The 115,343-nt window shown below is 35.1% G+C and carries 85 protein-coding genes, 3 tRNA genes, 3 rRNA genes, 1 other RNA gene and 5 pseudogenes (2 of these 97 running past the window's edge); 64 read left to right on the top strand and 33 right to left on the bottom strand.

Annotated features, from left to right (window positions below):
- A pseudogene (locus A6B44_RS07135) lies at positions 1–653 on the bottom strand (IS256 family transposase, variant Zn-binding type); its annotated part reaches 253 nt to the left of the window's first position; the annotation flags it as partial.
- Between the two features lie 82 nt (positions 654–735).
- On the opposite strand from A6B44_RS07135, the pseudogene A6B44_RS10885 reads away from it, so the two are divergent.
- The 5 genes and pseudogenes from A6B44_RS10885 to deoD all read left to right on the top strand — a co-directional run.
- Positions 736–1,232, top strand: a pseudogene (locus A6B44_RS10885) (hypothetical protein); the annotation flags it as partial.
- Between the two features lie 450 nt (positions 1,233–1,682).
- Complete coding sequence (locus tag A6B44_RS07125; protein ID WP_090923351.1) at positions 1,683–4,103, top strand: class I adenylate cyclase; 2,421 nt, start codon at positions 1,683–1,685, stop codon at positions 4,101–4,103.
- Between the two features lie 161 nt (positions 4,104–4,264).
- Positions 4,265–5,530 (top strand): NupC/NupG family nucleoside CNT transporter, encoded by a 1,266-nt coding sequence (locus A6B44_RS07120; protein WP_090923346.1) that lies wholly within the window; start codon positions 4,265–4,267, stop codon positions 5,528–5,530.
- A gap of 99 nt (positions 5,531–5,629) precedes the next feature.
- Positions 5,630–6,403: a deoxyribose-phosphate aldolase gene (gene deoC, locus A6B44_RS07115; RefSeq protein WP_090923345.1), complete on the top strand. Its 774-nt coding sequence runs from the start codon at positions 5,630–5,632 to the stop codon at positions 6,401–6,403.
- A 78-nt stretch (positions 6,404–6,481) separates the two neighbouring features.
- Positions 6,482–7,195, top strand: coding sequence for a purine-nucleoside phosphorylase (gene deoD / locus A6B44_RS07110; protein ID WP_090923344.1), 714 nt, complete (start codon positions 6,482–6,484; stop codon positions 7,193–7,195).
- A 103-nt stretch (positions 7,196–7,298) separates the two neighbouring features.
- On the opposite strand, the gene plsB is transcribed toward deoD, so the two are convergent.
- Positions 7,299–9,710, bottom strand: a complete 2,412-nt coding sequence (plsB, locus tag A6B44_RS07105) for a glycerol-3-phosphate 1-O-acyltransferase PlsB (RefSeq protein ID WP_090923343.1) — start codon at positions 9,708–9,710, stop codon at positions 7,299–7,301.
- A gap of 151 nt (positions 9,711–9,861) precedes the next feature.
- On the opposite strand from plsB, the gene lexA reads away from it, so the two are divergent.
- The gene (lexA, locus tag A6B44_RS07100) at positions 9,862–10,494 is read left to right on the top strand and encodes a transcriptional repressor LexA (protein WP_090923342.1); all 633 of its coding nucleotides are present in this window, start codon (positions 9,862–9,864) and stop codon (positions 10,492–10,494) included.
- Positions 10,495–10,540: 46 nt separating this feature from the next.
- On the opposite strand, the gene A6B44_RS07095 is transcribed toward lexA, so the two are convergent.
- Entirely contained in the window at positions 10,541–10,801 is a 261-nt protein-coding gene (locus A6B44_RS07095) for a GrxA family glutaredoxin (protein WP_090923341.1), read from the bottom strand.
- 282 nt (positions 10,802–11,083) lie between these two features.
- Between A6B44_RS07095 and thrS the strand changes: the two genes are divergently transcribed.
- Both thrS and A6B44_RS07085 read left to right on the top strand, forming a co-directional pair.
- Positions 11,084–13,015: a threonine--tRNA ligase gene (gene thrS / locus A6B44_RS07090; protein ID WP_090923340.1), complete on the top strand. Its 1,932-nt coding sequence runs from the start codon at positions 11,084–11,086 to the stop codon at positions 13,013–13,015.
- A 168-nt stretch (positions 13,016–13,183) separates the two neighbouring features.
- Positions 13,184–14,089 (top strand): annotated as a pseudogene (locus A6B44_RS07085) (IS256 family transposase, variant Zn-binding type); the annotation flags it as partial.
- A 103-nt stretch (positions 14,090–14,192) separates the two neighbouring features.
- On the opposite strand, the gene glyA reads toward A6B44_RS07085, so the two are convergent.
- From glyA to folE, 5 genes are all read right to left on the bottom strand, one after another.
- Positions 14,193–15,455 (bottom strand): serine hydroxymethyltransferase, encoded by a 1,263-nt coding sequence (gene glyA, locus A6B44_RS07080; protein ID WP_090923411.1) that lies wholly within the window; start codon positions 15,453–15,455, stop codon positions 14,193–14,195.
- 146 nt (positions 15,456–15,601) lie between these two features.
- Complete coding sequence (gene fabB / locus A6B44_RS07075; protein ID WP_090923412.1) at positions 15,602–16,819, bottom strand: beta-ketoacyl-ACP synthase I; 1,218 nt, start codon at positions 16,817–16,819, stop codon at positions 15,602–15,604.
- A 271-nt stretch (positions 16,820–17,090) separates the two neighbouring features.
- Positions 17,091–17,166: transfer RNA gene (locus tag A6B44_RS07070), tRNA-Asn, on the bottom strand.
- Between the two features lie 59 nt (positions 17,167–17,225).
- On the bottom strand, positions 17,226–19,007 hold the full coding sequence (locus A6B44_RS07065) for a cation:proton antiporter (RefSeq protein WP_090923413.1): 1,782 nt from the start codon (positions 19,005–19,007) through the stop codon (positions 17,226–17,228).
- Between the two features lie 46 nt (positions 19,008–19,053).
- Positions 19,054–19,710 (bottom strand): GTP cyclohydrolase I FolE, encoded by a 657-nt coding sequence (gene folE, locus A6B44_RS07060; RefSeq protein ID WP_090923420.1) that lies wholly within the window; start codon positions 19,708–19,710, stop codon positions 19,054–19,056.
- A gap of 140 nt (positions 19,711–19,850) precedes the next feature.
- Here folE and A6B44_RS07055 point away from each other — a divergent pair, with 140 nt between their 5' ends.
- Positions 19,851–20,555, top strand: coding sequence for a 3-deoxy-D-manno-octulosonic acid kinase (locus tag A6B44_RS07055; protein ID WP_090923422.1), 705 nt, complete (start codon positions 19,851–19,853; stop codon positions 20,553–20,555).
- A gap of 17 nt (positions 20,556–20,572) precedes the next feature.
- Here the strand turns inward: A6B44_RS07055 and folK are convergent, their stop codons facing one another.
- From folK to dksA, 3 genes are all read right to left on the bottom strand, one after another.
- Positions 20,573–21,055, bottom strand: coding sequence for a 2-amino-4-hydroxy-6-hydroxymethyldihydropteridine diphosphokinase (gene folK / locus A6B44_RS07050; protein ID WP_090923433.1), 483 nt, complete (start codon positions 21,053–21,055; stop codon positions 20,573–20,575).
- Positions 21,052–22,563: a polynucleotide adenylyltransferase PcnB gene (gene pcnB, locus A6B44_RS07045; protein ID WP_176673530.1), complete on the bottom strand. Its 1,512-nt coding sequence runs from the start codon at positions 22,561–22,563 to the stop codon at positions 21,052–21,054. The genes folK and pcnB overlap by 4 nt, the downstream gene beginning before the upstream one ends.
- Before the next feature lie 74 nt (positions 22,564–22,637).
- Entirely contained in the window at positions 22,638–23,087 is a 450-nt protein-coding gene (gene dksA / locus A6B44_RS07040) for an RNA polymerase-binding protein DksA (RefSeq protein ID WP_090923435.1), read from the bottom strand.
- Between the two features lie 212 nt (positions 23,088–23,299).
- Between dksA and A6B44_RS07035 the strand changes: the two genes are divergently transcribed.
- The 9 genes from A6B44_RS07035 (at position 23,300) to A6B44_RS06995 (ending at position 32,727) form a co-directional block, all read left to right on the top strand.
- Positions 23,300–25,252: an LTA synthase family protein gene (locus A6B44_RS07035; RefSeq protein WP_090923436.1), complete on the top strand. Its 1,953-nt coding sequence runs from the start codon at positions 23,300–23,302 to the stop codon at positions 25,250–25,252.
- Positions 25,253–25,594: 342 nt separating this feature from the next.
- Positions 25,595–27,137, top strand: a 16S ribosomal RNA gene (locus A6B44_RS07030).
- 70 nt (positions 27,138–27,207) lie between these two features.
- Positions 27,208–27,284: transfer RNA gene (locus tag A6B44_RS07025), tRNA-Ile, on the top strand.
- Between the two features lie 37 nt (positions 27,285–27,321).
- Positions 27,322–27,397 (top strand) — tRNA-Ala (locus A6B44_RS07020).
- 307 nt (positions 27,398–27,704) lie between these two features.
- Positions 27,705–30,715: ribosomal RNA gene (locus A6B44_RS07015) — 23S ribosomal RNA — on the top strand.
- Between the two features lie 111 nt (positions 30,716–30,826).
- Positions 30,827–30,942: ribosomal RNA gene (rrf, locus tag A6B44_RS07010) — 5S ribosomal RNA — on the top strand.
- The 16S, 23S and 5S rRNA genes sit together here with 2 tRNA genes alongside, the layout of an rRNA operon.
- Before the next feature lie 271 nt (positions 30,943–31,213).
- The gene (locus tag A6B44_RS07005) at positions 31,214–31,516 is read left to right on the top strand and encodes a peptidase associated/transthyretin-like domain-containing protein (protein ID WP_090922783.1); all 303 of its coding nucleotides are present in this window, start codon (positions 31,214–31,216) and stop codon (positions 31,514–31,516) included.
- 558 nt (positions 31,517–32,074) lie between these two features.
- Complete coding sequence (locus A6B44_RS07000) at positions 32,075–32,410, top strand: hypothetical protein (RefSeq protein ID WP_090922787.1); 336 nt, start codon at positions 32,075–32,077, stop codon at positions 32,408–32,410.
- Complete coding sequence (locus A6B44_RS06995) at positions 32,407–32,727, top strand: hypothetical protein (RefSeq protein ID WP_090922790.1); 321 nt, start codon at positions 32,407–32,409, stop codon at positions 32,725–32,727. The genes A6B44_RS07000 and A6B44_RS06995 overlap by 4 nt, the downstream gene beginning before the upstream one ends.
- Before the next feature lie 268 nt (positions 32,728–32,995).
- Here A6B44_RS06995 and A6B44_RS06990 read toward each other — a convergent pair whose 3' ends face one another.
- Both A6B44_RS06990 and A6B44_RS10980 read right to left on the bottom strand, forming a co-directional pair.
- On the bottom strand, positions 32,996–33,202 hold the full coding sequence (locus tag A6B44_RS06990; RefSeq protein WP_090922792.1) for a hypothetical protein: 207 nt from the start codon (positions 33,200–33,202) through the stop codon (positions 32,996–32,998).
- 84 nt (positions 33,203–33,286) lie between these two features.
- A complete protein-coding gene (locus A6B44_RS10980; RefSeq protein ID WP_143054834.1) occupies positions 33,287–33,418 on the bottom strand; it encodes a YvbH-like oligomerization domain-containing protein in 132 nt (43 codons plus the stop codon).
- A 123-nt stretch (positions 33,419–33,541) separates the two neighbouring features.
- On the opposite strand from A6B44_RS10980, the gene pdxH reads away from it, so the two are divergent.
- Complete coding sequence (pdxH, locus tag A6B44_RS06980) at positions 33,542–34,180, top strand: pyridoxamine 5'-phosphate oxidase (protein ID WP_090922794.1); 639 nt, start codon at positions 33,542–33,544, stop codon at positions 34,178–34,180.
- Positions 34,181–34,267: 87 nt separating this feature from the next.
- Here the strand turns inward: pdxH and clpB are convergent, their stop codons facing one another.
- Positions 34,268–36,841, bottom strand: a complete 2,574-nt coding sequence (gene clpB, locus A6B44_RS06975; protein ID WP_090922796.1) for an ATP-dependent chaperone ClpB — start codon at positions 36,839–36,841, stop codon at positions 34,268–34,270.
- Between the two features lie 323 nt (positions 36,842–37,164).
- On the opposite strand from clpB, the gene A6B44_RS06970 reads away from it, so the two are divergent.
- Positions 37,165–37,833, top strand: coding sequence for a YiaD family glycine zipper/OmpA-like lipoprotein (locus A6B44_RS06970; RefSeq protein WP_090922798.1), 669 nt, complete (start codon positions 37,165–37,167; stop codon positions 37,831–37,833).
- 109 nt (positions 37,834–37,942) lie between these two features.
- Here A6B44_RS06970 and thrB read toward each other — a convergent pair whose 3' ends face one another.
- The 3 genes from thrB to A6B44_RS06955 form a co-directional block, all read right to left on the bottom strand.
- The gene (thrB, locus tag A6B44_RS06965) at positions 37,943–38,890 is read right to left on the bottom strand and encodes a homoserine kinase (protein WP_090922800.1); all 948 of its coding nucleotides are present in this window, start codon (positions 38,888–38,890) and stop codon (positions 37,943–37,945) included.
- A 1-nt stretch (position 38,891) separates the two neighbouring features.
- Positions 38,892–41,348, bottom strand: coding sequence for a bifunctional aspartate kinase/homoserine dehydrogenase I (gene thrA, locus A6B44_RS06960; RefSeq protein WP_090922802.1), 2,457 nt, complete (start codon positions 41,346–41,348; stop codon positions 38,892–38,894).
- Between the two features lie 239 nt (positions 41,349–41,587).
- Positions 41,588–43,051: a TrkH family potassium uptake protein gene (locus A6B44_RS06955; protein WP_176673491.1), complete on the bottom strand. Its 1,464-nt coding sequence runs from the start codon at positions 43,049–43,051 to the stop codon at positions 41,588–41,590.
- A gap of 528 nt (positions 43,052–43,579) precedes the next feature.
- On the opposite strand from A6B44_RS06955, the gene proQ reads away from it, so the two are divergent.
- The 5 genes from proQ (at position 43,580) to A6B44_RS06930 (ending at position 51,084) form a co-directional block, all read left to right on the top strand.
- Positions 43,580–44,242, top strand: coding sequence for an RNA chaperone ProQ (proQ, locus tag A6B44_RS06950; RefSeq protein ID WP_090922804.1), 663 nt, complete (start codon positions 43,580–43,582; stop codon positions 44,240–44,242).
- Between the two features lie 8 nt (positions 44,243–44,250).
- Complete coding sequence (gene prc / locus A6B44_RS06945; RefSeq protein ID WP_090922806.1) at positions 44,251–46,260, top strand: carboxy terminal-processing peptidase; 2,010 nt, start codon at positions 44,251–44,253, stop codon at positions 46,258–46,260.
- Between the two features lie 87 nt (positions 46,261–46,347).
- Positions 46,348–49,674 carry a mechanosensitive channel MscK gene (mscK, locus tag A6B44_RS06940; RefSeq protein ID WP_090922808.1) on the top strand — a complete coding sequence of 1,109 codons (3,327 nt, stop codon included), beginning with the start codon at positions 46,348–46,350 and terminating at the stop codon, positions 49,672–49,674.
- Entirely contained in the window at positions 49,667–50,341 is a 675-nt protein-coding gene (locus A6B44_RS06935) for a M15 family metallopeptidase (RefSeq protein ID WP_090922810.1), read from the top strand. The genes mscK and A6B44_RS06935 overlap by 8 nt, the downstream gene beginning before the upstream one ends.
- The gene (locus A6B44_RS06930) at positions 50,338–51,084 is read left to right on the top strand and encodes a class I SAM-dependent methyltransferase (RefSeq protein WP_090922812.1); all 747 of its coding nucleotides are present in this window, start codon (positions 50,338–50,340) and stop codon (positions 51,082–51,084) included. The genes A6B44_RS06935 and A6B44_RS06930 overlap by 4 nt, the downstream gene beginning before the upstream one ends.
- Here A6B44_RS06930 and A6B44_RS06925 read toward each other — a convergent pair.
- The gene (locus tag A6B44_RS06925) at positions 51,078–51,467 is read right to left on the bottom strand and encodes a SufE family protein (protein ID WP_090922814.1); all 390 of its coding nucleotides are present in this window, start codon (positions 51,465–51,467) and stop codon (positions 51,078–51,080) included. The genes A6B44_RS06930 and A6B44_RS06925 overlap by 7 nt on opposite strands.
- A 66-nt stretch (positions 51,468–51,533) precedes the next feature.
- A complete protein-coding gene (gene trhP, locus A6B44_RS06920) occupies positions 51,534–52,922 on the bottom strand; it encodes a prephenate-dependent tRNA uridine(34) hydroxylase TrhP (protein ID WP_090922816.1) in 1,389 nt (462 codons plus the stop codon).
- 165 nt (positions 52,923–53,087) lie between these two features.
- Between trhP and proB the strand changes: the two genes are divergently transcribed.
- Positions 53,088–54,227: a glutamate 5-kinase gene (gene proB / locus A6B44_RS06915; RefSeq protein WP_246253101.1), complete on the top strand. Its 1,140-nt coding sequence runs from the start codon at positions 53,088–53,090 to the stop codon at positions 54,225–54,227.
- Positions 54,228–54,257: 30 nt separating this feature from the next.
- Complete coding sequence (gene proA / locus A6B44_RS06910; RefSeq protein ID WP_090922843.1) at positions 54,258–55,514, top strand: glutamate-5-semialdehyde dehydrogenase; 1,257 nt, start codon at positions 54,258–54,260, stop codon at positions 55,512–55,514.
- 18 nt (positions 55,515–55,532) lie between these two features.
- Here proA and mnmC read toward each other — a convergent pair whose 3' ends face one another.
- Complete coding sequence (gene mnmC, locus A6B44_RS06905; RefSeq protein WP_090922818.1) at positions 55,533–57,533, bottom strand: bifunctional tRNA (5-methylaminomethyl-2-thiouridine)(34)-methyltransferase MnmC2/FAD-dependent 5-carboxymethylaminomethyl-2-thiouridine(34) oxidoreductase MnmC1; 2,001 nt, start codon at positions 57,531–57,533, stop codon at positions 55,533–55,535.
- Between the two features lie 54 nt (positions 57,534–57,587).
- A complete protein-coding gene (locus tag A6B44_RS06900; RefSeq protein WP_218061364.1) occupies positions 57,588–57,926 on the bottom strand; it encodes a rhodanese-like domain-containing protein in 339 nt (112 codons plus the stop codon).
- 319 nt (positions 57,927–58,245) lie between these two features.
- On the opposite strand from A6B44_RS06900, the gene purR reads away from it, so the two are divergent.
- From purR to rluB, 9 genes are all read left to right on the top strand, one after another.
- On the top strand, positions 58,246–59,259 hold the full coding sequence (gene purR, locus A6B44_RS06895) for an HTH-type transcriptional repressor PurR (protein WP_090922821.1): 1,014 nt from the start codon (positions 58,246–58,248) through the stop codon (positions 59,257–59,259).
- A gap of 12 nt (positions 59,260–59,271) precedes the next feature.
- The gene (locus A6B44_RS06890) at positions 59,272–59,913 is read left to right on the top strand and encodes a DedA family protein (protein WP_090922824.1); all 642 of its coding nucleotides are present in this window, start codon (positions 59,272–59,274) and stop codon (positions 59,911–59,913) included.
- Positions 59,914–60,375: a ribonuclease HI gene (gene rnhA, locus A6B44_RS06885; protein WP_090922826.1), complete on the top strand. Its 462-nt coding sequence runs from the start codon at positions 59,914–59,916 to the stop codon at positions 60,373–60,375.
- Between the two features lie 122 nt (positions 60,376–60,497).
- Positions 60,498–60,992 carry a CvpA family protein gene (locus A6B44_RS06880; protein ID WP_090922828.1) on the top strand — a complete coding sequence of 165 codons (495 nt, stop codon included), beginning with the start codon at positions 60,498–60,500 and terminating at the stop codon, positions 60,990–60,992.
- A 6-nt stretch (positions 60,993–60,998) separates the two neighbouring features.
- Positions 60,999–61,604, top strand: coding sequence for a UbiX family flavin prenyltransferase (locus tag A6B44_RS06875; RefSeq protein ID WP_090922830.1), 606 nt, complete (start codon positions 60,999–61,001; stop codon positions 61,602–61,604).
- Positions 61,605–61,694: 90 nt separating this feature from the next.
- Positions 61,695–63,896 (top strand): GTP diphosphokinase, encoded by a 2,202-nt coding sequence (gene relA, locus A6B44_RS06870; RefSeq protein WP_090922832.1) that lies wholly within the window; start codon positions 61,695–61,697, stop codon positions 63,894–63,896.
- Positions 63,897–63,900: 4 nt separating this feature from the next.
- Positions 63,901–64,731, top strand: coding sequence for an RNase RNM (rnm, locus tag A6B44_RS06865; RefSeq protein ID WP_090922834.1), 831 nt, complete (start codon positions 63,901–63,903; stop codon positions 64,729–64,731).
- 150 nt (positions 64,732–64,881) lie between these two features.
- Entirely contained in the window at positions 64,882–65,502 is a 621-nt protein-coding gene (locus A6B44_RS06860) for an L-threonylcarbamoyladenylate synthase (protein WP_090922836.1), read from the top strand.
- A gap of 49 nt (positions 65,503–65,551) precedes the next feature.
- On the top strand, positions 65,552–66,511 hold the full coding sequence (gene rluB / locus A6B44_RS06855; protein WP_090922837.1) for a 23S rRNA pseudouridine(2605) synthase RluB: 960 nt from the start codon (positions 65,552–65,554) through the stop codon (positions 66,509–66,511).
- A gap of 103 nt (positions 66,512–66,614) precedes the next feature.
- Here the strand turns inward: rluB and A6B44_RS06850 are convergent, their stop codons facing one another.
- Together A6B44_RS06850 and A6B44_RS06845 are read right to left on the bottom strand one after the other, a co-directional pair.
- Positions 66,615–67,115, bottom strand: coding sequence for a single-stranded DNA-binding protein (locus A6B44_RS06850; protein WP_090922838.1), 501 nt, complete (start codon positions 67,113–67,115; stop codon positions 66,615–66,617).
- A gap of 189 nt (positions 67,116–67,304) precedes the next feature.
- Entirely contained in the window at positions 67,305–69,146 is a 1,842-nt protein-coding gene (locus tag A6B44_RS06845) for a tetratricopeptide repeat protein (RefSeq protein WP_090922839.1), read from the bottom strand.
- Between the two features lie 254 nt (positions 69,147–69,400).
- Between A6B44_RS06845 and uvrA the strand changes: the two genes are divergently transcribed.
- Positions 69,401–72,229: an excinuclease ABC subunit UvrA gene (gene uvrA, locus A6B44_RS06840; protein WP_090922840.1), complete on the top strand. Its 2,829-nt coding sequence runs from the start codon at positions 69,401–69,403 to the stop codon at positions 72,227–72,229.
- Positions 72,230–72,593: 364 nt separating this feature from the next.
- On the opposite strand, the gene A6B44_RS06835 is transcribed toward uvrA, so the two are convergent.
- The gene (locus A6B44_RS06835; protein ID WP_176673490.1) at positions 72,594–73,577 is read right to left on the bottom strand and encodes an IS110 family RNA-guided transposase; all 984 of its coding nucleotides are present in this window, start codon (positions 73,575–73,577) and stop codon (positions 72,594–72,596) included.
- A gap of 377 nt (positions 73,578–73,954) precedes the next feature.
- Entirely contained in the window at positions 73,955–75,001 is a 1,047-nt protein-coding gene (locus tag A6B44_RS06830) for a branched-chain amino acid aminotransferase (protein ID WP_256211157.1), read from the bottom strand.
- Between the two features lie 353 nt (positions 75,002–75,354).
- Between A6B44_RS06830 and A6B44_RS06825 the strand changes: the two genes are divergently transcribed.
- From A6B44_RS06825 to A6B44_RS06775, 11 genes and pseudogenes are all read left to right on the top strand, one after another.
- A complete protein-coding gene (locus tag A6B44_RS06825) occupies positions 75,355–76,248 on the top strand; it encodes a transcriptional regulator GcvA (RefSeq protein ID WP_090923252.1) in 894 nt (297 codons plus the stop codon).
- Between the two features lie 46 nt (positions 76,249–76,294).
- An RNA gene (gene rnpB / locus A6B44_RS06820) (RNase P RNA component class A) lies at positions 76,295–76,683 on the top strand.
- Positions 76,684–76,916: 233 nt separating this feature from the next.
- Complete coding sequence (gene rplY / locus A6B44_RS06815) at positions 76,917–77,204, top strand: 50S ribosomal protein L25 (RefSeq protein ID WP_090923253.1); 288 nt, start codon at positions 76,917–76,919, stop codon at positions 77,202–77,204.
- A gap of 192 nt (positions 77,205–77,396) precedes the next feature.
- The gene (gene polA / locus A6B44_RS06810; RefSeq protein WP_090923254.1) at positions 77,397–80,192 is read left to right on the top strand and encodes a DNA polymerase I; all 2,796 of its coding nucleotides are present in this window, start codon (positions 77,397–77,399) and stop codon (positions 80,190–80,192) included.
- A gap of 42 nt (positions 80,193–80,234) precedes the next feature.
- Complete coding sequence (locus A6B44_RS06805) at positions 80,235–82,274, top strand: HsdM family class I SAM-dependent methyltransferase (RefSeq protein ID WP_090923255.1); 2,040 nt, start codon at positions 80,235–80,237, stop codon at positions 82,272–82,274.
- Positions 82,275–82,291: 17 nt separating this feature from the next.
- Positions 82,292–83,419, top strand: coding sequence for a restriction endonuclease subunit S (locus tag A6B44_RS06800; RefSeq protein ID WP_090923256.1), 1,128 nt, complete (start codon positions 82,292–82,294; stop codon positions 83,417–83,419).
- A 97-nt stretch (positions 83,420–83,516) separates the two neighbouring features.
- Positions 83,517–83,920: pseudogene (locus tag A6B44_RS06795) on the top strand (pyrimidine dimer DNA glycosylase/endonuclease V).
- Positions 83,921–84,093: 173 nt separating this feature from the next.
- Positions 84,094–85,719 (top strand): phospho-sugar mutase, encoded by a 1,626-nt coding sequence (locus tag A6B44_RS06790; protein ID WP_090923265.1) that lies wholly within the window; start codon positions 84,094–84,096, stop codon positions 85,717–85,719.
- 165 nt (positions 85,720–85,884) lie between these two features.
- Entirely contained in the window at positions 85,885–86,703 is an 819-nt protein-coding gene (gene proC, locus A6B44_RS06785; protein ID WP_090923268.1) for a pyrroline-5-carboxylate reductase, read from the top strand.
- A complete protein-coding gene (locus tag A6B44_RS06780; RefSeq protein ID WP_090923266.1) occupies positions 86,700–87,839 on the top strand; it encodes a 3-phenylpropionate MFS transporter in 1,140 nt (379 codons plus the stop codon). The genes proC and A6B44_RS06780 overlap by 4 nt, the downstream gene beginning before the upstream one ends.
- Positions 87,840–87,867: 28 nt before the next feature.
- The gene (locus A6B44_RS06775; RefSeq protein WP_246253100.1) at positions 87,868–88,458 is read left to right on the top strand and encodes a 5-formyltetrahydrofolate cyclo-ligase; all 591 of its coding nucleotides are present in this window, start codon (positions 87,868–87,870) and stop codon (positions 88,456–88,458) included.
- A 59-nt stretch (positions 88,459–88,517) separates the two neighbouring features.
- Here the strand turns inward: A6B44_RS06775 and A6B44_RS06770 are convergent.
- The 3 genes and pseudogenes from A6B44_RS06770 to ycaO all read right to left on the bottom strand — a co-directional run.
- Positions 88,518–89,423: pseudogene (locus A6B44_RS06770) on the bottom strand (IS256 family transposase, variant Zn-binding type); the annotation flags it as partial.
- Between the two features lie 231 nt (positions 89,424–89,654).
- Positions 89,655–92,468 carry a tetratricopeptide repeat protein gene (locus A6B44_RS06765; protein WP_090919157.1) on the bottom strand — a complete coding sequence of 938 codons (2,814 nt, stop codon included), beginning with the start codon at positions 92,466–92,468 and terminating at the stop codon, positions 89,655–89,657.
- 213 nt (positions 92,469–92,681) lie between these two features.
- On the bottom strand, positions 92,682–94,445 hold the full coding sequence (gene ycaO / locus A6B44_RS06760; protein WP_090919160.1) for a 30S ribosomal protein S12 methylthiotransferase accessory factor YcaO: 1,764 nt from the start codon (positions 94,443–94,445) through the stop codon (positions 92,682–92,684).
- 172 nt (positions 94,446–94,617) lie between these two features.
- On the opposite strand from ycaO, the gene rng reads away from it, so the two are divergent.
- The 6 genes from rng (at position 94,618) to nagZ (ending at position 101,964) form a co-directional block, all read left to right on the top strand.
- A complete protein-coding gene (rng, locus tag A6B44_RS06755; RefSeq protein WP_090919163.1) occupies positions 94,618–96,093 on the top strand; it encodes a ribonuclease G in 1,476 nt (491 codons plus the stop codon).
- Between the two features lie 130 nt (positions 96,094–96,223).
- Positions 96,224–98,155: an ABC transporter ATP-binding protein gene (locus A6B44_RS06750; RefSeq protein ID WP_090919166.1), complete on the top strand. Its 1,932-nt coding sequence runs from the start codon at positions 96,224–96,226 to the stop codon at positions 98,153–98,155.
- Between the two features lie 16 nt (positions 98,156–98,171).
- Positions 98,172–99,353: a hypothetical protein gene (locus A6B44_RS06745; RefSeq protein ID WP_090919169.1), complete on the top strand. Its 1,182-nt coding sequence runs from the start codon at positions 98,172–98,174 to the stop codon at positions 99,351–99,353.
- Positions 99,346–100,113, top strand: a complete 768-nt coding sequence (gene tcdA, locus A6B44_RS06740; RefSeq protein ID WP_090919172.1) for a tRNA cyclic N6-threonylcarbamoyladenosine(37) synthase TcdA — start codon at positions 99,346–99,348, stop codon at positions 100,111–100,113. Before A6B44_RS06745 ends, tcdA begins: the two co-directional genes overlap by 8 nt.
- 60 nt (positions 100,114–100,173) lie before the next feature.
- Positions 100,174–100,818, top strand: a complete 645-nt coding sequence (adk, locus tag A6B44_RS06735) for an adenylate kinase (RefSeq protein WP_090919175.1) — start codon at positions 100,174–100,176, stop codon at positions 100,816–100,818.
- Between the two features lie 123 nt (positions 100,819–100,941).
- Positions 100,942–101,964 carry a beta-N-acetylhexosaminidase gene (nagZ, locus tag A6B44_RS06730; RefSeq protein ID WP_090919179.1) on the top strand — a complete coding sequence of 341 codons (1,023 nt, stop codon included), beginning with the start codon at positions 100,942–100,944 and terminating at the stop codon, positions 101,962–101,964.
- A gap of 51 nt (positions 101,965–102,015) precedes the next feature.
- Here nagZ and A6B44_RS06725 read toward each other — a convergent pair whose 3' ends face one another.
- Both A6B44_RS06725 and A6B44_RS06720 read right to left on the bottom strand, forming a co-directional pair.
- Positions 102,016–103,398: a Na+/H+ antiporter family protein gene (locus A6B44_RS06725; protein ID WP_090919182.1), complete on the bottom strand. Its 1,383-nt coding sequence runs from the start codon at positions 103,396–103,398 to the stop codon at positions 102,016–102,018.
- A gap of 123 nt (positions 103,399–103,521) precedes the next feature.
- Positions 103,522–103,908, bottom strand: coding sequence for a hypothetical protein (locus tag A6B44_RS06720; protein ID WP_090919186.1), 387 nt, complete (start codon positions 103,906–103,908; stop codon positions 103,522–103,524).
- A 184-nt stretch (positions 103,909–104,092) separates the two neighbouring features.
- On the opposite strand from A6B44_RS06720, the gene A6B44_RS06715 reads away from it, so the two are divergent.
- A complete protein-coding gene (locus tag A6B44_RS06715; protein WP_090919189.1) occupies positions 104,093–105,385 on the top strand; it encodes an AmpG family muropeptide MFS transporter in 1,293 nt (430 codons plus the stop codon).
- 92 nt (positions 105,386–105,477) lie between these two features.
- Here A6B44_RS06715 and dusA read toward each other — a convergent pair whose 3' ends face one another.
- From dusA to nfuA, 3 genes are all read right to left on the bottom strand, one after another.
- Positions 105,478–106,446 (bottom strand): tRNA dihydrouridine(20/20a) synthase DusA, encoded by a 969-nt coding sequence (gene dusA / locus A6B44_RS06710; RefSeq protein WP_090919192.1) that lies wholly within the window; start codon positions 106,444–106,446, stop codon positions 105,478–105,480.
- A gap of 84 nt (positions 106,447–106,530) precedes the next feature.
- A complete protein-coding gene (locus A6B44_RS06705; RefSeq protein ID WP_176673489.1) occupies positions 106,531–106,974 on the bottom strand; it encodes a GNAT family N-acetyltransferase in 444 nt (147 codons plus the stop codon).
- Positions 106,975–107,103: 129 nt separating this feature from the next.
- Positions 107,104–107,685: a Fe-S biogenesis protein NfuA gene (gene nfuA, locus A6B44_RS06700; protein ID WP_090919199.1), complete on the bottom strand. Its 582-nt coding sequence runs from the start codon at positions 107,683–107,685 to the stop codon at positions 107,104–107,106.
- Positions 107,686–108,050: 365 nt separating this feature from the next.
- Here nfuA and A6B44_RS06695 point away from each other — a divergent pair, with 365 nt between their 5' ends.
- From A6B44_RS06695 to mnmA, 9 genes are all read left to right on the top strand, one after another.
- The gene (locus A6B44_RS06695; protein WP_090919204.1) at positions 108,051–109,391 is read left to right on the top strand and encodes a Na(+)-translocating NADH-quinone reductase subunit A; all 1,341 of its coding nucleotides are present in this window, start codon (positions 108,051–108,053) and stop codon (positions 109,389–109,391) included.
- A 1-nt stretch (position 109,392) separates the two neighbouring features.
- Entirely contained in the window at positions 109,393–110,625 is a 1,233-nt protein-coding gene (locus A6B44_RS06690; RefSeq protein WP_090919208.1) for an NADH:ubiquinone reductase (Na(+)-transporting) subunit B, read from the top strand.
- A complete protein-coding gene (locus tag A6B44_RS06685; protein ID WP_090919212.1) occupies positions 110,618–111,391 on the top strand; it encodes a Na(+)-translocating NADH-quinone reductase subunit C in 774 nt (257 codons plus the stop codon). Before A6B44_RS06690 ends, A6B44_RS06685 begins: the two co-directional genes overlap by 8 nt.
- Entirely contained in the window at positions 111,391–112,017 is a 627-nt protein-coding gene (locus A6B44_RS06680; RefSeq protein WP_090919215.1) for an NADH:ubiquinone reductase (Na(+)-transporting) subunit D, read from the top strand. Before A6B44_RS06685 ends, A6B44_RS06680 begins: the two co-directional genes overlap by 1 nt.
- A 2-nt stretch (positions 112,018–112,019) precedes the next feature.
- Entirely contained in the window at positions 112,020–112,616 is a 597-nt protein-coding gene (nqrE, locus tag A6B44_RS06675; RefSeq protein ID WP_090919218.1) for an NADH:ubiquinone reductase (Na(+)-transporting) subunit E, read from the top strand.
- Positions 112,617–112,628: 12 nt separating this feature from the next.
- A complete protein-coding gene (gene nqrF, locus A6B44_RS06670; RefSeq protein WP_090919221.1) occupies positions 112,629–113,855 on the top strand; it encodes an NADH:ubiquinone reductase (Na(+)-transporting) subunit F in 1,227 nt (408 codons plus the stop codon).
- A gap of 163 nt (positions 113,856–114,018) precedes the next feature.
- Positions 114,019–115,059: an FAD:protein FMN transferase gene (locus A6B44_RS06665; RefSeq protein ID WP_090919224.1), complete on the top strand. Its 1,041-nt coding sequence runs from the start codon at positions 114,019–114,021 to the stop codon at positions 115,057–115,059.
- 20 nt (positions 115,060–115,079) lie between these two features.
- Positions 115,080–115,325, top strand: coding sequence for a (Na+)-NQR maturation NqrM (nqrM, locus tag A6B44_RS06660; protein WP_090919227.1), 246 nt, complete (start codon positions 115,080–115,082; stop codon positions 115,323–115,325).
- Between the two features lie 5 nt (positions 115,326–115,330).
- Positions 115,331–115,343: the start of a tRNA 2-thiouridine(34) synthase MnmA gene (gene mnmA / locus A6B44_RS06655; protein WP_090919230.1), read on the top strand. It continues 1,139 nt past the right edge of the window; the window shows 13 of its 1,152 coding nt (coding positions 1–13); its start codon is at positions 115,331–115,333; its stop codon lies off the right edge, out of view.

Genomic DNA, 115,343 nt, shown 5'->3' with positions numbered 1-115,343 from the left:
GAGCGTTCATTTAAATATTCTTTATGTTTTAAATACCAATAATGTAAATTAATATAGAACTCGTTTTTAGAGCTATTTTTTAATGTTTTAACTAATATTTTTAGCTCTTTTCCCGCTTCAGATTTAGGGTTCCTTGTTAATTTCCTTATTACATTTGCTATTTGATGAAATTGGCAAAGTTGTGCAGGCGTATTTAAAAAATCTCTTAATAATCCTCGTCTTCCATCACAAGTAATAGATTGAATAATATAGCCTTTTTCTCTTAATTTATTCATTGCTAATAGATAATAAAGATTTTTTTCTGTTGTCACAATTTGATGATAAATTACCTTCTTTGATAAAGTGTCCATAAAAACGAGAACACCAAAATTTCGACCAAAGAAAGTGGTATCCATCATTAAGTTCAATTTATTATTTTGTGGGATATTTAATGGCGTTTTAGGGGCTTTTAAAACATATCTTTGAATAGTTCTAACAGAGCAATTATATTTAATTGCTAGTTGCTTATAGGTTTGTTTACCTTCTGTGTAATCTAGCCAAATTTGGCTTGAATTTAAGGATTTTTTGAAGGTAAAAGTTTTATTACAAATAGAGCATTTATAACGTTGAACATTATTTTGGGTACCATATTTGTGAATATTCGTTTTATGACAAAAAGGACAAGTTTTTTATTCATTTTCAAAAAAGTGGGCTAAAGCACAGTAATATAAAGCTTTAACCCATTTTTTACCAACTATTTTGTCTACTATGCCAAAAATTCTTAAACCACAGGCTCGTGTTATCTATAACGACTTTGATAACTACACAGAAGCATTGCAATATATAGATGATATTAATGTTTTAAGAGAGTTATTACTCAAGCAGTTAATAGATATTGAAAAAGGCAGCAAAATACCGAAATCATTAAAGCCTAAAATTATTAAAAACCCAAGTTTAAAGATAAAGAAAAGGTATTACTAATACTTGATCCACCGTACTTATGCACCAATCAAAAATCATATAAGCAAGCGACTTACTTTGATTTAATTGATTTTCTAAGGCTAATCAATTTGACGAAGCCACCCTATATATTCTTCAGCTCGACTAAATCAGAGTTTATTAGATTTATTGATTATATTCAGGAAGCAAAAATAGACAACTGGGAAAGTTTTGAAAACTGTGAACGTATTACAGTAAAGTCTTATGTTAGTCATAATAATAGGTATGAGGATAATTTGGTTTATAAGTTTTAAATATAGATAAAGCGAGAAATGTAATACTATTTCTATATGTGAAATAAAATAAAAATAGAATTATCTCGCTCTTTTATCGAATTTTATCTCGCTGGGGTTTAACTTCAACAGCCCTACTGTTATTTATAATAGTAGGGCTTTTTTATAATACAAGTATAAGAGAACGCTCACCAAACTAATTCAGTGCCCAAACACCCAACACTTCGACAGGCTCAGTAAGTGATGTTTGATTTGTTTTGTAGATAAAAGAAAACATAGCGGGTAGATTGTGATAAAAATTTGCAAATTTTTAAGTGAATGTACCCGCTTGATGCTATGACATGGGATCCTTTTTTTATAGTTATTGTTGTAAATCAAGATTCGGCGTAAAAATTAGCAAAATACATTATTCAAAACTTTACTTTTTGTCAAAAAATGATACATTGATCACAGTTTTATTCGGAGTGATTTGTGTCTCAATTAAGTCTATTATCAAAAGAATATCAAAGTGTTTTGCAAATGGAAATTGCAAAACAGCAAGTTGATGCCCTTGATGAATTGAGAATTGAAAGAGCTCTGTCTTCTTATGACATTGATTCTAAACATATTTTTCAACTACTTCCTGTTTTAATTAACTATAATCATCCCTCCTTACCTGGATATGTTCCTGCTGTGTCAAAAGGTATTTGGCATTTCACTCCTACTGCTTATCAAGATCACTATTTACAAGAAAAATTGGGTACTGCTATTGAGTTATTTACAGAAGATGAACCTGATTTTGATGGGATATATGCAATGGGTAGTACGGGTTCCATTTCACAGACTCCATTATCTGATTTGGATATTTGGGTGTGTAGTGAGAAGGAGTTTAGTGTACAGCAGCGGTCATTGATAGAGAGTAAATTTAATTTAATTAAAGAGTGGGCAAATCAGTTTCAGGTTGAAATTCATTTTTATTTGATGAACCCTAATCAGTTTAAAAACCATCTTTATCATAATCAAGTGTCGAAAGAAAATAGCGGATCGGCACAACACTTTTTTTTATTGGATGAATTTTATCGTTCTGCCATTAGATTAGCGGGTAAACGCATTTTGTGGCTTCACTTACTCAAATCACAAGGGCAATCATATCAAGAAGCGATTGATCAAGCTGTTGCTAATGGTCTTGTTCTTAGTGAATGGGTTGATTTTGGTGATTTTTCAGAGCTTTCTATTGATGAGTTTTTTGGTGCTAGTTTGTGGCAGCTTTATAAAAGCATTAATTCTCCCTACAAATCCGCACTAAAAATTTTATTGTTAGAAAGTTATACAAAAACCTATCCAGAAACAAATTTGATCTCTAAGCAATTCAAAAAAATTCTATTAGAAGAAGGGAGAAATGACTACCATTTTGATCCTTACTTAGCAATGCTTGAGCAAGTGACAGACTATTTAATTCAGGAAGAAGAATTTGAGCGCCTTGAAAATATTCGATGCTGTTTTTATATAAAAGTAACTAGTGGTAAACAATACAGAGGTGGGCGATTAAGTAAGTTACAAGATCTTATTTCACAGTGGCAATGGTCACCCGAGCAGCTGAATGTATTAGATAGTCGATCTTTTTGGAAGATAAAGCAAGCGATGGAGCATCAACAAACTTTGGTTGATCTCTTTATTCAAAGCTATTATAACTTGGTTAATTTTGCTAGAAAGTTGAATGTTGAGCCTAGAATTTTATCTCAAGATAGCGATGCACTAATGCGTCAACTTTACTCTACTTTTGAAGTGTTGCCTGATAAAGTTCCTTTGCTCAATAATAAAATTAAATGGAATTTAGAGGAGAAAGAGCTGACTTTTGTTGAATCGAATAGTTCAACTTCTGAAAGAGGGTGGTATTTGTTAAATCACGAACCTAAAATTGTTTATAATTCAAGCAATCGTTATGTTCAATATTTCCCTCATCTGACCCAACTTGTTGCTTGGGCTTATTTTAATGGATTGATTGCGCCTAAAACACGTTTACATATTATGAGTAAAACAGTGAGTTTAGCAAAATTACGCAAATTTATTACTGATTTACGTTTGTATATGCCTATCAAGTCGCCATTACCAAGTAGTGAAGCATGGTATCACCCTAATGAAATACGACATTTAGCTGTTATTGTGAATTTAACGAAAGATTCTACTTATGAGCAAGGTTTAGATATTTCTAAGTTATCATTGACAGATCTTTTTAATTTAAGCAGCTCATCACAACGAATTATTGGAAGTATTGGATTGATTTATCGTAATATGTGGAATGAAATTCGTACTGAGTATTTTGAAGGTGATAATGCGTTATTGGATGCATTAAAGTTGCTTTCAAATAAATTGTACCAAAGTGTTTCTGCTCCACATTCTTTAAATGTTTTTTGCTATTCGCATTACCTTAACTATGAGTTACAGATGTTTATCAGTAATTTAGTGAATCGTTGTATAGTGGTGCAAACAGGCGTGAATTATCAAAAACAATCATCGATTCGCTCAGATATTTCTAATAAAAAATGGCAATTGGTGTTTGAAGATAGTGTGGTGAGTGATGAACCAAAGCTAGGGAACGTGCAACAAGAAAGTAAAATGGCTTATTTAAAAGCAAATCCGTTACCAAAGGAAATTGGTAATTTTGCAGTAGAAGGTTTTACGCAATTTTTCTTTGAGAATCGTGGTGATAAAACATTTAATGTGTATATTTTAGATGAAAAGAATCAATTAGATATTTATTTAAATTGTATTGGTAGTAAAGCACAAAAGGTTCGGCTGATCAATGCAACTTATGCAGAGAAGCAAGCCGAGAAGATAAGTTTTAGCTTTCCTCAGTTTTATCAATTTACCACTAAGGGAGGGGAGCAACATATCGAATTGTTTAAAGTATGATGTTATTTAATTAACATAATTTGCATTAGTGGTGTAAAGTGAGATAAAATGTGAAGTAAGTCTCATATTTTAATATATTTTGAGATTTTTTGAGATTTTTTGTGAAAAAATCTGTACAATTAGCCCACTTTAATTTAATCATTTAACGAGGTTTTATCAATATGAATAGTGTATTAAACAGCTTTTTAGGTATTTTTGTACTTTTAGCTATTGCTTTTGTGTTTTCTAATAATAAAAAGGCAATCAACTATCGTACTGTTTTAGGTGCATTAGCATTACAGATTACTATTGGGGCATTGATTTTATATGTACCACAAGGTCGTGATGCATTAGGTGGGGCGGCTGATGCTGTTTCAAAAGTGATTTCTTATGGAAATGAAGGAATTTCATTCTTATTTGGTGGTTTGGTTTCAGACAAAATGTTTGAAGTATTTGGTGGGGGCGGCTTCGTCTTTGCTTTCCGTGTATTACCAACTATCGTTTTCTTCTCTGCGTTAATTTCAGTACTTTACTACGTGGGTATTATGCAAATGGTTATCCGAGTATTAGGTGGTTTATTACAAAAAGCACTAGGTACTTCGCAAGCAGAATCAATGTCAGCAGCTGCAAATATCTTTGTTGGACAGACAGAAGCCCCATTAGTGGTTAAGCCTTTTGTAAATAAAATGACTGAATCAGAGCTATTTGCTGTAATGAGTGGTGGTACTGCTTCAATTGCAGGTGCTGTAATGGCAGCTTATGCAGGAATGGGTGTTCCATTACCTTACTTAATTGCTGCATCGTTTATGGCGGCACCGGGTGGATTATTATTTGCTAAAATTATTCTTCCACAAACAGAACAATTTAAAGATCAATTAGAAGAAGTTGATTTAGAGAAACCAGCAAACGTATTAGAAGCCGCAGCTTCAGGTGCAAGCACAGGTTTAGGCTTAGCGGCTAACGTAGGTGCAATGTTAATCGCATTTGTGGCGTTAATTGCATTAATTAATGGTGTAATCGGTGGTATTGGTGGCTGGTTTGATCATCCAGAATGGTCATTAAGTCTTATCTTCGGTTTAGTATTTAAACCATTAGCTTGGGTCATTGGTGTACCTTGGAATGAAGCATCAATTGCAGGTGAAATGATTGGGCTTAAATTGGTTGTAAATGAGTTTGTGGGTTACTTAGAGTTCATTAAATATTTAGCGCCAGAATCAGCAGTTCATTTAACAGATAAAACAGTTGCAATTGTTACTTTCGCACTTTGTGGATTTGCAAACTTTAGTTCAATTGCAATCCTAATCGGTGGTATTGGTACAATGGCGCCTAGTCGTCGTAGTGATATTGCTCGTTTAGGTATGAGAGCAGTATTAGCAGGATCACTTTCTAACTTAATGAGTGCAACTATTGCAGGATTATTTATTGGAATTAGTGGAGCACTGGTTTAATTTTTTACATAACATTAAAAACACCACTGGTAACAGTGGTGTTTGTCGTTTTAGAGTTAAGAAAACGATTACTTTATACGTTTTCAAGAAGGAGAAAAAATGAATCAAAAACAAATTGCAGAGCAAGCATTATCATTGATGGATTTAACCACTTTAAATGATAATGATACAGATGCAAAAGTGATTACATTATGTAATCAAGCAAAAACAGATTTTGGTAGCCCTGCTGCCGTTTGTATTTATCCACGTTTTATTCCAGTGGCACATAAAACATTAAAAGCATTAGGCTTAGATGTAAAAGTGGCAACAGTGACTAATTTCCCTCACGGTAATGATGATATTGACATTGCTGTAGCAGAAACTAAAGCTGCGGTTGCTTATGGTGCAGATGAAGTGGATGTGGTATTTCCATATAAAGCATTAATCTCAGGTAATGAACACGTTGGCTTTGAATTAGTCAAACAGTGTAAAGCAGTATGCGAGCAGGCGAATGTTTTATTGAAAGTTATCATTGAAACAGGTGAGTTAAAAACAGAACAGCTTATTCGTAAAGCAAGTGAAATTGCGATTAATGCAGGAGCGGATTTTATTAAAACATCAACAGGTAAAGTTCCTGTGAATGCAACCTTAGAATCTGCTAGAATTATGTTGGAAGTGATTCGTGACTTAAATGTGGCGGATAAAGTTGGTTTCAAAGCAGCAGGTGGTGTGAAAACAACGGCAGAGGCTGAACAGTATTTATCATTAGCGGCAGATATTTTAGGTAAAGATTGGGTAAATTCAACTCACTTCCGTTTTGGTGCATCAAGTTTATTGGCTAATTTATTAGCTACATTAAATGGAACTGAAGAACAATCAGTAACAGGTTATTAATTGCAAAATAATTTTGTAAATTTATAGCAAAATCGTACCGCTTAAAATTTTTATTACAAACTAAATGAGGAAAATAAAATGGCAACTCCACATATTAACGCGCCAGAAGGTGCATTTTCAGATGTAGTATTAATGCCGGGTGATCCACTTCGTGCTAAGTATATTGCAGAAACTTTTTTACAAGATGTAAAAGAAGTAACGAATGTTCGTAATATGCTTGGTTACACAGGGACTTACAAAGGTCGTAAAATCTCTGTTATGGGACACGGAATGGGTATCCCATCTTGTTCAATCTACACAAAAGAATTAATCACAGAATACGGAGTGAAGAAAATCATCCGTGTTGGTTCTTGTGGTGCAGTACGTAAAGATGTGAAATTACGTGATGTGGTTATTGGAATGGGTGCTTGTACAGATTCAAAAGTAAATCGTATGCGTTTTAAAGATCACGATTTTGCAGCGATTGCAGATTTTGATATGACAGCAGCAGCAGTTCAAGCAGCTAAAGCAAAAGGTGTTAACGTTCGTGTTGGTAACCTTTTCTCAGCGGATCTTTTCTACACACCAGATTTTGAAATGTTTGATGTAATGGAAAAATATGGCATTTTAGGTGTTGAAATGGAAGCAGCAGGCATCTATGGTGTAGCAGCAGAATTTGGTGCAAAAGCATTATCGATTTGTACTGTTTCAGACCATATCCGCACGGGCGAGCAAACAACAGCAGAAGAACGTCAATTGACTTTCAATGATATGATTGAAATTGCGTTAGAGTCAGTTTTATTGGACGACTAATAAAATAGAAGCGGTATGATGTGGACAAAAATTTGCAAATTTTTAGTTTTATCATACCGCTTGTTAGTTTCAAATGTTATTTAATATAATAACCGTATTAAAATCAGTGAGTAGTCTCTTCTAATTTTACCATAACACCCTGCACAGAATGTTGCACTTCTATAGAAATAAGTTCTTGTAACAGAGACTGTGTGGCTACTGCTTTTTCTATATTTGGTTTATCTTCATCATCAAAGTAACCTTGAGATTTTAAACTTGATATAAAAGTAGAAAATAGTGCTTTGTCAAAAAATTCTGGTGCGTTGATTCCGTGTAATACAGATAGGCGTTGTGCAATAGATCGACTTTCAGCCTCTAATTCATTACGACTGATATCATTTTGTTTAATCAGTAAGCTTAAGCTTATGTAATAGCGTTGTAATGGTTCTCTAACCCCAGCAGAATAGAGTTGTAATGTTCTTATTTGTTGAGTATTAATTCTGAGCATATCACTTTCATTTTTAATGATGCCCTGACGAGTAAATTCGATGATAATCGCATCAATTTGTGAATGGAGCGTTTGCTCATCAAAACGTACAAAGAGTTCTGCTTTTAAGAACGGATAAATACGATTAATAATTTGTACAACCAAATCTTTTGATACGGCTTCGTGATGCAATACAATACTGGCAATCAGAGAAGGTAATATAAATAAATGTTGAATATTGTTACGGTAGTAAGTCATTAATACCGCAGATTGGCGATCTAAACGGATAATATCTCCAAAGCTGTCGGCTTCTATTAGAATACCTGAACGAGGTAAGGTAATAGCGTGATCTAATAACTGTGACGCAGACTCTTTTGGTACTGTAATATCATTAGCATACGATACATTATGGAGTAATTGTAAGTAACTTTCTACTTGCTCAATAAGCTGTTCTTTTGTTAATGAGCGTTGGCGAGAGTTAAGTAATGCAGTACCAATTAAGTTTTGAGCATTAACTGCTGCTGCATTATTGATTTTAGTCATTACAAGATTTGCGACATCATTGACGGCGTTATTAAACCACTGTGGACGTTCTTCTCCAAATTCTTCTTTCCATTGTGGATAATGATCGTTAAGGTAGTGATTAAGCTGAATCGGTTCTCCAAAATTCACAAATCCTTGTCCTAAATTACGTAATTTTTTGATAACTTTAAAGACGAGTGCGACATTTTCTTTCTCTTTTTTGGCTCCTCGTAATTCTTTAGCATAGGTATCCACTTCGAGTACGTGTTCATAGCCAATATGTACAGGTACAATTGAAATTGGGCGAGTTGCACCTTGTACTGCTCTTAATGTCATTGCCATCATACCTGTTTTTGGCGTGAGTAGTCGTCCTGTTCGAGAACGTCCACCTTCAATAAAGTATTCAACGGAATAGCCTCGATGGAATAGTTCTGCTAAATATTCACGGAAAATGGTTGAATATAGACGATTACCATTAAAGGTACGTCGGATAAAAAAGGCTCCCCAGCTACGGAAAAGAGGACCTGCTGGCCAAAAATTAAGATTGATACCAGAAGCAATGTGTGGCGGCACTAAACCTTCGTGGTATAAAAGATAAGAGAGGAGTAAATAGTCCATATGGCTACGGTGACAAGGAATATACACAATTTCGTGACCATCTAAGGCTAATTTACGTACACGATCTGCATTTTCAACAGTGATACCTTGATAAAGTTTATTCCAGAGCCAACTTAAGAAACGATCTGCGACTCGTAAACTGTTATAGTTTACTTTTGCAGCAATTTCATTCATCATTTTTTCTGCTTCTTTACGTGCTTTTTCAGGTGAGCTTTTCGGTTTTTTAGCTTCTTCTTCAATTGCCGCTAAGATACTTGGTGTTTGCAATAGTTTATTAAACATTGCTTGGCGATTAGGTAACTGTGGCCCTGTTGCGGAATAGCGTTGTTTTGCAAAGTGCATTCTTGCTACACGAGACAGTTTATGTGCAATTTTGGTATCTGAGCCGTGTTCGTCAGTCATATAGCGTAATGATACCGCTTGTGAAAAACGGATAAAGTTATCCCTTCCAAACCATAACATTGCGATAATGCGTTGGAAAAAACTTAAAAAACGTAATTTTGGCGCATTTTCTTTACCAGGCGAACGTCCCCACAATACAGAAACAGGAATAACTTGAACATCAAGCGCTTTATCATCTTTATGTAAATTCAAATATTGATTAAATATTTTTTGAGTTTTTTCTTTGGTTTTTACAAAACAGCAACTGTGATCTAAGTAAACAACACGAGATAGTTTTTGCTCTTTTAATATGTTATATCCCAATGGGTCAGGAAGGTTTAAGCTGAGGCAATGTTTTTGTAAAATTAATAAATCTGTTTGAGAGCTATAAGGCAAAATATAGATAATAGGTTGCTCTAAATTTAAGTTCAATTCTGACACAGGATTTTCGGGAATAGCACGAGGTCTCACTAGTAGAGAAAGAGGGAGTTTTAATACTGTGTGATAAAGAGAGAGTAATTTAGACATTCATTAATCCTTTATAATTACTAATAAGTTAAACGGCGGAAATTTTAACATAAAATTTTTGTTTAATCCGTAATTTCTTAGTTGCAAATTCTCTTGTACTGTATATAATGCCAATATTGTCTGTATATAAAAACAGTAGGGAGAAATCTGTATGCAACGTCAACCCTTAACACAACGTCAGCAAGAAATTTTTGATCTTGTTAAGTCTCATATTGAAGAGACTGGAATGCCACCTACTCGAGTAGAAATTGCTCGTGAAATTGGTTTTAAATCACCCAATGCAGCAGAGGAACACTTAAAAGCATTGGCTCGTAAAGGTTATATTGAAATTTTATCTGGCACTTCACGAGGCATTAAATTGTTAATAGATGAAGAAGAGCAAGAAAGTGAAGAGCAGGGGTTGCCTCTTGTCGGAAAAGTTGCAGCAGGAGAACCAATTTTAGCCATTGAGAATATTGAAAATCATTATCCTGTTAATGGTGAAATGTTTTCCCCTTGTGCGGATTATCTGCTTAAGGTAAGTGGTAACTCAATGGAAAATATTGGCATTTTGGATGGCGATTTGCTTGCCGTGCATAAAACTAACACTGTACGAAATGGTCAGGTTGTGGTCGCTCGAATTGACGATGAAGTCACAGTAAAACGCTTAGAAAAGAAAGGTAATATCCTTTATTTACACCCAGAAAATGACGAACTTGAAGCAATCGTCGTTGATCCTTCAAAACAATATATTGAGATTGAGGGGCTTGCTGTGGGAATAATTCGTAATAATGCGTGGATGTAAATTAAACAAGTGGTATTTAAACTAGTTTAATACCACTTTTTAGTTGTTAACTAATATTAAACTTTGCTTTAGCAAATGCTTGAAATTCAGTGCAACCACCGATATGTTCGTTATCAGCAAATATTTGAGGAACGGTAGCCACTGTTTTACCAACTCGAGGTTCAAGATCCGATTTCGATATGTTTTCAGCAGTCATATTGATAAATTTAAAATCAAAATTATCTAATTGTTTTTTCATCTTCTTAGCGAGTAAAATTGCTCTAAGACAGTAAGGGCAAGTTAGGCGTCCATAAATTTCTACAAACATAATCATTCCTTTAAATAAGTTAAAAAATTCTTGTAAATAATGACATCTAATTTGAGGATTTGCAAATTTGTGGTAAAATCGCACCGCTTATTTGCCTGTTGTAAAGGTGATAATAAGCAAGAATTTGTAGGGCAGAGAGAAATCTGCCTTTTTTATTTGATTAATTATAGTCAAAGAAAAATAACTTCAATACGAGTAAAGCGAGCGAAGTAGTGAATTATTTTTCAAAGACTACAACAAGTTGCCTTTTGTATGGGCGACCACTGTAAAGGAAAAAAAATTATGCCAATTATTACTTTGCCAGATGGCTCAACACGTGAATTTGAACAAGCAGTTTCTGTTTTTGAGGTTGCTCAAAGCATTGGTTCAGGTCTTGCTAAAGCGACTATTGCAGGTCGTGTAGATGGCGTACGTGTTGATGCGTGCGATATGATTGAACAAGACAGTAAATTAGAAATTATTGCTGCAAAAGATGAAGACGGTTTAGAGATTATTCGTCACTCTTGTGCCCACCTGTTAGGCCACGCAATTAAACAACTTTATCCAAATGCAAAAATGGCGATTGGTCCAACGATCGACAACGGTTTTTACTATGATGTTGATTTAGAACACTCTTTAACCACAGAAGATATTGAAAAAATTGAAAAAAGAATGTTAGAGCTTGCTAAAACAAACTACGAAGTCATTAAAAAAGTCGGTAGTTGGCAAGATGCTTATGATGCCTTTGATGCACGTGGCGAGTCTTATAAATTAGAAATTTTAACGGAAAATATTGATAAATGTGATACACCAGCGTTGTATCATCATCAAGAATATATCGATATGTGTCGCGGTCCACACGTACCAAATATGAAATTCTGCCAACATTTTAAATTACAAAAAGTGGCAGGTGCATACTGGCGTGGTAACAGTGATAATAAAATGCTACAACGTATTTACGGCACAGCGTGGGCGGATAAAAAACAATTGTCAGCCTATTTAAAACGCTTAGAAGAAGCAGCAAAACGTGACCACCGTAAAATTGGTAAAGCGTTAGATTTGTACCATATGCAAGAAGAAGCACCGGGTATGGTGTTCTGGCATAACGATGGTTGGACAATTTTCCGTGAGTTGGAAACTTTTGTGCGTACTAAATTAAAAGAATATGATTACCAGGAAGTAAAAGGTCCGTTTATGATGGATCGTGTACTCTGGGAGCGTACAGGTCACTGGCAAAACTACGGTGAGTTAATGTTTACGACTTCATCAGAAAACCGTGAATATTGCGTAAAACCGATGAACTGTCCTGGTCACGTACAAATCTTTAATCAAGGTTTAAAATCGTACCGTGATTTACCATTGCGTATGGCGGAATTTGGTTCTTGTCACCGTAACGAGCCGTCAGGTTCATTACACGGTTTAATGCGTGTGCGTGGCTTTACCCAAGATGATGCACATATTTTCTGTACTGAAGATCAAGTTGAAAGCGAAGTAACCAGCTGTATCAAAATGGTTTACGATATTTATAGTACCTTTGGTTTTAATGAGGTTGAAGTCAAACTTTCAACTCGTCCAGAAAGTCGTATTGGCTCTGATGAAATGTGGGACAGTGCAGAAACAGGCTTAGCAGCTGCATTAAAAACTAACGGTTTAAGTTATGAAATTCAAGAAGGTGAAGGGGCATTCTATGGTCCTAAAATTGAATTTACTTTACACGATTGTTTAGGTCGTGAATGGCAGTGCGGAACCATTCAGTTAGACTTTGCTTTACCTAGTCGTTTAAATGCGTCTTATGTAGCAGAAGATAATGATCGTAAAACACCTGTGATGATCCACCGAGCTATTTTAGGATCACTGGAACGCTTTATCGGTATTATTACCGAAGAATATGCAGGTTTCTTTCCTACGTGGTTAGCACCAACGCAAGCGGTAGTATTAAATATTACTGAGAGCCAAGCTGACTATGTAAATGGTGTTGTGAAAAAATTATCTGACGCAGGTTTACGTGTAAAATCAGATTTACGTAATGAAAAAATTGGGTTCAAAATCCGTGAACATACCTTACGTCGTATACCTTATATGCTAGTTTGTGGCGATAAAGAAATTGCTGAAGGCAAAGTCGCAGTGCGTACTCGTAAAGGTAAAGATTTAGGTTCAATTAGTGTTGATGAATTTGTTCAAATGTTGAAAACACAAGTACGTAATCGAGATCTGAAATTATTTGAAGAAGAGTAATAATATAGCATAATAAAAAGAGGTAGCTTATATTATAGGCTACCTCTTTTTTTATTAATGATTTGTTTAGGCATAGTAGACAAAATAGTTGGTAAAAAATGGGTTAAAGCTTTATATTACTGTGCTTTAGCCCACTTTTTTGAAAATGAATAAAAAACTTGTCCTTTTTGTCATAAAACGAATATTCACAAATATGGTACCCAAAATAATGTTCAACGTTATAAATGCTCTATTTGTAATAAAACTTTTACCTTCAAAAAATCCTTAAATTCAAGCCAAATTTGGCTAGATTACACAGAAGGTAAACAAACCTATAAGCAACTAGCAATTAAATATAATTGCTCTGTTAGAACTATTCAAAGATATGTTTTAAAAGCCCCTAAAACGCCATTAAATATCCCACAAAATAATAAATTGAACTTAATGATGGATACCACTTTCTTTGGTCGAAATTTTGGTGTTCTCGTTTTTATGGACACTTTATCAAAGAAGGTAATTTATCATCAAATTGTGACAACAGAAAAAAATCTTTATTATCTATTAGCAATGAATAAATTAAGAGAAAAAGGCTATATTATTCAATCTATTACTTGTGATGGAAGACGAGGATTATTAAGAGATTTTTTAAATACGCCTGCACAACTTTGCCAATTTCATCAAATAGCAAATGTAATAAGGAAATTAACAAGGAACCCTAAATCTGAAGCGGGAAAAGAGCTAAAAATATTAGTTAAAACATTAAAAAATAGCTCTAAAAACGAGTTCTATATTAATTTACATTATTGGTATTTAAAACATAAAGAATATTTAAATGAACGCTCCGATAAAATAAATGAAAAGGGTAAATATCCTTTTAAACATCGTAATATAAGAAGTGCTTACAGGAGCTTAAAATATAATATGGATTATTTATTTACTTTTGAAAAATATCCTGAATTAAATATAGAAAAAACAACAAATAGGCTTGAAAGTTTATTTGGAGAACTTAAACGAAAACTATCTAATCATAATGGTTTAACCAAATACCATAAGATTATGTTTATAAAAGATTTTCTAAATAAAAGGAGTTGGTAATTATTTATAAAATAATAAAAACCAACTCATTTGTCTACTATGGGCATAGCTCCTCAAAATTACCAACTATTTTGTCTACTATGCCTTTGTTTATTAAAGGTATTTAAGCATAAACAGGTAATTTCTTACAAATAGCTAATACTTTTTGTTTTGTACTCTCAATTACTGCTTGCTCATTTTCTTTACCAACGGCATCTAACACGTCACAAATCCAACCTGTTAACTCAATCACATCTTGTTCTGTAAAACCTCTACGAGTGACTGCTGGGGTACCAATACGAAGACCAGATGTCACAAATGGACTTTGTGGATCGTTTGGAACAGAGTTTTTGTTCACCGTGATATTTGCGGCACCTAACGCTGCATCTGCGGCTTTTCCTGTAATACCTTTTTTGATTAAATTCACTAAGAATAAATGGTTTTCTGTTCCATTAGAAACAATATCATAGCCACGTTGCTGGAAGACCTTAACCATTGCTTTAGCATTTTTTACCACTTCTTTTTGATAGGTTTTAAACGTATCTTCCATTGCTTCTTTAAAACAAACGGCTTTTGCTGCAATCACGTGAATTAATGGACCACCTTGATTAGCAGGGAATACGGCAGAATTTAATTTTTTATGTAACTCTTCATCTTTTAAGCCTGAAAGAATTAAACCACCACGAGGACCTGCTAAGGTTTTGTGCGTAGTTGTGGTGACCACGTGAGCATAAGGAACAGGGTTAGGATAAACACCTGCTGCAATTAATCCTGCAACGTGAGCCATATCGACAAATAAGTAAGCCCCCACTTCATCGGCAATTTCACGCATTTTTGCCCAATCAACAATTTGAGAATAAGCAGAGAAACCTGCTACAATCATTTTTGGTTTACATTCAATAGCTTGACGACGGATATCTTCATAATCCATCACACCATCAGCAGTAATACCATATTGTACAGCATTATAAATTTTACCAGAGAAGCTCACTTTTGCTCCGTGAGTTAAGTGTCCGCCGTGATCAAGGCTCATTCCTAAAATCGTATCACCAGGTTGTAATAATGCCATATAGACAGCAGCATTAGCTTGAGAACCTGAATGAGGTTGAACATTGGCATATTCAGCCTCAAATAATGCTTTGGCTCGATCAATCGCAAGCTGTTCCGCAATATCAGCAAATTCACAACCACCATAATAACGCTTACCCGGATAGCCTTCGGCATATTTATTGGTAAATTGGCAACCTTGTGCTTCCATTACGCATGGGCTGGTATAGTTTTCAGAAGCGATAAGTTCGATGTGTTCTTCTTGACGGCGATTTTCATCTAAAATAGCTTGCCATAAAACAGGATCATAATCCGCAATATTCATATTTCGACTTAACATTTCGTTCTCCTTTATAGATAAGATGGGCAGGATAAATACGGCTATTATTTTACGCCTTTTTAAATTGGATGGGTAGTTTTTTCTCATAACAAAGCGGTATGATCTTGCAAAAAATTTACAACATCATACCGCTATATTGAGGTCAATTAGTCTTTATATTTTTGAAAAACTAAGCACGCATTTGTGCCACCAAAACCAAAACTGTTAGACATTACAGTTGTGAGTTCTTTATCTTGATATTCAGTGACAATATTTGATTCTTTTGCTTTTTCATCTAAAGTTTCAATATTAATACTTGGAGCAATAAATTTATTTTCTAACATTAATAATGAATAGATAGCTTCGTGAGCACCCGCCGCACCTAAAGAGTGACCAGTCATTGATTTAGTGGAAGAAATGGCAGGTTTTTTATCACCAAATACAGTTTGGATTGCTTCTAGCTCTTTGACATCCCCAACTGGCGTTGATGTACCGTGCACATTGATATACTCAACTTCATCTTTCACTGTTGCTAACGCTTGTTTCATACAACGAACGGCCCCTTCACCACTTGGTGCAACCATATCATAGCCATCAGATGTTGCACCATAGCCTACAATTTCAGCATAAATTTTTGCACCACGAGCAAGAGCGTGTTCAAGTTCTTCTACAACAACGACAGCACCACCAGCAGAGATAACGAAACCATCACGGTTTGCATCATAAGCTCGAGATGCTTTTTCTGGGGTATCATTATATTTAGTAGAAACCGCTCCCATTGCATCAAATTCACAAGCTGATTCCCAAGCGAGCTCTTCACCGCCCCCTGCAAACACAATATCTTGTTTGCCTAGTTGAATTAATTCCATTGCGTTACCAATGCAATGTGCAGAGGTTGAACAGGCAGAACTAATACTATAATTGACACCTTTAATTTTAAATGGGGTAGCTAAACAAGCTGAAACACTTGAAGACATTGTTTTGGTGACGGCATAAGGTCCAACTGCTTTAATTCCACGAGGACTTTGAGCAGCATTACACGCCATTAACTGCCAGTGCCCAGACCCGATACCAGAGCCAATAATTAATCCAGTACGTTCGTTTGAAACCTGATCTTCAGTTAAATTTGCATCTTCAATCGCTTCTTTCATTGAAAGATAAGCATAAGCAGCACAATCACCCATAAAGCGAAATACTTTACGATCAATGAGTTCCTTCGGATCTAATTTGATGGTTCCTGCAATCTGACTACGCATTTTCATATCAGCAAATTCAGGTACAAATTCAATACCAGATTTCCCTGTTTTAAGTGAATTTAATACTTCTTCTTTGTTATTTCCAATACTTGAAACAACGCCTAAACCTGTAATAACGACTCTTTTCATTGTTATCCTCTAATGAAAGTTTAATAACTAAAAACGGTTCTAGCTTATACTTGTTGATAGTAATAAGCCATAATATTTTGACTATTTTACACGATTTTTTTCGTGGTCAGAGCAGTTTTTTTATATTTAAATATTTTGGAGCAAATTTTGGGTAAAAAAAACCCTCATAAATGAGGGTAAAAAGTTTCTTTGATCTAATTCTTGGAGGAATGAATCACTGTTTTACAAAAGGAGACAAATAAAACAAGATCAAAGGATAAACTAAAATAACTGGCTCCTCCTGCTGGACTTGAACCAGCGACATATGGATTAACAGTCCACCGTTCTACCGACTGAACTAAGGAGGAATTAACTTTTGTAATATTATATTAACAAATATATCTTGTCAAATAATTAAGTTTATTTGTTAGTATAGATCTAAATTATTAGGTAATACAAGAGATATTAACTTGCAATCGTTAGGTATTTCCTGAGAATTTACGATTATATTTAAAAGTCCATTTTTATCTACGGTATAAAGGGGGATAAAGTTGTTATTATCTACTTTGTAGTTTGTATAATTGTAGCTTTCTGTGAGGTTGGTAACTTTTATTTTTGCATTATTATTTAACATTTTACTCAATTTACCATAGGTCACATCTTCGCCAAATAAACATTTGACTGTAAAGCCATTTTGTTTTTGATGGCGCTCTTTTAAATTGGTTTTATCATTAAATTCTAAGCGGAAAATATTTTGTTCTCCAAACTCGTGGAGGTAATGAGCGGCAGATAAAATATTCATTTCCTGATCGGTACTTACGGTAAACAAATAACCAATACCAATTAAATCTAGGTGACTGTCTGCGTGATTTGATAGGGGACTACCATAGTAGGTTTGAATGCCCATCATTCTTGCTTCGGTTAAATCATTATAATTGGTATGAGTCATAATAACTTTAAAATCTAAGTCTTTCAGGGATTTGGCAATCATTAATGCAACAGGATTAGCCCCTACAATGAGTACACCCGTATCTGCCACTTCTCGTACTTTAAGGAATGTGGCAACAGCTTTTGCTCCAAGTCCTTGAATAAAGACTGTACCAATAATAATGGTAAAGACCAGTGGAACTAATAATTCCACTCCTTGAATATTAAGATCTTGTAATCGTATTGCAAAAAGAGAGGAAATTGCAGCCGCAACAATACCACGAGGTCCCACCCAACTAATCATTAATTTTTCATTTAAGGTAAGCTTTGATCCAATAGAAGATGCCCAAATTGCTAATGGTCTTGCTACGAACATTGCAATTAATAATAGTAGTATTCCAGAAAATCCAACACTAAGCAGAGCATCAAGATCAATTCTTGCAGCTAATACAATAAATAAGACTGAAATTAATAAAACAGTAAGAGACTCTTTAAATTCTAAGATATTATCTTTAGGAAAGTTTTTCCAGTTTGCAAGTGCAACACCAAGAACTGTCACAGTTAAGAGCCCTGATTCGTGAGATAGGGCGTTTGAAATGGAAAAAAGTAATAAAACATAAGCTAACACAAAAACATTGCGTAAATAATCAGGAATTAAATGGTGCTTGATCAATTTGGCTAAACACAAGGCACCGAGCATTCCTAAAATAGTTGCAATAATAACAATTTTTACGAAGATCCAAATTTCATTTGAAGTACCCGCAGAAATAATGTATTCATAAACTAATACTACTGCAATGGCACCAATAGGATCGATCAAAATCCCTTCCCATTTAAGGATATTGGAAATCGTCCTATTAGGGCGAACACTACGAAGTAGAGGAACAATAACTGTCGGCCCTGTGACACAAACTAAAGCGCCAAATAAGAGTGCGATTCGCCAATCCACATCAAATAACCAGTAAGTCGCTAGAGATATTACGGCTGTAGTCACTAGCATTCCAACAGAAACCAATAATTTTACAACTTTACCGTGATGTTGAATTTCTTCAAACTCTAAGGTTAATGCGCCTTCAAATAGAATAATTGCAACACCGAGGGAGATGAAAGGAAATAGCAATTCACCTAACACAGCATCAGGGCTAAAAATATTTAAGACAGGGCCGACTAAAATACCGATTAATAATAGAAATAAAATAGAGGGTTGTTTTAAATACCAAGCCAGCCATTGTGCTCCAATGCCTAATCCGACAACGGCAGATAATGTTAGTGCTAAATCCATAATGGTTACTCCGAAAATTTGTAAATTTTAAACAAGATCGTACCGCTTATTTTTGAATAAGTGTTAGAAATTCAGTGCGAGTATTTCGATCCTGTAAAAAAACACCGCCAAATGCAGAGGTGATTGTTTTGCTATTGGTATCTTTTATTCCTCGACATTTTACGCAAAAATGTGTTGCTTTCACATAAACGGCGACATCATCCGTGTCTAAAATAGTTTGGAAAGCTGTTAATATTTGCTCTGTAAAACGTTCTTGTACTTGAGGTCTTTGTGCAAAAAATTGTACGACTCGATTTATTTTTGATAGTCCAATGATCCAATCTTTAGGGTAGTAAGCGACAGCAACAGTCCCATCTATGGTGACAAAGTGGTGTTCACAGGTACTGGTTAGGGTAATTTCATCGACGAGTACCATTTCACTGACGTTCATTTGATTTTTTATTTTGGTAATTTTAGGGAAAGTGTCATAGTCTAATCCACTAAAAATCTCATCAATATACATTTTTGCGAGACGTTGAGGCGTTTCTTCAAGGCTGTCATCATTTAAATTCATACCTAATAATTCAAGAATGGATCGGAAGTGTTGTTGAATGGCGACTTTACGAGTTTCTTTATCTTGTTGTAATGAAACCATTGGGGTTTCAATCCCCTTTTTTAACAAAGCATTGCGAACGTTATCTGCTTCAAATGATGTTGTATTCATAATTTACCCTTAAAAACTAAGCTGAGGATTCTATCAAATTGCCTTGAAAATTCAATAAAAGTTGTAAAAATAGTGTGAAGTTATTGATCTTTTATGAATCTCTGCCAGAATACCCCTTTATTTTTGTTTTGTGAAAGCCAATGAATTATTACCAGTTTAACCCTAATATTGTTAATGAGAGCCAAGAAAAAGTGATTAAAGAGTTATTAAATACAAGCTCTTTTGATAATCATACACGTTTACTTGGATTTTCAAAAGGAAGGGGAATAACGTGGTTTTTACAAACGGATGATATTATTGGAGTAAATAGTGTGTTACGCCATTATTATCGTGGCGGTTTATTTGGTAAATTGATTAAAGAGAGTTATTTTTTTACTACACTTGAGAAAACTCGAGCAATGCAAGAATTTAATTTGCTACAACAAATGTCTCAGTGGGGATTACCTGTTCCTCGACCAATTGCAGTAAAAATTAATAAGAAGGTTTGTGTTTATTCTGCTGATATTTTGATTGAAAAGATTGAAAATACGCAAGATCTTAGCCAATTTCTACAAAAAAATACGCTATCACCACAGCATTATGTTGAAATAGGGAAACTGATTAAGCAGCTACATCAACATCAAGTACATCATAGTGATTTGAATATCCATAATATTTTATTTGATGAACTCAATAATAAGTTTTGGTTAATTGATTTTGATAAATGCAACATTCAGCAAGGCGAAGCTTGGAAAAGTAGTAACCTTGAAAGATTACTGCGCTCTTTTAATAAAGAAGTTCAACGCTTGAATATTCATTTTGACAGATCTGATTGGGAAATCTTATTGAAAGGTTATGATCTATAAAACTTTTTATAATCGATTTAACTCTTTTTCTCGTTTATTTTAACCATTTTATGATCTTGAAATTTAGTATATAGACTCTCTAATGTTACCTCATTTGGTAAAATTAACTTAGGATCCAACTCATAAAGTGGCACAATCACAAACTCACGATGGTGCATATCATAATGGGGAACGATTAAGCGGTCACTTGTGATCACTTTTTTACCAAAAAGCAAAATATCTAAATCTAAAGTACGTTCTCCCCAGCGGCGTAAACGTACTCGTCCTTGTTGATTTTCTATATTCTGTAAATAATCTAATAACTCAAGTGGCGATAAATCAGTCTCAAAACTTGCAACGGCGTTTATATAATCTGGTTGATCTTGTGGTCCAAGAGGTTGACTTGTGTAGAAAGAACTGATTTTAAAATTTGCAAATTTTTGTAAAGATCGTACCGCTTGTTTAAGTTGAACAAGCGGATTATTCAAATTGGAACCTAATGCAATATATACTTTTGTCATTCATTGACACTCGTTGTTGTTTTTGGTTTACGACGATTTTTATAATAACGCTTACGACGTGGTTTACGTTTTTGAGTGTCACCATTTTGAAAAGATTTAACAGAATTAATTTGCTGAGTGCGTTGGACTTCATTACTTAACTGAAACTCGTGCCACCAAGCACTTAATTCAACTAAATCGCCCCCTTCAATTTCAGCTCGCATAACCAAGAAATCAAAACCGGCTCTAAATTTAATGTGTTCGAGAGTTTGATAAGGACGTCTTCCAACACGTTTTGTCATTCTGAATTGTAATTGCCAAATATCACGAATGACAGCAGTGTGACGGCGATGTAATGCGATTCTATTACAAGTTTCAGCTAAAATCTCATTAGCCGCTAACATCATTGCATCGTGGGTGTTAAGCCCTCCTTCATTTTTCAATTCATCCATTTTTTCTCGCATTGGATACCATAACAGTGCAGCGTATAAAAAGGCAGGATTAATACGTAAATTATCCTGAATACGATTGTCCGTTGAAGTTAATGCTTTGATGATCATTTTCTCAGCATAAGAATCTTCTTGTTCAGTAAAAGAGCAAGCAATGGTAGGGAACAAGATCTCAAATAAATGATATTCACGAAGTAATTGGTATGTTTTTACGCCACTTCCAGATTGTAATAGCTTTAATGATTCATCAAATAAACGTGCTGCAGGAATATTATTGAGTAAATGAGTCAATTGATAAATGGGTAATTCCGTTGATTTTTCTAAAAACATATCCAGCTTTGCCATAAAACGAATGGCTCTGAGCATTCGAACAGGATCTTCTTGATAGCGTGTATTAGGATCGCCAATTAAGCGCAATTTACCTGCTTGAATATCTTTAATCCCTTCAAAAAAATCAAAGATTAAATTATGCTTTACATCAAAATAGAGGGCATTAACACTAAAATCACGGCGCTGAGCATCTTCTTTTAATGAACCGTATACATTATCCCGTAACAACATTCCTTCATTACTGGTTTTTGCAATATTATTATCGACTTCATTTTGATTTGACAGGGTACTCGGGTTAGCTCGAAATGTTGCCACTTCGTATACTTCACGGCCATAGACAATATGGGCTAAGCGAAAACGCCGTCCAATTAAACGACATTGACGACCAAAAATTTTTTTAATTTCTTCTGGTCGAGCGTTTGTTGTAATATCAAAATCTTTAGGTTCTCGATCTAAGAGAATATCACGGAGACACCCTCCTACAATGTAAGCTTCAAAACCATTGCGAGACAGTTTGTTAACGATAGCTATTGCATTGTTAGAAAAGTTTTTTGTTGAAATACCATATTTCTTTGCATTAACAGTAAATTTTTTATGCAAAAGATGTGAGGGAAGCTCACTATTTTGATGTATTGGTTTCTCGAATACATCTTTTCGTTTTTTATTTACTTGAATAGCTGCTTTTTCCTGTTTTTTCGAACCAACAGAACTTGGCTGAATCTTTTCTTTCTTAGAAAGAAAAGATTTAATGTAACTAAAAATAATTCACCTCAATAATCCAAGAAAGAGGGAGTAATTGCTCCCTGAATTATATCAATAATAACTTAACGTCCTATATGTTTTTCACGAATTTCTGCAAGGGTTTTACAATCAATGCATAACTGTGCAGTTGGACGAGCTTCTAAGCGACGTAAACCAATTTCTATACCGCATGCATCACAAAAACCATAATCATCTTCTTTTAATCTTTGCAATGTATTTTCAATTTTCTTTAATAAACGACGTTCACGATCACGATTGCGTAATTCAAGACTAAATTCCTCTTCTTGAGTTGCACGATCAGAAGGATCTGCAAAATGAGTTACATCATCCTGCATTTGTGTTTTTGTTCGTTTAGCTTCATCCATAATTTGAGAATGCCAAGCCGTTAAAATTTTATGAAAATGTGCAATTTGAGCTTCATTCATATATTCTTCATTTTTTTTGAGTTTATATGGTGATACCTCTGCAATAGTTAACAAACTTAGTGAAGATATTGATGACTTTTCTGCCATAATGCCACTCCTTTTTTTAAATTAATTATTTAATAACAATGAGTTGTTAGTTTTTTAGTATTCTCTTTTAAACGTTAGCAAAATAAGAGATATTTTTAAGGTCGCTACAAATAGCAGAAAAATGACAATTTAGCAAATAATTTTTTAATTCTTGACTGAAATAAATTCAAAAATATAATACAAAAAATGATTGTTAACAATAAGAGATTACAATGAAAAAATCAGCCCATTATATTCTATTTCCAGTTTTATTTTTTATCATCATTAATTTGGTCATTCTTTCTGTCAGCCGTGTAGGTTTATCTGTTTGGCAAATAGAGAGAGTGAGTGCAGTCAATGGTTGGTTACCCTTATTATTACAAGGTCTTCGTATTGATATTTCAGCACTCTGTTGGTTATTTGGTATTCCGACTTTATTAAGTGTTTTATTTCTCTCTTCAAACGTTGTTGGACAGGTTTGCAAGATGATATTAAGAGTATGGCTTACTGTTGGTAGTACCTTTATTCTATTTATGGAACTGTCTACTCCTGCTTTTATTGAAACTTATGATATACGTCCTAATCGTTTATTTATAGAATATTTACTTTATCCAAAAGAAGTGTTTACAATGTTGATTAATGGACATCTGGTTGCTGTATTATCAAGTGCCATTATTACAACCTTAGCCGCTATTCTTTATTGGAAATTGTCAGCTAAAGTGGTTAAATCGCTTTATTATCCAAATTGGAAATGGCGTCCAGTTATAGCGTTAATTGTTGCGGTAATTACCTTCGTTGGTGCACGTTCGAGTTTCGCACATCGAGGAATGAATCCCGCAATGGTTGCATTTTCAAGCGATCCGCTAGTTAATTCATTAGTGTTAAATTCAGGTTATTCTGTTTTATTTGCAGTTCAACAATTAAAAGATGAAAATTCATCTTCTGAACAATATGGGAAAATGTCTGCAAAAGAGATGTTTGCTACTATTAAACAGAGTCAGCTACGACCTATTTCAGACTACATTTCAGAAGACATTCCAACACTTTCTTATAATGAAGCAACTTATAAAGGTAAACCTAAAAATATTGTGATTATTTTAGAAGAAAGTTTAGGTGCTCAGTTTATTGGAATATTAGGTGGAAAACCACTTTCACCAGAATTTGATAAGTTAGCTCAAGAAGGTTGGTTGTTTGAAAATATGTATGCCACAGGTACTCGCTCAGTCAGAGGAATTGAGGCGGTGATAGCAGGATTTACCCCAACACCAGCACGTTCAACCGTTAAACTCGCTAAAAGCCAGCGTAATTTTTTTACTATTGCTGAATTACTAAGTAGAAAAGGTTATGAAACGTCTTTTATTTATGGGGGAGAAAAGCATTTTGATAATATGGCAAGTTTCTTTTACGGTAATGGTTTTAAAACAATTATAGATGAAAAAGATTATACTAACCCTGAATTTGTGGGTTCTTGGGGAGTGAGTGATGAAGATCTTTTTAAGAAAGCACATCGTTTATTTAATCAGTGGAATAAAGAGAATAAACCATTTTTTAGCTTAGTTTTTTCATCTAGCAATCACGATCCCTTTGAATTTCCTGATGGAAAAATTGCTTTATATGATGAAGAAAAGCAAACACGTAATAATGCAGCAAAATATGCAGATTATGCGTTGGGACAATTTTTCAAATTAGCAAAGAATTCAACATATTGGGAAGACACGCTCTTTTTAATTATTGCTGATCACGATTCTCGTGTAGCAGGGGCATCGTTAGTGCCTATTCAACATTTTCATATTCCAGCGTTAATTTTAGGTAATGGTGTTGATATTCAAAAAGATAAGCGATTAGTGAGTCAAATTGATATTGCTCCAACCCTATTATCTTTAGCTGGAATTAGTGGTGCTTATCCAATGCTTGGTTATGATTTGACTAAAGATATTGATCCAAATCGTGCATTTATGCAATATAACCAAACACAAGCAATGATGAAAGGTAATGATGTTGTAGTATTAGAACCTAAAACCATGGCGAAAGGTTATACTTACAATCATCAAACTCAACGTTTAGAAGAAAAAGAATTACCTCAAAGTATGAAAAAAGAAGCCCTTGCTTATGCATTAGTGGGAAGCTATTTATATAATCAGCAATTATATAAATTACCTAAAGAGGAAAATTCTAATAAAAATTGATGTTTGTAAGCGGTCACATTTTGCTAAAAATTTACAAAAAGTATTCGAATTGAATTAAAAATGTTCGATTAAAAGAAATTTTAAAAAATTTTGCAAAAAGTACTTGCGTCGTATTTTAAAATCTCTATAATACGCCACACACAACGACGCACTGTTGTGAAACGAAGTTTTAACTGGTGCGTCGTTGTTTTTTGCTCTTTAACAATTTATCAGACAATCTGTGTGGGCACTTGTTGATTGACTTATTTGAAAAAAATATTTGAAATAAAGAAGTCTTAATAAGTGTCACTGAAAATTTATTTAATAAAAATTCTATGTCAGTTTATTGAGCGATTAAACTTTTAATTGAAGAGTTTGATCATGGCTCAGATTGAACGCTGGCGGCAGGCTTAACACATGCAAGTCGAACGGTAACAGGAGAAAAGCTTGCTTTTCTTGCTGACGAGTGGCGGACGGGTGAGTAATGCTTGGGAATCTGCCTTATGGAGGGGGATAACTACGGGAAACTGTAGCTAATACCGCGTAAAATCGAAAGATTAAAGTATGGGATCTTCGGACCATATGCCATAAGATGAGCCCAAGTGAGATTAGGTAGTTGGTGAGGTAAAGGCTCACCAAGCTGACGATCTCTAGCTGGTTTGAGAGGATGACCAGCCACACTGGAACTGAGACACGGTCCAGACTCCTACGGGAGGCAGCAGTGGGGAATATTGCACAATGGGCGCAAGCCTGATGCAGCCATGCCGCGTGAATGAAGAAGGCTTTCGGGTTGTAAAGTTCTTTCAGCGATGAGGAAGGGTATATATCTAATAGGTATGTACATTGACGTTAGTCGCAGAAGAAGCACCGGCTAACTCCGTGCCAGCAGCCGCGGTAATACGGAGGGTGCGAGCGTTAATCGGAATAACTGGGCGTAAAGGGCACGCAGGCGGTTGTCTAAGTCAGATGTGAAAGCCCCGAGCTTAACTTGGGAATTGCATTTGAGACTGGGCGACTAGAGTCCTCTAGGGAGGGGTAGAATTCCACGTGTAGCGGTGAAATGCGTAGAGATGTGGAGGAATACCGAAGGCGAAGGCAGCCCCTTGGAGAGAGACTGACGCTGAGGTGCGAAAGCGTGGGTAGCAAACAGGATTAGATACCCTGGTAGTCCACGCTGTAAACGATGTCAATTTGGGGGTTGGGTCTTGAACCTGGCGCCCGTAGCTAACGCGATAAATTGACCGCCTGGGGAGTACGGCCGCAAGGTTAAAACTCAAATGAATTGACGGGGGCCCGCACAAGCGGTGGAGCATGTGGTTTAATTCGATGCAACGCGAAGAACCTTACCTACTCTTGACATCCATAGAAGAAAGCAGAGATGCTTTTGTGCCTTCGGGAACTATGAGACAGGTGCTGCATGGCTGTCGTCAGCTCGTGTTGTGAAATGTTGGGTTAAGTCCCGCAACGAGCGCAACCCTTATCCTTTGTTGCTAGCAGGTAATGCTGAGAACTCAAAGGAGACTGCCAGTGATAAACTGGAGGAAGGTGGGGACGACGTCAAGTCATCATGGCCCTTACGAGTAGGGCTACACACGTGCTACAATGGCGTATACAGAGGGCTGCGAGCTAGCGATAGTGAGCGAATCTCAGAAAGTACGTCTAAGTCCGGATTGGAGTCTGCAACTCGACTCCATGAAGTCGGAATCGCTAGTAATCGCGAATCAGAATGTCGCGGTGAATACGTTCCCGGGCCTTGTACACACCGCCCGTCACACCATGGGAGTGGGTTGTACCAGAAGTAGATAGCTTAACCTTCGGGAGGGCGTTTACCACGGTATGATTCATGACTGGGGTGAAGTCGTAACAAGGTAACCGTAGGGGAACCTGCGGTTGGATCACCTCCTTACCAGAATAAGCGACAGCGAGTGTTCACACAGATTGTTTGATAGAAGTAATAAGACAAAGAAATCATTTCTGGGTCTGTAGCTCAGGTGGTTAGAGCGCACCCCTGATAAGGGTGAGGTCGGTGGTTCAAGTCCACTCAGACCCACCACTCATTGAGTGTGGTAGGAAATGATAGTAATGTGAATGGGGATATAGCTCAGCTGGGAGAGCGCCTGCCTTGCACGCAGGAGGTCAGCGGTTCGATCCCGCTTATCTCCACCAATTCATCATTGCTAAATCAATTCATGAAGAGAGATATTCGTTTGGGGTATTTTGTTTAGGAGTTAATTTAGCAATGATGAAGCACGTTTAAGTGTTTTGTTATATTTGTTCTTTAAAAAATTGGAAACAAGCTGAAAACTGAAGGCTTTCAAGTTTGGTATTTGGTTTATTGATTTAAGTTGATAAATTAAATATTAAATCTTTATGAAGTCTGAGTAAGAAACGAAAAAAGTATGTTGAAGAAAGGCAACATACGACTTGAGTTGTTTAATTGCAACGTTAAGTGTGAAAGCACTTGAGGTTGTATGGTTAAGTGACTAAGCGTACACGGTGGATGCCTTGGCAATCAGAGGCGAAGAAGGACGTGCTAATCTGCGAAAAGCTTGGGAGAGTTGATAAGAAACGCTATCATCCCAAGATATCCGAATGGGGAAACCCAATAGGTGAAGAACCTATTATCAAATGGTGAATACATAGCCATTTGAAGCGAACCGGGAGAACTGAAACATCTAAGTACCCCGAGGAAAAGAAATCAACCGAGATTCTGTGAGTAGCGGCGAGCGAAAGTGGAAGAGCCAGTTAGTTTTAGCATTTGTATTAAGAGAATGAGTTGGGAAACTCAATCATAGAGGGTGATAATCCCGTATCTGAAAATGCAACTGTGGAACTAAGCTAACGATAAGTAGGGCGGGACACGTGATATCCTGTTTGAAGATGGGGGGACCATCCTCCAAGGCTAAATACTCCTGATTGACCGATAGTGAACGAGTACTGTGAAGGAAAGGTAAAAAGAACCCCTGCGAGGGGAGTGAAATAGAACCTGAAACCGTGTACGTACAAGCAGTAGGAGCCCCATCACTCAAACATATTGAGTGGTGAGGATGATTCAGCACACAAAAGTAGTTAACCACTTATGAATGAAATGAATAAGTGGGTCAACCGCTAAATAAACAGTGTGATTGAGTGATGGGGTGACTGCGTACCTTTTGTATAATGGGTCAGCGACTTATATTTTGTAGCAAGGTTAACCGAATAGGGGAGCCGTAGGGAAACCGAGTCTTAACTGGGCGTTTAGTTGCAAGGTATAGACCCGAAACCCGGTGATCTAGCCATGGGCAGGTTGAAGGTTGGGTAACACTAACTGGAGGACCGAACCGACTAATGTTGAAAAATTAGCGGATGACTTGTGGCTGGGGGTGAAAGGCCAATCAAACCGGGAGATAGCTGGTTCTCCCCGAAATCTATTTAGGTAGAGCCTTGAGCGGACACCTTTGGGGGTAGAGCACTGTTTCGGCTAGGGGGCCATCCCGGCTTACCAACCCGATGCAAACTCCGAATACCAAAGAGTGATACTCAGGAGACACACGGCGGGTGCTAACGTTCGTCGTGAAGAGGGAAACAACCCAGACCGCCAGCTAAGGTCCCAAAGTCTATATTAAGTGGGAAACGAAGTGGGAAGGCTTAGACAGCTAGGATGTTGGCTTAGAAGCAGCCACCATTTAAAGAAAGCGTAATAGCTCACTAGTCGAGTCGGCCTGCGCGGAAGATGTAACGGGGCTCAAATATAGCACCGAAGCTGCGGCATCAGATGTAAATCTGTTGGGTAGGGGAGCGTTCTGTAAGCGGATGAAGGTGAATCGAGAGGTTTGCTGGACGTATCAGAAGTGCGAATGCTGACATAAGTAACGATAAAACGAGTGAAAAACTCGTTCGCCGGAAGATCAAGGTTTCCTGTCCAACGTTAATCGGGGCAGGGTGAGTCGACCCCTAAGGCGAGGCTGAAAAGCGTAGTCGATGGGAAACAGGTTAATATTCCTGTACTTGTAATAACTGCGATGTGGGGACGGAGAAGGTTAGGTTATCAGGGTGTTGGATTACCCTGTTTAAGCCGTTAGGTGGGAATTTTAGGCAAATCCGGAATTCCATTAACACCGAGAAGTGATGACGAGACTCTAAGGAGTTGAAGTAACTGATACCACGCTTCCAGGAAAAGCCACTAAGCATAGGTTATTATAAATCGTACTGTAAACCGACACAGGTGATCAGGTAGAGAATACTCAGGCGCTTGAGAGAACTCGGGTGAAGGAACTAGGCAAAATAGCACCGTAACTTCGGGAGAAGGTGCGCCGGCGTAGATTGTAGTACTTAGCGTACGAAGGTTGAACCGGTCGAAGATACCAGCTGGCTGCAACTGTTTATTAAAAACACAGCACTCTGCAAACACGAAAGTGGACGTATAGGGTGTGATGCCTGCCCGGTGCTGGAAGGTTAATTGATGATGTAATCGAAAGAGAAGCTTCTGATCGAAGCCCCAGTAAACGGCGGCCGTAACTATAACGGTCCTAAGGTAGCGAAATTCCTTGTCGGGTAAGTTCCGACCTGCACGAATGGCATAATGATGGCCAGGCTGTCTCCACCCGAGACTCAGTGAAATTGAAATCGCCGTGAAGATGCGGTGTACCCGCGGCTAGACGGAAAGACCCCGTGAACCTTTACTATAGCTTGACACTGAACCTTGAATTTTAATGTGTAGGATAGGTGGGAGACTTTGAAGTAGCAACGCCAGTTGTTATGGAGTCAACCTTGAAATACCACCCTTTAACGTTTGATGTTCTAACGAAGCACCCGAAACGGGTGTTCGGACAGTGTCTGGTGGGTAGTTTGACTGGGGCGGTCTCCTCCCAAAGAGTAACGGAGGAGTACGAAGGTTTGCTAATCACGGTCGGACATCGTGAGGTTAGTACAATGGTATAAGCAAGCTTGACTGCGAGACGGACATGTCGAGCAGGTACGAAAGTAGGTCATAGTGATCCGGTGGTTCTGAATGGAAGGGCCATCGCTCAACGGATAAAAGGTACTCCGGGGATAACAGGCTGATACCGCCCAAGAGTTCATATCGACGGCGGTGTTTGGCACCTCGATGTCGGCTCATCACATCCTGGGGCTGAAGTAGGTCCCAAGGGTATGGCTGTTCGCCATTTAAAGTGGTACGCGAGCTGGGTTTAGAACGTCGTGAGACAGTTCGGTCCCTATCTGCCGTGGGCGTTGGAGAATTGATTGGAGCTGCTCCTAGTACGAGAGGACCGGAGTGGACACATCACTGGTGTTCCAGTTGTCTCGCCAGAGGCATTGCTGGGTAGCTACATGTGGAATAGATAAGCGCTGAAAGCATCTAAGCACGAAACTAGCCAAGAGATGAGTTCTCCCAACTTTAGAAGTTGTAAGGGTTGTTTGAGACTAAGACGTAGATAGGCAGGGTGTGTAAGCGTTGTGAGACGTTGAGCTAACCTGTACTAATTGCCCGAGAGACTTAACCATACAACGCTCAAGTGTTTTTGGAAAGACGAAGAGATAGAGAAAGTAGAAGTTAGAAGCTTGTTTTTGATTAAAGAATAAAGAAAAGATTAGATATAGATATCGAGAGATTTTCCTGATGGCTATAGTGCAACGGAACCACCTGACTCCATACCGAACTCAGAAGTGAAAAGTTGTAACGCCGATGGTAGTGTAGGGTTTCCCTATGTGAGAGTAGGACACCATCAGGGTTTTATTAAGGAAGAGCCGTAACTAGAGATAGTTACGGTTTTTTTGTGTGTGAAGAAAACTGAAAATAAATAGAGTGGTGCTTTAAATAAGAGTGAAAATTGTGTTTTTTGTGTGAAAAAATCAGTGGAATTATAGTTATAAAATTTACAAATTTAGTACTGTAAACAGTAATAGTGAAAAAATGAATAGAAAAAAATGATTTTGTATTGCCAAATCGTTTTTTTTTTTTGCACAATTTTGTCGATTTTAATTGAGTTGGAGATGTTTTCTATGAAAAAAAGTTTCTTTAAGCTACTATTTTTAGTTAGTGTTTTTTTGCTAAATACCTGTATTCGAGTTGTCTCAGTAACAGAAGGAACTGTACGAGATAAAGATTCTGGTGAACCCATTTCTTCTGCTGTAGTAACTGTTAATAAGAATATGGCTACAACAGATGGCTTTGGACATTATCGTCTTGTTGGATATTTTATGCCTGGTGATACAATGATTATTAATGCTCCTAGTTACAATATTCATACTCTGAGTATAAAAAGTATGCATTCAGTTGTAGATATTGATTTAAAAAGAAAGTAATTATTTGAAGCTTTAAAAGAGTAATAATGATTTCTAGTTATTGTATGTTAGTAGTAAAAAATTTTGATGAATAGTATTTTTGAATTAAAAAATGAAATTAATGTAAAAACATCCAATTTTGTATTGTTAGATGTTATTACAATGGGAATTTATTCCATTTTATATCTGTATAAATATACTTCAGTTATTGAGAGAGTTGTCAAAAAAAATGTATTTCATTCTTTCTTTATTGTGAGTATAGCAATATGTTATGGAGTAGATGTCTTTTGTCAAAACTTAGTTTTAATTGATTTTTGGGGAGAGAATCACTATTCAGATTTATCTATTATTCTTAATTTTTTAATCTTTATTTTAGATAGAGTTTGGGCATTTAAAATAGGTATAGCTTTGAAAAAATATGCTTTAAATAATTATAATCTATGCTTTTCTATGAATAAGTTTTATATCTTTTTATTCTCTAATTACTACATTAATTATTGTATCAATGATTTCTGTAAGAACAATGTCAAAGCATAAATATTATCTATAAACATTTTTTGCTCAAAAGGATAAATAAAAATGAAAAAGGTTTTATTCATTAGTTTTGTTATTTTTATAATTAATTTTTGGAGTAATGCTGTATTAGCTAGAACGCTTTCTAAAGATATTATCGTTATTTATGAGGAAATGAATAGCTGTATGAAAGAACAGAATTTATTTACTTCTTATGATAGGTTTAGGAAGAAATGTGCGGGGTATATTTATCTAACTCATCGCTTTTCTAGTAAAGAGAAGATTATTGAGATTTATGAAAGTATGAATAGTTGTATGAAAGAGTATGATTTATTTACTTTTTATGATGATTTTAGAGAACGATGTGCATCTTATATTATTAGTGAAGAGGAAAGTTGGTGAAGTGTTTACGTGAGGAGTTAAAGACATTTATTAAGTCTATAGGAATATCCCAAAAAGAGGCTGCAGATATTATTAGTGAAGGAAGACCTGAGTTTTATGAGTGTTTTAAAAAGGATTTAAACCGTTGCAATAACGAACAAAAACTTAAAAATTATATAGCAATATTAAAAAGTAGTGAAAAATACAGGACATTAAAAGGCTGTCGAGCAAGATATGAAGGTGATATTGATATATTGGGTAAAGAGCGACAAGCAGAATTACATAAAATAAGTAAAAAAATAAAAGAGGCGCTTATGGCTGAAGATGTAGAAGAATAAAGAGAGATTAATAAGTAAGATGGTTAATCTCTCTTTTTTGTTCAAATTATTTTATGATAATTTATTTTTTGGAGGATTATTCCCTCTTCCACCTCCTGAAGGATTGCCACTTTTACTAGGCCAGTTTGGGTTTCTAGTATTGTTATTTTTTTGCATAAGAGCTCCTTATATTTAAGTTAAAAAATAATTAAAACTACAAAACAGCAGTAATTGTTGTTTTGACCTGAGTTTTTTTATATGAAAACAGTGTTCTGAAAATTTATACATTTTATTCTCCTATAAAAAAATATTTTTGAATATCTCGTTTGAGTTGTTTAACACTATTTCGATCACTTGGTGATGATGGAATAGGGATTTTTTTGCGTCCTTGTGTGATAAAGTGATGTTTTTTACCTTTTTTAATTTGGACATTAGAATATTTAATTAACTTTTTAATTAGTTTAGATATATCTTTTTCATTTGAAACTTTTAGCATATTTTCTCCTTGTGTTTTAGTATCAATATTCTTTTTATATTTTTGCACATAGCAGGGGACGAAAAGGGATAATTAGTTTAAGAATTAAGCAATTAGATATTGGTAATTAGTGGCAGTTGTTTTTTTGAATTGGGAAGTAATGTTTGCTTTCGTACTTAGGTTCCTACCTATACAGTATGAAGCGGTTACATTTAAGCATTTTTTTGCAAATTTTATCTTCTAAAGATGAGTTTATTTCTAACTTGAATCTGTATTATGAATCAGTTATTCTTGGATAATAGTATATAGATTTTTTGAATAAAAAGTCATTTAATGTACACAGCATTGAGGATATTTATAATGGATATTAGTCATTTACGTCACGATTTTGATCACCACTCTCCCATTGATATTAAGCAATTACCAAATAATCCCCATAGTTTATTTGAGGAATGGTTTAATGTTGCGAGAGAATATCAAATTGCGGAGCCTAATGGTTTTGTATTATCAACAACGAATGCAGAGAGACGAATCCGTAGCCGTACGGTGTTATTGAAATATTTTGATGAAACTGGCTATGTGTTTTTTACTAATTATGGAAGTCAAAAAGCAAAGGATATTGCTGAGAATAATCAGGTTTCAGTTTGTTTTCCTTGGTATGCTTTAGAGCGACAAGTTATGATTGAAGGTAGGGCTGAAAAAATTAGTCATATGGAGTCTTTAAAATATTTTTCATCTCGTCCTCGTAATAGTCAAATTGGGGCCTGGGTATCAGAGCAAAGTCAAATTATCTCTTCTCGAGCAGTGTTGATGGATAAAGTTAAGCAACTGACAGAACACTTTTTTGATAAAGATATTCCTCTTCCTGAATTTTGGGGTGGCTATCGTATTATTCCCGAACGTTTTGAATTTTGGCAAGGGCAACCAAGCCGTTTGCATGACCGTATTGAGTATGCCATTAAGGAAGGGGTGTGGCAACGTAGTCGTTTGTCACCATAAAAATAACCTATTTTGAAAGAAAATAGTTATAAAAAACTCGTTAAATTCTGTTAAGAATAATAACGAGTTTTATTTTATGATATTAATTTATGCTTGAGAAAGTATTATTTTTCCTTCAATCACATCAAGTGTAATCAAATTATTAGGTAATAATCGACCACTTAAAATATGTTGAGCTAGAGGGTTTTCAAACTCTTGCTGGATAGCTCTTTTCAACGGTCTTGCTCCAAATAGCGGATCAAAGCCAGCTTTTGCAATATGGGTAAGAGCATTATCGCTCACTTCAATTTGATAGCCACGACTTGCCATTCGGTTAATTAAGCGTTGTAGCTGAATTTTTGCAATTGCTTTGATATTTTCTTGTCCCAATGAATGGAACACCACCGTTTCATCAATTCGGTTGATAAATTCAGGTCTAAAATGTTGCCCTACTACGCTCATTACCATTGTTCGCATATCTTCATAATTACCGTCAGTATTCCCCTGAATGAGGTCTGAGCCTAAATTAGAGGTCATAATTACCACTGTATTACGAAAATCAACGGTGCGACCTTGTCCATCTGTTAAGCGCCCATCATCAAGCACTTGTAATAAAATATTAAACACATCACTATGGGCTTTTTCCACTTCATCAAGCAAAATTACAGAGTAAGGACGACGACGTACCGCCTCCGTTAAATAGCCCCCTTCTTCATAGCCCACATAGCCCGGAGGTGCACCGACCAAACGAGAAACACTGTGTTTTTCCATAAATTCTGACATATCAATGCGAACCATTGCATTTTCATCATCAAATAAGAAATTCGCCAAGGTTTTACAAAGCTCTGTTTTCCCCACCCCTGTTGGTCCTAAAAATAAGAATGAACCAATCGGACGATTTGGATCGGATAATCCTGCTCGGCTACGGCGAATCGCATTTGCGACCGATTCCACCGCCTCATTTTGCCCAATCACACGTTTATGCAATTCCTGTTCCATTTTAAGTAGTTTTTCTTTCTCGCCTTCCATCATTTTCGCCACAGGAATACCCGTTGCACGAGAAAGCACTTCAGCAATTTCTTCTTCAGTGACTTTGGTACGTAATAAATGGTTTTCTGTACCTTGCTCCTCACGTTCTTCCGCTTCTTTGAGCTGTTTTTCTAAGGCTGGAATAACACCATATTGCAACTCTGACATTTTTTCATAGTTACTTTCACGCTTCGCTTGTTCCATCAAAATACGACTATTTTCTAACTCTGATTTTAAGTGCTGAGTACCTAGAAGAGCAGATTTTTCAGCTTTCCACACTTCCTCAAGCTCAGCATATTCACGTTCCTTAGCGGTCATTTCTTGCTCTAATTTTGCTAAACGCTGACGGCTTGCCTCATCGTCTTCTTTTTGTAACGCTTGCTGTTCCAATTTAAGCTGAATGATACGGCGATCCAAACGATCCAACGGTTCTGGTTTAGAATCAATTTCCATTCGCACGCTTGATGCTGCCTCATCAATTAAATCAATCGCTTTATCTGGTAACTGACGATCGGAAACATAACGATGTGACAGGGTTGCTGCCGCCACAATGGCTGGATCGGTAATTTTAACGTGATGGTGAATTTCATAACGTTCTTTTAAACCACGCAAAATCGCAATGGTGTCTTCAACCGTTGGCTCATCAATAAAGACTTTTTGAAAACGACGCTCCAATGCTGCATCTTTTTCAATGTATTGACGATATTCATCTAAGGTTGTCGCACCCAAACAGTGCAATTCACCACGAGCCAACGACGGTTTTAATAAATTCCCTGCGTCCATTGCACCGTCACTTTTACCAGCACCGACCATCGTATGAATTTCATCAATAAATAAAATTACTTGCCCTTCTTCTTTGGCAAGCTCTTTTAACACTGCTTTTAAACGTTCTTCAAATTCGCCACGATATTTCGCTCCTGCAATCAACGCCCCCATATCCAATGAAAGCACACGTTTATTACGTAGTCCTTCGGGAATTTCATTATTCACAATGCGTTGTGCTAAGCCTTCCACAATCGCTGTTTTACCCACACCTGGTTCACCAATTAATACAGGATTATTTTTAGTGCGGCGTTGCAATACTTGAATTGCTCGGCGGATTTCTTCATCTCGCCCAATTACAGGATCAAGTTTACCCTCTTTAGCTCGCTCGGTTAAATCAATGGTATATTTATCTAATGCTTGACGTGTTTCTTCTGCGTTTGGGTTATTCACTTTTTCGCCCCCTCTAATTTGTTGAATGGCATTCTGCACTTTCGCTTTATTTAAGCCTAACTGTTTCAATAACTGTCCCAACTCGCCACGATCTTCTAAGGTTGCCACAACAAATAATTCTGATGAAATATAACTATCGCCCATTTCTGTCGCCAGTTTTTCGCATAAAGTTAATAAACGAATAAATTGCTGGCTTGGTTGGGTATTTGCCCCTTGAACCTGTGGCAATTTGTTAATCAGTGTGTTTAATTGGTTTTGTAATGCCATCACATCAACTTGTAAGCTCGTAAATAACGGAGCAACACTGCCCTCTGATTGTTTTAATAACGTAATAAGTAAATGTGTTGGTTCAATATAATTATGATCTTTTCCTATCGCAAGTGATTGAGCTTCTCCAATCGCCTCTTGGAATTTACTGGTAAATTTTTCAATATTCATTTGTTTTCCCCTCTAAATAGTAAGGATTAAATTCTGAGTTTGAATAAACTTCAAACTATTACAGAACTATAAATGGGGTGTGTTTTGATAAATTTCAAGATGGAAAGAAAAAACTGATAAATAATAAGAAGTTGAAGCGGTAAGATGATTGAAGAAATTTGCAAATAATCAATGATTATGTTTAATTTAGAAAATAAGTTTAAAACTTAAAGTATTTGACGAAACTATAATCTATGTGCTCTAATTAAATACAGTTAATGATGTTATTACATTTGATTAACTATTCTGTTCTGATTAATTTTATTTTTTAATAGGAGAACATAATGAAGATACAAAAAATAACCTCTACTTTAGTTGTTGCAACAATGTTAGCAGGGTGTGCAACGATGACAGATACTCAAAAAGTTGTATTCGGTGCATTAGGTGGTGCTGTTGCAGGCGGTGTTATTGGACATCAAGTTGATCATAAAAATGGGCGCTATGTTGGTGCAGTTTTAGGTGCTTTAGCTGGTGGAGCGATCGCTCACTATATGACACAACAGCAGCAGGATTTAGAAAAAGTACTTGCTTCATCAGGTATTACGGTAACACGTGTTGATAAAGGAACGATTAAACTTAATTTACCAAATGATATTACTTTTGCTGTAGATAAATCAAGATTGAATTCTAATGTATACGGCTCTTTAACTTCTATTGCTAATATTGTGAATAAATACAATAAAACAGCCGTACATATTAATGGATTTACTGATAGTACGGGTAGTGCAAGTTATAATCAAGGCCTCTCAGAAAGACGAGCTAAATCAGTGGCTAATTATCTAGCTTCTCGTGGTGTAGTGGCAGGACGTCTTGTGACCAGAGGCTATGGTGAGAATTACCCTATTGCAAGTAATTCAACGGTACATGGAAAAGCACAAAATCGTCGAGCTGAAATTTATATTCGTGCGATTCAACAAGGTCAAGAGCATATAGCTTACGCACCAATTTATTAGGATTGATACGATAGTCGTCATTGTGAGGAGTATTTTTTCTCCTTACAATGACGAATATTTGCAAATTTTTAGAGTGATCTTGTCGCTATCAGATAAAAAATCGTACAAACTAACCTAACTGCCTCGCTCCTTCACTATCAACCTTACAAATATGTACAAAGCCTGAACTATTTTGAAGATAGTTTTCCTTGAGATAGTTGGATAATTTATTAGCACTTTCAAGATCTGAAGCAATGGCATAGATTGTAGGTCCCGAACCAGAAATTCCCATTGCTAAGGCTCCTAAATCGTTACACCCTTGACGATTTTTAGCAAAATGAGGAAGTAATTTTTCACGGTAGGGTTCAGCAATAACATCTTTCATCATCATTGCAGCAAGTTGTTCTTGCTGTGTATAACAGGCTTGTACAAAATTACCTAAACAACGAGATTGTGTAATAATATCTTGGCGAGAATAGTGTTGTGGTAAAATAGCGCGAGCCTTTGCGGTGGAGACTTTGATTCCAGAATAAGCGAGTACCCAATACCAATTTTCAAAAAATGGGAGAGGTTGGCAAATATTTCCTAATGCTTCAGTCATTAATTGTAAACCACCCAGATAACAAGGTGCAACATTATCGTAATGGATGCTACCTGAAATACGTCCTTCCAACTGTCCCATCATTTCTAATAGTTCCATTTTGTTAAGGGGTTCATTATGAAATTGGTTTAAGGCAACGAGTGCTGCAACAATCGAGCAGGCGCTCGAACCTAAGCCTGAGCCAATTGGCATATTTTTTTCTAAAAGAAGATGTAAGTTTTTGACTTTACCACCTGAGAGTTTTAAGCGTTCACTGAATAAAACGTAAGCTTGGTAAACAATATTTCTTTCTTTTTCTCGAGGCAGTTTATTCGCAAAATGTCCAATAGTTTGAAATTCAAACCTAGTATCACAATCATCGATTTCAACGACATCTCCTAGCAAAGAGCCATCAATTGGAGAGAGTGCAATACCGAGAGAATCAAAGCCTACACTGAGATTAGCACTGGTTGCTGGAGCATAAATTCTGAATCCCATTTTAATTTACTCCACCTCGTAAAGTACGTAAAATATCTGCAAAGATACCTGCCGCAGTTACACTGTTTCCAGCACCATAACCTCTTAATAATAAAGGGATTGGTGAATAATAGCGAGTATAAAATGCAAGGGCGTTTTCACCATTTTTGACTCGGTATAATGGATCTTCATTATCAACGGCTTTAATGGACACTTTACATTTTCCATTATCAATAGATCCAACATAACGTAAAACTTTATTGTTAGCGGTAGCTTGTTGTACTTTTTTTGCAAATTCTGCATCAAGTTGAGGAAGTTGTTCTAAAAATTCGGCAACAGTAGTTCCTTCCGCAAATTCTTTTGGTAGTACTTGTTCTACTTCAATATCATCAAGTTCAAGTGCTAAACCTGTTTCACGAGCTAAAATTAATAATTTACGAGCGACATCTTCACCAGATAAATCATCTCGAGGATCGGGTTCAGTAAAGCCTTTTTGTTTTGCCATTAATGTTGCTTCTGAAAGTGTAAATCCCTCTTCGAGTAAACCAAAAACAAAAGACAGTGAGCCAGATAGAATGCCTTCAAAACGTTCTACTTCATCGCCTGCTGCTAATAAATTTTGAAGATTTTCAATAACAGGTAGCCCTGCTCCTACATTAGTTTCATATAAAAATTTATGATGGCTTTGACGAGCATTTGTACGTAGCTCTTGATAATAAGCATAATCAGTAGTATTTGCTTTTTTATTTGGTGTTACTACGTGGAAGCCCTCTTTTAACGCATAAGCATAAAGGCTTGCTACGGATTGTGCTGTGGTACAATCTACAAAGACAGGATTGACAATATGGTGTAATTTGATGAAAGAGAGTAACAGCTCAAAATCTGATGGTTGTGTTGCATTTGCTAGTTGATCTTGCCAATTTTCTAAATCTAATCCATCTTTATTTAAAATGACTTTATTTGAATTTGCTAAGGCACAAACTCGAATTTCAATATCTTTTGTCATCAAATATTGACGTTGTGTTTTTATTTGTTCGATTAATTGACTTCCAACACCGCCTACGCCAACAAGGAAAATATTGATAACTTTTTTGTTACTAAATAAAATTTGGTGAGTGGCTTTAACTGCTTCGATAGCCTTGTTCATTGGGACGACCGCAGAAATAGAACGTTCCGATGATCCTTGAGCAATGGCTACAATACTGATATTCACTTGAGCCAATGCAGAGAAGAAATTTGCAGCTAAGCCTTTTGCTGCGTGCATTCCATCACCAACAACAGAGACGATAGATAACTCTGTAATGACATCAATAGGATCTAATAATCCTTTTGATAACTCTTGTTGAAACTCATTGTTTAGTGCTGAAAGTGCTTTTTCTGCTGATTTGATTGGCACACAGAAACTAATGCTATATTCTGATGAGGATTGAGTGATCAAAATAATGGATATCCCCTCATTAGACATTGTTGAAAAAACTCTAGCCGCCATTCCAACCATTCCTTGCATTCCTGATCCAGAAACGTTAAACATAGCCACATTATCAAAATTTGTAATACCTTTTACTTTTAAATTATCACTAATAACATTGTTGCTAATTAATGTTCCTTTGCCTTGTGGATTTGCTGTGTTTTTGATTAAGCAAGGAATACCTTGAGAAACTAAAGGGCCAATTGTTCTAGGATGAATGACTTTTGCACCAAAATAAGACAGTTCCATTGCTTCTTGATAACTCATTGACTCTAAACAAATAGCATCAGAAACAAGGCGAGGATCACAAGTGTAGATACCATCAACATCTGTCCAGATTTCACAACAATCAGCGTTTAAGCAAGCAGCTAAGCAAGCGGCTGAATAATCGGAGCCATTACGACCTAATAAAACCAGCTCACCTTTTTCATTTCCAGCAGTAAAACCAGCCATTAAGACAAGGTTTTGTTTTGGAATGGCTTTTGCATTTATTCTCTCCATTGATTCAGCAATATCAACAGAAGATTCTAAATAACTGCCTCGTGCTACTAATTTTTTGACAGGATCAATTTTAGTAACAGTATAATTTTTGGCTTCAAACCAGCCTTGCATCATTGCAATTGAGAGTTTTTCTCCACGACAGTGAATTGTCGCACTTAATTTATCAGTACAGCCTTTTTCTTTAATAATATTTGTGGCAACAACCTTAATTTGCTCTAATTCTTCTTTTACTAAATTTAATAAAGTATCACGAGCAACGTTATTGTTTGCTGTATATAATCCTTCAATAATAGAACAAAAAATAGTGTTTATTTCAGTTAAATGAGAGTCAAACGTCGTATTTTCTGTTGCTTTTTCAAGTATTGCTACTAAGTGGTTGGTTACTTTTGCTGGAGCAGACAATACAGCTGCAGCTTGATCTTCTAAGTGAGTTTTTTCAATAATATTTGCGGCTTGAATGAAACAATCTGAATTAGCTAAAGATGTTCCTCCAAATTTAAGCACTCGCATAGTTTTCTCCTAATAATTTTTATTGTGTTTGCAAAATGAGCTATAAAAAAACCCGCATATTTGCGGGTTATACTATTGTTATATTTTGACCATAACCACCCGCATTATGAAATCATAATGATTGTTGTGGTAATAATGGTGTTAACAAAAAGTTTCATATATAAATTTAGTAAAAAATAAACTTTCATAAGGATGAAACAAAGACATTATTTTGTCAATAGTTTTTATACAAAAATTTATTATGTTTTCCAAAATGCGGGAGTAAAGAGTACTAATAAAGAGAAAAACTCTAAACGACCAGCCACCATTGCAAAAATAAATACATATTTTGCACCATCTGGTGTGTTTGCAAACCCTAAACTCGTCATTCCAATACCTGGACCTGCATTAGTAATTGTTGCCCAAACGCCACCAATTGCATCAAATGCTTCCATTCCACACAGCATAGCAGCAAAAGAGCAGCCAAAAAAGAGCAGAATAAACACAATAAAAAACGCCCAAATACTTTCAATAATTCTAATAGGTAGTGCACTTTTTTCTAATTTTATTGAGTTAACCAAACTTGGATGAACCAATTGTTTTAATTCTCGTTTTACTTGTAACCATAACACGAAAACCCGAATCGCTTTTAAACCACCTGATGTTGAACCCGCACAACCACCGATTGATGCGGCAAAGAGTAATAAGATTCCTAAATAGGAGGGTAATTGGTTAAAATCAAAAATAGTAAATCCTGATGTCATTGACATAGACACTAATTGCAAAGAACCTAACTCAAAAGACTTTAATAGAGAGTATTCAGAAGACGTTAAATATAGCCCAACAGAAAAAAGGGTAATAAATACACATTGAGTGAAAGCAAAAAAACGAAACTCTGGGTCTTGAGTATAGACTTTGAGTACATTGCCTTTTTTCCAATTCATTGTTGCTAAAATATGTAATGAAAAATTACAGCCCGCAATGAGCATAAACACTGTAGCAATAATATGAATTGAGGTGCTTTTAAAGTATCCCATATTCGCATCGTGAGTTGAAAAACCACCGTTAGAAATAGTTGAAAAACTATGCCCAATAGCATCAAATAATGACATCCCCGCTATCCAATAAGAAATAGCGCAGGCGAGTGTGGTTAATGCGTATAAGATCCATAATAATTTTGCAATTTCTGTAATTCTAGGGAGAATTTTTTGATCTTTCAGTGGCCCTGATGATTCTGCTTTGTAGAGTTGTGTACCACCGACACCTAATAAAGGGATAACGGCAACTGCCAATACAATGATCCCCATTCCTCCAACAAATTGTGTAAATTGTCTATGGAATAAGAGGGCTTTGGGCAATTGATCTAACCCTGACATTACCGTTGCCCCTGTTGTGGTTAAAGCAGAAAAGGATTCAAAGAAAGCATCAGCAGCACTCATATTAATGCTTTTTGCCAGTAGTAAGGGTAGGGTTGCGATACCACCTAACACAAACCAGAACGCAACGACAATTAAAAATCCTTCTCGAGAACGTAATTCATCTTTACAGTGTCGACAACTCCACCAAGATAAGAACCCTAAAGTGACACTAATTAAAAAAGATTGAATAAATGTTGTCCCTTCACCATCTCCATAGATTAAAGCAACGATTGCAGGAACAAGCATAGTAAGTGAAAAACACATTACTAGAATGCCAATAATACGAATGATCGAACGTAAATGCACTTAAATCTTTCCTTTACAAAATGACGATTAATGGGAGCATTATAAATTATATAGATTTATTTTCTATAAAATAATGCGCATTGTGGGTGATAGCGGCAGGGCAAAATCATACTTGAATAAAAAATATACTTATTAGTAAAATAACTATTTATTTGAATTTGAAAATAAACTTTATTTATAAAATTTAAGCATAGAAAGACATTAATTAAACAGTTTTTGTTTGGCATTTAATCTTTTAAATAAGATAAATAATGAACATATTGTAAGTTTACAAGTATGATCTTGCCCTGTGATAGCGGTTAGATGTAAAGAAAAATTTGCAAATTTTTCCTTATTATCTGATAAAATGCAATATATGATTTATGGGCTAGTTTTTTATATAAATAACAAATCTTCGTTTATTATGTTTGAAATACCCATAAAAATTATATTTTATATTGAATTTATATGGACGAAAGTGTACAAATAAAATATAGTTACAGGATTTGAATAAATTCATCAATAAACTAAATGGAACAATTAATAATTATGTCTGAACAACAATCTTTACAAGAAAACAGTACTCAAACAGCAAAAACAACTATGACAGTTAAGGAAACCATTGCGTATTTAGCAGAAAAGTTTCCACTTTGTTTTTCTATTGAGGGAGCGATTAAACCACTTAAAATTGGTTTATTTCAAGATCTTGCTCAAGCATTAGAGAATGATGATAAAGTCAGTAAAACAATGCTTCGTCAAGCCATTCGAGGTTATACGATGGGCTGGCGTTATCTTAGTGCTTGTAAAGAAGGTGTGGAGCGTGTTGATTTGAATGGAGAGCCTGCTGGTGTGATTGATGCTTCACAAGCTGAACACGCAGCCCAAACTTTAGCGGAATCAAAAAAAATAGTTTCAGAGCGTCGAGCTCAACAACGTAAAACTGAACGTAAAGAATTTTTTAAGAAAAAAGCACAAGAGCAGAAAAAAGTTGTTAAAAGAAAATCTGTTAATGAGCATAAGAAAAGTGTAAAAACAGAAGAAAATCTTACCGCTATCGCTCACTCAGATATTACTAAGGGATTGGATGTAAAAGTGAAAGTAGGTAATACGGTTCAACAAGCAACGGTTCTAGGCGTTGAGAAGCAAGAAGTGCGTGTGCAACTCAATTCGGGTCTTACGTTAAATGTTGCACTAAATACAATTTTTATCTAAATACTACTATGAAATTAATTAAACTTATCGCCATTACTTTCTTTTATTTTTCATTACTTACAAGTAATTTAAGTATAGCAAGTGTGCCTAAAATTAAAGAAAGTGATATTGTTACTCCATTGCCAAATGAAAATCATATTATATCAACAAAACGAGTGACTGCTCGTTTAGTGAGATCTCATTATCGTAAATTTGAACTTGATAATGATTTTTCGGCGCATATTTTTGATCGTTATATTGATTGGTTAGATGGTAGTCATAAAATTTTTCTTCAATCTGATGTAGATGAGTTGCGTTCAAAATATGCGAAAGTGTTAGATGATGAGTTGTATTTCGGTAAACTTGATGCGGCGTATAAGATTTATGATCTCAGAGCTAAACGTCTTTACCAACGCTATTCTTATTTACTTTCTTTGGTGGATCACGAACCTGATTTGACTGTTGATGATTATATTGAAAAAGATCGAGAGAAAGCTGCGTTTCCAAAAACAACGCAAGAAGCAGAAAAGTTATGGAAACAGCGTTATAAATATGATGTGATTGCTCAATATTTAAAACATAAAACATGGGCTGAGACAAAGAAAAAGCTAACCAAACGTTATAATATTTCTATTCGCCGTTTAACTCAAACCAATGCCGATGATATTTTACAAATGTATCTCAACTCCTTTGCGAGAGAAATAGATCCTCATACAACTTACCTTTCACCTCGTAATGCAAAACGCTTTGAAGAGAGTATGAAACTATCTCTTGAGGGAATTGGTGCAACCTTGACGATGGAAGATGATTTAACCACAATCAAGTCTTTAGTAAAAGGTGCTCCAGCTGCACGCAGTAAGCAAATTCATGTTGATGATAAAATTGTTGGCGTAGGGCAAGCAACAGGTGAGATTGAAGATGTTGTAGGTTGGCGACTTGATGATATTGTGGATAAAATTAAGGGTAAAAAAGGAACTAAAGTTCGCTTAGAGATTGAGCCTGCAAAAGGTGGAAAGAATCATATAGTGACACTTATTCGTGATACCGTACGTTTAGAAGACAGTGCTGCAAAATTAACGATTAGTACTGTTAATGCTAAAAAAGTAGCCGTCATTGAGATTCCTAGTTTTTATCTTGGTTTAACAAAGGATGTGAAAAAACTTTTAAGTGAAATGAAACAACAAAATGTTGATGGATTGATCATTGATTTGCGAGATGATGGTGGTGGTTCATTAAAAGAGGTCATTCATTTAACGGGTTTATTCGTTAAACAGGGTCCTGTTGTACAAGTTAGAGATGCTTTTGATCGTACTAAAATTTATACTAATGCAAATTCGCAGGTGTTGTATGATGGCAAAATTATTGTGATGGTAAACCGTCATAGTGCATCTGCATCAGAAATTTTTGCTGCTGCGATGCAAGATTATAATCGAGCGATTGTTGTAGGGCAAACCACCTTTGGAAAAGGAACTGTGCAACAAGGGCGTTCGTTAAATAGTGCTTTTGATAAAAATAAAGAACCATTAGGTATGTTGCAATATACTATTCAAAAATTTTATCGAATTAATGGTGGCAGTACACAGATAAAAGGGGTAGATCCTGACATTCATTATCCTGAAATTATTAATGCGAAAGAGGTGGGTGAAAGATTTGAAGATAATGCTTTACCGTGGGATAAAATACCTCAAGCTGACTATTCGAGTGTTTCCAATGCTCGTGGTGTTGTCTCTAAGTTAAAAGCCAAACATCTTACTCGTATTGCAAAAAATCCTGAGTTTATTGCATTAGCGAAAGAGATTGAAATTGAGCGTCAAGAAGAGCAGGAAAAATGGCTATCTCTTAATTTGATTAAGCGTCAAACAAAACGTAATGCTGATGATGAGAGACGTTTAAAGAATCTTAATGCTCGTTTTAAACGTGAAGGTAAAAAACCTTTAAAAGATTTAGATGATCTAGCCAAAGACTATGAAGCTCCTGATTTTATTCTTAAAGAAACAGAAAAAATGATGGTAGATTGGATTAAATTAGCCTCAAAATAATATTTATTGAATTAGATAGCGGTCACTTTATATTAAAAATTTACAGTTTTTAATAATTCTTGACCGCTTTTACGAATGGACAACACGATGAAAAAATACTTTTTTACCCTCCTTTTTTTAGGTTTTTTTACCTTTTCAAATAGTTATGCAGTAGCTCTGCCCACACAAGCTGAGTTAAAAACTCAACTTACAAAAGCTAAAAAGAGTAAGTCTGATGATCCGAGTTCAGTTGAGTCGATTAAAAACTTAGAAAAGTCCCTTGAGTTACTCTCTGAAGTGGAACAGCAAACGGATAAAAATCAAAAATTACAACATTTATTAGCAAATATTGATACGAAAATTCAGCAAGGTCAAACAGAGTTAGCCCAGTTACAAAAATCATTGAATAATAAAAAAGCATTTGATGAAAATGCAACTATTGATGAATTACAGTCCCAGTTGGAAGAGAGAGCAGAAACACTTAAAAAATTACAAGAAGAGCTGAATGATGCAAACTCTCATTTAGTCAAACAGAATACACTTTCCGCAAATACGCAAACTATTCTAACTAAAAATAATGAACGAACTAAAGAGCTCAATACTTTGTTGTTAGACAATAGTCTTAGTAGCGTTTTATCTACTCAATATCATATAGAACTTGAGTTACTCAATTTGCAAAATAATTATAATAAAGAGTTACTAAAGAATAATGATCAGATTACCTTGTTCTATCAGACTCAGTATAATTTATTACAATTAAAAGAAAAACAATTACAAAATACAATTACAGAGATTCAAAGCAATATTAATCATAAACGATTACAACAATCTCAGGCGCAGTTTGAACAGGCTCAAGCTAAAAATCAACAGCTTAATTCTGAGCATAACAAAGTCATTCAGGCAGAACTTGATATTAATACTCAACTGAGTAAACAACTTTTGATGCAGACAAAAGAGACCAATACACTTTCGCAGAATGAGTTACGTTTACGTAATATGTTAGATAATTTAACTCAGACACAACGGACACTGAAAGAGCAAATTAGTGCTTTGGAAGGGACATTAGTTTTATCTCGAATTATTCAAAAACAAAAGCAAAAATTACCGATTAATAGTGGAGTAAAAGGGTTATTTGAAAAAATTTCAGATCTGCGAGTCAATATTTTTGATATTACACAAAAGCGGAATGAGCTTTATACTCCTTATCAATATATTGAAGAACTGCAACAGATCAATAAAACGTCATTTACGAGTGATGAAAATCAGCAATTAAATAAAATTTTAGCTGAGCGCCGTAAGGTATTATCTGATATTTTAACGGGACTGAATAATCAGTTAAATTTAGCGATTAATTTAGAATTAACACAAAAGCAAGTATCGGAAATCAGTCAACAAATTGAGAGTGAATTAGCACAGCAAAGCTTCTGGGTGAAAAGTAATTCTCCAATGAGTTTGAAATGGTTAAAATCATTGCCACAATCACTAACATACCAGCTCCAAGAGATTATTAAAAAGTTTAATTTAGCTAACAATGATGAGTATTTAACTTTGTTTATCAGTCTCTTGGCGGGACTTATTTTTGTCGCATTTATTATTCGCCATTTTAAGTTAAGAATCCAACGTCATTTGGAATTAATTAATGGAAAACTAAATTCTTTAAATTCAGACCGTCAATGGTATACCCCAATCGCATTTTTGTATAATGCCATTTTAGTTTTGCCAAAAATAATCGTCTTTTTGGTTATATTTCTACTTATAGGTTACTTTTTCTTTTACTCTCCTGATGAAGTTTGGCTATGGGCGTTTAGAATGGCGGGATACTTATGGCTATTCAGCTTTATTATTTCATTGTTTAAACAACGTGGAATGGCGAGTAAGCACTTTGATATATCAGAAAAAAGCTGTCAAATTTTCAAAAAATTTATTCAAAGAAGTACCATTATTATTGCGATTTTACTGAATATTTCTATTTTTACTAATGTCACAGAAAATGGTATTAGCGATGATGTTATCGGTCAGATAACGAGTATTTTGGCACTGATTTTTTGTATTCTTATTTTGGCGCCTAACTTCAAAAAAGCACTTAATGCTTATAGTCAAGATAATAAACTAGACAGTACGAAAAATGCTCTGTTCACTATTATTCGGTTTTTAATTCAATTAATACCTGTCGGATTAATTATTTTAATTGGGTTGGGTTATTATTTTACCTCCCTTAAATTAATCTCTTTGATTATTGACTCTTATATTATTATCATTTTATGGTTACTGATTCGCTATACCATTTATCGTGCAATTCAGGTCTCTTCACGTCGTTTAGCTTATCATCGTTTACAAGAAAAGCGTCGTAATCAAACAACGGAGCAAACAACCAGTGTGGCTGATGATATTGTGGTGATTTCTCAGCAGAGTGAAAGTATTAAAATAGGAATCCTAAAATCTCAAATTATTCATATTACTAATATCGTATTATGGGTGACCGTTTTTAGTTTACTTTATAATATATGGTCTGAATTTATTGTTTCAGCAAATTATTTACATAATATCTCACTGTGGCAAAGCTCGGTTGTGACAGATGCAGGAACAACAACAGAAACTATAACTTTATTTAACTTATTGATAGCATTGGTTATATTAGTTGTTACCTATATTTTAGTGCGCAATATTCGCAGTATTCTTGAGGTATTTATTTTCTCACGGATTACATTATCACAAGGTACGCCTTATACCATCACCACTTTACTTACTTACATTATTGTAGCGATTGGTTCTGCTTGGGCATTCTCTTCATTAGGAATGTCATGGGTAAAATTACAATGGTTATTTGCGGCACTGTCCGTAGGTTTAGGATTTGGTTTACAAGAGATTTTTGCAAACTTTATTTCAGGTATTATTATTTTATTTGAACGTCCAGTGCGAATTGGTGATGTAATTACTGTTGGTGAGTTTTCAGGTACAGTGTCTCGTATTCGTATTCGAGCCACAACTTTAATGGATTTTGATGGTAAAGAAGTGATTGTACCAAACAAAAACTTTGTAACAGAGCGTTTAACTAACTGGGCGCTATCTAGTACTACCACTCGTATTATTATTAGTGTTGGAGTCGCTTACGGTTCTGATTTAGAGTTGACTAGAAAATTATTACTACAAGCAGCAGAAGAAACGAAAACGGTATTGAAAGATCCTGCTCCTGTTGTGTACTTCCTTACTTTTGGTGCAAGTACACTTGATCATGAATTACGTGTTTATGTGGGAGAGTTAGGAGATAGAAATAGTACTACTGATGCTCTTAATCGTAAAATAGATCAACTTTTTGCAGAAAATGGCATTGAAATTGCATTCAACCAGCTTGATTTATTTATTAAAAATCCACAGCAAAGTACTGTTCAACCAGAAGATCTGGTTAAAGGGATGGTTACAGCACAAAATGGTTAATTTAATTAACTTATTAACAGGGAAAACTCACTGTCATTTGGTTTCCCTGCCTGATTCTCTTTCATCACATCACCTGTTACAAAAGCAGGTGATGACGGCTTATTTGGGTTTACAAAAACACGCTAAAAAAGCGGGTTTTAACTTACAACCAGCAAGTACTTTTCGAGATTTTGAACGCCAAAAGCTGATTTGGAATGCAAAATTTAATGGAACTCGTAAAGTACATAATGATAGTGGTGAAAAACTTGATTTATCTCAGATGAATGAATGGCAAAAATGTCAGGCTATTTTGCGATGGTCTGCTGTAGCAGGGGCAAGCCGTCATCATTGGGGAACAGAGATAGATGTGTTTGATCCTGATTTATTACCACCGAATCAACGACTACAACTTGAACCTTGGGAATATCAAGCGGGTGGATACTTTGCAGAATTTGCAAATTTTTTACAAGATCATACCGCTACATTTGATTTTTATTTACCTTTTTCTCCGTCACAAAAACAAATTGGCGTTGAACCTTGGCATATGAGTTATCGTCCATTAAGTGAACAATATCAACGGCAACTCACCCCTGAAATATTAAAATTAGCGTGGCAAGGTGAAGATATTGCAGGTAAAAATACCTTAATCCAAAATATAGAACTACTCTTTAAAGATTATATTTTATGAGTCATATTCAACTTATTTGTGAAACTGAAGATAAACAACAATTTCAAGATTTTTGCGACAAATGGCAGCTTATTCACGACATTTCGTCAATTTTAGCGTTAGTTAAAACAGACAAACAACTTGAACTACGTAAGCTAGATGAACCTAAATTAGGTGCAGTTAGTGTTGATTTTGTCACAGGAACATTAGCACATCGTCGAAAATTTGGCGGAGGGCGAGGAGAAGCGGTGGCCAAAGCTGTTGGTATTAAGAAAGGCGTTTTACCAACAGTAATAGATGCGACTGCAGGTCTTGGAAGAGATGCTTTTGTGTTAGCTTGCATTGGTTGTCAAGTACGTTTGGTGGAGCGTAATCCAATTGTATCTGCATTGCTTGAAGATGGTTTACAACGAGCTTATTGTGATCCTGAAATTGGCGAATTTATGCAACAAAAAATGCAACTTCTTACTATTCGTTCTATTGCTGAATTAAATCCTGAGACAGATGGAGCAGATGTTGTTTATCTTGATCCAATGTATCCGCATAAACCCAAAAAAGCATTAGTTAAAAAAGAAATGCGTGTTTTCCAACACCTTATAGGAGAAGACTTAGATACAGATTACTTTTTTGAGATAGCAAAAAAACTGGCTAAAAAACGTGTTGTAGTAAAACGACCTGATTATGCTCCTTTTATAGCGGATCAAAAGCCTGATTTTAGCCAAACAACCAAAAATCATCGTTTTGATATTTACTTAACTTATTGAGTCAGGGTGTTTTTTACAATCTGATTAATTTGTTGTAGACCGTTTAAACGAGTGCTAGTTAAATGTTTGGTGATTTTAAGATCATCGAAAAGATGTTGAATATCAAAGTGTAACAATTCATCAGCTGATTTCTCAGACAGCGCAATACTCACAATCATCAATAATCCTTGCATTAAACGAGCATCACTATAGGCTTTTATTTCTCTAGGTTCAATTTGAAAAGCAAACCAGAGACGACTTTCGCAACCGTAAATTTCAGGTATATTTGATCGTTCATCATCACTTAATTGAGGTAGTTTACGGCTAAGTTGAATTAATAAGCGGTATCTTTGTTCCCATATTTTGCAATTTTCAAACTGAGTATAAATTTCTGCTAATGTCATTGAGTATTCCATAAAATCGTTGATATATAATGTAGAGATAAGAAAATACTTATCTCTACAAGATGACTAATTTTTATGTGGGTTTCGAGTGTTATTTGCACCTTCTAAATTACGCATTAACAAAGCATAATTTAATTCAATATCCGCTGGGACATCTAAAAACACAAAATGTCCATCACCTTTTCCTGATTCCACTTCTTCATTTTTACGATTGAGTATGCGTTCAATTTTAAAAACAATATTTCCTTTAGGAGTCATTAATTCAACATTATCACCCACTAAAAATTTGTTTTTAACAGCAACTTCCGCCATTCCTTGATCGTTACGTTTACCAGTAAATTCACCCACAAATTGTTGCTGATCTGAAATGGAGTAACCATAGTCATAATTTTGATATTCATCGTGAGTATGGCGACGTAAAAATCCTTCGGTATAGCCTCGATGTGCTAAGGATTCTAACGTTGTCATTAATGATTCATCAAAAGGTTTTCCTTCTGCTGCATCATCAATTGCCTTGCGATAAACTTGTGCTGTTCTTGCGCAGTAATAGAATGATTTGGTTCGTCCTTCAATTTTTAGGGAATGTACGCCAATTTTAGATAACTGTTCTACGTGTTGAATGGCACGTAAATCTTTGGAATTCATAATGTAAGTACCGTGTTCATCTTCGAATGCACTCATTTGCTCTTCTGGGCGATTAGACTCGGCTAATAAATAGACTTTATCTGTAGGTTTTCCTTCACCTAAAGTAGGAGCAACATTTTTAATTTCAATTTTCTCTGGTTTATTAGAAACAATATTACCTGTATCGTCTTCTTTACCTTCTTCTACAGAATATTCCCAACGGCAGGCGTTAGTGCAAGTTCCTTGATTTGGATCTCGTTTATTGATATAGCCTGAGAGTAAACAACGTCCTGAATATGCCATACACAACGCACCGTGCACAAATATTTCAATTTCCATTTCAGGAACTTCTCTACGGATCTCCGCTATTTCATCAATAGAAAGTTCTCGAGAAAGGATCACACGAGTGAGTCCCATTTGTTTCCAAAACTTAACGGTCGCCCAATTTACTGCATTTGCTTGTACGGAAAGGTGTACATCTATATCAGGAAAGTTCTCACGTACTAGCATAATTAACCCTGGATCGGACATAATCAACGCATCAGGCTTCATATCGACAACTTTTTTCAAATCACGGACAAAGGTTTTTAATTTAGAGTTATGAGGTGCAATATTCACAACCACATAAAACTTTTTGCCTAAAGCGTGTGCTTCATCAATGCCAATTTGTAGATTGGCGTGATTAAAATCATTATTACGTACTCGTAGGCTATAACGAGGTTGTCCTGCATAAACGGCATCTGCTCCATAGGCAAAAGCGTAACGCATATTTTTTAATGAACCAGCTGGTGAAAGTAGCTCTGGTTTATTATTTAACTCTTTTTGTAACATAAGGTAATTCTCTCTGATAACAAGTCAGTACTTCCTCACAAGGGAGGAAGCGTTAAAACGCTACATTTTCCAGTAATTTTTACTTTATCGCAAGGGATTACTGGATTTAAGTGGCAACTTTTAGTATCTTTATCTGATTAATACATTAATATCAAAAGAAATCGAATGAATAACACAACTTTTACCAAAAATATGCCGCTTAAAAAGGATTTACAGAAAACCATTGTCTTGAAGTTTGGAACAAGTGTTTTGACGCAAGGAACTCTCACTTTACATCGTCCACAAATACTGGAAATTGTACGTCAATGTACTGAGTTACAGAAACAAGGTTTTAGAATAGTGATAGTGACTTCGGGAGCGATAGCTGCTGGACGAGATTATTTAAGTAATCCCAAACTTCCACCTACTATTGCATCTAAACAGCTATTGGCGGCAGTCGGGCAAAGTCAGTTAATTCAAACGTGGGAGCAACTCTTTGATATTTATAATATTAAAATTGGACAAGTATTGTTAAGTCGTGCTGATGTAGAGGATCGAGAGCGTTTTTTAAATGCTCGAGATGTTTTAAATGTAATGTTAGATAATCAGATTATCCCTATTATTAATGAAAATGATGCTGTGGCAACGGCAGAAATAAAAGTGGGGGATAATGATAATTTATCTGCACTTACTGCCATTATTGCTCAGGCGGATCAACTCTATTTATTAACGGATCAACAAGGTTTATTTGATAGTGATCCTCGATCTAATCCTAATGCAAAATTACTCTCTGTCGTCAGTGAAATTACTGATGAAATTAAAGGGATCGCAGGGGACAGTGTCTCTGGTTTAGGAACAGGAGGAATGAGTACTAAAATTACGGCAGCGGATATTGCCACTCGTTCAGGTATTGAAACCATTATTGCTTCAGGAAGCCGTAACAATGTGATTTATGATCTGGCTAATGGAATGGATATTGGTACAAAATTTACGGTTGCAACGAATCTACTAGAAAGCCGTAAACAGTGGTTATTTGCAGCACCAACAGTAGGATCTTTATTGATTGATAAAGGGGCGGAAGTTGCACTAAAACAACATAAATCAATGCTTCCAGCAGGTATTGTAGCAGTAGAAGGGCGTTTTTCTCGAGGAGAGGTAATTTTAATTAAAAACAGTGATAATCAAGCTATTGCAAGGGGAATGGTGCGTTATAACAGTGAAGCGTTAGAATTAATTAGAGGAAAGCAATCGCAATATATTGAAACTATTTTAGGTTATCAATATGGCAGTGTTGCCATTCATAGTAATGATATGGTGTTACTATAATAAATAAGCCTTAAAAAGGAAAATAAGATGATGAAACTCAACGAAATGGGTAAAAAAGCGAAACAAGCGGCTTTTATCCTTGCACAATTGTCACAGCAACAAAAAAATAACGCCCTTGAAATTATTGCAAAAAGTTTACAAGATCGTACCGCTTCTATTCTTATTGAAAATGCGAAAGATATTAAAAATGCACAGCAAAACGGGCTGAGTGATGCATTAATTGATCGTTTATTATTAACAGAAGATCGTATTCAAAGTATAGCGAATGATGTTCGTCATATTATTGGATTGGCGGATCCTGTTGGCAAAATTTTGGATGGTGGACGTTTAGATAGTGGTTTAGAGATTAAACGAGTTTGTGTTCCTTTAGGGGTGATTGGCACAATTTATGAGGCTCGTCCTAATGTCACCGTTGATGTGGCAACCCTTTGTTTAAAAACAGGTAATGCGGTTATTTTGCGAGGAGGGAGTGAAACTCAGTATTCCAATAAAATATTGGTAGATGTTATCCAATCAGCCTTGCAGCAAGCAGGATTACCCATAGATGCTGTTCAGGCGATTACTGATACGGATCGTCAATTAGTGATGGATTTGCTAAAACTGGATCAATACGTAGATATGATCATTCCTCGTGGTGGGGCAAGATTACAAGAATTATGTAAACAACATTCTACTATCCCAGTTATTATTGGAGGGATCGGAGTTTGTCATCTTTTTGTAGAAGAAACAGCGGATTTAGAAAAATCCATTCTAGTGATCGTTAATGCTAAAACGCAACGTCCAAGTACGTGTAATACTTTAGAAACTTTGTTAGTACAACGCTCTATTGCAAAACAGTTTTTACCTAAACTAGCGGTATCATTACAACAAAAATTTGCAAAATTTCATTGTGATCCTACCGCTTATCAAATATTAGATAACGCAGGGTTTGATGTGCAACCCGTGACAGAACAAGCACTTCGTCAAGAATGGCTGTCGACTGATTTGAATATTGTTGTAGTTGATAATTTAGACCAAGCAGTGGCTCATATTCGTGAATATGGCAGTCAGCACTCTGATGGTATTTTGACTCAAAATCCACAACTTGCAGAGTTATTTGTTCGTCAAGTAGACTCAGCTGCGGTATATATTAATACCAGCACTCGCTTTACCGATGGTGCTCAGTTTGGACTTGGTGCAGAAGTTGCTGTTAGCACTCAGAAACTCCACGCTCGAGGTCCTATGGGATTAGATGCACTGACCACTTACAAATGGGTGTGTTCGAGTGACTATGTGAGCCGACAATAATCTTAAAAAAGCGGGGTTTTATACTGGCGTGCCTTTTAACTGCTTTCTTAACCATACTCGATTAGGATTTAAGACATGCCATAAATCTTCACTTAATGGGATCGGCTCATTACAAATTTGGCTAGCAAGCAGTTCACCAAGCAGTGGAGCAGTGGTTAAGCCACGTGATCCTAAACCAACAATAGTATAAAGTTGTGGATAAACGATCGCTGTTCCGATCGGTTTTCTACGACGACGAAGGTTGAATAAATTATTATATTGTTCTCGTTGTTTGTCTAAATTACCTACTGATCCCACCATTGGAATACGATCTCTTAATGTCGCTCTCACTCCTATTCTGGCAAGGTTTTGAGAGTGGTCGATCTCTTTATTCCAATCACAAGCGGTGACATTTTTTTGTAATTTTGCAATATTTTGTTGATGTTCTTCCAAACTAAAATGAGTATCCGTATTATCTCGTACGTGGCTTGCTCCAATACAGTGCGTTCCTTGTGCTGAAACAGGGGTTAAATAACCATCGTAACATAAAACGGTTTTTAATTTTTGTAACTCAGGGGTTGTTGGAAATTGACTGACTTGTCCACGCACTGCATAAAGTGGAATACCTTGTGTTTGTTCAAAATCTTTTAATGTGTGTCCGTTAGCTAATACTAAAGTTTGATGAGCAAAGGTTTCACCATTATGTTGCCATTGCCATAGATTATCTTGAAAAACAGGATTGGTGACTTCGTGATTTAGCACGATTTTCAAGCCTTTTTTCTCTAAATAAGCAAAACTGTTTTGTACAAATTGAATCGGGGATAGCCAGCCCGCACGTGGAATAAAGCCCCCGCCTTTTGTTACTGGTAAGCCAATTTTTTCACTTAATTGTTTTGCATTACATAGATGAAAGAGTGAATGATCATAATTAAGATCTGCCAGTTTTTGCAATTTATCCTGATTTTTCTGATTGTAGCCATAAATCGCTACACCACTTAGACTATGTTCAAAATCAATTTGTGGCTCTAACTGTTGAATACGTTGCAACGCATAGTCAAAACTATGCACATAAAAACGAATATTCCGTTCATCGTCATCACTAAGTTGAGGATAAATCGCTCCCTGAAGATTACCCGAAGCATTTTGAGCTAGGGCATTATCTTTACAGTATAATGTGACTTTTTTGCCTTTTTCTAATAAGGATAAACTTAAAAAGAGACTCGCAATTCCCCCACCGACAATCGCAATATCTTCTGTTTTTTCTTGTGGCTGTTGATAATAATAAGGCACTTTAATGGCTAATTTTTCACTTTGTTGTGGTTTTTCACCCCATAACATTTCACGCTTTTTACCAAAACCTTTGCGTTTTTTCACATCAAATCCAACTGCTTGTAACCCTTTACGTACAATACTTGCAGCAGTAAAAGTCGCAAAAGTACCTCCGTTTTTGGTTAAACGAAACATTTGTTGATACAGAGCTTCACACCACATTTGAGGGTTTTTATCAGGAGCAAAACCGTCTAAAAACCATACATCAATTTTTTCATTATATAAATCACCAAGTTGTGGCAGGTTGTCTAAAATATCGCCAAACCAAAGATCAAGATAAACATTGTCAAAGTGATAACGCTGACAACCTGTTTGCCACACATTCCAACAAGCGGTCAGATGTTGTGAAAAATTTGCAAATTGTGGGTAATTGCTATGAACTTGCGTTAATTGTTGCGAAGTTAAAGGATGTTTTTCAAAGGAGATAAAGTATAAACGCTGTAGTTGATGTTGTGGGTTTTGTTGTCTGAATTGCTGAAATCTTTCTGCTACTGCAAAAAAGTTTAATCCTGTTCCAAATCCTGTTTCTGCGATAACAAAAGCTGATTGTGAATGATTTAGCCATTTTTCCCATAGCTTATTACCTTCTTGAAAGACATAAATGCTTTCTGCAAGTCCGTCTTGGGTGGAAAAATAAATATCATCAAATTGTGTTGAAAAAGGTGTGTTATCAGTATTAAATGAAATGGAGGCAAAAGTAAGTTTAGACATTTTTATAAATTTTTATTAGATTAAAAATACGCTAAAAAGGATGTAAGTATAATATTATGGCATTATTTGGCGAAGTTGATCATATCTACCACGATTGCGAGCATTGGTATAGCCCATTTGTACCAATTTTTTTCGAGCGACTTCCGCCCGTCTGCCAGAGTGGCAATACAAATTTATCAGTTGTTTCCGATCTTTAACCACTGTCTGAATTTTTGCTGCGATTTCGTTGTAGGGAATTAACACAGCATTTTTGAGATGTCCGTTGTCCCACTCCTGTTGTGTACGCACATCAATCCACACAGCTTTTTCTTTTGCAACACTAACAGAAGGCAATGTTAGTCCCAAAATAATTAAGGAAAGCACCGCCAAATAAAATGTTTTCATTGTCTTCATTTTTTGTGTTTTTTATTAGTTTGTTGCAAATTCTCTCATATCAGGATCAACAGTTGTTTCTATTTAAGATTTACCACTAATTTTATATTCTAAAAAATATTATATGCAAAAAGTACGATCATACCTAAAGATGCACATACTGTAAGCATTGAATAACCAAAAGTTCCCATAATTAATTCCTCGAAAAAGTAAAATAATAAATGTATTTTAAAACTATTTTTTGAAATTGCAATCAAAGGAATTATTTTATTTAAGAAATTTTTTAAAACTCAGTTATAATAGACATAATTTTAAGTGTTTTATCTAGTAGGAGAAGAGAATGGCGACAATCAAAGATGTAGCTAAATTAGCTGGAGTATCAACTACAACGGTTTCTCACGTTATTAATAACACACGCTTTGTAGCTGAAAAAACGACTAAATTAGTTTGGGATGCCATTTCTGAATTGAATTATTCTCCCAGTGCGGTTGCTCGTAGTCTAAAAGTGAATACGACGAAATCTATCGGAATGATAGTGACAACGAGTGAATCGCCTTTTTTTGCAGAGATTATTTTAGCAATGGAACGTCATTGCTACGAAATGGGTTATTCACTTTTTTTATGTAATACGCAAAATGATCCTGAAAAAATTCAAAACCATTTGGATATGTTGATGACCAAACGTGTTGATGGTATTTTGGTTATGTGTAGTGAATATACTGAAAATTCTCTTGCGTTGTTAAATAAAGCGAATATTCCTATGGTAGTAATGGACTGGGGAGTAAGGGATCATAGTAGTGATCTTATTGCAGACAACAGTTTTTTAGGTGGTTATTTAGCGACTCAGCATTTGATTCAGAATGGGCATAAAAAAATTGCGGTAATAACAGGAAATTTATTTAAAACAGTGTCTAAAAATCGTTTTCAAGGTTTTAATAAGGCAATGGATGAAGCAAATTTATTAATTGAGCCACGATGGATTCAAGAAGGGGATTTTGAACCAGAAGGTGGTTTTGAATGTATGAATAATATTCTTGATTTAGAAGAATTACCAACTGCAGTGTTTTGTTTTAGCGATGTAATGGCATTAGGGGCAATTTCAGCGATTAATCTTAGAGGATTATCTGTTCCGCAGGATATTTCAATTATTGGTTATGATAATATTCACAATTCTCGTTTTTACGCACCTCCTTTAACAACGATGCATCAATCGAAATCACGACTTTCAGATAGGGTATTGGAGTTATTGTTAGAACGAATTTCTTCAAAAGAAACAAGTCACGAGCGACAGATGTTAGAATTTATACCTGAACTGGTAGTTCGTGATTCAGTACAGAATTTAAATAAAAATTAGGTAGGATTTTTAATGGAATTTTTAATTGATTTTTTTAGTGGTTATGGTTATTGGGCGGTATTTTTCGTATTGCTGGCTTGTGGATTTGGTTTACCTATTCCAGAAGATGTCACTTTGGTTTCAGGAGGCGTGATTTCTGGCTTGGGCTACACTAATGTGCATTGGATGTTAGTCGTGAGTATGGTTGGAGTGCTAGTAGGTGATAGCACAATGTACTGGCTAGGGCGTATTTATGGTAAGAAAATCTTACGTTTTCGATTTATTAAGCCATTAATTCGTCGTGGACGTTTGTCTGCGGTGAGGAAAATGTTTGATAAATATGGTAATCGTCTTTTATTTACCGCTCGCTTTTTACCTGGATTACGAGCCGTTGTTTACCTTGTTTCAGGGATCACGAATCGAGTAAATTATCTTCAGTTTGTTTTTGTTGATTTTTGTGCTGCTATTATTTCTGTGCCTATTTGGGTTTATTTAGGGAATTTTGGTGCTTCAAATTTAGATTGGGTTGAGGCTCAAATGCATAAAGGACAGGCGGTTGTTTATGTGATTTTAGTGGCGGTTATTTTATTTGTGGCGTGGAAAATTTATAAGAGACGTAAAAAGAAAAGTGCAAAAATCAAGCATAGCACAGAGAGCTGTGACAAGGTAAAATAAATGAAAAGAGTGGAGATTTTTACTGATGGTTCTTGTTTAGGTAATCCTGGTAGTGGTGGTATAGGTGTTTTGTTACGCTATAATCAACACGAAAAAAAAGTGACTAAAGGTTATTTTCAAACAACCAATAATCGAATGGAATTGCGAGCAGTCATTGAAGCTTTAAGTTTATTAAAAGAACCGTGCCAAGTCATTTTATTTAGTGACAGTCAGTATATGAAAAATGGGATTCAAAAATGGATTTTTAATTGGAAAAAAAATGATTGGAAAACCAGTGCGAAGCAACCAGTTAAGAATAAAGATTTATGGATAGCTTTGGAACAGCAGATAAAATTTCATCAAATTGATTGGCAGTGGGTAAAAGGACATTCGGGTCATCGTGAAAATGAAATTTGTGATGAGCTAGCTAGAGAAGGAGCAAATAATCCAACCTTAGAGGATATTGGATATGTTGCTGGATAACTAAACATAAGCGGTAAGATCTTGTTAAATTTTTGCAAATTCTGATAAACATCGTACCGCTATCAATAATTTAAAATGGATATAGCTTAACATTTTAAATTTTTCAAAGTATGAGGGTAGCTATGATTGATTATATTATTATCGGAATTATTGTTTTTTCGGCACTTGTTAGTTTATGGCGAGGGTTTATAAGAGAAGTAATGTCTCTTGCTGGTTGGGTACTCGCTTTTTTTGTAGCAAGTTATTTTTATCCTTATTTAAGTGTTTATTTGATGCAAGTAGATTCTATTTATCTACAACAATCTGAGTATTTACGTAATGGTATTGCCGCAACAGCCTTACTAATTGGAACATTAATTGTGATGAGTGTGGTTAACGCATTGTTGGGTAAGTTAGTAGAAAAAACAGGCTTAAGTGGTACAGATCGAGTCTTAGGTATTGTTTTTGGCGGATTACGAGGCGTGTTGATTATTGCGGCCTTGCTCTTCTTCTTAGATAGTTTTACTCAAGCGAATCAAACACAATGGTGGAAAGAATCTCAATTGATTCCTCATTTTGGCTTTATTGTAAAATGGTTTTTTGAACAGCTACAAGCTAATTCAAGTTTGTTGAAATAAAATTGAATGAAAAATAGTAAAAACTTAATAACATCTAACCGCTTATCTGAGCGTTTAGTTATTGCTATAACAGGTGCGAGTGGTGCAATTTATGCTATTCGTATGTTAGAAGTATTAAAATCAACAGAAGTTGAAACACATCTTATTATTAGTAATGCAGCAAAGCAGACTATTGCGGCAGAAACCAATTATTCTCTAACAGAAATTAAAGCTTTGGCAGATAAAGTGTATGATATTAGAGATATTGGTGCTGCCATTTCATCAGGTTCATTTCGAACGAGAGGAATGATTATTTTACCTTGTTCGATGAAAACCCTGTCAGGGGTGGCAAATAGCTATACAGATGATTTGATTACTCGTGCTGCTGACGTTATTTTAAAAGAGCGTAAACCGTTAGTACTTTGTGTACGAGAGACGCCATTACACTTAGGGCATTTACGTTTGATGACTCAAGTCACAGAGATGGGTGGGCAAATTGTGCCATTAATGCCAGCATTTTATCATCAGCCTAAAACGGTTGCTGATATTGTTGATCAAGGTGTTAATCGTTTGCTTGATCAATTTGATATTTATCTTGGGGATGAATTATTTACACGTTGGGGAAGTGAGTAATCACATTATATTTGGTAGTAGTATGTTCCTGTAAAATGAAAGTTAAGGAACACTGACTGTTTATTTTGTCATATAGTTTCAGGAGGATTTATGGTTGCGATTCGCCGCTCCCATTTACTTGATTTAAGTAATTTTGAATTAGCCAACTGGGGTGCTTCTTTGCAAATGTCTCCAGTGACTTTTGAAGAAATTCAGATTGCTTGGAATTATTCTCAAGAAAAATTAGATGTGGAACATTATCCATTGATGTGGTTCGGCATTGAAATGGTGGAAATCTTGCATAGCTTGAATATGGATGATGAAAGCCTTGTTGCAGCCTTTTTATTTCCTTTAGTTAAATATCGCATTATTGATTTAATCCAAGTTAAAGATGATTTTAATGATGGTATTACGAACCTTATTCAAGGTGTATTAGAAATGGATAATCTGCGCCAATTAAATGCAGGTAACTCCTCAGATATTCAAATTGATAATATCCGTCGTATGTTATTAGCCATGGTAAAAGACTTTCGATGTATGGTTATTAAACTGGCTGAGCGTATTACTTATTTACGAGATACAGCCCAAACGGAAGAAGACATTGTTTTAGCCGCAAAAGAGTGTTCACAAATTTATGCTCCTCTTGCCAATCGTTTAGGGATTGGACAGTTAAAATGGGAATTAGAGGACTATTGTTTTAGATCATTACATCCTAGCCAATATAAGCAAGTGGCTAAAATGGATCTTAACGAAAGACGTTTAGATCGTGAAAAATATATTGCTGATTTTATTTCAGATCTCCAAAGCCTGTTTGAGGAAGAGCTTGAAAACTTCCAAATTTATGGACGTCCAAAACATATTTACAGTATTTGGAAAAAAATGCAACGTAAGCATCTCTCTTTTGAACAACTTTTTGATGTCAGAGCAGTGCGAATTATTGTTTCTACTTTAGAAGATTGCTATACCGCATTGGGAATTGTACATACCAACTACCAACATTTAGCAGAGCATTTTGATGATTATATTTCAAATCCAAAACCGAATGGCTATCAATCATTACATACTGTTGTATTAGGTGAAGGTGATAAACCAATAGAAGTACAAATTCGAACGCAACAAATGCATGATGATGCAGAGTTAGGCGTTGCCGCTCATTGGAAATATAAAGAAGGTACAGCAGCAGGTAGAGCTGGCTACGAAGATAAAATTGTATGGCTACGTAAACTACTTGATTGGCAGAATGATATTGCAGATTCTAATGATACGATCAGCGAATTGCGTAGTCAGGTATTTGATGACAGAGTCTATGTGTTTACACCTCGTGGTGAGGTTATTGATCTACCTAAAAATGCAACACCGCTTGATTTTGCTTATGCGATACACAGTGAAGTAGGACATCGTTGCATTGGTGCAAAAGTTGCTGGACGCATTGTGCCTTTTACCTACATTCTGAAAATGGGGGATCAGGTTGAAATTATTACACAAAAGACACCAAATCCAAGTCGAGATTGGTTAAATCCAAATTCTGGCTTTATTCATACTGCTCGAGCGAGAGCCAAAATTGTGGCGTTCTTTAAAAAACAGGATCGAGATAAGAATATTCCAATTGGAAAAGATCTGCTAGAAGCGGAAATGGCAAAGTTTAATTTTACTCAAAAACAAATTGAGCAATATGCGTTGCCTCGTTACAACTTAAAACAGATTGAAGATCTCTATGCTGCCATTGGTAGTGGTGATATCCGCCTTACTCAATTAAGCCATTATTTACAAACAAAATTAATTAAGCCAACTGCAGAACAAGAGAATGAGGCAATTCTTAAAAATGTTGCTAATAAAGCGTCCAATATTGCCAAAGCAAAAAGTAGCGATATTATTATTGATGGCGTTGGCAATTTAATGCATACCGTTGCACGCTGTTGTCAACCTATTCCAGGAGATTTGATAGTGGGTTATATTACTCAAGGACGAGGTATTTCTATTCATAAATCAGATTGTGAACAATTGTTTGAATTAAAAAGTGTTAATCCTGAACGTGTTGTTGAGGCGCAATGGGGAACAAATGATGCTCGTGGTTTTGGTTTGACCATTCGAATCCTAGCGAATGATCGTAATGGATTATTACGAGATGTAAGTGGTGTAATGGCGAATGAGAAAGTAAAAGTATTAAGTGTTTCTAGTCGAACAGATGTGAAAACAAATTTAGTAACCATCAACATTGAAATTGAGCTGACTAATGTAGAATTATTGACTAAATTATTAGCCCGACTTAAGCAACTTGATGAAATAATCGAAGCAAAGCGCTTAGCAGGTTAACATAATGGTTTATGATTTACATAGTCACAGCACAGCTTCAGATGGATTATTGACACCAACAGAATTAGTTAACCGAGCAGTTGAAAAAGGTATTGATGTACTTGCTTTAACTGATCACGATACGATCGCAGGATTAGTAGAAGCAAGGCAAGCGACACAAACACTGCCTATTCAGCTTATTTCTGGAGTAGAAATTTCTGTAGTATGGCAAAACAAAAATATTCATTTAAGTGCATTAAACTTTGATGAAAATAATCAAAAATTGGTAAATTTATTACAAAATCAGACCGCTTTAAGAGAGCAACGCGCCATTCAAATTGCAGAAAAGTTAGCAAAAGTGGGGATTCTTAATGCGTATGAAGGTGCGAAAGCATTGGCAGAGGGAGAAATAACACGGGCACATTATGCTCGTTTTTTAGTAGAGATTGAAGCGGTAAAAAGTATGGAAAAAGCCTTTAAAAAATATTTAGGGCAAGGAAAATCCGCTTATGTGAAGCCAATGTGGTGTTCAATGGAAGATGCGATAGATACTGTTCATCAGGCTGGCGGAGTTATAAATATTGCTCACCCACTGCGTTATAAATTAACGGCTCGCTGGATCAAGCGTTTGATCACTGCTTTTAAAGAAGCAGGCGGAGACGGTATTGAAGTGGCAGGTTGTGGACAGTCGAAGGATCAACGTCAACTTTTAGCACGCTGGGCAGAAGAATTTGAACTTTACGCTTCGGTGGGATCTGATTTTCACTTTCCAACTCAATGGCTCGATCTTGGAAAAGATCTTTCACTTCCAACAAATTGTAAGCCAATTTGGGAATTATGGGAACGTGCTTCCTAAAAATAATGAAAACAAATAGTTAAGTATTTTTTACAAGGAAAATATTTATATACTTTTAGTTTTAATCAAACTATTTATATAAACTTTTTCTCAATTGTGGTATAACTTGCCCCTGTTAAATTTTGCAGGCAGAAATAAAGGAAGAAAAGTATGAGTCAGTTTTTTTATATCCATCCAGATAATCCACAACAACGTTTAATTAATCAAGCAGTTGAAATTATTAAGCAAGGTGGGGTTGTGGTATATCCAACAGATTCTGGCTATGCATTAGGTTGTGGAATTGGTGAAAAACGTGCAATTGATAAAATTGTAGAAATTCGCAAGTTACCCCTTAATCATAATTTTACTTTGGTATGTAATGATTTATCAGAGCTGTCAAATTATGCGTTAGTCACCAATGTATCTTATCGTTTAATTAAAAATAATGTACCGAATCCTTACACTTTTATTCTCCCTGCAACAAAAGAAGTTCCTCGCCGTTTATGGACAAAGCGTAAAACTATTGGTATTCGAGTACCAAAAAATAATATTGCGTTAGCATTATTGCAAACCTTAGGTGAGCCAATTTTATCGTGTTCATTAATGTTACCAGATGAAAATGTGACTCAGTCTGATCCTGATGAGATCAGAAATTATTTAGAACGACGTGTTGAATTGATTATTCACGGTGGTTATTTAGGGCAAACGCCAACCACAGTGATCGACTTAACAGAAGACACACCAGTGATTATTCGTGAAGGAACAGGCGATTTAACGCCTTTCTTAGCATAAAATTATTTATAACCGACGCTTGTGAAAGCGACAACAAAAGGAAAGATCGATGAAAGATTTGCAAAAAAAGACAACAAAACGACCGCTTAGAACAACCGCAAAACCAGCAGTAAAAAGAACGGATACTCAAGTAGAGCAGAAAAGTGAAGATAAAAAAGTAAAAGTGGAAGGGGAAAAACTACAAAAGATCTTGGCGAGAGCAGGTCGAGGATCTCGTCGTGAATTAGAGAAAGTCATTGAGCAAGGGCGAGTGAGTGTCGATGGAAAAATTGCCAAACTAGGTGATCGAGTGCAACTGAATAGTGGCACTAAAATTCGTATTGACGGACACCTTGTTTATCTTAAAACAACACAAAAAGAAGTGTGTCGAGTGTTAATGTATTACAAACCAGAAGGTGAACTTTGTACTCGTTCTGATCCTGAAGGTCGAGCGACCGTATTTGACCGTTTACCTCGTTTAACAGGTGCAAGATGGATTGCTGTTGGACGTTTAGATGTAAACACATCGGGGTTATTACTTTTCACAACCGATGGAGAATTAGCGAATCGTTTAATGCACCCAAGCCAAGAGGTTGAGAGAGAATATTCGGTGCGAGTGTTTGGTAATGTTGATGAGGCAATGCTACAACGTCTACGTAAAGGTGTACAGCTTGAAGATGGAATGGCAAATTTTAAACAGATTAAAGCAATGGGTGGTGCAGGAATTAACCAATGGTTTGATGTTACCTTAACGGAAGGGCGTAATCGAGAAGTGCGTCGTTTATGGGAATCTCAAGAGGTACAAGTCAGTCGCTTAATCAGAATTCGTTACGGAAACATTAAATTGGCAAAAGGTTTGCCTCGTGGTGGCTGGGAAGAGATGGATCTACAACAAGTAAATTATTTACGTGAACTTGTAGGTTTAGCTCCTGAAACAGAAACTAAAATTGATGTGACTAAAAACCGTAGAAGAACCAATATCCGTCAAATTAGAAAATCGGTTAAACAGCATCAGAAATATAGAAAATAATATTATTTTTAAAATTTGTAAAAATTTATTAGAAAGTGACCGCTTGTTTGGTATAAAAAAAGGAAGATATAAAAATCTTCCTTTTTGCTATTTTTATAATAACTTAAAACGGAATATCATCATCAAAATTATCCATCGGTGGAGCAGATTGTTGTGGTGCTGCTTGAGATGGTGTTGATGGTTTTGGGGCAGAACTAAAACTGTTTTGCTGTTGTGGTGCTGAGTAACCACCTTGTTGTGCTTGAGGAGCAAAGCCTCCAGCTTGACCACCACGACTATCTAGCATTTGTAATACATCACCTACAATTTCAGTTGTATAGCGATCTTGCCCAGTTTGATCTTGCCATTTGCGGGTTTTTAATTTCCCTTCAACATACACTTTTGAACCTTTACGCAAATATTCACCTGCGACTTCTGCTTGACGACGGAAGAATACAATTCTATGCCATTCAGTCACTTCACGACGTTCGCCTGTATTACGATCTGTCCAACTTTCTGATGTCGCTACACTTAAATTTGCTACCGCTTCACCATTTGGCATTGTTCTCATATCTGGATCATTTCCAAGATTACCAACAATAATTACTTTATTTACACCAGCCATAAAAATTCCTCTTTGTTTAATTTTGTTATTGATTTGATCTTGCTATTTTGCCTGAAATAAAAAATAAAATCACTAGTTAAACTGACAGTTTGTACAGTTATTTTTAAATTTTGCGATAGGAAACGAAAAATGAACACTATATTTAACTGAATTAGTAAGTACTACTTGTGACATAATATTGTGTTGTACTTATTCAGTAATTAATTTTGCAAACTTTTCTAATTTTTTGATATCTGATGTATTATTCTGTTTCGCTATTTCAATATGGGGTTGTAAATTCCAACCTATTGATTTTGCACCTTTGGAAACTAATTTATCTAATTCTTTCTCACTCTTTTCCTTCCATTTATTGTAATGGGCATATCTATAAAACCATAATTCTGCCAAAAGTCCTAAATTATTTTGATCTACCATCTCAAACGCCTTATCAATATATTTTTCAGCCGTTTCAAAATCTTGTTTAGAAATTATTCGGTGATGTGCATAGTTTCCAATGCTGTTAGCATGATCAGGGTCTAATTCAATGGATTTTTGGTAATAATGTTCTGCTTTATCATAGTCCTTGCGAATATCAGAAAGGAATAGAGCATAGTTGCCAATGTGGTTAGCATTATCAGGGTCTAATTTAATAGATTTTTGGTAATAATGTTCAGCTTTATCATAATTCTTGCGAATATCAGAAAGGAATAGAGCGTAGTTTCCAATAAAGTCTGCATCTTCAGGTTCTAATTCAATGGATTTTTGGTAATATTGTTCAGCTTTATCATAGTCCTTGCGAATATCAGAAAGGAATGAAGCATAGTTGCCAATGTTGTTAGTATGATCAGGGTCTAATTTAATGGATTTTTGGTAATATTGTTCAGCTTTATCATAGTTTTTGCGAATATCAGAAAGGAATAGAGCGTACTCTCCTATAAGGTTAGCACTATTAGGATAGTTAATTACACCTTTTTGGTAAATATCTCCTTTTTTATTGATATCTTTTTCTAAATAAGCATCCAACATTACTTTCATTGCACCAGTAAAAAAGTCTTTAATTTCTGTGGTTACTTTCTTTTCTTCTTTCTGTGATTTAAACTTATCTAAAAGAGCTTTGTGTTTTTCATTTAAACTTGAAATTCTTTCTTTTGCAGCTACAACAAATGAATGATTTTCAAAATCATCTAAGTTTTTAAAAATCTTATATTCCAAATTATTATAAAGAGAAAGCATTAATTCATCAAAATCAGATATTTTAACTATAAAATCTTTTCCTGTTAGTAAGTTATTTATTTTAGAATTTCGCGGACTATTATTTTGCATACACCAATAAATAGGTTTTCTATCTTCAGATTCTATACTCTTTAAGTAATCCATTAAACTGCCATCATTACCTCCATAGCCTATAACTAATAGATTGAAATTTTTTAAAATTGGTTTTAAAGCCCGTTCCCATTCTTCTTTTAATTTCTCTGTCTCTTCTTTATCATTAAGAGGATGTAAGAATAAATCTCTATGAATTTTAATTATGGTGGGTCTTTCTGTTTGAGAAGAAACAAATTCGGCAAGAGTTTCATGCCCTGCGCCAAAAGGTTTTGTAGGAGTATACATCCTAACAGCATCTTCTATTAGATAATCAAAATTAGTCGTGATAACAAAATTATGTTTCTCATTAGCAAGTATTTGAGAAAGAATGACATAACCCAAACCCGGTTCTATAGGTTCCATTATTTTCTTAAACTTGTCGTAACCAAGTTGTGGTGATGTTTCATATCTCTTTTGGTATATAGAAGAATAAAATTCCCCTATTCTATCTTCTTCAAAACCACTTTCTTTTTTCCAGTCTGATAATTCTGTTTCATCTAAGTCATTCTTTAAATCATTATACCATTCGCGTGATAATTCCCAACCAGTTGGAATTCCTGAACTTTTTGATGCACCTGCCCCAATTAAAAAACAAAATCTTGTTTCAGAACTATTAAGTTTTTTGACGTCTTTAAATATTCTAACAAGCTGCTTTTGGTTCATTTGTTTAGGTTTATGATTATCCATTTTTTTATCCTTAATTATTGATAAATAAATTTGCAATTCATTGATTTAAAAATATTTTTTATGAAAAACATTCAAGAATCTGTAAATTCTTATAAAAATCTGACCGCTTATAAACAGATCTAATACTAGCACAAAAAACAACAATAAAATAAAAAAGCTATCACTAAAATTGATTTTCTGTATAGTGTAGCAAGACTAAAATTATGCGATAATTATGTATGGTTTATTTTTGAATTTTAAAAAGTTAAGTGATTATGAAAAACATTGATGTGCGTGGGGCAAGAACCCATAATTTAAAAAATATAAATGTGATTATTCCTCGTGATAAATTAATTGTCGTCACAGGTTTATCGGGTTCTGGCAAATCGTCTTTGGCATTTGATACCCTTTATGCCGAAGGACAACGTCGTTATGTAGAATCACTTTCCCCTTATGCAAGACAGTTTTTATCTTTAATGGAAAAGCCTGATGTAGATCATATTGAAGGGCTTTCACCAGCAATTTCTATTGAGCAAAAATCAACCTCTCATAATCCACGTTCAACGGTCGGTACAATCACGGAAATTCACGATTATTTACGTTTGCTTTTTGCAAGAGTGGGTGAACCGCGTTGTCCTGAGCATAACACTACATTACAAGCTCAAACTATTTCACAGATGGTCGATCGAGTTTTAGAAGAGCCAGAAGGTAAACGTTTAATGTTACTTGCTCCAGTGGTTAAGGCTCGTAAAGGTGAGCATATAAAATTATTGGAAAATTTGACTGCTCAAGGTTATATTCGAGCAAGAATTGATGGCGAAATTTGTGATTTATCGGATCCCCCAACCTTAGAATTGCAGAAAAAACATACCATTGAAGTGGTGGTGGATCGATTTAAAGTGCGAGCTGATCTAAAAACACGTTTAGCAGAATCCTTTGAAACTGCTTTAGATCTTTCAGGCTCAACGGCTATTGTGGCGGATATGGACGATCCAAATGCAGAAGAATTAGTTTTTTCTTCTAGTTTTGCGTGTACAGAGTGTGGTTATTCATTAACGGAGTTAGAGCCTCGTCTGTTTTCCTTTAATAATCCAGCTGGGGCGTGTTCAACTTGTGATGGGTTAGGTATTCAGCAATATTTTGATGAAAATAAAGTGATTCAAAATGCTGAAATTTCATTAGCTAATGGTGCTATTAAAGGGTGGGATCGCCGTAGTTTCTATTATTTTAGTCTACTAAAATCATTAGCCGCACACTATAAATTTGATATTGAAAAACCATTTAATCAGCTATCTAAAAAGATCCAACATATTATTTTAAATGGTTCGGACGAAGAAATTAAATTTAATTATATCAATGACAAGGGCGATACCGTTACTCGCACTCATACCTTTGAGGGTATGTTAAATAATATGGCACGTCGTTATCAGCAAACAGAATCAAATTCAGTGCGTGATGAATTATCAAAATATATCAATAATCGCCCTTGTAAAGCCTGTGATGGCTCACGTTTGTGTAAAGAAGCACGAAATGTCTTTATTGAAAAAACAAATTTACCTGAAATTTCAGAGAAAAGTATTGGTGAAGCGGCTGAGTTTTTTGAACATTTAACCCTTTCAGGTCAAAGAGCCAAAATTGCCGAGAAAATTTTAAAAGAAATTCGTGAGCGTTTGCAGTTTTTAGTGAATGTTGGGTTAAATTATTTATCCCTTTCTCGCAGTGCAGAAACTTTATCGGGTGGGGAAGCACAGCGTATCCGTTTAGCAAGTCAAATCGGTGCAGGGCTAGTGGGGGTGATGTATGTGCTTGATGAACCCTCTATTGGTTTACATCAACGAGATAATGAACGTTTATTAAAAACTCTTATACATTTGCGTAATTTAGGGAATACCGTAATTGTGGTAGAACACGATGAAGACGCGATTATGATGGCGGATCATATTATTGATATTGGTCCAGGTGCAGGGGTTCACGGTGGTGAAGTGATCGCAGAAGGAACAGCGAAACAGATTATGCAAAATAAACTCTCTTTAACAGGTAAGTTCCTTTCTGGTAAAGAAAAAATTGATATACCAACTCAACGAGTAAAACGTGATCCTAAACGTATCTTAAGTTTAAAAGGGGCATCAGGAAATAACCTTAAAAATGTCAATTTAGAGATTCCAGCAGGTTTATTTACTTGTGTAACAGGTGTTTCTGGCTCAGGTAAATCAACCTTAATTAATGATACTTTATTCCCATTGGCTCAAAATGAATTAAACCGAGCCGATAAACGCAATATAGCCCCTTATAAAAGTATTGAAGGCTTAGCCCACTTTGATAAAGTCATTGATATCAACCAAAGTCCGATTGGTCGAACACCACGTTCAAACCCAGCAACTTATACCGGTGTGTTTACCCCTATTCGTGAGCTTTTTGCTGGTGTGCCAGAATCTCGAGCAAGAGGTTATAATGTAGGACGTTTTAGCTTTAATGTGCGAGGTGGACGCTGCGAAGCCTGTCAAGGTGATGGTGTAATTAAAGTTGAAATGCACTTTTTACCTGATGTTTATGTGCCTTGTGACCACTGTAAAGGTAAACGCTACAATCGAGAAACCTTAGAAATCCGTTATAAAGGGAAAACCATTGATCAAGTGTTAAATATGACAGTGGAAGAAGCGAGAGAATTTTTTGATGCAATTCCTGTTTTAGCACGTAAATTACAAACTTTAGTTGATGTGGGATTATCCTATATTCGCTTAGGACAAGCTTCAACTACCCTTTCTGGGGGAGAGGCACAACGTGTTAAATTAGCGACTGAATTATCAAAACGAGATACAGGCAAAACCCTTTATATTCTTGATGAACCAACCACAGGCTTACATTTTGCAGATATCAAGCAGTTATTAACGGTGCTACACAAATTACGCGATCACGGTAATACCATTGTGGTGATTGAGCATAATTTAGATGTCATCAAAACTGCTGACTGGATTATCGATTTAGGACCAGAAGGTGGTAGCGGTGGCGGAGAAATCATCGTACAGGGAACACCTGAACAAGTCGCAAAAGATAAAAAATCTTATACTGCACATTTTTTAAAAGCAGTGTTAGAGAAAGGGTAAGAGATATAGCGGTTACATTTAAGTGAAAATTTACCAATTAAATCAAGTCTTTATGTCGTATAATATGTTACGCCCTCGTTCTCGGTTCCTGAGCTCGGTTATTGAGTCTGTCGAAATATCGAAGGGTAGAGAAGCGTTCACCAAAAAAAGATTAGTGTATAAACACCTAACACTTCGACAGGCTCTGTGATCGGTGTTTGGCTAGTTCGATGATAGATGTTTATCGTTCTCGATTCCTTAGCCTGTCGAAGATACCATTAGAAATAGCAAGAAAATTTTTTATTTTTTAACATTAATAATGGTGTCTTATATTTTTAGAGAATATTTTATCCTCTAAAATCTGTATAACATTTATTGTTAATAACTACATTGTCTTTTGGTGTAAACTTGCATCAAAAGGCATTTGATTTTTTAATACTGTTTGAGCAATGGCCACTAATTTACGCATTAAAGCCACGATAATCACTTTTTTATCCTTCCCTTTTGCCAGTAAATTATCAACAAAAGTCTTATAAATTCTATCTTTATAATTCCCAAAACTATAGGCAACCGCAGGCATAAATAAAATTTTACGAATATCCGTTTGTCCAATTTTTGATATTCTCGGTTTACCATTTATGCTACTGCCTGATTGATGGTGCATAGGAGTTAAGCCTGCATAAGCAGCTGCAGCTTTTCCATTTTTAAAACGAGAGCCATCGCCAAGATAAGCCAGTAACCAAGCAACACTTTTTTTACCTAATTCTGGAATGCTTGATAATAATTTTGCATTTTGTTTGAGCATTGTATCCGTTTTGATTGTTTCATCAATTTGTTTTTCAAAAGCTTTTATTTCTTCACGCAAGAAATTAGCCAAACGCTCTGCACTTGCAATACTTTCGCTATCTGACATCATTTTAATCCGAGTACGTTCTTTTTGCTCAGCTTGTTTAAGATGTTCTAGCTGTCGTAATCTTAATAATAATGCACGTTGAGCCTTTGGTGGTGGTTGCCACGCTTGTGGTTGCTCTTTTGCCGCAAAACGAGCAATAAGCATTGCGTCTATCTTATCGGTCTTATTTCTAAGATTTTGTCCAATGCCATAAGCCTTGATACATTTAGGGTTAATCACGCTTACTTTTGCCTTTTTATCATAGAGAAAATAGGCTAATTCTTCCCAATAAATACCAGTTGCTTCCATTACAACGTGTAGATTTTGAGTATCTTTGTTAATCCATTTTAATAATGATTCAAACCCTTTTTTATCATTATCAAAAGTATTATGTAGGGCTTTTTTATTTTCTTTATAAATCGCTACATCAAACTTCTTGCAAGCAATATCAATACCAATGTAGAATGTGTTATTCATATTTGTTCCTCAACCTTGTTTATACGAGCTAGCACTAATAGTGTTACTCAGGATACCATTCGGGATGAATATGGAGTTGAAGTAGGTTATATCTTCGACACAGGTTTTTAACCTAAGGATATTTACAAGCTCTACTTCAACAGCCCTACTGTTATTTATAATAGTAGGGCTTTTTTATAATACAAGGATGAGAGAATGCTCACCAAACAAATTCTGTGCATAAACACCTAACACTTCGACGGGCTCAGTGATCGGTGTTTGGGTAGTCTAGTGACTCAGCTTAGAGATTAGTTTTGTAGATAAAAGAAAACATAGCGGATACATTGTGATAAAAATTTGCAAATTTTTAAGTGAATGTACCCGCTAGCAAAATAAAACTAATCGACTTTGACAATCCAACCTTCAGGAGCAGGAATATCACCGAATTGAATACCTGTTAATTCATCGTATAAACGTTTTGTAATAGGACCAACTTCCGTTTCTGAGTAGAAAATATGAAAATTATCTTTATATTGAATACCCCCAATAGGAGAAATCACAGCAGCCGTTCCACAAGCTCCAGCTTCGATAAAATCATCAAGTTTATCAATATAAACATCACCTTCAATAGTTTCCATTCCTAAACACTCTTTGGCTAAATAAAGTAAAGAGTATTTGGTAATACTAGGTAGAATAGAGGGGGATTTTGGCGTGATAAATTGGTTGTTTTTTGTAATGCCAAAGAAATTAGCCGCTCCTACTTCTTCAATTTTAGTATGAGTGGTTGGATCAAGGTAAATACAATCACTGAAATTTTTTGAATGAGCAATTTGACCCGGTATTAAGCTAGCAGCATAGTTTCCACCTACTTTGTCAGCGCCTGTACCATAAGGTGCAGCACGATCATAGTCAGGTAATACTAAGAAATTGGAAGGAGTTAATCCGCCTTTAAAATAATTTCCTACAGGGCAGCAGAAGATGGAGAAAATAAATTCAGGGGCACTTTTTACCCCCATATTTTCACCAACGCCAATCACAAATGGACGTAAATATAATGTGGCACCAGAACCATAAGGAGCAAGCCATTTTTCGTTAGCCTTTACGACATCTTTACAGGCTTGAATAAACATTTCTTCAGGGATTTGTGGCATTAAGAGTCGTTTACAACTGCGTTGCATACGTTTAGCATTTTCATCAGGACGGAAGAGATTAATTGAACCATCTTTGCAGCGATAGGCTTTTAAACCTTCAAAACATTGTTGTCCATAATGTAATGCAGTAGAGGATTCACTGATATGCAGTGTGGCATCTTGTGTTAGCTTGCCTTCATCCCATTGACCGTTTTTCCAGTGTGCAATAAAACGATAATCTGTTTTTATATAAGAAAAACCTAAATTTTGCCAATCAATATTTGTTACCATTGTTGTGTTCCTTTTGTTTTGTATTATGGATAGCTTGAATTTACATCATATAGTTCAATTTGAAAAGGCATAATAAAAAGAAATTGTGGCAGGGGGAATTAAATCTGTTAGAATATTGGAGTTTGCTAAATAAAAAAACCGTCCAAATACTGACGTAAAGGACGGCAAAAAATCAAACCCACAGGGTTTAAATATACAGGAAGTGAAATGAGTAACTTACTTGTTACTCGAGCTTAGATTTACTAAGCTAATATGCAAACACAACATCATACTTAAATAACAAAACTATGCTACTTAAGTAAATATGTCACAAATTTTAAGTATATTGAATGAATAACACAAACGAGATTTTTTTATCTCTAAAATAAGAAAAAATAATGAATAGAAAACTTCCACCTTTAAATGCGTTAAAGACATTTGTATCGGCTGCTAGTCATTTAAATTTTACAAAGGCTGCAGAAGAATTATTTGTTACTCAAGCTGCGGTGAGTCACCAAATTAAATTGCTTGAAGATTTTCTTGGTACACCGTTATTTTATCGTCGTAATCGATTATTGGAATTAACAGAAGTTGGTTTGCAATATTTTGAAGATATTCAACCACTGTTAGATCAAATTATTGTTGCTACGGATTGCGCCAAAAAAATAAAAACACGTCAAGTATTAACGATCAGTGTTCCTCAAACTTTTGGTATTCATTGGTTAGTGCCTCGTTTGAATGATTTTCATCAAGAGTATCCTGATATTGAGGTGAGAATCAAAGGCGTGGATCAAGATGAAGGAAAACTTGGTACGGAAATTGATGTGGCTATCTATTATGGATTAGGTCATTGGGAAAACCTTAAATCAATTCGTTTAGCAGAAGCTCGTATCATTATTTTAGCTTCTGAGCTTTTTATTAAAGAGCATAATATTCAAACGCCAGAAGATTTAATCGGTAAGCCATTATTACATTCAAATACTCATAATAAATGGAAGAAAATGAAGGAGCATTTGAATTTAGATGGATTAGATGCTGAATCTGGTTCAGTTTTCAGCCATTCATTTATGGTATTACAGGCGGCAATGCACCAACAAGGTATTGCGATTACCAATAGTCTTTTAGCACATCATGAGATTGATGAAGGGCATTTGGTCGAGTTATTTTCTACTAATCTTTACGATGAAAAAGCGTTTTATGTGGTTTATCCTCCTCAGATGGAAAAAGTAGAGAAAATTCATCATTTTGTGGAATGGATTATGAAAGAAATGGAAGAGGGAAAGAGAGATTAATTATTTTTATTTGCAAAAGTATAAAAATCTTCTATACTCTTTCGTCTGAGTTGGTTAGGCAATCGCTGGTTTATTGAAGCCCGAAAAAGAGTTGAAAAACTATCTATGGGACAGATAAACGAGAGGAAAGTCCGAGCTACACAGGGCAGAGTGCCAGATAACATCTGGGAGGCGTGAGCCTACGACTAGTGCAACAGAGAGCAAACCGCCGATGGCTCGTAAGAGAACAGGTAAGGGTGAAAGGGTGTGGTAAGAGCACACCGCATGAGTGGTAACATTTCATGGCACGGTAAACTCCACTCGTAGCAAGACCAAATAGGAACTCAATGGGCGGCTCGTTCAGAGTTCGGGTAGGTTGCTTGAGCGTATGTGTGAATGTACGCCTAGAGGAATGATTGTCCACGACAGAACTCGGCTTACCGACCAACTCACCTCTTTTAAGATATAAGTCATCATTACTTATATCTTTTTTATGGGTATAAATTCACCTTATTTTATTATCTATTTTTAGTTGAAAAAATCTTTATTTTCTATTTAAAATCATTATAATGACAGCCTGTCGTTTTTCTTGAATATTAAACGGCAATAAATTGAGGGAAGTAGCTGGGTCGCCTGCTACTTTTATTTTTAACGGAACAAAATGTTCCTTTTTATATGAGAATTAAAAAATGTCATTTACATTTGAAGCCAAAGTTCGTTCAACGCATGGTACGGGTGCGAGCCGCCGTCTGCGTCATAAAAATCAAGTTCCTGCTATTATCTATGGTGGTAATGCAGAAGCAGTTGCGATCACATTAGATCACGATAAAGTAAACAACGCACAATTTGAAGATTCATTTTACAGTGAAGTATTAACATTAGTTGTTGATGGTAAAGAAGAGAAAGTAAAAGTTCAAGCAATTCAACGTCACGCAACTAAACCAAAATTATTACACTTAGATTTCAAACGTGTTTAATCACTAAATACTCAGTTTTAAACTAGGTTTTTGATTTAAAAAGATTAAGTTCGTAAGGGCTTAATCTTTTTTGCAAATTTTACCCAAGATCTTACCGCTATAACTTAATCATTCAATCCTTTTCTCAATGCGAAATAGCCGAATATAAGGTATAATCTCTCACAGATTTTTAAACTAAATTAAGAGATTTCAATGACAACAATCGCAAAAAATCCGTTCGTTTTAGTGGACGGTTCATCTTATCTTTATCGTGCATTTCACGCATTCCCTCCTTTAACCAATGCTGAAGGTCAGCCGACAGGAGCAATGTATGGTGTGTTGAATATGTTAAAAAGTTTAATTTCGCAGGTTGAACCAAGTCATATTGCAGTGGTATTTGACGCTAAGGGTAAGACGTTTCGTGATGAAATTTTTGAGCAATATAAAGCTCATCGTCCACCAATGCCTGATGATTTACGTAGTCAAATTGAACCATTGCATACTATTATTAAAGCATTAGGTATTCCACTACTTTCTATTGAGGGTGTCGAGGCTGATGATGTGATTGGGACACTTGCTTTGCAAGCCTCAAAAGAAGGTAAAGATGTATTGATTAGTACAGGTGATAAGGATATGGCACAGCTTGTTGATGATCATATAATGCTGATCAATACGATGAGTAATACATTATTAGATCGTGAAGGTGTGATTGAAAAATATGGTATTCCTCCTGAATTGATGATTGATTATCTTGCATTACGTGGTGATACGTCAGACGGTATTCCGGGTGTGAAAGGCGTAGGAGAAAAGACCGCTTTGGGTTTATTGCAAGGAATTGGTTCACTTAAAGACATTTATCAAAATTTAGATAAAATTGCTGAATTAGGTTTCCGTGGAGCAAAAACACTTGCCCCTAAAATGGAAGCTGAAAAGGAAATGGCAGAGTTATCTTATATCTTAGCCACTATTAAAACTGATGTTGAACTTGATATTACTCACGATCAACTAATAACCGAACCACAAAATCAATCTTTATTAGTTGAGTTATTTGAACGTTATCAATTCAGACGTTGGTTAAGTGAAGTACAAGGTAATGCTAATCCTGTTACTCAACAACAAAAAGAAAAAGTACCGAATAATTATCAAATAACGTCAAACCAAGCGGTTACATCAGAGAAAAAATTTGCAAAAATTGAAATAAATCGCACCGCTTATCAGCAAGTGGATAGTGAAGAAGTATTACAACAATGGCTTGAAAAACTACAACAAGTGAGCGTGTTTGCGGTTGATACTGAAACCGATAGCCTTGATGTGATGACAGCAAATTTAGTGGGAATTTCATTTGGTTTAGAAAATGGCGAAGCCTGTTATATTCCACTTGAACACAACTATTTAGGCGTGCCACAACAGTTGGATAAACAGCACGTTTTAACTCAATTAAAACCGATTTTAGAAAATCCAGAAATTCTAAAAATAGGGCAAAATATTAAATATGATTTAACCATTTTTGCTCAAAATGACATTGAATTACAAGGGGTTGCCTTTGATACAATGCTAGAATCCTACACCCTAAACAGCACAGGGCGACACAATATGGACGCATTAGCAGATCGTTATTTAGGGCATAAAACCATTAGTTTTGAAGAAATCGCAGGCAAAGGCAAAAATCAGCTTACTTTTGATCAAATTGAGTTAGAACAAGCCACGCAATATGCTGCCGAAGATGCCGATATAACAATGAAATTGCACCAAGTTTTATCCGCTGAATTACAAAAAACACCTGAATTAGTCAAGTTATTCAACGAAGTAGAAATGCCATTGGTTAATGTGCTTTCACACATTGAGCGTAACGGTGTGTTGGTTGATGACCATCTTTTATTAGAGCAATCAAGTGAAATTTCAGCTCGTTTGATCGAGTTAGAAGAGCAGGTACACAATGAAGCAGGGGAAGTGTTTAATCTCGCTTCACCAAAACAGCTGCAAGAAATTTTATTTAATAAATTAAACTTACCTGTTATCAAAAAAACGCCAAAAGGTGCGCCTTCAACCAATGAAGAAGTATTAGAAACGCTCGCAAATCAAGGGCATAATGTACCAAAATTGATTATTGAACATCGTGGTTTAAGCAAATTAAAATCAACTTATACCGATAAATTGCCACAAATGATCAACCCAACAACAGGGCGTATTCACACGTCTTATCATCAAGCGGTAACTGCCACAGGACGTCTTTCATCAAGCGATCCAAACTTGCAAAATATCCCAATTAGAAACGAAGAGGGGAGACGTATTCGTAAAGCCTTTATCGCTCGTGAGGGTTATGTCATTTTAGCCGCCGACTATTCGCAAGTTGAGTTAAGAATTATGGCACACTTATCGAACGATCAAGGAATGATTACTGCATTCGCAGAGGGCAAAGATATTCACAAAGCCACCGCAAGTGAGATTTTTGGCGTATCACTCGATGACGTCACAGGTGAACAACGCCGTAGTGCCAAAGCGATCAATTTCGGCTTGATTTATGGAATGTCTGCTTTTGGATTATCAAATCAGCTTGGCATTTCACGAGGCGATGCTCAAAACTATATGGATCTCTATTTCAAACGCTATCCAAACGTCCAACAATTTATGTTAGACATTAAACAAAAAGCCGCAGAACAGGGCTATGTTGAAACCTTGTTAGGTCGCCGTTTATATTTACCTGAAATTCAATCCAGCAACCAAATGCGTAAAAAAGCCGCCGAACGTGTCGCTATCAACGCTCCAATGCAAGGCACAGCTGCGGATATTATCAAAGTTGCAATGATTAGTATTGATAAACAAATCCGTGATTGCAATGATATTCTAATGATTATGCAAGTCCACGATGAATTGGTGTTTGAAGTTAAAGCCGATAGAGTAGAGCATTATAGTCTGTTGATTAAAGCAGAAATGGAAAAAGCGTTTGAGTTGAAAGTTCCGCTGATTGCAGATGTTGGAGTTGGGGGTAATTGGGACGAAGCACATTAAAGCGGTCTTATTAAAAATTTACAAATTTTAAGGAAAAATAAAATGGCAAAGAAAATACAATCAATAGAACCAAATATTGCAGATTTAGCAAATGGGTGGTTAAAAGAATACGGTTTAGACTATAAATTAGAACAAGAAAGTTTAAATACAGAAATAGATAATGCTCTTGATGATTATCATTCGAAAAATGGTGGGAAAGGCGGAAATCGTCCTGATGCAAAACTTCTCAAACAAGATAAAAATTTAGATTTTTATCCTATTTTGATCGAATATAAAGGCTATAAAGATAAACTTGAAAAATTAAATGCCAATAATCAAGTTGATAATATGACTGCTAAAAATCAGCCTAATTTTAAAAATATTAAAGATTATGCGGTCAATGGTGCGATTCATTATGCTAATGCTCTTTTACATCATACAAGTTATACCGATATTATCTCGATCGGTATGACAGGCTACAAAGATGAAAGCGGTAAGATTATTCATCAAATTGGCGTGTACTATGTATCTAAATCTAATTTAGGTATTGGGCAAAAAGTGGGCGAATTTTCAGATTTATCTTTTTTAGCTGATAATAATTTTGATGCGTTTATTGAGCAAGTTAAAAAACTTATGCTCTCAAATGAAGAGCTTGAATTATTAAAATCACAGCGTGAAAAAGAAATTGATGCAAGTTTAGTAAAACTTAACAATGATATTTATCAACAAGAAAAAGGCTTGGGAGAAAATGATCGTGTTTATTTAGTAGCCGCATCTATTATTGCAACCTTAGGTGTTGCAGGAAAAGTTGCACCTCTTGAAAAGTCAGACTTAAAATCATCAAGTGAGGCAGGTAATACTGATGGCGAAATTATAATGCGAAAAATCAATGCCTTCTTAAATGAAAAGAATATTCCAAAAGATAAAAAAGATCTGATTGTTAGAACATTATCAAACACGCTTTTGACAGATAATATCAACAAAGTTAAAGATGGAGAAACTCAGCTTAAACGCGTGTTTTCTAAAATTGTTGATGATTTAGGCATTTATTACAAAATTGGTTTAACAACTGATTTTACAGGAAAATTATTCAACGAAATGTATGGTTGGCTTGGGTTTTCACAAGATAAACTTAATGATGTTGTTTTAACGCCATCTTATGTTGCCACACTTTTGGTGAAACTTGCACGAGTGAATAAAGATTCTTATGTGTGGGATTTTGCGACAGGTTCAGCAGGTTTATTAGTTGCAGCGATGAATGAAATGCTTATTGATGCAAAAAATACCATTACTTCACCAAATGAACTCATAAAAAAAGAAGCGATGATAAAAGCAGAGCAGTTATTAGGGCTAGAACTACTTTCTAGTGTTTATATGCTTGCGATATTAAATATGATTTTAATGGGCGATGGCAGTTCAAACATTCTTAATAAAGACTCTTTAATTGACTTTGATGGAAAATATGGCTTTGGTAAAACAGACACTGCATTCCCTGCTGATGCGTTTATTCTAAACCCACCTTATTCTGCAAGTGGAAATGGTATGAATTTTGTGGAAAAGGCGCTTTCTATGATGAGTAAAGGTTATGCGTCAATTATTATTCAAGGTAGTGCAGGAAGTGGTAAAGCGGTTGAGTTTAACAAGAGAATTTTGCAAAGAAATACTTTACTAGCGAGTATTAAAATGCCGATTGATTTATTTGTCGGAAAATCAAGCGTACAAACTTATGTTTATGTGTTCAGAGTCAATGAAAAACACAATAAAGATGAAATGGTTAAATTTATTGATTTTTCAAATGATGGCTACACAAGAACGAACCGTAAAAAAGCAAGTAACAATTTAAAAGATACGGATAGGGCAAAAGAGCGTTATGCAGAGCTAGTTAATCTTGTGAGATTTGGTAAATCTAAGCTAAATATTTTTACCGAGCAAGAATATTATGAAGATACCATCGATCCTGAAAATGGAGCAGATTGGAATAAATCAGCCCCTATTGATACCAAGCCAACCCTTGAAGATTTCAAAAAGACGGTGAGTGATTATTTAGCGTGGGAAGTGTCAAACTTACTTAAAAATCAAGGAAATGACAGCTTGGGAAAATAAATGCCCCACTTAATAAAATGTTAGAAAATGTTGAGTGGGGTGAGTTTGAAGTACAAAATTTATTTAATGTTGTAGGGACAAGATCATTAGATAGTAATGCGATAGAATTTACAGAAACAGGAATAAATTTTGTAGGGCGAACTTTTGAAAACAATGGTATTCAAGGGAAAATCCAAGAGAGGAATTTTAAACCAAATGAACCTTTTACTATAACTGCAACGGTTATTGGTAATTATAAGTATGTTAAATATCAGAAAGAGCCATATTATTGTTCTCAGAATATTAATAAATTAACCCCTAAGGAAATTATTGAAAAATGGAATGAAAGAATTGCGTATTTTTTTATTTCAAATTTACAAAAGTTTGTTTCTTTATATGATGGGCAACAGGGGGGATATAAATTAGATGATATTAAACAGTTTAAAATCACGCTTCCCATTACTAGTAATGGTTCGATAAATTTTTCCTTTATGGAAAAATTTATCGCGGAGCTAGAGGCGAGCCATCTAGCGGAGCTAGAGGCGAGCCATCTAGCGGAGCTAGAGGCTTACCTAAGCGTTACAAATTTAAAAGATTACCATTTAACCCAAGAAGAAAAAGATGTTTTACGATCTTTTGAGCAAAATGAAATTGAGTGGGGCGAGTTTAATTTAGAAAAATTATTTGGAAAATCTACAAGAGGCAGACGCTTAAAAAGTGATGATAGAATAAAAGGAACTTTACCTTTTGTTACAGCAGGAGAGGCAAATACAGGAATATCTGATTCTATAGGAAATGATGTTCATATTTTTTCAGAGAATACTACAACTATTGATATGTTTGGATCTGCAAAATATAGAAATTACAAATATGGTGGAGATGATCATATCGCAGTTGTTCATACTGAAAACTTACAAAAACATTCATCTATTTTTGTAACAACAGCTATTCATAAATCTTCTTATACGAATAAATTTAGTTATTCAAGAAACTTTTATGCAAAAGATGCAGATGAATTAAATATACAATTACCATTATTAGACAATGAGCCAAATTACCAAATAATGGAAATCTTTATCAAAGCCATTCAAAAACTTGTAATAAAAGATGTTGTTTTATATTCAGAACAGAAAAGAGCATTAACTAAACAGGTTATTAGCTCTTAATGGATAAAGCGGTTATTTTTATTAAATAATTTACAAATCGTAAAATTTTATAAAAATATAACCGCTTAAAAACTATTTGAATAAAAAAATATTAACTATGACAAGAATAAACCTTATCCCCCCAAAGAACTCTGCGATCAACACCTTCTCGCAGAGTTTAGAGAGCTTACTCGTATTCCTAATGCTGTTGCAAAAGAAAAATATAATTTAGTTGGAATGCCAGAAGATTATAAACTTGGAACAGGACACGTTCGTTTTTTCTTTAATAAATTGACGTTCTTAAAAAAACGTTATCAAGATTTATATGAGGAATGTAAAGCGAGAAATTTCAATGTCACTTATATTTGGCCAGAAAACTTACCAGATGATGAAAGTTTATGGCTAGATTACATTCCGACCGTGAATGCGATTGCTGTAAATAGAGCAAGAATTTTAGAAAGAATGCCTACAAAACCAAGATTTACAGCTCGGATCGAATTGCAAAAAATAACAAAAATCTAACCGCTTAAAGATAACTCTTACTATTATGCTTTTGGAAAATACGCTTTAATTGAGCAAACGCTTTCCTATGACAAAAATCAAAATATCCCAAAATAATGGGGTAAATACACAAATTTTCGTTTATAATCCAACGAATGTCTTAATCACATTTTTTAACAAAAAAGGAAAACAATATGAAAGATTTTATGAGTATTGCACAACAATGGTTAGCACAAGATCCTGATGCAGAGACTCGAGCAGAGTTGCAAGCGATTATTGATCAGAATGATGTTAAAGAGTTAGAAGCTCGTTTTTCAGATCGTTTACAATTTGGTACAGCTGGGTTACGTGGTAAATTGCAAGCGGGATCAATGGGTATGAATCGTGTGCTAGTTTGCCAAGCTGCGGCTGGGTTAGCTCGTTTCTTATTGAAAAAAGAAAAAAATCCAACAATTGTGATTGGTTATGATGGTCGTAAAAATTCATTACGTTTTGCACAAGATACTGCTGAAATTATGCAAGCAGTAGGAATTGAAGCTCAGCTTATGCCAAGTTTACGCCCAACGCCAGTATTAGCATTTGCGGTGCGTAAATTACAGGCAAGTGCAGGTGTGATGGTAACTGCAAGTCATAACCCTCCAGAAGATAATGGTTATAAAGTTTATTTAGGCGGTGAAGATGATGGGGCTCAAATCATCTCTCCAAATGATAAATTGATTGCTGAAGAAATTCAGTGGGTTGCAGATAATCAACGTGTAAATGATATTCCACGTGATACAAATTATAAAATGATCGATCAAGCTGTGATTGATGAATTTATTGAGCGTACGGCAAAATTAGTGACTGCTCCAGCAACAGATTTAAGTTATGTTTATACAGCAATGCACGGTGTGGGTAAAGAAACTTTATTAAGTGTGTTAGACAAAGCAGGTTTACCAAAACCAACCTTAGTATTAGAACAATGTGAACCAGACGGAACATTCCCAACTGTTGCATTCCCTAACCCAGAAGAGAAAGGGGCGTTAGATTTAGCGATTGCGAAAGCAAAAGAAGTTAATGCGGAATTTATTATAGCGAATGATCCTGATGCAGACCGTTTGGCTGTAGCAGTAGCGAATGAAAAAGGCGAATGGGCAACATTGCACGGTAATGAAGTCGGTTTATACTTAGGTTGGTTTATTGCACAACAAGCTCAAGCGGAAGGCAGAAAAGGGGTATTGGCATGTTCTTTGGTATCTAGTCCATTACTTGGAAATATTGCTAAATCTTGTGGTATGGAACATCAGGAAACCTTAACAGGTTTTAAATATATCGGTCGTATTCCTCACTTAATTTTTGGTTTTGAAGAAGCATTAGGTTATCTTGTAAACCCAACTGAAGCTCACGATAAAGACGGTATTTCAGCGATTACCTGTTTCTTAAACTTAATCAATAGTTTAAAAGCACAAGGTAAAACGTTCGCACAATATCGTCAAGAATTTATGGATACTTTTGGGGCAGCAAATAGCGATCAATTAAGTATTCGTGTTGAAGACTTAAGTCGTATTCAGCGTATTCAACAAGCAGTACGTGCAAATCCATTTAAAGAGCTAGGTGGTGTTGCAGTTGAGCAATATATTGATCATTTAGAAACTGAAAAACAAAATGATATTTTAGTGTTCCATCTTGCTGGTGGACATCGTGTTATTTTCCGTCCATCAGGCACAGAACCTAAATTGAAAATGTATTTAGATACTACTGGTAAAACATTGGTTGAAGCAAAAGAAATTTGTGCTAAAGTAAAAGCCGATTTGGATAAATTTGCTACTAGTATTGCTTAATTCGTCTTACTGACTTTATTTTAAATAGCGTCAATCATTGAATCTACACCCTAAAAGTTTGATTAATAATCAACAAATTAAGGTGTAGATTTTTTTATTTAAAGTTTCTAACTAAAAGTGCTAATATTCGTTTAATTCTCAAGGTATAGGAATACAAAAGCTATGATGAAAAACAAAAAACTTGCCTTTATCGGTGCTGGAAATATGGCATTTGCGATAATGAGTGGCTTAATTAAAAATGGTTATTTATCAGAAAAAATTATTGCGTGTAATAAAAGTAATCAAGTTCGCCGTAAGGAATTAGAGGAATTGGGGATTACTGTAAATTTGAGTAATAGTGAAGCAGTGAAACAAGCTGATGTTGTTATCTTAGCGGTGAAACCACAGGTAATGAGTGCTGTTTGTGCTGAATTTTCAGATTTAGATTTTAGTGATAAGTGGGTTATCTCCGTTGCGGCAGGTATTTCGGTAGATCGTTTAGAAGCATTGTTGCCTAGTGCAAAAAATATTATTCGTACAATGCCCAATACTCCTTCATTAATTGGTGAAGGAGTAACAGGATTATTTGCAAAATCTTCTACGGATCGTACCGCTTGTGAGTTTGCTGAAGCCTTGATGGAAGCTGTTGGCAAATGTTATTGGGTAAAAACAGAAGATCAATTAAATCAAATTATTGCAATTACTGGTTCAAGTCCTGCTTATTTTTTCCTTTTTATGGAGGCAATGCAACAATCAGCAATTAAAATGGGATTTAGTGAGCAAGATGCTCGTTATTTAGTGCAATCTGTAGCATTGGGTGCTACTAAGTTAGTAGAAAGTAAGCCTGATACTCCACTTTCTCAATTACGAGAAAATGTCACTTCAAAAGGAGGAACAACGGCTGAGGCTTTAGCGATTTTTGAACAACACCATTTACTACAAACTGTTGATAATGCGATGCTTGCAGCAATTAAACGAGCGGAAGAGATGGAAAAATCATTATGATAAAACTTTCACCTTTCCAATGGACATCATTTAACTTTTTTGGTTATTTTTGTGCTTATGGTGTACTAATGCCATTTTTTCCTATTTGGTTAGAAAATAATGATTATTCTAGTGAAGTTATTGGTTTTTTACTTGCATCTGGTTATTTATTTCGCTTTTTGGGTAGCCTCTTAACACCTCAAATTGTCACTCAACCAACGCAGTTACTCAATGTTGCTAGATTACTCTCTATTGTGACCCTTATTGCTACTGTAATGATGGCGTATCTTGTTGATTCAATTTGGACATTAGTCCCTATTTTTGCTCTGTTTCATATCGTAAATGGTGGCTCAATGACGATTGGTGATGCAATAGCCTCCACTTGGCAAAAGCAAGTGGGAATTGATTATGGAAAAACACGCTTATTTGGATCAATTGCGTTTGTTGTAGGCTCTCTTGTCGCAGGTTATGTTGTTGGTTTATTTGGTGAACAAACAATTATTTGGTTAATTGTTGGTTTTTTGATCTTTCTTACAAGCGGTCAGATGTTGGGAACAAATTGCAATTTTGTAAATTCTGAACAAAAACAGACCGCTTCAAAGGTGACTTATCTATCATTGTTAAAAGATAACACCGTTTTACGAATGTTAATTGCGACATCACTTATTCAGGCTACACACGCTACTTATTACACTTATAGTACTATTTATTGGAAATCGCAGGGAATTTCTCCACAAACCTCTAGTTTGTTATGGGGATTATCAGTTGCTGCAGAAGTCGGCGTATTCTTTATTTCAGGTAAAGTGTTTAGTAGTAAAAAAGTACATCATCTCATTATTATTGCAACATTATGTGCGATTATTCGTTGGGTTTTATACGCATTTACGACAGATGTTATTCTACTGGCTTGTGGACAAATATTACACGCATTCACTTTTGGTTTAACTCACTTTGCAATGATTCGTTACATCTCAAACCAGCCTTCAGAAACAATTCCTAAGTTACAAGGGCTATATTTCGGATTAGGTTTTAGTGGAATCACTGCATTATTTACGTTTTTCTCTAGTACTGTGTATGGCTATTCACCAAGTTGGAGTTTTATATTAATGGCAATATTGGTTGCTCCTGCGATATTGATTGTACCAAAGAAATATTAGATAAAAGAGCAGAATTAAGGTAATGAATATGATAGATCGTGCAACTCAACGTCAGCAGTTACGCAATCAAATGCGAATAAAACGATGTGGGTTATCAGAACAGCAACAACATCAAGCAGCACAAAGTATTATTCAACCTGCTTTAGCTTTAATTAGAAAATATAATGTAACAAAATTAGCCTTTTATTTGCCATTTAATGGTGAAATCTCACCCTTACCCTTGATTGATGAATTATTAGAACAGGGCAAACAAATTTACTTACCTGTATTGCACCCTTTTTCAAAAGGGCATTTATTATTCCTTGAGTATGATAAAAATTGCAAAAAGTCTTTAAAATCTAACCGCTTTGGTATTATTGAACCTCAATTAGATGTGAGAAAAGTATTGCCATTAGGTGAATTAGATATCATTTTTGCTCCCTTAGTTGCTTGTGATAAAAAAGGCAATCGCTTAGGAATGGGGGGCGGATTTTATGACCGAACCTTTGCTCAAGCACCTTCCAATTTAATTAGTATAGGACTGGCTCATCAGTGCCAACAAGTAGAAGAACTACCTGTTGAAAGTTGGGATATGCCGTTGGATTATATTGTTTGGCATAGTAGACAAAATAGTTGGTAATTTTGAGGAGCTATGCCCATAGTAGACAAATGAGTTGGTTTTTATTATTTTATAAATAATTACCAACTCCTTTTATTTAGAAAATCTTTTATAAACATAATCTTATGGTATTTGGTTAAACCATTATGATTAGATAGTTTTCGTTTAAGTTCTCCAAATAAACTTTCAAGCCTATTTGTTGTTTTTTCTATATTTAATTCAGGATATTTTTCAAAAGTAAATAAATAATCCATATTATATTTTAAGCTCCTGTAAGCACTTCTTATATTACGATGTTTAAAAGGATATTTACCCTTTTCATTTATTTTATCGGAGCGTTCATTTAAATATTCTTTATGTTTTAAATACCAATAATGTAAATTAATATAGAACTCGTTTTTAGAGCTATTTTTTAATGTTTTAACTAATATTTTTAGCTCTTTTCCCGCTTCAGATTTAGGGTTCCTTGTTAATTTCCTTATTACATTTGCTATTTGATGAAATTGGCAAAGTTGTGCAGGCGTATTTAAAAAATCTCTTAATAATCCTCGTCTTCCATCACAAGTAATAGATTGAATAATATAGCCTTTTTCTCTTAATTTATTCATTGCTAATAGATAATAAAGATTTTTTTCTGTTGTCACAATTTGATGATAAATTACCTTCTTTGATAAAGTGTCCATAAAAACGAGAACACCAAAATTTCGACCAAAGAAAGTGGTATCCATCATTAAGTTCAATTTATTATTTTGTGGGATATTTAATGGCGTTTTAGGGGCTTTTAAAACATATCTTTGAATAGTTCTAACAGAGCAATTATATTTAATTGCTAGTTGCTTATAGGTTTGTTTACCTTCTGTGTAATCTAGCCAAATTTGGCTTGAATTTAAGGATTTTTTGAAGGTAAAAGTTTTATTACAAATAGAGCATTTATAACGTTGAACATTATTTTGGGTACCATATTTGTGAATATTCGTTTTATGACAAAAAGGACAAGTTTTTTATTCATTTTCAAAAAAGTGGGCTAAAGCACAGTAATATAAAGCTTTAACCCATTTTTTACCAACTATTTTGTCTACTATGCCTATTGTTTTAGGTAAGTAAAAAATAAATATTATTTTTACTAAAGTACTTTTTGTCCTTTATGTCAATTCTTCCTATCTTATAGCGATATGATATTAATCATTTTTTGCAAATTCTAATCAATATATTAGCTCTCAATTTTGCATATTAGTTTTTAAGAAATTTTCTAATTGTTTAATATCTATTTTGCCAGAAAAATAGTCAATAAAGAGCATTGCCTGTGAAGATTTTTCGCAATTAGCTTTTTGTATATAAAATATTATTTCTTTAAAATTCCAGCTATATCCATTGATAGCAGGATATTGTTTAATAACCTCTAGAATAGAGTAGAGAGTAATATTGTTATCATTTGCCAAATAGCGAATAAAGTACATAATAGCAATATTATATGTATCGTTATTAAGCTGTATCATTAGTGTTTCTGCTTGTTTTGCTTTTTTTATAGAAAGCTCAAAACTTTTTTGAAGAAGGTATAGTTCAGCAATGTTTTCTACCAATTGTGTATATTGATATATAATTTGTTCATTCTTACTTTTTTTATAAAGATACTTAAATTCTTCGTAAGTAGCAATAGCTTGTTTGATATTAGGTGGATTAAGTTGTGTATAGCAGACAGCTAAATTATACATAGCGTTAGCACATAGTATTTGAATTTCCTCATTATTATTTTTTTGATATCGTTGTTTTATTGCTTCGTAAGTATCAATTGCTTCTTGAATATCACCTATTGAATTACGTTCTCCATAACAGAGTGCTAAATTAAACATAGCGTTAGCACATAGTATTTGAATTTCCTTATTTTCATTTATTTGATATTGTTGCTTTATTGCTTCGTAAGTATCAATTTCTCGTTGACTATCACCTATTGAATTACGTTCTCTATAACAGAGTGCTAAATCAAACATAGCGTTAGCACATAGTATTTGAATTTCCTCATTTTCATTTATTTGATATTGTTGTTTTATTGCTTCGAGAGTATCAATTTCTTGTTGACTATCCCTTACTGGGTTACGTTCTCCATAACAGAATGCTAAATTATATATAGCTGTTGAATGTAGTATATCTGAAGATTGATACATTTTGCTTAATTGTTGATATGCAGTAAGTATTAATTCTGCAACGTTTTTATCTATTTCTAATATTTCTGAGTGTGATAATTTCTTTTCTCTTTTTTTATCATTTATTATATTGGCTTTCTGTAGTAAATAATAAATGTCTTGTAATTCATTTTTATTGTAATTAAGATTCACTTCTAAGTTAAGATAATTGTGAAGTGTTGATGTGGTATTGCCAGAAATTAAAAAAGCGTAGTAAGCACGTAAAAAAGCACTATATGGAAAGGAAGTTATAGCTAATATATAGAGCTGACTACTGTATTTTAGTTTAGTTGAAAATTTATTTTTTTCATTATCAAAGGCTTCTTTTAATGCTTTTATTTGATATGAGGATAAAGTATAGGTAAATATTCTCCATTTTTCTTTAAATATTAGACTTACTGACATTAGTGCCATAGCGTATAAGTTACCTTGTTCTAGATTATTGGTAATAAAATCTGAATTATTTATTTCTAATTGCGCTATATTATCTTCAAGAAGTAATGCATATAGGGAAAAGTGCATTGCCATAATTGGGAGTGTACGTCTTAAGGCAACGAAGTAATTGTGTTCAGCTTGGTGTTGTCTTGAGTATAGCCAATAGTCATTTAAAGTGACTTTGGGATTTTTACTCTTTTTCAATTCATATAAAACAGAATAATCACATAATGTATCGTGTCCTAGAGCATAAAGATTATTTTCCTTATGTAACCAACCATCTTTTTGCCAATGAGTAATAATATTTTGAATGTTAGGATCTAATGTTTTTACAATTTCAGCACTAAGTGGAAATAACATTGTTAATTGAGCAATACTATAATGATTTTGCATTTCCTGAGGAAGGCTGCTGTCTAAGATTCGCCATATATCATAAAAACAATCAGAGCTAAATTCGATAGGTATTTCTTGATATTTTAAATACTTTTGAATAACAGCTAAGATAGGACTATCATTATTATTGTCACTATCACTATAGATAAATTGGCAAGCTTTTTTTCTCCAGCCATTAAGCCAAGAGTCATTAGCACTTAAATTAATTACAGATAAGTTTTCTATTTTTAATTTTGAGGGTTTCTTTTCATCATCAAAATAGCTACTACGACAAGTAAGTATCCAACGGATATATTGGTTATATTCACTGTTGGCTTCCATATACTGATTATATAGTTCATCAAAATCAAGATCACCAGATAGTGTATCAATATAATCAAGTACTAAAACAATTTTCTTTTTATGTAGTTTTGCTCGTGTTATTAATTCATCTAATGAGGATTTTTCAAGTTTTTGTGGGGATTTATATACAACCCATTTTTTGTTATATTCAGGTAGTGAATTTATATTACGGGCAAGTTCTAAGGATAAACGTGTTTTACCACAACCACCTTCTCCAATAAGTAATAAGGGTTGAGCATTTTCAGCACATAGTTGTTTAAGTAAAAGTAATTCATCGTTTAGGTATGTTTTATCACCAGTAAAATTGTGTGGATTTTCTTTTTGGTATGCTTTCCATCCATAATATGTTTGTTGTTCATCGTATAAATAACTGTGTAAAGTAATGGAATGAGTTGGAGGAGGGTATAAACTGTTAAAACCTTTAAAACCGATATTTTTATTCAGAGGCTTTTTCTTTTTTTCTTTTTGAGTTTTCAGGCAGTTGGTTAATGTTGAAAGAATCACCTTTTCTACGAAGCGTATAAATAATTTGAAAAGCCATTTGCAGATAGGAAAAACTATGTAGAAGATAGCAATAATAATAAACAATAGCACAATAGGTTTATCTTGAGTTTGTTCTAACCAATTTATTATGTCTATTATACTTTTAAATTGTTCTAGTGGTTCTAGTAGCCATTTCATCGTATTACTCCCTTTACAGAATAGTTTAAAGGTGAATTTTTATGAGTGTAATGTTCTGTTATTGATGGTAACTTATGTGGTATATGATTTTCAAGTTTTTTTATGATACACAATTTAGGTGAAACTCTATGTTGCATAAAGTATAGCGGTTAGATAAAACCAAAAATTTGCAAATTTTGATCAATATCTTACCGCTTCATTGGAATTGGAACACTAGTTCTGAATCGGATTTACCTTTGCTTTTTGTACTTTTGCATACGCTTCAAGTAATTTTTGATGAGAGGTTAAACCTGTTAAATTTTCATCAGAGGCTGTCCATTGGTAGAATGGATTTCCCCCAGCAACAGCATTCCAAACAAATTCCACCGTCTCTTTTCCATACATTTTTTCAAAGACAGTTTGATATTGTTTAGGCTCTCGCTCTTTATCTAAAAAGAGTTCAATAGATTGAATTAAACAACGATAGTAATTGTTTCTTTCTGGAGTGAATACTGTTGCGTTCATATCCATTGTCCAGTTTGCCCAATCTAGTGCCTCTTCTAAGTTGCCAATGGCGAGGTTGAGCATTGATTTTAGTTCACCAATACGTAGGGTTTGTAGTGCTGAACCTTTATTTGCGGCTATGCCTAAAAACTCTCTTACACGGGTGAAATCATCAATACCTTGTTCGTCAAGTTGCTCTAGTAATTCTTGATAAGTGGCTTTGTTATGATGAAAATTGGGTAGATCTAATAAAATTTCACGCCACTGCATTCCCATATTATTATTGGCATAAATTAAATCATCAGCAGGGTAAATATTAGATATACTCGGGGCTAAAATTCGGCACGCATAAACTCCTAAATGCTCATAATCCATAATATAAACAGGTTGTTCAAGGTGGTTGAATATTGCCATTAGGTTATCAAACTCTTGTTGGGTTGAGCCTGAAAAATCCCAATGATGGAAATCAAAATCAGGATCTTTTTTGAATAAATCCCACGAAATCAGACCGCTTGAATCGATAAAATGCGTTTCAATATTGCTATGTTCTGCCACATCATCATTATCAAAAGAGGGCGGAGTGAAAACATCTAAATCTTTTAAACTTCTGCCTTGCAATAATTCGGTTACCGTACGTTCAAAAGCGACTTCAAAATTAGGATGTCCACCAAACGAGGCGAAGCAAGTACCATTGTGTGGATTTAATAAAATCACACAAATGACAGGGAATTGCCCACCTAATGAGGCGTCAAAACAAAGGATTGGAAATCCCTCGTCTTCCAGTTTAGAGATTGACGCTTTGATATTAGGATAACTATCTATAATGGTTTGAGGAATTTCTGGCAAGCTGATGGCTTCGGTAATAATTTTATGTTTAACATAGCGTTCAAAAACTTCTGAAAGCCCTTGTACACGAGCCTCAAATTTCGTATTACCTGCAGACATTCCATTAGATACAAATAAATTACCAACAATACTTTGTGGAATATAAATGGTTTTATTATCACTAAGACGAGTATAAGGCAGTGCGACGATACCACGCTTTTCATTACCAGATTGTAGATCAATTAATAGATCTGGTGTGAGTTCATTATCAGGATCAAAATAATTGCATAAATAAGGATCTAACAGACCGCTTGGTAGTTGCTGTTCATTTTCAATTGCAAACCATTTTTCATTGGGATAATGCACAAAATCGCTGTTTGCAAGTTGCTGACCTAAATAAAAATCCGCCCAAAAATAGTTAGTTGAAAGACGTTCAAAAAATTCCCCTAGTGCAGAGGCTAATGCCGCTTTTTTAGTTGCCCCTTTGCCATTGGTAAAACATTGTGGGCAATGTTTATCACGAATATGCACCGACCACACATTAGGTACGGGATTGAGCCAAGAGACTTCTTCGATATCAAAGCCAAGTTGAGTTAATTTATGTTGAAAAGTATTAATACTGTCTTCTAACGCTTTGTCTTTACCTAAAATAAAGGTTTGAATTGTCATTGATTGTTGTCCTATTAGTAGAAGTTGGGTATTACATCTACAATATATTAAAATTATGTGAAACGGATCGCAGATTAGCAAATTTATTGTGAGATACAAAGTAAATTTTACTCTCTATAATGATATTTAGTGTTAAAATTAGAAGATTAGTTTTTTAAATAAGAATAGAACAATGAATGGTGCAGAATTATTAGTCAATGTAACACCAAGTGAAACTCGTGTAACATTAGTTGAAAATGGTGTTTTAAAAGAAGTTCATATTGAACGAGAATCAAAGCGGGGTATTGTTGGGAATATTTATAAGGGAAAAATTACCCGAGTATTACCAGGTATGCAATCAGCTTTTGTGGATATTGGATTAGAAAAAGCCGCCTTTTTACACGCTTCTGATATTGTTTCTCACACTGAATGTATTGATGAAAGTGAAAAGAAACAATTTATTGTTAAAGATATCAGTGAATTGGTGCGAGAAGGACAGAGCATTATTGTACAAGTGGTTAAAGATCCTATTGGTACAAAAGGAGCGAGATTAACCACTGACATTACTTTACCCTCTCGTTATCTGGTTTTTATGCCTGAAAACAGTCACGTGGGCGTTTCACAACGTATTGAAAGTGAATCAGAAAAAGAACGTTTAAAAGCACTGGTTGAGCCTTATTGTGACGAACTGGGAGGCTTTATCGTTCGTACGGCTGCTGAAGATGTTTCAGAAGGTAGTTTGCAACAAGATGTGGTATTTTTAAAACGCTTATGGCGTAAAGTTATGGAGCGTAAATCAAAATACAAAACCAAATCAATGATTTACGGTGAAGTGGCTTTAGCACAACGTGTATTAAGGGATTTTGTTGGAACAGAAATTAGTGCCGTTATTATTGACTCAAAAACAATTTATGAGCAAGTGAAAGAGTTTTTAACAGAATTTATGCCTGAATTGGCACAAAATGTAGAACTTTATAACGGCACACAGACTCTTTTTGATGCCTATGGTGTAGAAGAAGCGATTCAAAAAGGGTTAGAAAAACGTGTTGATCTAAAATCTGGTGGCTATTTAATTATTGATCAAACTGAAGCAATGACCACCATTGATATTAACACAGGTGCTTTTGTTGGGCATCGTAATCTTGAACAAACCGTATTTAATACTAATATTGAGGCAACCAAAGCCATCGCTCATCAGCTACAACTACGTAATCTTGGCGGTATCATTATTATTGATTTTATTGATATGCAGGATGAAGAGCATCAACAACGAGTATTGCAATCACTAGAAGAGGCATTGAGTAAGGATCGAGTAAAAACAAATGTTAACGGCTTTACTCAGCTCGGGCTAGTTGAGATGACTCGTAAGCGAACCAGAGAAAGTTTAGAACATATTTTGTGTGAAGATTGCCCCTCTTGTAAAGGAAAAGGCGTACAAAAAACGGTTGAAACCGTATGTTATGAAATTCAGCGAGAAATTGTACGAGTGCATCATCTCTTTTCAGCAGAACGCTTCGTGGTTTATGCCTCAAAAAATGTAGTAGATTACTTGATTAACGAAGAAAGACACGCCTTACTTGCAGAACTAGAAGTGTTCATTGGTAAAAAAATCGAAGTTAGAATCGAACCTTTTTACAGCCAAGAGCAGTTTGATGTAATTGTAATGTAAAAGTAAACTATCAAGCGGTAAGATATTAACAATAATTTGCAAATTTTAATCAACATCTTACCGCTTACAACCTTCCATAAATCTGTTAAAATCTTGCCCAATTGTTTTTATATTATGCCTCAAGGAAAATATGGCTTTATTAAATCTCTCTAATGCGTGTTTAGGTTTTGGTGATCAACCTTTATTAGATCACAGTGAATTACATATTGAACCAAACGAACGAGTGTGTCTGGTAGGAAGAAATGGTGCTGGTAAGTCAACCTTGATGAAAGTACTTGCGGGTGAAATCAAACTGGATGATGGCTCATTAATCGTTGAAAAAGGGATCGTTATTGCAAGATTGGAACAAGATCCCCCTCGTCATATCGAAGATACCGTTTTTGATTATGTGGCAGAGGGTGTCGCTCATTTGGCTGATTTATTAAAAGAATATCATCATATTCTGACTCAAATGCAAACGGATTATTCTGATCAGTTGATGAGTGAATTATCGCAAGTGCAAGCAAAATTAGAGCATAGCGATGGTTGGCGATTTGAAAATAAAATTCAAGATACCTTAAAAATCTTAGAGCTTAATCCTGATATGCGTTTATGTGAACTTTCGGGTGGTTGGGTGCGTCGTGCTGCTTTAGCGCGAGCATTAGTGGCAGATCCTGATATTTTATTATTGGACGAACCGACCAACCATCTGGATATTGATGCGATTGCGTGGTTAGAAAATCTGTTATTGGACTTTAAAGGAAGCATTATTTTTATTTCCCACGATCGTAGTTTTATTCGTAAAATGGCGACTCGTATTGTCGATTTGGATCGTGGTAAATTAATTTCTTATTCTGGAAATTATGATACTTATCTTGAAACCAAAGAGGAAGATCTTCGAATTGAAGCCCTTCAAAATGATCTGTTTGATAAAAAACTCGCACAGGAAGAAGTGTGGATCCGTCAAGGGATTAAAGCAAGACGTACTCGTAATGAAGGACGTGTTCGAGCCTTAAAAGCGTTACGCCAAGAAAGACAGCAACGCCGAGAAGTGCAAGGTAATGTAAAAGTTTCGGTTGATAATCGCATCCGTTCAGGCAAAATCGTTTTTGAAATGGAAAATGCCAGTTTTAGTATTGATGGTAAACCATTATTAAAAGATTTCAGCACCATTATTCAGCGTGGCGATAAAATTGCTTTAGTTGGTGCAAATGGTTGTGGAAAAACCACGTTTATTAAATTATTACTTAATGAGTTACAACCTACTTCTGGTACAGTGCATTGTGGCACCAAATTAGAAGTTGCCTATTTTGACCAACACCGAGCGGAATTAGATTTAGAAAAAACCGTGATGGATAATGTTGCAGAGGGAAAACAAGATGTTGAAGTTAATGGTGTAAAACGTCACGTTTTAGGCTATTTACAAGATTTTTTATTCCCACCACAACGTGCGAGAACACCGGTTAAAGCGTTATCTGGAGGTGAGAAAAATCGCTTATTATTAGCAAAATTATTATTAAAACCGAATAATCTGTTAATTCTTGATGAACCGACCAATGACCTTGATGTAGAAACCTTAGAACTGTTAGAAGAAATGCTGACAAATTATCAAGGCACACTGATTATTGTGAGCCACGATCGTCAATTTATTGATAACACCGCAACAGAGTGCTATTTTTTTGAAGGTGATGGCGTGGTAAATAAATATGTAGGTGGTTATTTTGATGCAAAACAGCAACAAGATAATGTGTTTGCAACTCGAGAAAAATCACAAAAAGTCGTACAAAAAGCACCGCTTAAAAAAGAAGAACCTAAACAAGCGGTCACATCAACACCAAAAAATGCAAAAAAAGTAAAACTTTCTTACAAAGAAAATTTAGAATTAGAAAGCTTACCACAAAAAATGGAACAACTTGAAGCCGAGATTGAAACCTTACAACAAGAAGTTAATTCAGCAGAGTTTTTTGCACGAGAGCCAAGCTATACCAATGCTCAGTTACAAAAATTAGCCGATAAAGAGCAAGAGCTAGAACAAGCTTTTGAGCGTTGGGAAGAGTTGGAAAATATTAAGAATAGTGTTTAATTAAAGGATAAATATGATGAGAATTTTATTAACAATCTTTTGTGGAATATTGTTTACTCATTCTGTAAACGCATTAGAGAATAGTACTTGGAAGACTGATAGACTTAATGGAAAAGTAAAAAGTTTTGTTTCTGCATCATTTGTTGATAAGGATATTATCAATAAAATTAATAGTTCAAAGCAGATACAGAAACTAGATCCTAAGTATTATGAGTATGGTGGTCGTTATAATAAAAGAGGGAATAAAACTGAATATATTATATATAAGGAAAATGGAGATATTGATTATATTGAATCAGTTAAATATGATGATAGGAATAATGCAATTGAAATATCCGCTTCAGGTTCGATATGGTATAAGACTATATCAAAGTATGATAATAGAAATAATAAAATTGAGAGTAGAACCTATAAAAGTAATGGTGTTTTAGATAAATTAAATATCTTTAGCTATAACGAAAATAATCAATTGATTGAATATATTTCGTATGATTTTAATGATCAATGGAATTTTTATCGTCATATAATAACAAAATATGATAAAAACGGAGAGGAGATTGAGAACTCATCTTATACAATTAATGGTAGTTTAGAGTATAAATGGATTTCTAAATGTAATCAAAAAGACAGTAAAAAAATATGTAAAAGTAATAAATATAATGAAGATAATATTTTAATTGGTTCGGCTAAGTCTATTAAAAAATATGATGCTAAAGAAAATATTATTGAAAATATGTCTTATGATATAAATGGAAATTTAGGGCGATTTAGCTGGCACCGTAAATATGATAATAATGGAAATAAAATCGAAGAAACTACTTTTCTAACAAATGGATCTGTAAATACTAAGGTTATATATAAATATAATAATGAAAGAAAAATGACTGAAAAGGCATATTATAATTCTAATAATGAGTTATATACCAAATTTATTTTTAAATATAACAGTGGTAATCTTATTGAAGAATCTAAATATATAAATCGTGATATTTTAAACTATAAAAAAGTTTATAAATATGATGATAAAAATAATCTTGCTGAAGAATCTAAATATATGAATCGTGATATTTTAGATTATAAAAAAGTTTATGGATATGACGATAAAAATAATTTAGTAAAAGTAATTAAATATAAAGAAAAAAATAAGAAACTTATTCCGATCAAAATAACAATTAAAGAATATACTTATTATGACTAGAATAGACAACTACGATCAACGTTTTGGCGGTATTGGTCGTCTTTATACGCCACAAGGATTAGAAAAATTACGTCAATCGCATATTTGTGTGATCGGCATTGGTGGTGTGGGTTCGTGGGCGGTGGAAGCATTGGCTCGTTCAGGGATTGGCAAGATTACCTTGATTGATATGGATGATATTTGCGTCACCAATATCAATCGCCAAATTCACGCACTTTCTGGGCAAATAGGCAACCTAAAAACCGAAGCAATGCAAGAGCGTATTAAACTGATTAACCCTGAATGCGAAGTGCAAATTATCGATGATTTTCTAACCAAAGATAATTTGAGTGATTATTTAATGCGTGGTTATGATTATGTGATTGATGCGATCGATAGCGTGCAAACCAAAGCAGCGTTGATTGCTTATTGCAAACGCAATAAAATTAAGCTGATTACGACGGGCGGAGCAGGTGGTCAGACTGATCCAACCCAAATTCAAATTACCGATTTAAGCAAAACAATCCAAGATCCTCTAGCCTCAAAAGTCCGGAATATTTTGCGTAAAGAGTATAATTTCAGCACCAATCCAAAACGCAAATTTGGTGTGGATTGCGTGTTTTCAACCCAGCCGTTGATTTTTACAAAAATGGGGGATGGTTGTGAAGTGTCAGCGACAATGAATTGTGCCAATGGTTTTGGTGCCACAACGGTGGTGACTGCCACTTTTGGATTTTTTGCGGTAAGTCGTGTAGTTGATAAACTTTTAAAGCAGATTTAATGGCGATTTAATGTTAAAATTAACGTCATATTTACTATTTTTATTAACAAAGAGGATTTTATGAAAATTATTTTATTAGGTGCACCCGGTGCAGGAAAAGGAACACAAGCTCAATTTATTATGAATAAATTTGGTATCCCACAAATCTCAACAGGGGATATGTTCCGTGCAGCAATCAAAGCAGGTACTGAATTAGGTAAACAAGCAAAAGCGTTAATGGACGAAGGTAAATTAGTACCCGATGAATTAACCGTTGCATTAGTACGTGATCGTATCGCACAACCAGATTGTGAAAAAGGTTTCTTATTAGACGGTTTCCCTCGCACAATCCCACAAGCAGACGCATTAAAAGAATCAGGTGTTGCGATTGATTTTGTTTTAGAATTTGATGTTGCTGATGAAGTGATCGTTGAGCGTATGAGCGGTCGCCGTGTACACCAACCTTCTGGACGTACTTATCACGTGGTTTACAATCCACCAAAAGTGGAAGGTAAAGACGACGTAACAGGTGAAGATTTAATTATTCGCCAAGATGACAAACCTGAAACTGTATTAGATCGTTTAGCGATTTACCACAAACAAACTAAGCCATTAGTGGAATACTATGGTAAAGAAGCACAAGCAGGCAACACAAAATACTTCAAACTAGATGGTACGAAAAAAGTTGAAGAAGTCAGTGCTGAATTAGATAAGATTTTAGGTTAAGCTGAAATTTTACTTTAAAATACAATGAAATAAGCGGTTAGATTTAATGAAAAATTTGCAAATTTTTCTATAAAAGTAGCCGCTTTGTTGTATCAGATAAACACTAATTATTGAGAAAAAACTATGCTACTCATCGATATCGCAGGCTATACGTTGACCCAAGAAGAAAAAGAAATTTTAGAGCATCCTTTGATTTCAGGGCTGATTCTGTTTAGTCGTAATTTTCACGACAAAGCACAGTTGCAAGCCTTAATTCAATCTATCCGCAAAGAAGTGAAAAAGCCATTATTGATAACTGTCGATCAAGAAGGAGGACGAGTACAGCGTTTTAGAGAAGGCTTTACCACTTTGCCTGCAATACAATCTTTCTTAGCCTTAAAGCAACCACAATTAGCTAAAGAGGCAGGTTGGGTTATGGCGGCGGAAATGTTTGCGATGGATATTGATCTGAGTTTTGCACCTGTGTTAGATTTAGGTCATCAATGTAAAGCGATTGGCGATCGTTCATTTGGATCGCAAGTGAATGAAATGTTACCTGTCGCAGAGCAATTTATTGATGGTATGTTAGAAGTTGGAATGGCAACCACAGGTAAGCATTTTCCTGGTCACGGACGAGTGATTGCTGATTCACATTTAGAAACACCTTTTGATGAACGTCCTAAAACTGCTATTTTGGAACAAGATATTGTGCCATTTGCGAATTTAATTCAAAAAAATAAACTGTCAGCTATTATGCCTGCTCATGTGATTTATACGCTCTGTGATTCTCAGCCAGCCAGCGGTTCAAGTTATTGGTTAAAAGAGGTGTTACGCAAACAGCTCAATTTTAACGGGGTGATTTTTTCTGATGATCTTGGTATGAAAGGGGCTGGCTTTATGGGGGATTATGTTGAGCGTAGTCAGAAAGCGCTAAATGCGGGTTGTGATTTGTTATTGTTATGCAATGAACCGCAGGGCGTGATACAGGTTTTAGATAAGTTAAACTATACCCCAACTCAGCAGCAGAAAGAGCGTCATTTCTCATTGATGAAACGTAAAACTATTACGTGGCGAGAATTACAATCAACAACACGCTGGAAAGCCGCAACACAAAAACTAAGCCAGTTACAGCACCAGTGGTTAGAGTTTAAAGAGAGTAACAGATAATAAAAAAGTTGGGATTTATACCCAACTTTTTATGTTATGACTGATTCTATGTTATAGAATCATTGCAGCAATCCAACCGAACACTAATAATGGAATATTAAAGTGTAAGAAAGTTGGTACCACAGAATCCCAAATATGATCGTGCTTGCCATCAGCATTTAAGCCCGATGTTGGACCTAAGGTTGAGTCTGATGCTGGAGAGCCTGCATCACCTAGTGCTGCTGCTACACCCACAATGGCAACTGTTGCCAATGGTGAAAAACCAAAAGATAAACAAAGTGGTACATAAATTGAAGCAATAATTGGTACCGTTGAGAATGATGAACCGATACCCATCGTAATAAATAAACCTACTAAGAGCATTAAGAAGGCAGCTAGACCTTTGTTATCTGCACCAATAGTTTCACTTAACGAAGTAACTAATTCAGGCACTCCACCTGTTGAATTAACGACACTGGCAAAACCTGATGCTGCAATCATTACAAAACCAATCATTGCCATTAAGCGTAAACCTTGTTGGACGATATCACTACTTTCTTTAAGTTTAAAGACTCCTCCTAAAGCAAAGATAATAAGTCCTGCGAGTCCTCCCATAATAGTTGATCCCACTACAAGTTGCACAGTACAAGTAACAATAATAGCAACAATGCTAATACTAACGTGGAATGGTTTCACTCGTTTTACTCGTTCTTCAATACTTTCTGCCGTTGGTTCAGGGCAATCTTCGATATAGGTACGAGGTTTACGATAAGTAATGAAAAAGGCACATAATAGACCTAAAATCATACCTAAAACAGGAATGAACATTGCTTTTGACACTTCCAATACAGATGTTGCTATACCTAAACTTGCACCTGCATCATTGATGTTTTTCACCAAAATACTTTGAATAAAGATCTGTCCAAAACCTGCAGGAATTAACATGTAGGTTGCAGTTAAACCAAAGGTTAATGCACAGGCTACCGCTCGACGATCTATTTTTAATTGGTTCATCACACTTAATAGTGGTGGCACAACAATTGGGATAAATGCAATATGAATTGGAATCACATTTTGTGATGACATTGAAAATGCAACCAATACAAACAATAGGATATATTTAAACCAAAAAACGGAACGATCAGATGGTTGTTTGCCAAAATGTTGAATAATTTTATAGGAAAGTAAATCAGTAACGCCAGACTTAGACAGTGCAACCGCAAAAGCACCTAAAATGGCATAATTCATCGCCGTTTCAGAACCACCACCTAAACCATCAGAGAAACTATTAATAGTTTTGGATAATGCATCTGAAAGAGTGATGCCATCAACACCGTAATTTCCGATAATACCGCAAACTAAGGCTGAAATAATAAGGGCGATTATCACATTTATTCGTAATAAGCTTAAAGCAAGCAATACAATAATTGAGATAACAACTTCATTTGAAAACATTGTGTTTGACCTCTTTTTTATTAGAATTAATCTAATACTGTAACGAAAAAATAACAATTGTCTAGTATTTTTTATTAGTATTATTCAGTATTTTTACGCTTTTTAAAGAAGATTAAGTCGGATTTATTTCTCTTGATGTAATTTTTCTTGCTTTGAATGATAAAAGTAGAGATAAAGTAATCCAATTGGTGCAATAATAAAAGAGAAATACCAGCATAGAAGCATTGTTATGAATTTTGCAAACAGAAAAATAATACCGTTAAAAATAAAGAAGTTATCTCCTAAAATATAGTCAATAACACTTTCATAAACAAATCGAGAGTAAGGATACAGTATATTTAAGACAACAGAGAAAGTTGATATTGCAATAAAATGGTTCAGATTACCTGTTCTTTCAAAAGATGAATAGCCTGTAAATATCAATAAAGCAACAAAGATTAATCCAAATAGAAAGTGTCTTATATAGTAAGATTTTGATAATCCACCAAATGTTTTTGATAAGAATCCCATTATTTTCTCCTTAAAAATAGTAATACTCATTAAGTCTAGCTTATACTTTACAGGGGAGCAATCATAAGTTAAGCGAGTTTATGTTTTAAAAGCATTGAAAAATTTGATACTTATTTAGAATAATTATCCCTTTTTTTATATAAAAAGAGTAAACTATAATTTTCATTTTTATTAAGGAAATAAAATGACTGAAAATACCTTACCACAACAGTCTATTTGGCAACAAATCTTTACAAAAAATATGTTGCTTTGTATCTATACGGGGTTCTGTTCGGGTTTACCACTGTTTGTATTGATTCAACTCATTCCAGCGTGGTTTACCTCTGAGAATTTAGATATTAAAGCGATTGCTGCTTTTACTTTAATTTCATTACCCTATACGTTTAAATTTTTATGGGCAGCCTTGTTAGATCGCTATCCTTTTCCATTTTTAGGGCGTCGTCGGGGGTGGATTTTTGTTGCCCAGATAGTCCTTATTGTTATTTTGGGAAGTTATGGTTTTTTTGATCCTAAACAAGATATTACCCTTATTTCAATATTATCCTTACTTTTTGCTTTTGCATCAGCAACACAAGATATTGTGATTGATGCCTATCGCCGAGAAATTTTAACGGATAATCAACTTGGATTAGGAAACTCCATTCACGTGAATGCTTATCGTGTCGCCGGTTTAATACCAGGAGGGCTTTCACTCGCATTGGCGGATCATATGGCTTGGGAAAGTGTATTTATGATTACTGCAGCATTTTTAGTTCCTGGTTTATTGATCACGATCTTTTTTAGTGATGAAAAGATTTTCTCCACAAATGATCACTCCAAACCTTTTTATACCGCTTTTGTGGATCCTTTTAAAGAGTTTTTTACTCGTAAGGGCGTGTATGGTGCGATAGGATTAATTCTATTTATTTTCCTTTATAAATTAGGAGATTCCCTTGCAACGACACTACAAACTAAATTTATTTTAGATATGGGATTTACTAAAACACATATTGCTTCAGTGGTAAAATTAACCTCTTTTTGGTGTAGTATTGGAGGTGGGATCATTGGTGGTATTGCAATGATTAGATTAGGTATAAACCGTGCATTGTGGATATTTGGCGTCGTGCAAATTATCACTATTTTAGGCTTTGCTTATTTAGCAAGTTTTGGACATTTTGATACTGACACTATAGGTATTAGTGAGTTAATTAAGCTAGGTTTCGTTATTTCAGGTGAATATCTGGGCGTTGGATTGGGAACAGTGGCTTTTGTGGCATTTATGGCAAGGGAAACGAATCCAATGTACACGGCAATGCAATTAGCCATTTTTACAAGCTTATATGCTCTTCCTAGTAAATTATTGGGTGCAGGTACAGGTTGGTTTGTGGAGCAATTTGGTTATTACCATTTCTTTATTGGTTGTTTCTTTGTGGCAATACCAGGAATGATTTGTTTATTTTGGGTTGCGCCATGGAGTGAAAAAGTCACAAATACTTAATTAGTTTTTAGACGAATAGAGCTACTTTGTTATATAGCGGTTACATTTACGTAAAAATTTGCAAATTTTTATCAGTAAGTAGCCGCTTGCTTTTATTTTATAAAGCTTAATGCAGTTTCAACCACTTCTATACCCGCCCCTTGTTTATGAGCGTTTTCACTGAGGTGACGTCGCCACTGTTTTGCTCCTCGACAGCTTTGAAACGCATTTAGCATTGGTCGAACCATATGATTTAAGAAGACGCCTTTAGAAAGCTGTTGTTCGATATAAGGGAACATTTTTTCTACAGCTTGAATGGGGGTGACGATAGGGGCAGTTTCATCAAAAATAGCTTGATCAATATAACCTAATAAAGTGGTTTTTTGAAACGCTTCTCGTCCCACCATTACACCATCAACAAATTGTAAATGATGTTTAATTTCCTCAATCGTTTTAATCCCTCCGTTGATACTGATATTCAAATGAGGATATGCTTTTTTGAGTTGATACACTAGCTCATAATTTAAAGGAGGAACCTCACGGTTTTGTTTTGGACTTAATCCAGAAAGCCAAGCCTTACGTGCGTGAACAATAAAATCATCACAAACAGGCTGTATTTTTTCAATAAAATCACACAAAAATTCATAACTATCTAATTCATCAATGCCAATACGGTGTTTAACAGTAACAGGGATAGTCACTTCATTTTTCATTGCTTCAATACATTGTGCTACTAACTCTGCATTTGCCATTAAACAAGCTCCAAACATTCCATTTTGAACACGATCTGAAGGGCAGCCTACATTAAGGTTAATTTCAGTATAACCACGCTGTTCTACTAATTTGGCACATTGTGCAAGTTGTTGTGGATCACTTCCACCAAGTTGTAATACAACAGGGTTTTCTGCAGGATCAAACACCAATAAATCATATTTTGCATTTAAAATTGCTGGGGCAGTGATCATCTCGCTATAAAGCAAAGCGTGTTGGGTAAATTGTCGATGAAAATAGCGACAATGGGAAGTTGTCCAATCAAGCATTGGTGCAACAGAAAAACGTCCACGATAGTTTTTGTTTAGCATAGTTATGATGGAAATAATTAGAAAATTGTATTTTATAGGTAATTAAAAGGGTATTTTTTGATATTGAATACCCTTCTGCTAAGTTTATTTAAGTAATTTATGATAAGTGAAGAAATCAACTTCTCTTTGATAACCCAGTTTTTCATAGAGTTTTTGTCCAGCTATATTATCAATTGCTGTTTCAAGAGTAAGTCTTTGAAAACCTTTTGCTTTATAATAATCAATGATATGTTGCATAATAGTGAAAGCATAACCTTTTCTACGATATTCTGGTTTAACATACAAGTCGGATAGGGATTTGTAGCTTTCAAGAGCAATTGGGCAATAATTTGTATACAATTGAACAAACGCAATAAATTCTCCGTTGTCTTCTAATATAAATATTTCAGAACGCTTATTTTTAAAATTATCAACAATGAATTGTTTACTGGCTTGGTAATCATCTGGTTGTTCATAGAACATTCTGTACAAATTAAACAATTCGGATATCTTATCAATATCTATTTCTGATGCTATAAAAATTTTCATCATTTGCTCCTTAGTTTATCTATTTTAGTAAGTGTTATTTAGCTCTTTTATATAAAACTGTTACCTGTGATGGTAACATAGGATTTACAAATTTTCATTATAATCTTACCGCTTGTTTATGCTTAAAAATTAGTAATAAGAATGTTCACCTGCTTGATGTTCAGTTGCATCTTGAACGCCTTTGATTTCATCACCAAAAATACTAATAAGCTGTTTTTCAATACCTTCTTTTAAGGTTACATCAATCATTGAGCAACCGTTACAACCACCACCAAATTGTAATACTACAATACCATCATCCGTTAATTGAGTGAGGGTTGCCATTCCCCCGTGATTAGCAAGTTGTGGATTAATTTGAGTTTGAAGAACATAATCAATACGTTCGATAAGTGGGGCATCATCAGCTACTTTTTGCATTTTTGCATTAGGGGCTTTCATTGTTAATTGAGCACCAAAGTCATCAGTGACATAATCAATTTCAGCATCTTCTAGAAAATTGATACTCATATCATCAATAAAAGCAGAAAAATAATTAAACTTTATTTCTGTATCAGATTCTTCAACAGCATCAGCAGGGCAGTATGAAACACCACATTCAGCACGTGGCGTGCCCGGATTGACAACAAAAATACGGATATGGGTTCCTTCATCTTGCTCTTTAAGTAGTTTTTTAAAATGAAGTTGTGCATTTTCTGATATAGTAATATTCATTCAAATTCCATTATGATTTCTAAAAGTAAGCGTATTCTACCTGTGATTATTAAATTTGACCAGTATCAAATTTTAGGTGAATTTGTTTATTTATTGTTACGAGTTGTTAAAATTTCAGACTTAAAATACAAAAAAGTTACTTTTTAAGTAGAACTCAAGGGGGTTTTTTAGGTAGAATACCCTGTTTATTTCTATTTTACATTTTCCTTAGGGCAAATTGTTAATTATAGAAAACGAGATTTGAGAAATTAGCAGCGTGTTTTAAGAATAAGTGGAGTGTTTATTCTTATTTTCACTGTAACTCAATAACGGGATTGCAGTTTTGCAATCATTGTATTAACCCAATAAAAGTAGTGCAAATAATTATGATTACAATTAAACAAGGCTTGGATCTTCCTATTGATGGGAAACCAGCACAGGTAATCCAAGACGGTAATACCGTGAATGAAGTTGCGATACTGGGTGAAGAGTATGTGGGAATGCGTCCATCGATGAAAGTTCGAGTGGGCGATGTTGTAAAAAAAGGTCAGGTTCTTTTTGAAGATAAAAAGAATTTAGGCGTTGTTTTTACAGCTCCAGCAAGCGGTACAATCACAGCGATTAATCGTGGTGAAAGACGTGTTCTTCAATCAGTTGTAATTAGCGTTGAGGGTTCGGAGCAGATTACTTTTTCTCGCTATGATGTATCAGAACTTGCTACATTAAACGCAGATCAAGTGAAACAAAATTTAGTAGATTCAGGTATGTGGACAGCATTTCGTAGTCGTCCATTTAGTAAAACTCCTGCAATTGACAGTAAACCTTCCTCAATTTTTGTGAATGCGATGGATACTAATCCATTAGCTGCAAATCCTGAAGTTATCCTAAAAGCACATTGGCAAGATTTTATCAATGGTTTAACTGTGTTAGGTCATTTAGATGAGAGTCCTGTTCATCTTTGTAAAGCTGGTGGAAGTAATATCCCAACGGTTGATCTACCTAATTTAAAAATTCACGAATTTGAAGGTCCACACCCAGCAGGGTTGAGTGGGACGCATATTCATTTTATTGATCCTGTGAGTATTTCTAAATCAGTTTGGTACATCAATTATCAAGATGTAATTGCGATAGGTAAATTATTTACTACAGGTGAATTATACGTTGATCGAATTGTATCTTTAGCAGGTCCTCAAGTTAAAGAACCTCGTTTAGTAAGAACATGTATTGGAGCAAACCTTTCTCAATTAACCAATAATGAGTTAAAAGAAGGGGAAAATCGAGTGATTTCAGGTTCTGTATTAAGCGGAGCGAAAGCAGAAGGTCCTGTTGATTATTTAGGGCGTTATGCTTTGCAAGTTTCAGTGCTAGCTGAAGGACGTCAAAAAGAATTATTTGGTTGGATTATGCCAGGTAAAGAGAAATTCTCTATCACACGTACAACCTTAGGTCATTTCAGTAAAAAATTATTTAATTTTAATACTGCTTTACACGGTGGTGAACGTGCAATGGTGCCAATCGGTGCTTATGAACGCGTGATGCCATTAGATATCATTCCAACATTATTATTACGTGATTTAGCTGCTGGCGACACTGATTCTGCACAGAACTTAGGCTGCTTAGAGTTGGATGAAGAAGATTTGGCACTTTGTACCTTTGTTTGCCCAGGTAAAAATGAGTACGGTCCTCTCTTGCGTCAGGCGTTAGAAAAAATTGAGAAGGAAGGTTAAAATGGGATTAAACAATCTTTTTGAAAAAATGGAACCTGCCTTTCATAAAGGTGGAAAGTATGAAAAATTCTATACTTTATTTGAAGCAGCTTATACCATTTTTTATACGCAAGGAACAGTAACCAAAAAAGACTCTCACGTTCGTGATGCTATAGATTCAAAACGAATGATGATTATTGTTTGGTTAGCTTTGTTTCCTGCAATGTTTTATGGAATGTTCAATGTGGGTGAACAAGCCATTGCAGCTACACATCATTTAGGATCATTAGCAGATAGTCTTGTAAATAACTGGCACTACGGTTTATCAGATATGTTAGGGGCAACCTTAAGCAATGATGCTGGTATATTTAGTAAAATGCTCTTAGGCGCAACCTATTTTCTTCCTATTTATTTAACCATTTTCTTAGTGGGTGGTTTCTGGGAAGTCGTATTTGCAATGGTGCGTGGTCACGAAATTAATGAAGGTTTCTTCGTTACTTCTATTCTACTCGCATTGATTGTTCCACCAACATTACCATTATGGCAAGCAGCATTAGCGGCAAGTTTTGGGGTAGTTGTAGCTAAAGAAATATTTGGTGGTGTGGGTAAAAACTTTATGAACCCTGCATTAGCGGGTCGTGCATTTTTATTCTTTGCTTATCCTGCTCAAATTTCAGGGGATATGGTTTGGACTGCTGCAGATGGTTTTTCTGGTGCAACTGCTCTTTCCCAATGGGCAGCTGGTGGTCAAGGTGCATTAACGCATTCAGTAACAGGTCAATCCATTACTTGGATGGATGCATTCTTAGGCAACATTCCAGGTTCTATGGGTGAAGTCTCAACCTTAATGCTTATAATTGGTGCCGCAATCATTGTCTTTACACGTATTGCTTCTTGGCGAATTATTGCAGGTGTAATGATCGGTATGATTGCAGCATCGACATTATTCAATTTTATTGGCTCAGAAACTAACTCAATGTTTGCAATGCCTTGGTATTGGCATTTAGTATTAGGTGGTTTTGCACTTGGTATGTTCTTTATGGCAACTGACCCTGTGTCTGCATCATTTACCAATAAAGGCAAATGGTGGTATGGAACATTAATCGGTACAATGTGTGTCATTATTCGTGTAGCAAACCCTGCATACCCAGAAGGTATGATGTTAGCCATTTTATTCGCTAACTTGTTTGCACCATTATTTGACTATGTTGTTGTTCAAGCTAATATCAAACGTCGGAGAGCTCGTAATGTTTAAGAATAAAGATAGCATTGGCGGAACAATTTCAATTGTTGTTCTGTTAAGTTTAGTTTGTTCAATTATTGTAGCTGGATCGGCAGTATTATTAAAATCAGCACAAGAAGAACAAAAAGCATTAGATAAACAAAAAAACATTTTAAATGTGGCAGGTTTATTAAAGGGTGATGTAACTAAAAAAGAAGTGAAGCAAATTTATACTAAAAACATTGAACCTCGAATTGTAGATTTGGCAACAGGGGACTATGTTGAAGGTATTAAAAACTTTGATGCAAAAGTGGCAGCAAAAGATCCTGCTCAAAATGTTAAAATTTTACCTAATGATGATAAAGCCAGCATTCGCACTCGTGCAAAATATGCAGAAGTATATCTTGTAAAAGGTGAAGATAATCAATTAAGCCAAGTTATTGTTCCTATTTATGGAACAGGCTTATGGTCTGTGATGTATGGTTTTATTTCTATTCAACCAGATGGAAATACTATCAATGGTATTACATACTATGAGCAAGGTGAAACACCAGGATTAGGTGGTGAGATTGAAAATCCAAAATGGCAAGCTCAGTTTAAAGGTAAAAAATTACTGAATGAACAAGGTGAGTCTGCTATCACTATCGCAAAAGGTGGTTCATCAGACAAAGAGCACGGAATTGATGCATTATCAGGTGCAACCTTAACGTCTCGTGGAGTTGATGGTACATTTAAATACTGGTTTAGTAAAAATGGCTTCGGTCCATATTTAGCAAAACTCAAAGCAGGAGCTAACTAATGGCAGATAAATCAAATATGAAAAAGTTATTGTTATCACCCGTAATGGATAATAACCCAATTGCATTGCAAATTTTGGGTATCTGTTCTGCGTTAGCGGTAACCACAAAATTAGAAACTGCAGTGGTAATGACATTTGCGGTAATTTTTGTAACAGCATTCTCAAACTTGTTTATTTCAATTATCCGTAACTATATTCCTAACAGTGTGCGTATTATTGTGCAAATGGCAATTATTGCATCATTAGTAATTTTGGTTGACCAAATATTACGTGCTTATGCTTATGGTTTGTCTAAACAGCTTTCGGTATTCGTTGGTTTGATTATTACAAACTGTATCGTAATGGGACGTGCAGAAGCCTTTGCAATGAAATCTGCACCATTAGAAAGTTTTGTGGATGGTATCGGAAATGGTTTAGGTTATGGTGCAATTCTTGTGACTGTTGCCTTTATTCGTGAGCTAATTGGTTCAGGAAAATTATTTGGAATGACTGTTTTCCAAACCATTCAAGATGGTGGTTGGTATCAAACAAATGGCTTGTTCTTACTTGCTCCAAGTGCGTTCTTTATCATCGGTTTTTTAATTTGGGGGCTTCGTACTCTCAAACCTGAACAAGTGGAGAAATAATAATGGAACATTATATTAGTCTATTTGTAAAATCTGTATTTATTGAAAATATGGCACTGTCTTTCTTCCTTGGTATGTGTACATTCCTTGCGGTATCTAAAAAAGTATCAACGGCTTTTGGTTTAGGTATTGCAGTAATCGTGGTTTTAGGTATTTCAGTACCTGTAAACCAATTAGTTTATGTTCACGTACTAAAAGAAAATGCACTTGTTGAAGGGGTTGATTTAACCTTCCTTAACTTTATTACCTTTATCGGTGTTATCGCTGCATTAGTACAAATTCTAGAAATGTTTTTAGATAAGTTTGTACCAGCACTTTATAATGCATTAGGTATTTTCTTACCACTAATCACTGTAAACTGTGCAATTTTTGGTGGTGTATCATTTATGGTACAACGTGAATATAATTTTGCAGAATCAGTGGTTTACGGTATTGGCGCTGGTACAGGTTGGATGTTAGCCATCGTTGCTCTTGCAGGGATCACAGAGAAGTTAAAATATGCGGATATTCCAGCAGGACTTCGTGGTTTAGGAATTACCTTTATTACCGCTGGTTTAATGGCATTAGGATTTATGTCATTTTCAGGTATTCAACTATAAGGAGCATATCGAATGAGTAATTTTATTTTCGGTATTATCGTATTTACTGCAATCGTATTTGCATTAGCCGCACTTATTTTAGTGGCTAAATCAAAATTAGTAGATTCAGGCGATATTACCATTTCAATCAATGATGATCCTGAAAAAGCAATTACATTACCTGCTGGAGGAAAACTACTAAATGCACTAGGTAGCAAAGGTATTTTTGTTTCTTCAGCTTGTGGGGGCGGTGGCTCTTGTGGTCAATGTGTGGTTAAAGTAAAAAGTGGTGGAGGTGAAATCCTACCAACTGAGCTTTCGCATATTACTAAACGTGAAGCACAAGAGGGTTATCGCTTATCTTGTCAAGTTAGTGTAAAAAGCAATATGGATGTTGAGTTACCAGAAGAGATCTTTGGTGTAAAAAAATGGGAATGTACCGTTATTTCTAACGATAATGAGGCAACCTTTATCAAAGAGCTTAAGTTGGCAATTCCTGATGGTGAAGATGTGCCATTCCGTGCGGGTGGTTACATTCAAATCGAAGCTGAACCACATACTGTGGCTTATAAAGATTTTGATATTCCAAAAGAGTACCACGAAGATTGGGACAAATTTGATTTATGGCGTTATGTATCTAAGGTTGATGAACCTATCGTACGTGCTTACTCAATGGCTTCATACCCAGAAGAGAGAGGCATTATTATGCTAAACGTACGTATTGCAACGCCTCCTCCTCGTAATCCAGATGTTCCACCGGGTCAAATGTCATCATACATTTGGTCACTTAAAGCAGGGGATAAAGTCACAATTTCAGGTCCATTCGGTGAATTCTTTGCGAAAGACACCGATGCTGAAATGGTATTTATCGGTGGTGGTGCGGGTATGGCACCAATGCGTTCACATATCTTTGACCAACTAAAACGTTTGAAATCAAAACGTAAAATGTCATTCTGGTATGGTGCAAGATCAAAACGTGAAATGTTCTATGTAAATGATTTTGATACGCTTGCAAAAGAGAATGAAAACTTTGAATGGCACGTAGCACTTTCAGATCCACAACCTGATGATAATTGGACTGGTTACACGGGCTTTATTCACAATGTGCTTTATGAAAACTACTTAAAAGATCACGAAGCACCAGAAGATTGTGAATACTATATGTGTGGACCTCCAATGATGAATGCAGCTGTAATTGGTATGCTAAAAGATCTAGGTGTTGAAGATGAAAACATCTTACTTGATGATTTCGGTGGCTAATTAGAGCATTGATAAAGATTTGTAGAGAGGTAGCGTGCTACGTTTTTACGAGATCAAACAAAAACAAGCGGTCAGATTTGCAAATTTTTTTACAAATCTGACCGCTTTGTTTATTTTATGTTAAAATTAGCAAACTTAAATTTTATGTACGAAGGATGTTTCTATGAATAAATTAAAACTGTTTAGTGCGTTGGCACTGGCATTGTTTTTATTGAGTGGGTGTAATCAAGAGTCGGAGCAAATCAGTCTTGAAGGAAAAACGATGGGAACGACTTATCATATTAAATATATTGATGAGCATACCAAAGAATTGCTTAAACCAGCAGAGATAAAAAAAGAAATAGATCATTTGTTGGTGGGGGTGAATAATGCGATGTCTACCTATCAAAAAGATTCTGAAATTAGTCGTTTTAATCAATCGATAGAAATAAATAAACCTTTTGTGATTTCTAAAGACTTTGCAACAGTTGTTAAAAGTGCATTTGAGTTAAATAAAATCACTCAAGGTGCGTTAGATATTACCGTTGGACCTTTAGTCAATTTATGGGGATTTGGACCTGATAAACGATTAAATCAAGCACCAACAGAACAACAAATCGCAGAAAAATCACAAGCAGTTGGAATTAATAAAATTAGACTTTTGTCTGAAAATAATCAATTTAGTTTAGTGAAAACTCACTCAAAGGTGTATATTGATACTTCTTCTATTGCAAAAGGATTTGGCGTTGATAAGTTGGCACAATATTTAGAACAACTAGGCATTGAAAATTATCTTGTAGAGATTGGCGGCGAGCTAAGAGCCAAAGGGAAGAATATACATAAAGATGATTGGCAAATTGCTATAGAAAAACCAACTTTAGTGCAGGGTCAAGAAATTCAAATTTTAGTGCCGATTAGTAACTTAGGTATAGCCACATCAGGAAGTTATCGTAATTATTTTGAAGATGACGAAGGAAATCGTTTATCGCATATTATTGATCCAAAACAGCTAAAACCAATTAGCCATAATCTTGCCTCTATTACCGTATTAGCAAATACATCAATGAAAGCAGATGGTTTAGCGACAGGGTTGTTTGTACTTGGTACAGATAAAGCATTAGAAATTGCAGAAAGAGAACATTTAGCGATTTTTTTAATTATTAAAACAGATAATGGCTATGAGACTAAAATGTCGAGTGAATTTAAGAAATTAACACATTTATAATTGATTATTTGGAGTGATAAATGGAAACTATTTTATTAACCTTTGGCTTTTTTCTTGCAATCATTTTTGCAATGTCAATTGGCTATATTGTTAAAGGTAAAACAATTAAAGGAAGTTGTGGGGGGATCTCTGCATTAGGAATGGAAAAAATGTGTGACTGTGAAGAGCCTTGTGACAACTTAAAAGATAAGGTTGAAAAAGGTCAAGCAGATCCAACAGAACTTGAGCGTTTTAAACAAAATTCCTCTTTTTATGAAGTGAAGTAAAGGGTATGAAATCACAAA

This window comes from Pasteurella skyensis (assembly GCF_013377295.1).
In the GTDB taxonomy this organism is placed as follows: domain Bacteria; phylum Pseudomonadota; class Gammaproteobacteria; order Enterobacterales; family Pasteurellaceae; genus Phocoenobacter; species Phocoenobacter skyensis.
The sequence above is the reverse complement of the archived record's forward strand: the minus strand, read 5'-3'. Positions and strand labels throughout refer to the sequence as shown.

Coding starts and splice junctions, on each gene's coding strand:
- A6B44_RS07120 (WP_090923346.1), top strand. CDS start 4,265: ATGAATAGTGTATTAAACAGCTTTTTAGGTATTTTTGTACTTTTAGCT.
- deoC (WP_090923345.1), top strand. CDS start 5,630: ATGAATCAAAAACAAATTGCAGAGCAAGCATTATCATTGATGGATTTA.
- deoD (WP_090923344.1), top strand. CDS start 6,482: ATGGCAACTCCACATATTAACGCGCCAGAAGGTGCATTTTCAGATGTA.
- plsB (WP_090923343.1), bottom strand. CDS start 9,710: ATGTCTAAATTACTCTCTCTTTATCACACAGTATTAAAACTCCCTCTT.
- lexA (WP_090923342.1), top strand. CDS start 9,862: ATGCAACGTCAACCCTTAACACAACGTCAGCAAGAAATTTTTGATCTT.
- A6B44_RS07095 (WP_090923341.1), bottom strand. CDS start 10,801: ATGTTTGTAGAAATTTATGGACGCCTAACTTGCCCTTACTGTCTTAGA.
- thrS (WP_090923340.1), top strand. CDS start 11,084: ATGCCAATTATTACTTTGCCAGATGGCTCAACACGTGAATTTGAACAA.
- glyA (WP_090923411.1), bottom strand. CDS start 15,455: ATGTTAAGTCGAAATATGAATATTGCGGATTATGATCCTGTTTTATGG.
- fabB (WP_090923412.1), bottom strand. CDS start 16,819: ATGAAAAGAGTCGTTATTACAGGTTTAGGCGTTGTTTCAAGTATTGGA.
- A6B44_RS07065 (WP_090923413.1), bottom strand. CDS start 19,007: ATGGATTTAGCACTAACATTATCTGCCGTTGTCGGATTAGGCATTGGA.
- folE (WP_090923420.1), bottom strand. CDS start 19,710: ATGAATACAACATCATTTGAAGCAGATAACGTTCGCAATGCTTTGTTA.
- A6B44_RS07055 (WP_090923422.1), top strand. CDS start 19,851: ATGAATTATTACCAGTTTAACCCTAATATTGTTAATGAGAGCCAAGAA.
- folK (WP_090923433.1), bottom strand. CDS start 21,055: ATGACAAAAGTATATATTGCATTAGGTTCCAATTTGAATAATCCGCTT.
- dksA (WP_090923435.1), bottom strand. CDS start 23,087: ATGGCAGAAAAGTCATCAATATCTTCACTAAGTTTGTTAACTATTGCA.
- A6B44_RS07035 (WP_090923436.1), top strand. CDS start 23,300: ATGAAAAAATCAGCCCATTATATTCTATTTCCAGTTTTATTTTTTATC.
- A6B44_RS07005 (WP_090922783.1), top strand. CDS start 31,214: ATGAAAAAAAGTTTCTTTAAGCTACTATTTTTAGTTAGTGTTTTTTTG.
- A6B44_RS07000 (WP_090922787.1), top strand. CDS start 32,075: ATGAAAAAGGTTTTATTCATTAGTTTTGTTATTTTTATAATTAATTTT.
- A6B44_RS06990 (WP_090922792.1), bottom strand. CDS start 33,202: ATGCTAAAAGTTTCAAATGAAAAAGATATATCTAAACTAATTAAAAAG.
- pdxH (WP_090922794.1), top strand. CDS start 33,542: ATGGATATTAGTCATTTACGTCACGATTTTGATCACCACTCTCCCATT.
- clpB (WP_090922796.1), bottom strand. CDS start 36,841: ATGAATATTGAAAAATTTACCAGTAAATTCCAAGAGGCGATTGGAGAA.
- A6B44_RS06970 (WP_090922798.1), top strand. CDS start 37,165: ATGAAGATACAAAAAATAACCTCTACTTTAGTTGTTGCAACAATGTTA.
- thrB (WP_090922800.1), bottom strand. CDS start 38,890: ATGGGATTCAGAATTTATGCTCCAGCAACCAGTGCTAATCTCAGTGTA.
- thrA (WP_090922802.1), bottom strand. CDS start 41,348: ATGCGAGTGCTTAAATTTGGAGGAACATCTTTAGCTAATTCAGATTGT.
- proQ (WP_090922804.1), top strand. CDS start 43,580: ATGTCTGAACAACAATCTTTACAAGAAAACAGTACTCAAACAGCAAAA.
- prc (WP_090922806.1), top strand. CDS start 44,251: ATGAAATTAATTAAACTTATCGCCATTACTTTCTTTTATTTTTCATTA.
- mscK (WP_090922808.1), top strand. CDS start 46,348: ATGAAAAAATACTTTTTTACCCTCCTTTTTTTAGGTTTTTTTACCTTT.
- A6B44_RS06935 (WP_090922810.1), top strand. CDS start 49,667: ATGGTTAATTTAATTAACTTATTAACAGGGAAAACTCACTGTCATTTG.
- A6B44_RS06930 (WP_090922812.1), top strand. CDS start 50,338: ATGAGTCATATTCAACTTATTTGTGAAACTGAAGATAAACAACAATTT.
- A6B44_RS06925 (WP_090922814.1), bottom strand. CDS start 51,467: ATGACATTAGCAGAAATTTATACTCAGTTTGAAAATTGCAAAATATGG.
- trhP (WP_090922816.1), bottom strand. CDS start 52,922: ATGTTACAAAAAGAGTTAAATAATAAACCAGAGCTACTTTCACCAGCT.
- proB (WP_246253101.1), top strand. CDS start 53,088: ATGAATAACACAACTTTTACCAAAAATATGCCGCTTAAAAAGGATTTA.
- proA (WP_090922843.1), top strand. CDS start 54,258: ATGAAACTCAACGAAATGGGTAAAAAAGCGAAACAAGCGGCTTTTATC.
- mnmC (WP_090922818.1), bottom strand. CDS start 57,533: ATGTCTAAACTTACTTTTGCCTCCATTTCATTTAATACTGATAACACA.
- A6B44_RS06900 (WP_218061364.1), bottom strand. CDS start 57,926: ATGAAGACAATGAAAACATTTTATTTGGCGGTGCTTTCCTTAATTATT.
- purR (WP_090922821.1), top strand. CDS start 58,246: ATGGCGACAATCAAAGATGTAGCTAAATTAGCTGGAGTATCAACTACA.
- A6B44_RS06890 (WP_090922824.1), top strand. CDS start 59,272: ATGGAATTTTTAATTGATTTTTTTAGTGGTTATGGTTATTGGGCGGTA.
- rnhA (WP_090922826.1), top strand. CDS start 59,914: ATGAAAAGAGTGGAGATTTTTACTGATGGTTCTTGTTTAGGTAATCCT.
- A6B44_RS06880 (WP_090922828.1), top strand. CDS start 60,498: ATGATTGATTATATTATTATCGGAATTATTGTTTTTTCGGCACTTGTT.
- A6B44_RS06875 (WP_090922830.1), top strand. CDS start 60,999: ATGAAAAATAGTAAAAACTTAATAACATCTAACCGCTTATCTGAGCGT.
- relA (WP_090922832.1), top strand. CDS start 61,695: ATGGTTGCGATTCGCCGCTCCCATTTACTTGATTTAAGTAATTTTGAA.
- rnm (WP_090922834.1), top strand. CDS start 63,901: ATGGTTTATGATTTACATAGTCACAGCACAGCTTCAGATGGATTATTG.
- A6B44_RS06860 (WP_090922836.1), top strand. CDS start 64,882: ATGAGTCAGTTTTTTTATATCCATCCAGATAATCCACAACAACGTTTA.
- rluB (WP_090922837.1), top strand. CDS start 65,552: ATGAAAGATTTGCAAAAAAAGACAACAAAACGACCGCTTAGAACAACC.
- A6B44_RS06850 (WP_090922838.1), bottom strand. CDS start 67,115: ATGGCTGGTGTAAATAAAGTAATTATTGTTGGTAATCTTGGAAATGAT.
- A6B44_RS06845 (WP_090922839.1), bottom strand. CDS start 69,146: ATGGATAATCATAAACCTAAACAAATGAACCAAAAGCAGCTTGTTAGA.
- uvrA (WP_090922840.1), top strand. CDS start 69,401: ATGAAAAACATTGATGTGCGTGGGGCAAGAACCCATAATTTAAAAAAT.
- A6B44_RS06835 (WP_176673490.1), bottom strand. CDS start 73,577: ATGAATAACACATTCTACATTGGTATTGATATTGCTTGCAAGAAGTTT.
- A6B44_RS06825 (WP_090923252.1), top strand. CDS start 75,355: ATGAATAGAAAACTTCCACCTTTAAATGCGTTAAAGACATTTGTATCG.
- rplY (WP_090923253.1), top strand. CDS start 76,917: ATGTCATTTACATTTGAAGCCAAAGTTCGTTCAACGCATGGTACGGGT.
- polA (WP_090923254.1), top strand. CDS start 77,397: ATGACAACAATCGCAAAAAATCCGTTCGTTTTAGTGGACGGTTCATCT.
- A6B44_RS06805 (WP_090923255.1), top strand. CDS start 80,235: ATGGCAAAGAAAATACAATCAATAGAACCAAATATTGCAGATTTAGCA.
- A6B44_RS06800 (WP_090923256.1), top strand. CDS start 82,292: ATGTTAGAAAATGTTGAGTGGGGTGAGTTTGAAGTACAAAATTTATTT.
- A6B44_RS06790 (WP_090923265.1), top strand. CDS start 84,094: ATGAAAGATTTTATGAGTATTGCACAACAATGGTTAGCACAAGATCCT.
- proC (WP_090923268.1), top strand. CDS start 85,885: ATGAAAAACAAAAAACTTGCCTTTATCGGTGCTGGAAATATGGCATTT.
- A6B44_RS06780 (WP_090923266.1), top strand. CDS start 86,700: ATGATAAAACTTTCACCTTTCCAATGGACATCATTTAACTTTTTTGGT.
- A6B44_RS06775 (WP_246253100.1), top strand. CDS start 87,868: ATGATAGATCGTGCAACTCAACGTCAGCAGTTACGCAATCAAATGCGA.
- A6B44_RS06765 (WP_090919157.1), bottom strand. CDS start 92,468: ATGAAATGGCTACTAGAACCACTAGAACAATTTAAAAGTATAATAGAC.
- ycaO (WP_090919160.1), bottom strand. CDS start 94,445: ATGACAATTCAAACCTTTATTTTAGGTAAAGACAAAGCGTTAGAAGAC.
- rng (WP_090919163.1), top strand. CDS start 94,618: ATGAATGGTGCAGAATTATTAGTCAATGTAACACCAAGTGAAACTCGT.
- A6B44_RS06750 (WP_090919166.1), top strand. CDS start 96,224: ATGGCTTTATTAAATCTCTCTAATGCGTGTTTAGGTTTTGGTGATCAA.
- A6B44_RS06745 (WP_090919169.1), top strand. CDS start 98,172: ATGAGAATTTTATTAACAATCTTTTGTGGAATATTGTTTACTCATTCT.
- tcdA (WP_090919172.1), top strand. CDS start 99,346: ATGACTAGAATAGACAACTACGATCAACGTTTTGGCGGTATTGGTCGT.
- adk (WP_090919175.1), top strand. CDS start 100,174: ATGAAAATTATTTTATTAGGTGCACCCGGTGCAGGAAAAGGAACACAA.
- nagZ (WP_090919179.1), top strand. CDS start 100,942: ATGCTACTCATCGATATCGCAGGCTATACGTTGACCCAAGAAGAAAAA.
- A6B44_RS06725 (WP_090919182.1), bottom strand. CDS start 103,398: ATGTTTTCAAATGAAGTTGTTATCTCAATTATTGTATTGCTTGCTTTA.
- A6B44_RS06720 (WP_090919186.1), bottom strand. CDS start 103,908: ATGGGATTCTTATCAAAAACATTTGGTGGATTATCAAAATCTTACTAT.
- A6B44_RS06715 (WP_090919189.1), top strand. CDS start 104,093: ATGACTGAAAATACCTTACCACAACAGTCTATTTGGCAACAAATCTTT.
- dusA (WP_090919192.1), bottom strand. CDS start 106,446: ATGCTAAACAAAAACTATCGTGGACGTTTTTCTGTTGCACCAATGCTT.
- A6B44_RS06705 (WP_176673489.1), bottom strand. CDS start 106,974: ATGAAAATTTTTATAGCATCAGAAATAGATATTGATAAGATATCCGAA.
- nfuA (WP_090919199.1), bottom strand. CDS start 107,685: ATGAATATTACTATATCAGAAAATGCACAACTTCATTTTAAAAAACTA.
- A6B44_RS06695 (WP_090919204.1), top strand. CDS start 108,051: ATGATTACAATTAAACAAGGCTTGGATCTTCCTATTGATGGGAAACCA.
- A6B44_RS06690 (WP_090919208.1), top strand. CDS start 109,393: ATGGGATTAAACAATCTTTTTGAAAAAATGGAACCTGCCTTTCATAAA.
- A6B44_RS06685 (WP_090919212.1), top strand. CDS start 110,618: ATGTTTAAGAATAAAGATAGCATTGGCGGAACAATTTCAATTGTTGTT.
- A6B44_RS06680 (WP_090919215.1), top strand. CDS start 111,391: ATGGCAGATAAATCAAATATGAAAAAGTTATTGTTATCACCCGTAATG.
- nqrE (WP_090919218.1), top strand. CDS start 112,020: ATGGAACATTATATTAGTCTATTTGTAAAATCTGTATTTATTGAAAAT.
- nqrF (WP_090919221.1), top strand. CDS start 112,629: ATGAGTAATTTTATTTTCGGTATTATCGTATTTACTGCAATCGTATTT.
- A6B44_RS06665 (WP_090919224.1), top strand. CDS start 114,019: ATGAATAAATTAAAACTGTTTAGTGCGTTGGCACTGGCATTGTTTTTA.
- nqrM (WP_090919227.1), top strand. CDS start 115,080: ATGGAAACTATTTTATTAACCTTTGGCTTTTTTCTTGCAATCATTTTT.